111 protein-coding genes and 1 pseudogene (1 of these 112 running past the window's edge) are annotated in these 111,437 nt (G+C 69.9%); 50 read left to right on the forward strand and 62 right to left on the reverse strand.

The window, feature by feature from the left end:
- Positions 1-342: 342 nt before the first annotated feature.
- Positions 343-1,281: a sugar phosphate isomerase/epimerase family protein gene (locus ACTWQA_RS13790; RefSeq protein WP_443159621.1), complete on the forward strand. Its 939-nt coding sequence runs from the start codon at positions 343-345 to the stop codon at positions 1,279-1,281.
- A 48-nt stretch (positions 1,282-1,329) separates the two neighbouring features.
- Here the strand turns inward: ACTWQA_RS13790 and ACTWQA_RS13795 are convergent, their stop codons facing one another.
- On the reverse strand, positions 1,330-1,800 hold the full coding sequence (locus tag ACTWQA_RS13795) for a MarR family winged helix-turn-helix transcriptional regulator (protein WP_305917310.1): 471 nt from the start codon (positions 1,798-1,800) through the stop codon (positions 1,330-1,332).
- Positions 1,801-1,864: 64 nt separating this feature from the next.
- On the opposite strand from ACTWQA_RS13795, the gene ACTWQA_RS13800 reads away from it, so the two are divergent.
- Complete coding sequence (locus ACTWQA_RS13800) at positions 1,865-2,242, forward strand: cupin domain-containing protein (protein ID WP_443159622.1); 378 nt, start codon at positions 1,865-1,867, stop codon at positions 2,240-2,242.
- A 53-nt stretch (positions 2,243-2,295) separates the two neighbouring features.
- Here the strand turns inward: ACTWQA_RS13800 and ACTWQA_RS13805 are convergent, their stop codons facing one another.
- Positions 2,296-3,054, reverse strand: coding sequence for an A/G-specific adenine glycosylase (locus tag ACTWQA_RS13805; RefSeq protein WP_443159864.1), 759 nt, complete (start codon positions 3,052-3,054; stop codon positions 2,296-2,298).
- A 195-nt stretch (positions 3,055-3,249) separates the two neighbouring features.
- On the opposite strand from ACTWQA_RS13805, the gene ACTWQA_RS13810 reads away from it, so the two are divergent.
- Positions 3,250-3,924, forward strand: a complete 675-nt coding sequence (locus ACTWQA_RS13810; RefSeq protein WP_443159623.1) for a hypothetical protein — start codon at positions 3,250-3,252, stop codon at positions 3,922-3,924.
- Positions 3,925-3,939: 15 nt separating this feature from the next.
- On the opposite strand, the gene disA is transcribed toward ACTWQA_RS13810, so the two are convergent.
- Genes disA through ACTWQA_RS13835 form a run of 5 tightly spaced genes read right to left on the reverse strand, consistent with a single transcriptional unit; the run spans position 3,940 to position 7,929 of the window.
- Positions 3,940-5,016, reverse strand: coding sequence for a DNA integrity scanning diadenylate cyclase DisA (disA, locus tag ACTWQA_RS13815; RefSeq protein ID WP_443159624.1), 1,077 nt, complete (start codon positions 5,014-5,016; stop codon positions 3,940-3,942).
- 41 nt (positions 5,017-5,057) lie between these two features.
- Positions 5,058-6,464, reverse strand: coding sequence for a DNA repair protein RadA (gene radA / locus ACTWQA_RS13820; RefSeq protein WP_443159625.1), 1,407 nt, complete (start codon positions 6,462-6,464; stop codon positions 5,058-5,060).
- A 36-nt stretch (positions 6,465-6,500) separates the two neighbouring features.
- Positions 6,501-6,806: a thioredoxin gene (trxA, locus tag ACTWQA_RS13825; RefSeq protein WP_305917305.1), complete on the reverse strand. Its 306-nt coding sequence runs from the start codon at positions 6,804-6,806 to the stop codon at positions 6,501-6,503.
- Between the two features lie 3 nt (positions 6,807-6,809).
- On the reverse strand, positions 6,810-7,178 hold the full coding sequence (locus ACTWQA_RS13830; RefSeq protein WP_443159626.1) for a MerR family transcriptional regulator: 369 nt from the start codon (positions 7,176-7,178) through the stop codon (positions 6,810-6,812).
- 52 nt (positions 7,179-7,230) lie between these two features.
- Positions 7,231-7,929 (reverse strand): class I SAM-dependent methyltransferase, encoded by a 699-nt coding sequence (locus ACTWQA_RS13835; protein WP_443159627.1) that lies wholly within the window; start codon positions 7,927-7,929, stop codon positions 7,231-7,233.
- 91 nt (positions 7,930-8,020) lie between these two features.
- Between ACTWQA_RS13835 and ACTWQA_RS13840 the strand changes: the two genes are divergently transcribed.
- From ACTWQA_RS13840 to ACTWQA_RS13870, 7 genes are all read left to right on the forward strand, one after another.
- Positions 8,021-8,830, forward strand: coding sequence for a sugar phosphate isomerase/epimerase family protein (locus ACTWQA_RS13840; protein WP_305917302.1), 810 nt, complete (start codon positions 8,021-8,023; stop codon positions 8,828-8,830).
- Between the two features lie 11 nt (positions 8,831-8,841).
- Positions 8,842-9,597, forward strand: a complete 756-nt coding sequence (locus ACTWQA_RS13845) for a class I SAM-dependent methyltransferase (protein WP_443159628.1) — start codon at positions 8,842-8,844, stop codon at positions 9,595-9,597.
- Between the two features lie 46 nt (positions 9,598-9,643).
- Complete coding sequence (locus tag ACTWQA_RS13850) at positions 9,644-10,228, forward strand: TetR/AcrR family transcriptional regulator (RefSeq protein WP_443159629.1); 585 nt, start codon at positions 9,644-9,646, stop codon at positions 10,226-10,228.
- A 138-nt stretch (positions 10,229-10,366) separates the two neighbouring features.
- On the forward strand, positions 10,367-12,466 hold the full coding sequence (locus tag ACTWQA_RS13855) for a (Fe-S)-binding protein (protein ID WP_305917299.1): 2,100 nt from the start codon (positions 10,367-10,369) through the stop codon (positions 12,464-12,466).
- A 148-nt stretch (positions 12,467-12,614) separates the two neighbouring features.
- Complete coding sequence (locus ACTWQA_RS13860; protein ID WP_443159865.1) at positions 12,615-13,430, forward strand: hypothetical protein; 816 nt, start codon at positions 12,615-12,617, stop codon at positions 13,428-13,430.
- The gene (locus ACTWQA_RS13865; protein WP_443159630.1) at positions 13,427-14,548 is read left to right on the forward strand and encodes a glycosyltransferase; all 1,122 of its coding nucleotides are present in this window, start codon (positions 13,427-13,429) and stop codon (positions 14,546-14,548) included. The genes ACTWQA_RS13860 and ACTWQA_RS13865 overlap by 4 nt, the downstream gene beginning before the upstream one ends.
- A 29-nt stretch (positions 14,549-14,577) precedes the next feature.
- Entirely contained in the window at positions 14,578-14,859 is a 282-nt protein-coding gene (locus ACTWQA_RS13870) for a metal-sensitive transcriptional regulator (protein WP_393166373.1), read from the forward strand.
- A gap of 139 nt (positions 14,860-14,998) precedes the next feature.
- Here ACTWQA_RS13870 and ACTWQA_RS13875 read toward each other — a convergent pair whose 3' ends face one another.
- Both ACTWQA_RS13875 and ACTWQA_RS13880 read right to left on the reverse strand, forming a co-directional pair.
- The gene (locus ACTWQA_RS13875; RefSeq protein ID WP_211370473.1) at positions 14,999-15,190 is read right to left on the reverse strand and encodes a hypothetical protein; all 192 of its coding nucleotides are present in this window, start codon (positions 15,188-15,190) and stop codon (positions 14,999-15,001) included.
- Between the two features lie 184 nt (positions 15,191-15,374).
- Positions 15,375-16,718, reverse strand: coding sequence for a hypothetical protein (locus tag ACTWQA_RS13880; protein ID WP_443159866.1), 1,344 nt, complete (start codon positions 16,716-16,718; stop codon positions 15,375-15,377).
- A 53-nt stretch (positions 16,719-16,771) separates the two neighbouring features.
- Between ACTWQA_RS13880 and ACTWQA_RS13885 the strand changes: the two genes are divergently transcribed.
- Complete coding sequence (locus tag ACTWQA_RS13885; RefSeq protein WP_443159631.1) at positions 16,772-17,674, forward strand: hypothetical protein; 903 nt, start codon at positions 16,772-16,774, stop codon at positions 17,672-17,674.
- On the opposite strand, the gene ACTWQA_RS13890 is transcribed toward ACTWQA_RS13885, so the two are convergent.
- Positions 17,646-18,167: a gamma carbonic anhydrase family protein gene (locus ACTWQA_RS13890; protein ID WP_327587371.1), complete on the reverse strand. Its 522-nt coding sequence runs from the start codon at positions 18,165-18,167 to the stop codon at positions 17,646-17,648. The two genes, ACTWQA_RS13885 and ACTWQA_RS13890, sit on opposite strands and share 29 nt — an antisense overlap.
- A gap of 159 nt (positions 18,168-18,326) precedes the next feature.
- Here ACTWQA_RS13890 and ACTWQA_RS13895 point away from each other — a divergent pair, with 159 nt between their 5' ends.
- Positions 18,327-19,313 (forward strand): hypothetical protein, encoded by a 987-nt coding sequence (locus tag ACTWQA_RS13895; RefSeq protein WP_443159632.1) that lies wholly within the window; start codon positions 18,327-18,329, stop codon positions 19,311-19,313.
- A gap of 174 nt (positions 19,314-19,487) precedes the next feature.
- Here ACTWQA_RS13895 and ACTWQA_RS13900 read toward each other — a convergent pair whose 3' ends face one another.
- The 3 genes from ACTWQA_RS13900 to ACTWQA_RS13910 all read right to left on the reverse strand — a co-directional run bounded on the left by ACTWQA_RS13900 (position 19,488) and on the right by ACTWQA_RS13910 (position 21,300).
- A complete protein-coding gene (locus ACTWQA_RS13900; RefSeq protein ID WP_443159633.1) occupies positions 19,488-19,730 on the reverse strand; it encodes a hypothetical protein in 243 nt (80 codons plus the stop codon).
- Positions 19,731-19,852: 122 nt separating this feature from the next.
- On the reverse strand, positions 19,853-20,605 hold the full coding sequence (locus ACTWQA_RS13905; protein ID WP_305917293.1) for a GntR family transcriptional regulator: 753 nt from the start codon (positions 20,603-20,605) through the stop codon (positions 19,853-19,855).
- A 152-nt stretch (positions 20,606-20,757) separates the two neighbouring features.
- The gene (locus tag ACTWQA_RS13910; RefSeq protein WP_443159634.1) at positions 20,758-21,300 is read right to left on the reverse strand and encodes a VanZ family protein; all 543 of its coding nucleotides are present in this window, start codon (positions 21,298-21,300) and stop codon (positions 20,758-20,760) included.
- A 207-nt stretch (positions 21,301-21,507) separates the two neighbouring features.
- Between ACTWQA_RS13910 and ACTWQA_RS13915 the strand changes: the two genes are divergently transcribed.
- The 3 genes from ACTWQA_RS13915 (at position 21,508) to kynU (ending at position 23,986) form a co-directional block, all read left to right on the forward strand.
- Entirely contained in the window at positions 21,508-22,305 is a 798-nt protein-coding gene (locus ACTWQA_RS13915; RefSeq protein WP_443159635.1) for a 2-keto-4-pentenoate hydratase, read from the forward strand.
- A complete protein-coding gene (locus ACTWQA_RS13920) occupies positions 22,302-22,721 on the forward strand; it encodes a RidA family protein (protein WP_443159636.1) in 420 nt (139 codons plus the stop codon). Before ACTWQA_RS13915 ends, ACTWQA_RS13920 begins: the two co-directional genes overlap by 4 nt.
- A 68-nt stretch (positions 22,722-22,789) precedes the next feature.
- On the forward strand, positions 22,790-23,986 hold the full coding sequence (kynU, locus tag ACTWQA_RS13925) for a kynureninase (RefSeq protein WP_443159637.1): 1,197 nt from the start codon (positions 22,790-22,792) through the stop codon (positions 23,984-23,986).
- On the opposite strand, the gene ACTWQA_RS13930 is transcribed toward kynU, so the two are convergent.
- Positions 23,983-25,026, reverse strand: coding sequence for a DUF2293 domain-containing protein (locus tag ACTWQA_RS13930; protein WP_443159638.1), 1,044 nt, complete (start codon positions 25,024-25,026; stop codon positions 23,983-23,985). The genes kynU and ACTWQA_RS13930 overlap by 4 nt on opposite strands.
- A gap of 166 nt (positions 25,027-25,192) precedes the next feature.
- On the opposite strand from ACTWQA_RS13930, the gene ACTWQA_RS13935 reads away from it, so the two are divergent.
- Complete coding sequence (locus tag ACTWQA_RS13935) at positions 25,193-25,996, forward strand: FKBP-type peptidyl-prolyl cis-trans isomerase (RefSeq protein WP_443159639.1); 804 nt, start codon at positions 25,193-25,195, stop codon at positions 25,994-25,996.
- Here the strand turns inward: ACTWQA_RS13935 and ACTWQA_RS13940 are convergent.
- Both ACTWQA_RS13940 and mads6 read right to left on the reverse strand, forming a co-directional pair.
- Complete coding sequence (locus tag ACTWQA_RS13940) at positions 25,983-26,510, reverse strand: GNAT family N-acetyltransferase (protein WP_305917286.1); 528 nt, start codon at positions 26,508-26,510, stop codon at positions 25,983-25,985. The genes ACTWQA_RS13935 and ACTWQA_RS13940 overlap by 14 nt on opposite strands.
- A complete protein-coding gene (mads6, locus tag ACTWQA_RS13945; protein ID WP_443159640.1) occupies positions 26,507-27,853 on the reverse strand; it encodes a methylation-associated defense system protein kinase MAD6 in 1,347 nt (448 codons plus the stop codon). Before mads6 ends, ACTWQA_RS13940 begins: the two co-directional genes overlap by 4 nt.
- 60 nt (positions 27,854-27,913) lie before the next feature.
- On the opposite strand from mads6, the gene ACTWQA_RS13950 reads away from it, so the two are divergent.
- Entirely contained in the window at positions 27,914-28,531 is a 618-nt protein-coding gene (locus ACTWQA_RS13950; RefSeq protein WP_443159641.1) for a type 1 glutamine amidotransferase family protein, read from the forward strand.
- Positions 28,528-28,974, forward strand: coding sequence for a MarR family winged helix-turn-helix transcriptional regulator (locus tag ACTWQA_RS13955; protein ID WP_443159642.1), 447 nt, complete (start codon positions 28,528-28,530; stop codon positions 28,972-28,974). The genes ACTWQA_RS13950 and ACTWQA_RS13955 overlap by 4 nt, the downstream gene beginning before the upstream one ends.
- Before the next feature lie 123 nt (positions 28,975-29,097).
- On the opposite strand, the gene ACTWQA_RS13960 is transcribed toward ACTWQA_RS13955, so the two are convergent.
- Positions 29,098-29,976: a helix-turn-helix domain-containing protein gene (locus ACTWQA_RS13960; RefSeq protein WP_443159643.1), complete on the reverse strand. Its 879-nt coding sequence runs from the start codon at positions 29,974-29,976 to the stop codon at positions 29,098-29,100.
- A 161-nt stretch (positions 29,977-30,137) separates the two neighbouring features.
- Positions 30,138-30,713 carry an O-methyltransferase gene (locus ACTWQA_RS13965; RefSeq protein WP_443159644.1) on the reverse strand — a complete coding sequence of 192 codons (576 nt, stop codon included), beginning with the start codon at positions 30,711-30,713 and terminating at the stop codon, positions 30,138-30,140.
- Positions 30,714-31,109: 396 nt separating this feature from the next.
- On the opposite strand from ACTWQA_RS13965, the gene ACTWQA_RS13970 reads away from it, so the two are divergent.
- Together ACTWQA_RS13970 and ACTWQA_RS13975 are read left to right on the forward strand one after the other, a co-directional pair.
- Positions 31,110-31,376, forward strand: a complete 267-nt coding sequence (locus ACTWQA_RS13970) for a hypothetical protein (RefSeq protein WP_443159645.1) — start codon at positions 31,110-31,112, stop codon at positions 31,374-31,376.
- Positions 31,377-31,571: 195 nt separating this feature from the next.
- The gene (locus ACTWQA_RS13975; RefSeq protein ID WP_443159646.1) at positions 31,572-31,850 is read left to right on the forward strand and encodes a hypothetical protein; all 279 of its coding nucleotides are present in this window, start codon (positions 31,572-31,574) and stop codon (positions 31,848-31,850) included.
- Between the two features lie 112 nt (positions 31,851-31,962).
- Here ACTWQA_RS13975 and ACTWQA_RS13980 read toward each other — a convergent pair whose 3' ends face one another.
- The gene (locus ACTWQA_RS13980; protein WP_443159647.1) at positions 31,963-32,460 is read right to left on the reverse strand and encodes a C40 family peptidase; all 498 of its coding nucleotides are present in this window, start codon (positions 32,458-32,460) and stop codon (positions 31,963-31,965) included.
- Between the two features lie 379 nt (positions 32,461-32,839).
- Between ACTWQA_RS13980 and ACTWQA_RS13985 the strand changes: the two genes are divergently transcribed.
- The gene (locus ACTWQA_RS13985; RefSeq protein ID WP_443159648.1) at positions 32,840-33,193 is read left to right on the forward strand and encodes an STAS domain-containing protein; all 354 of its coding nucleotides are present in this window, start codon (positions 32,840-32,842) and stop codon (positions 33,191-33,193) included.
- A 28-nt stretch (positions 33,194-33,221) separates the two neighbouring features.
- On the opposite strand, the gene ACTWQA_RS13990 is transcribed toward ACTWQA_RS13985, so the two are convergent.
- The 3 genes from ACTWQA_RS13990 to ACTWQA_RS14000 are packed head-to-tail and all read right to left on the reverse strand — an operon-like array spanning position 33,222 to position 36,584.
- On the reverse strand, positions 33,222-34,631 hold the full coding sequence (locus ACTWQA_RS13990; RefSeq protein WP_443159649.1) for a family 2B encapsulin nanocompartment shell protein: 1,410 nt from the start codon (positions 34,629-34,631) through the stop codon (positions 33,222-33,224).
- Between the two features lie 27 nt (positions 34,632-34,658).
- Positions 34,659-35,600, reverse strand: coding sequence for a 4-hydroxy-3-methylbut-2-enyl diphosphate reductase (locus ACTWQA_RS13995; RefSeq protein WP_443159650.1), 942 nt, complete (start codon positions 35,598-35,600; stop codon positions 34,659-34,661).
- 12 nt (positions 35,601-35,612) lie between these two features.
- Positions 35,613-36,584: a polyprenyl synthetase family protein gene (locus ACTWQA_RS14000; protein WP_443159651.1), complete on the reverse strand. Its 972-nt coding sequence runs from the start codon at positions 36,582-36,584 to the stop codon at positions 35,613-35,615.
- A 251-nt stretch (positions 36,585-36,835) separates the two neighbouring features.
- Between ACTWQA_RS14000 and ACTWQA_RS14005 the strand changes: the two genes are divergently transcribed.
- From ACTWQA_RS14005 to ACTWQA_RS14025, 5 genes are all read left to right on the forward strand, one after another.
- Positions 36,836-38,017, forward strand: a complete 1,182-nt coding sequence (locus tag ACTWQA_RS14005; RefSeq protein ID WP_443159652.1) for a zinc-dependent alcohol dehydrogenase — start codon at positions 36,836-36,838, stop codon at positions 38,015-38,017.
- A 50-nt stretch (positions 38,018-38,067) separates the two neighbouring features.
- Positions 38,068-39,117 (forward strand): NAD-dependent epimerase/dehydratase family protein, encoded by a 1,050-nt coding sequence (locus ACTWQA_RS14010; RefSeq protein WP_443159653.1) that lies wholly within the window; start codon positions 38,068-38,070, stop codon positions 39,115-39,117.
- 239 nt (positions 39,118-39,356) lie between these two features.
- Entirely contained in the window at positions 39,357-39,827 is a 471-nt protein-coding gene (locus ACTWQA_RS14015; RefSeq protein WP_443159654.1) for an ATP-binding protein, read from the forward strand.
- Between the two features lie 33 nt (positions 39,828-39,860).
- Positions 39,861-40,760: a dihydropteroate synthase gene (gene folP / locus ACTWQA_RS14020; RefSeq protein WP_443159655.1), complete on the forward strand. Its 900-nt coding sequence runs from the start codon at positions 39,861-39,863 to the stop codon at positions 40,758-40,760.
- Between the two features lie 13 nt (positions 40,761-40,773).
- Positions 40,774-41,172, forward strand: a complete 399-nt coding sequence (locus ACTWQA_RS14025; protein ID WP_327587398.1) for a DnaJ family domain-containing protein — start codon at positions 40,774-40,776, stop codon at positions 41,170-41,172.
- Positions 41,173-41,323: 151 nt separating this feature from the next.
- Here ACTWQA_RS14025 and ACTWQA_RS14030 read toward each other — a convergent pair whose 3' ends face one another.
- A complete protein-coding gene (locus tag ACTWQA_RS14030; RefSeq protein ID WP_443159656.1) occupies positions 41,324-43,633 on the reverse strand; it encodes a glycoside hydrolase family 6 protein in 2,310 nt (769 codons plus the stop codon).
- Positions 43,634-43,944: 311 nt separating this feature from the next.
- On the opposite strand from ACTWQA_RS14030, the gene ACTWQA_RS14035 reads away from it, so the two are divergent.
- The 3 genes from ACTWQA_RS14035 (at position 43,945) to ACTWQA_RS14045 (ending at position 51,043) form a co-directional block, all read left to right on the forward strand.
- Positions 43,945-46,896, forward strand: coding sequence for a glycoside hydrolase family 48 protein (locus ACTWQA_RS14035; RefSeq protein WP_443159657.1), 2,952 nt, complete (start codon positions 43,945-43,947; stop codon positions 46,894-46,896).
- Positions 46,839-49,394 carry a glycoside hydrolase family 9 protein gene (locus ACTWQA_RS14040; protein WP_443159867.1) on the forward strand — a complete coding sequence of 852 codons (2,556 nt, stop codon included), beginning with the start codon at positions 46,839-46,841 and terminating at the stop codon, positions 49,392-49,394. The genes ACTWQA_RS14035 and ACTWQA_RS14040 overlap by 58 nt, the downstream gene beginning before the upstream one ends.
- A gap of 80 nt (positions 49,395-49,474) precedes the next feature.
- Positions 49,475-51,043: a cellulase family glycosylhydrolase gene (locus ACTWQA_RS14045; RefSeq protein ID WP_443159658.1), complete on the forward strand. Its 1,569-nt coding sequence runs from the start codon at positions 49,475-49,477 to the stop codon at positions 51,041-51,043.
- A 237-nt stretch (positions 51,044-51,280) separates the two neighbouring features.
- On the opposite strand, the gene ACTWQA_RS14050 is transcribed toward ACTWQA_RS14045, so the two are convergent.
- The 5 genes from ACTWQA_RS14050 to ACTWQA_RS14070 form a co-directional block, all read right to left on the reverse strand.
- On the reverse strand, positions 51,281-51,796 hold the full coding sequence (locus ACTWQA_RS14050) for a hypothetical protein (protein WP_443159659.1): 516 nt from the start codon (positions 51,794-51,796) through the stop codon (positions 51,281-51,283).
- Positions 51,793-52,848: a lytic polysaccharide monooxygenase gene (locus ACTWQA_RS14055; RefSeq protein ID WP_443159660.1), complete on the reverse strand. Its 1,056-nt coding sequence runs from the start codon at positions 52,846-52,848 to the stop codon at positions 51,793-51,795. Before ACTWQA_RS14055 ends, ACTWQA_RS14050 begins: the two co-directional genes overlap by 4 nt.
- Positions 52,849-53,144: 296 nt before the next feature.
- Positions 53,145-54,422 carry a serine/threonine-protein kinase gene (locus ACTWQA_RS14060; RefSeq protein WP_443159661.1) on the reverse strand — a complete coding sequence of 426 codons (1,278 nt, stop codon included), beginning with the start codon at positions 54,420-54,422 and terminating at the stop codon, positions 53,145-53,147.
- Positions 54,409-55,380 (reverse strand): LacI family DNA-binding transcriptional regulator, encoded by a 972-nt coding sequence (locus ACTWQA_RS14065; protein ID WP_305924380.1) that lies wholly within the window; start codon positions 55,378-55,380, stop codon positions 54,409-54,411. The genes ACTWQA_RS14060 and ACTWQA_RS14065 overlap by 14 nt, the downstream gene beginning before the upstream one ends.
- Before the next feature lie 221 nt (positions 55,381-55,601).
- The gene (locus ACTWQA_RS14070) at positions 55,602-57,740 is read right to left on the reverse strand and encodes a transglycosylase domain-containing protein (RefSeq protein ID WP_443159662.1); all 2,139 of its coding nucleotides are present in this window, start codon (positions 57,738-57,740) and stop codon (positions 55,602-55,604) included.
- 298 nt (positions 57,741-58,038) lie between these two features.
- Here ACTWQA_RS14070 and ACTWQA_RS14075 point away from each other — a divergent pair, with 298 nt between their 5' ends.
- The 3 genes from ACTWQA_RS14075 (at position 58,039) to ACTWQA_RS14085 (ending at position 60,781) form a co-directional block, all read left to right on the forward strand.
- A complete protein-coding gene (locus ACTWQA_RS14075; protein ID WP_443159663.1) occupies positions 58,039-59,247 on the forward strand; it encodes a hypothetical protein in 1,209 nt (402 codons plus the stop codon).
- Positions 59,244-60,242, forward strand: coding sequence for a hypothetical protein (locus ACTWQA_RS14080; protein WP_443159664.1), 999 nt, complete (start codon positions 59,244-59,246; stop codon positions 60,240-60,242). Before ACTWQA_RS14075 ends, ACTWQA_RS14080 begins: the two co-directional genes overlap by 4 nt.
- 86 nt (positions 60,243-60,328) lie before the next feature.
- Positions 60,329-60,781: an STAS domain-containing protein gene (locus ACTWQA_RS14085; protein WP_443159665.1), complete on the forward strand. Its 453-nt coding sequence runs from the start codon at positions 60,329-60,331 to the stop codon at positions 60,779-60,781.
- A 6-nt stretch (positions 60,782-60,787) separates the two neighbouring features.
- Here ACTWQA_RS14085 and ACTWQA_RS14090 read toward each other — a convergent pair whose 3' ends face one another.
- Positions 60,788-62,194: a dihydrolipoyl dehydrogenase family protein gene (locus ACTWQA_RS14090; RefSeq protein WP_327587411.1), complete on the reverse strand. Its 1,407-nt coding sequence runs from the start codon at positions 62,192-62,194 to the stop codon at positions 60,788-60,790.
- A 186-nt stretch (positions 62,195-62,380) separates the two neighbouring features.
- Here ACTWQA_RS14090 and ACTWQA_RS14095 point away from each other — a divergent pair, with 186 nt between their 5' ends.
- The 3 genes from ACTWQA_RS14095 to ACTWQA_RS14105 all read left to right on the forward strand — a co-directional run bounded on the left by ACTWQA_RS14095 (position 62,381) and on the right by ACTWQA_RS14105 (position 64,668).
- Complete coding sequence (locus ACTWQA_RS14095) at positions 62,381-62,800, forward strand: hypothetical protein (RefSeq protein WP_443159666.1); 420 nt, start codon at positions 62,381-62,383, stop codon at positions 62,798-62,800.
- Positions 62,801-62,802: 2 nt separating this feature from the next.
- Entirely contained in the window at positions 62,803-63,441 is a 639-nt protein-coding gene (locus tag ACTWQA_RS14100) for a class F sortase (protein ID WP_443159667.1), read from the forward strand.
- Positions 63,442-63,567: 126 nt separating this feature from the next.
- Positions 63,568-64,668, forward strand: coding sequence for a sialidase family protein (locus tag ACTWQA_RS14105; protein WP_443159668.1), 1,101 nt, complete (start codon positions 63,568-63,570; stop codon positions 64,666-64,668).
- Here ACTWQA_RS14105 and ACTWQA_RS14110 read toward each other — a convergent pair.
- The gene (locus ACTWQA_RS14110; RefSeq protein WP_443159669.1) at positions 64,665-66,251 is read right to left on the reverse strand and encodes an IucA/IucC family protein; all 1,587 of its coding nucleotides are present in this window, start codon (positions 66,249-66,251) and stop codon (positions 64,665-64,667) included. The genes ACTWQA_RS14105 and ACTWQA_RS14110 overlap by 4 nt on opposite strands.
- Before the next feature lie 79 nt (positions 66,252-66,330).
- Between ACTWQA_RS14110 and ACTWQA_RS14115 the strand changes: the two genes are divergently transcribed.
- Positions 66,331-67,899, forward strand: coding sequence for an IucA/IucC family protein (locus ACTWQA_RS14115; protein ID WP_443159670.1), 1,569 nt, complete (start codon positions 66,331-66,333; stop codon positions 67,897-67,899).
- Positions 67,900-67,914: 15 nt separating this feature from the next.
- Here ACTWQA_RS14115 and rfaE2 read toward each other — a convergent pair whose 3' ends face one another.
- Positions 67,915-69,360: a D-glycero-beta-D-manno-heptose 1-phosphate adenylyltransferase gene (gene rfaE2 / locus ACTWQA_RS14120; RefSeq protein WP_443159671.1), complete on the reverse strand. Its 1,446-nt coding sequence runs from the start codon at positions 69,358-69,360 to the stop codon at positions 67,915-67,917.
- 69 nt (positions 69,361-69,429) lie between these two features.
- Between rfaE2 and ACTWQA_RS14125 the strand changes: the two genes are divergently transcribed.
- The 3 genes from ACTWQA_RS14125 to ACTWQA_RS14135 are packed head-to-tail and all read left to right on the forward strand — an operon-like array spanning position 69,430 to position 70,952.
- Positions 69,430-70,530, forward strand: coding sequence for a glycosyltransferase family 9 protein (locus ACTWQA_RS14125; protein WP_443159672.1), 1,101 nt, complete (start codon positions 69,430-69,432; stop codon positions 70,528-70,530).
- Positions 70,523-70,786 (forward strand): hypothetical protein, encoded by a 264-nt coding sequence (locus ACTWQA_RS14130; RefSeq protein ID WP_327587419.1) that lies wholly within the window; start codon positions 70,523-70,525, stop codon positions 70,784-70,786. The genes ACTWQA_RS14125 and ACTWQA_RS14130 overlap by 8 nt, the downstream gene beginning before the upstream one ends.
- 28 nt (positions 70,787-70,814) lie before the next feature.
- Positions 70,815-70,952, forward strand: a complete 138-nt coding sequence (locus ACTWQA_RS14135; protein WP_327587420.1) for a hypothetical protein — start codon at positions 70,815-70,817, stop codon at positions 70,950-70,952.
- Positions 70,953-71,006: 54 nt separating this feature from the next.
- On the opposite strand, the gene ACTWQA_RS14140 is transcribed toward ACTWQA_RS14135, so the two are convergent.
- The 3 genes from ACTWQA_RS14140 to ACTWQA_RS14150 all read right to left on the reverse strand — a co-directional run bounded on the left by ACTWQA_RS14140 (position 71,007) and on the right by ACTWQA_RS14150 (position 75,340).
- Positions 71,007-72,152 carry a monooxygenase gene (locus tag ACTWQA_RS14140; protein WP_443159673.1) on the reverse strand — a complete coding sequence of 382 codons (1,146 nt, stop codon included), beginning with the start codon at positions 72,150-72,152 and terminating at the stop codon, positions 71,007-71,009.
- 97 nt (positions 72,153-72,249) lie between these two features.
- The gene (locus tag ACTWQA_RS14145) at positions 72,250-73,341 is read right to left on the reverse strand and encodes a sensor histidine kinase (protein WP_443159674.1); all 1,092 of its coding nucleotides are present in this window, start codon (positions 73,339-73,341) and stop codon (positions 72,250-72,252) included.
- A gap of 55 nt (positions 73,342-73,396) precedes the next feature.
- Positions 73,397-75,340 (reverse strand): family 10 glycosylhydrolase, encoded by a 1,944-nt coding sequence (locus ACTWQA_RS14150; protein ID WP_443159675.1) that lies wholly within the window; start codon positions 75,338-75,340, stop codon positions 73,397-73,399.
- 157 nt (positions 75,341-75,497) lie between these two features.
- Here ACTWQA_RS14150 and ACTWQA_RS14155 point away from each other — a divergent pair, with 157 nt between their 5' ends.
- Positions 75,498-77,012, forward strand: a complete 1,515-nt coding sequence (locus ACTWQA_RS14155) for a golvesin C-terminal-like domain-containing protein (RefSeq protein WP_443159676.1) — start codon at positions 75,498-75,500, stop codon at positions 77,010-77,012.
- A 94-nt stretch (positions 77,013-77,106) separates the two neighbouring features.
- Here ACTWQA_RS14155 and ACTWQA_RS14160 read toward each other — a convergent pair whose 3' ends face one another.
- Entirely contained in the window at positions 77,107-78,099 is a 993-nt protein-coding gene (locus ACTWQA_RS14160) for a hypothetical protein (protein WP_443159677.1), read from the reverse strand.
- Between the two features lie 128 nt (positions 78,100-78,227).
- Here ACTWQA_RS14160 and ACTWQA_RS14165 point away from each other — a divergent pair.
- Both ACTWQA_RS14165 and ACTWQA_RS14170 read left to right on the forward strand, forming a co-directional pair.
- Positions 78,228-78,524: pseudogene (locus ACTWQA_RS14165) on the forward strand (PhzF family phenazine biosynthesis protein); the annotation flags it as partial.
- 118 nt (positions 78,525-78,642) lie between these two features.
- Positions 78,643-78,996, forward strand: coding sequence for a PhzF family phenazine biosynthesis protein (locus ACTWQA_RS14170; protein WP_443159678.1), 354 nt, complete (start codon positions 78,643-78,645; stop codon positions 78,994-78,996).
- Here the strand turns inward: ACTWQA_RS14170 and ACTWQA_RS14175 are convergent.
- Both ACTWQA_RS14175 and ACTWQA_RS14180 read right to left on the reverse strand, forming a co-directional pair.
- Positions 78,993-79,217, reverse strand: a complete 225-nt coding sequence (locus tag ACTWQA_RS14175; protein ID WP_443159679.1) for a DUF397 domain-containing protein — start codon at positions 79,215-79,217, stop codon at positions 78,993-78,995. The two genes, ACTWQA_RS14170 and ACTWQA_RS14175, sit on opposite strands and share 4 nt — an antisense overlap.
- Entirely contained in the window at positions 79,204-79,998 is a 795-nt protein-coding gene (locus ACTWQA_RS14180) for a helix-turn-helix domain-containing protein (protein ID WP_327587428.1), read from the reverse strand. Before ACTWQA_RS14180 ends, ACTWQA_RS14175 begins: the two co-directional genes overlap by 14 nt.
- Before the next feature lie 141 nt (positions 79,999-80,139).
- Between ACTWQA_RS14180 and ACTWQA_RS14185 the strand changes: the two genes are divergently transcribed.
- The 3 genes from ACTWQA_RS14185 to ACTWQA_RS14195 are packed head-to-tail and all read left to right on the forward strand — an operon-like array spanning position 80,140 to position 81,598.
- Positions 80,140-80,613, forward strand: coding sequence for an ATP-binding protein (locus tag ACTWQA_RS14185; protein ID WP_443159680.1), 474 nt, complete (start codon positions 80,140-80,142; stop codon positions 80,611-80,613).
- Positions 80,610-80,831, forward strand: a complete 222-nt coding sequence (locus ACTWQA_RS14190) for a hypothetical protein (protein ID WP_443159681.1) — start codon at positions 80,610-80,612, stop codon at positions 80,829-80,831. Before ACTWQA_RS14185 ends, ACTWQA_RS14190 begins: the two co-directional genes overlap by 4 nt.
- Before the next feature lie 32 nt (positions 80,832-80,863).
- Positions 80,864-81,598 (forward strand): hypothetical protein, encoded by a 735-nt coding sequence (locus ACTWQA_RS14195; protein ID WP_443159682.1) that lies wholly within the window; start codon positions 80,864-80,866, stop codon positions 81,596-81,598.
- Positions 81,599-81,601: 3 nt separating this feature from the next.
- Here ACTWQA_RS14195 and ACTWQA_RS14200 read toward each other — a convergent pair whose 3' ends face one another.
- Together ACTWQA_RS14200 and ACTWQA_RS14205 are read right to left on the reverse strand one after the other, a co-directional pair.
- On the reverse strand, positions 81,602-82,360 hold the full coding sequence (locus tag ACTWQA_RS14200) for an SDR family NAD(P)-dependent oxidoreductase (RefSeq protein ID WP_443159683.1): 759 nt from the start codon (positions 82,358-82,360) through the stop codon (positions 81,602-81,604).
- 19 nt (positions 82,361-82,379) lie between these two features.
- Entirely contained in the window at positions 82,380-82,958 is a 579-nt protein-coding gene (locus tag ACTWQA_RS14205; RefSeq protein ID WP_443159684.1) for a TetR/AcrR family transcriptional regulator, read from the reverse strand.
- 283 nt (positions 82,959-83,241) lie between these two features.
- On the opposite strand from ACTWQA_RS14205, the gene ACTWQA_RS14210 reads away from it, so the two are divergent.
- Positions 83,242-84,162 (forward strand): hypothetical protein, encoded by a 921-nt coding sequence (locus ACTWQA_RS14210; RefSeq protein ID WP_443159685.1) that lies wholly within the window; start codon positions 83,242-83,244, stop codon positions 84,160-84,162.
- A 260-nt stretch (positions 84,163-84,422) separates the two neighbouring features.
- Here the strand turns inward: ACTWQA_RS14210 and ACTWQA_RS14215 are convergent, their stop codons facing one another.
- The 7 genes from ACTWQA_RS14215 to ACTWQA_RS14245 form a co-directional block, all read right to left on the reverse strand.
- Positions 84,423-85,559: a methyltransferase domain-containing protein gene (locus ACTWQA_RS14215; RefSeq protein WP_443159686.1), complete on the reverse strand. Its 1,137-nt coding sequence runs from the start codon at positions 85,557-85,559 to the stop codon at positions 84,423-84,425.
- Between the two features lie 323 nt (positions 85,560-85,882).
- Positions 85,883-87,304: a pyridoxal phosphate-dependent decarboxylase family protein gene (locus ACTWQA_RS14220; protein WP_443159687.1), complete on the reverse strand. Its 1,422-nt coding sequence runs from the start codon at positions 87,302-87,304 to the stop codon at positions 85,883-85,885.
- An 81-nt stretch (positions 87,305-87,385) separates the two neighbouring features.
- Positions 87,386-87,808: a hypothetical protein gene (locus ACTWQA_RS14225; protein WP_443159688.1), complete on the reverse strand. Its 423-nt coding sequence runs from the start codon at positions 87,806-87,808 to the stop codon at positions 87,386-87,388.
- A 38-nt stretch (positions 87,809-87,846) separates the two neighbouring features.
- Positions 87,847-88,170, reverse strand: a complete 324-nt coding sequence (locus ACTWQA_RS14230) for a PadR family transcriptional regulator (RefSeq protein WP_305924354.1) — start codon at positions 88,168-88,170, stop codon at positions 87,847-87,849.
- A gap of 74 nt (positions 88,171-88,244) precedes the next feature.
- Positions 88,245-90,758, reverse strand: coding sequence for a glycoside hydrolase family 9 protein (locus tag ACTWQA_RS14235; RefSeq protein WP_443159689.1), 2,514 nt, complete (start codon positions 90,756-90,758; stop codon positions 88,245-88,247).
- 138 nt (positions 90,759-90,896) lie between these two features.
- Complete coding sequence (locus ACTWQA_RS14240; RefSeq protein WP_443159690.1) at positions 90,897-91,493, reverse strand: GNAT family N-acetyltransferase; 597 nt, start codon at positions 91,491-91,493, stop codon at positions 90,897-90,899.
- A gap of 21 nt (positions 91,494-91,514) precedes the next feature.
- Positions 91,515-92,009, reverse strand: a complete 495-nt coding sequence (locus ACTWQA_RS14245) for a hypothetical protein (RefSeq protein ID WP_443159691.1) — start codon at positions 92,007-92,009, stop codon at positions 91,515-91,517.
- 157 nt (positions 92,010-92,166) lie between these two features.
- Between ACTWQA_RS14245 and ACTWQA_RS14250 the strand changes: the two genes are divergently transcribed.
- The gene (locus ACTWQA_RS14250) at positions 92,167-92,970 is read left to right on the forward strand and encodes an N-acetylmuramoyl-L-alanine amidase (RefSeq protein ID WP_443159692.1); all 804 of its coding nucleotides are present in this window, start codon (positions 92,167-92,169) and stop codon (positions 92,968-92,970) included.
- A gap of 54 nt (positions 92,971-93,024) precedes the next feature.
- Here ACTWQA_RS14250 and ACTWQA_RS14255 read toward each other — a convergent pair whose 3' ends face one another.
- The gene (locus ACTWQA_RS14255; protein ID WP_305924348.1) at positions 93,025-93,210 is read right to left on the reverse strand and encodes a hypothetical protein; all 186 of its coding nucleotides are present in this window, start codon (positions 93,208-93,210) and stop codon (positions 93,025-93,027) included.
- Positions 93,211-93,487: 277 nt separating this feature from the next.
- Here ACTWQA_RS14255 and ACTWQA_RS14260 point away from each other — a divergent pair, with 277 nt between their 5' ends.
- Complete coding sequence (locus ACTWQA_RS14260) at positions 93,488-94,306, forward strand: SAM-dependent methyltransferase (RefSeq protein ID WP_443159693.1); 819 nt, start codon at positions 93,488-93,490, stop codon at positions 94,304-94,306.
- A 12-nt stretch (positions 94,307-94,318) separates the two neighbouring features.
- Here ACTWQA_RS14260 and ACTWQA_RS14265 read toward each other — a convergent pair whose 3' ends face one another.
- Together ACTWQA_RS14265 and ACTWQA_RS14270 are read right to left on the reverse strand one after the other, a co-directional pair.
- Entirely contained in the window at positions 94,319-95,461 is a 1,143-nt protein-coding gene (locus ACTWQA_RS14265; RefSeq protein ID WP_443159694.1) for an FAD-dependent monooxygenase, read from the reverse strand.
- A gap of 37 nt (positions 95,462-95,498) precedes the next feature.
- Positions 95,499-98,708: a BTAD domain-containing putative transcriptional regulator gene (locus tag ACTWQA_RS14270; protein WP_443159695.1), complete on the reverse strand. Its 3,210-nt coding sequence runs from the start codon at positions 98,706-98,708 to the stop codon at positions 95,499-95,501.
- Positions 98,709-98,849: 141 nt separating this feature from the next.
- On the opposite strand from ACTWQA_RS14270, the gene ACTWQA_RS14275 reads away from it, so the two are divergent.
- On the forward strand, positions 98,850-99,671 hold the full coding sequence (locus tag ACTWQA_RS14275; RefSeq protein ID WP_443159696.1) for an AfsR/SARP family transcriptional regulator: 822 nt from the start codon (positions 98,850-98,852) through the stop codon (positions 99,669-99,671).
- Positions 99,672-99,728: 57 nt separating this feature from the next.
- Here the strand turns inward: ACTWQA_RS14275 and ACTWQA_RS14280 are convergent, their stop codons facing one another.
- The 5 genes from ACTWQA_RS14280 to ACTWQA_RS14300 are packed head-to-tail and all read right to left on the reverse strand — an operon-like array spanning position 99,729 to position 103,326.
- Positions 99,729-101,597 carry an ABC transporter ATP-binding protein gene (locus ACTWQA_RS14280; protein ID WP_443159697.1) on the reverse strand — a complete coding sequence of 623 codons (1,869 nt, stop codon included), beginning with the start codon at positions 101,595-101,597 and terminating at the stop codon, positions 99,729-99,731.
- A 5-nt stretch (positions 101,598-101,602) separates the two neighbouring features.
- A complete protein-coding gene (locus ACTWQA_RS14285) occupies positions 101,603-102,148 on the reverse strand; it encodes a TlpA family protein disulfide reductase (protein WP_443159698.1) in 546 nt (181 codons plus the stop codon).
- A 14-nt stretch (positions 102,149-102,162) separates the two neighbouring features.
- Positions 102,163-102,678, reverse strand: coding sequence for a MauE/DoxX family redox-associated membrane protein (locus tag ACTWQA_RS14290; RefSeq protein WP_443159699.1), 516 nt, complete (start codon positions 102,676-102,678; stop codon positions 102,163-102,165).
- A 13-nt stretch (positions 102,679-102,691) separates the two neighbouring features.
- Positions 102,692-103,135, reverse strand: a complete 444-nt coding sequence (gene lepB / locus ACTWQA_RS14295) for a signal peptidase I (RefSeq protein WP_443159700.1) — start codon at positions 103,133-103,135, stop codon at positions 102,692-102,694.
- A gap of 11 nt (positions 103,136-103,146) precedes the next feature.
- On the reverse strand, positions 103,147-103,326 hold the full coding sequence (locus ACTWQA_RS14300; protein WP_443159701.1) for a hypothetical protein: 180 nt from the start codon (positions 103,324-103,326) through the stop codon (positions 103,147-103,149).
- Between the two features lie 158 nt (positions 103,327-103,484).
- On the opposite strand from ACTWQA_RS14300, the gene rarD reads away from it, so the two are divergent.
- Complete coding sequence (gene rarD, locus ACTWQA_RS14305) at positions 103,485-104,447, forward strand: EamA family transporter RarD (protein ID WP_443159702.1); 963 nt, start codon at positions 103,485-103,487, stop codon at positions 104,445-104,447.
- On the opposite strand, the gene ACTWQA_RS14310 is transcribed toward rarD, so the two are convergent.
- From ACTWQA_RS14310 to ACTWQA_RS14345, 8 genes are all read right to left on the reverse strand, one after another.
- Positions 104,341-105,174 carry a hypothetical protein gene (locus tag ACTWQA_RS14310; protein WP_443159703.1) on the reverse strand — a complete coding sequence of 278 codons (834 nt, stop codon included), beginning with the start codon at positions 105,172-105,174 and terminating at the stop codon, positions 104,341-104,343. The genes rarD and ACTWQA_RS14310 overlap by 107 nt on opposite strands.
- Positions 105,175-105,331: 157 nt before the next feature.
- Positions 105,332-105,454: a hypothetical protein gene (locus tag ACTWQA_RS14315; RefSeq protein ID WP_443159704.1), complete on the reverse strand. Its 123-nt coding sequence runs from the start codon at positions 105,452-105,454 to the stop codon at positions 105,332-105,334.
- Between the two features lie 131 nt (positions 105,455-105,585).
- Positions 105,586-106,776, reverse strand: a complete 1,191-nt coding sequence (locus ACTWQA_RS14320) for a tetratricopeptide repeat protein (protein ID WP_443159705.1) — start codon at positions 106,774-106,776, stop codon at positions 105,586-105,588.
- Positions 106,773-108,110 (reverse strand): AAA family ATPase, encoded by a 1,338-nt coding sequence (locus ACTWQA_RS14325; RefSeq protein WP_443159706.1) that lies wholly within the window; start codon positions 108,108-108,110, stop codon positions 106,773-106,775. Before ACTWQA_RS14325 ends, ACTWQA_RS14320 begins: the two co-directional genes overlap by 4 nt.
- 95 nt (positions 108,111-108,205) lie before the next feature.
- On the reverse strand, positions 108,206-108,751 hold the full coding sequence (locus ACTWQA_RS14330) for a GNAT family N-acetyltransferase (RefSeq protein WP_443159707.1): 546 nt from the start codon (positions 108,749-108,751) through the stop codon (positions 108,206-108,208).
- Positions 108,748-110,238: an ABC transporter ATP-binding protein gene (locus tag ACTWQA_RS14335; protein ID WP_443159708.1), complete on the reverse strand. Its 1,491-nt coding sequence runs from the start codon at positions 110,236-110,238 to the stop codon at positions 108,748-108,750. Before ACTWQA_RS14335 ends, ACTWQA_RS14330 begins: the two co-directional genes overlap by 4 nt.
- Positions 110,238-110,999, reverse strand: coding sequence for an ABC transporter permease subunit (locus ACTWQA_RS14340; RefSeq protein WP_443159709.1), 762 nt, complete (start codon positions 110,997-110,999; stop codon positions 110,238-110,240). The genes ACTWQA_RS14335 and ACTWQA_RS14340 overlap by 1 nt, the downstream gene beginning before the upstream one ends.
- Positions 110,996-111,437, reverse strand: the final stretch of a protein-coding gene (locus ACTWQA_RS14345; protein ID WP_443159710.1) for an ABC transporter permease. 503 nt of this gene lie beyond the right edge of the window; 442 of the gene's 945 nt are visible here — the last part of the coding sequence; its start codon lies off the right edge, out of view; the stop codon is at positions 110,996-110,998. The genes ACTWQA_RS14340 and ACTWQA_RS14345 overlap by 4 nt, the downstream gene beginning before the upstream one ends.

The following is a 111,437-nucleotide window of genomic DNA, read 5'->3' on the forward strand; positions in this document are numbered from 1 at the left end:
GCGAACGCTGTGGCGCGGCTGGGGGTTGGTCGCGGCTGGCAGGTATAAATACGTTAAGTGGGGCAAAGCGGCGCAAAGCGGGTGAATTTGGTCGTTGCCTAATTGTTGGATGGGCGGCTATACCGCCACCGCGAGTAGTACTACACTGCGTAGAGCTTCGCCAAGTCTCATCCAAGTGAGCCACAAGATCGTGTTCCTAGGTTGGGGACTGCTCCCAAGGGAGTAGCCGGGAATCAACTCAGGGCGGACGCGTGAGCCACCCAAGAGCAGGCATGCTCGACCAGGTTCGCGCTCGTCTGGGGCGGGCGACGGGAACACACAAGCAAGCCGTGGAGGAAACCGATGCGCCTGCGTCACGATGACGGAACGCTGGTACACCTCGCCTACAACGCAGGCGTCCATCCTGCCGAGGATCTGGAAAACCTGATCGCGCACCTGACCCGCTACGCGGTCCCGGTGCGCAAGCGGCTGGGCGTGGAGCGGATGGGCATCGGGCTGTGGCTCTCGCCGAGCGTCGCCGACCACCTCACGGCCGACCGCATCGAGCTCGTACGGCTGCGCCGCTCCTTGGAGGAGCGCGGCCTCGAGGTCGTGAGCCTCAACGGCACCGGCGGCCGCAACCAGGAGGTCCCCGGCCCCGACTGGGCCAAGCCGGAGCGATACCGCTACACCATGGCGCTGGCCAAGATCCTGGCCTTCCTGCTGCCCGACGACGTGCGGTTCGGCAGCATCTCGACGATTCCGATCGGCTGGCGTCGCGACTGGCCCGCCGACCTGCACGCGATCGCCACCCGGCGCCTGGAGCGGCTCGCCCGCGAGCTGCGCGGCATCTACAGCGTCACCGGCAAGACGATCAGGGTCGGGTTCGAGCCGTGGCCCGGGTGCGTGCTGGAGACCACGGAGCAGGCGCTCGAGCGGGTGTGCGGGATCGACTCCGAGCACCTGGGCGTGTGCCTGGACGCCTGTCATCTCGCCTGCGGGGCCGAGGAGGCGGGGGCGACACTGAAGGGCCTGGCGGAGGCCGGGGCCCCTGTCGTCAAGCTGGGGCACGTACACAACCACACGGGCGAGACCACGAACACCGGCGCGGTGCTGCACGACACGCTGACGGCGATGTTGTCGGGCGCGGTGAGCGGGAGCGCGCACATCGAGGTCGAGACGCACAACCTGATCGTTCCCGGGCGGGCCAAGGGACCGGGCGCGCTGGTGTCGATGCTGGCCGAGGAGCTGGCCTGGGCCCGTACCAACCTCACCAGTCTGGGTCTGCAGCTGGCCGCCTGAGTGGGGCCTGGGCTCGTGCGAAGCTCGCGAGCCCGGGCCTTCAGCCCTTCAGAGGGTGCCGAACCAGCCTGGCATGTCCAGGCGCCACGGGTTGGCAGGGGTGAGCTTGCGCAGGTCGGACTCCAGGGCCCGCAGGCGGTCCTCGCCCAGCTCGCCGGCCCAGCGGGCGCGCAGGGCGTCGAAGATGCGGGCTGAGCGGCCGAGCGCGTCCATCCCGTACGGGGTGAGGCGGACGATCTTGCGGCGCGTGTCACGCGGGTCGGCGGTGCGTTCGACGTAGCCGATCCGCTCCAGCGTGTCGATGGTCTTGCCGGCTGCCTGCTTGGACACGCCGAGCGTACGGCCCAGCTCGACGGCCGTGGTGCCCTCCGGCCCGATGGCCTGCATGACGAATCCGTGCATAGGGCGGATGTCCGGATGGCCCTGCCGGGACAGCTCGGCGTGGAGCTCGTCGATGAGCGCTCGGAACGCCAGCAGCAGGCGTAGTGGTAGTTCGAAACCCGGGGTGTCACTTGACATGATAGACAACCTGGTTAACTATATCGATGGACAACGTCGTTGCCTATCTTAGGGGTTTCAAGAGATGACTGTTATTCGCGCCGCCGACGCGCGGCGATCGGAGACGGCCAGCGGGGTCATGACGACGTTCGCCTCGCCGACGCAGGGCGGGGCCGAGCGCTCCCTCTGGCGCGTCGACGCCCGGCCCGGCGCCGTCGGGCCGGTGCATGACTTCGACGTCGAGCAGGTGTGGACCTGGATCGAGGGTGCGGCGACCGTCGAGCTGGGCGGCGAGAAGTACGCCGTGGCCGCTGGTGACACCGTCGTCATGCCCGCCCGGACGGCGCGGCAGGTGCTGGCCGACCCGGCCGCCGGATATACCGCCGTCGTCACGGCTTCGGCCGGCGCTAGGGCTATGTCCGTCGACGGGGCCGACCTGGGCGTTCCGCCGTGGATCGGCTGATTCGCCGCCGAACGGCTCGTGCCACCCTGCGGGCGTGCTGAAGGGGTGACCGGTCAGGCGTGGGGCAAGCGGTAGGTGCCGTCCTCGAGTGCTTCGGCCAGGCCGTCCGCGATCAGGCCGTCCAGGGCGCGCTCGCGTTGCACCGCGTCGTCCCACACCACGTCCAGTGCCTCCTTGGGAACCGGACCGTGGGCGGCGCGCAACACCGCCAGCAGCCGGCCGCGGCACTGGCGGTCGGTGCCCGCGTACGTCTGGCCCTTGCGCGCCGGACCGGCGTGCGGGGGCTTGCCGGCCAGGCGCCACCCGCAGACGTCCGCGATCGGGCAGTCCGCGCAACGCGGCGCCCTGGCCGTGCAGACCAGCGCGCCCAGCTCCATCACCGCCACGCCCCAGCGGGCCGCGCCCAGCTCGGGCAGGAGGCTCTCCGCCAGCCGCCGCTCGGCCGCCGACGTGGCCGTGGGCGGGTATTCCTCCGCGCGTACGGCCCTGGCGAACACCCGGCGGACGTTCGTGTCCAGAACGGCGTGCCGGCCGCCGTAGGCGAAGCTGGCGACCGCGGCGGCGGTGTACTCGCCGATGCCGGGCAGCGACAGCAGGGTCGCGTGGTCGGCCGGCACCTCGCCGCCGTGCTCGTCGGTGATGGCCCTGGCGCAGGCGTGCAGGCGCAGCGCCCGGCGCGGGTAGCCGAGCCTGCCCCAGTGGCGTACGGCCTCACCCGGCTGCTCGGCGGCCAGGTCCTTGGGGGTGGGCCAGCGGGCCATCCAGTCATGCCACACGGGCAGCACCCGGACGACCGGGGTCTGCTGGAGCATGATCTCGCTGACCAGCACTCCCCACGGCGTCGCACCGGCCGCCCGCCAGGGAAGGTCCCTGGCGTTGTCCTCGTACCAATTGAGCACAGGACCGTGCAACGTTTTCGGATCAGCCACGCGGTCAAGGGTATGGCTCCGTGAATGATTTCGGCGTGTCGTCACTCTAAGTGCCCGCCGAATTACCATGCTGTGCGTATGGATCCGGACACGATGCGTGAGGACGGCGGTGACGTCTACTGGCGGCGGCGCATGAGCGTGCTGGTGGCGGTGCTCGTCGTGGTGGCCGTGGTGGCGTGGGCGTGTTCCAGCGGGGGCAGCGGACCGGAACGCAAGTCCAGCGCCCAGTCCTCACCGAGCGCGACGCCCACCACCGATCCGTTGCTGGCGGGCCTGCGTACGCTCGCCATGGGCACGGCCAGCCCGACACCCACCCCCAGCCCGAGCACGCCGACCCCCGTCGCGCGCCACAAACGGCCCGGCGAGCCCTGCGCCGAGGAAGATCTGGTGCTCAGCCTCCAGGCCGGCAAGGACAAGATCTACGCAGCCGGCGCCCAGCCCGCCTTCGTGGTCACGCTGGTGAACACGGGACCCGTGATGTGCACGGCCGACGTGGGACCGCGGGCCATGGAGATCCGCATCACCTCGGGCGCGGATCGCATCTGGTCCACGGCCGACTGCGTCAGCGGCCCGGGAACCGACATCAAGCAGTTGCAGCGGGGCGTGCCGTACGTGCGGACACTGAGCTGGGACCGCCGCCGCTCCAGCAGCGACTGCCGCTCCACCCCGGCGGTCGCCCTGCCCGGCACCTACGTGGCCACTGTCCGCCTGGGCAAGCTCCGCAGCACCAAGGGCGTCTTCCACCTGCGCTAGATCGTCAGAGTCGGGTTATACGTAGCGTTCGAGGATGGAGGATTCGGCGAGGCGGGACAGGCCCTCGCGGACACTGCGGGCGCGGGACTCGCCGACGCCGCCCACCGCCTGCAGATCGTCGATGCTGGCCGCCAGCAGCTTCTGCAGGCTGCCGAAGTGGTTGACCAGGCGGTCCACCACCGTCGCGGGCAGGCGGGGGACCTTGGCGAGCAGGCGGAATCCGCGCGGGCTGACCGGGCTGTCCAGCTTGTCGGAGCCGTGGTGGCCGAGGACGTGGGCGACGGCCGAGAGGTCCAAGAGCTCGTTGCCCGACAGCGTGTCGAGGTCGTGCATGGCGTCCACCAGGCGCTTCTGGCGGCGCGTGGAGGGGGCGGGGAGGTAGTCGCGGATCACCAGCTCGCGCTCGGAATCCACGCCCGCCACGAGCTCGTCGAGCTGCAGGGACAGCAGGCGGCCGTCGGTGCCCAGCTCCACCACGTAGCCCTTGATCTCGTCGGAGATGCGCCGGACCATTTCGAGGCGCTGGACGACGGCGGCCACGTCTCTGACGGTGACCAGGTCCTCGATCTCCAGGGCCGACAGGGTGCCGGAGACCTCGTCCAGGCGGTGCTTGTAGCGCTCTAGGGTGGCCAGAGCCTGGTTGGCCTTGGAGAGGATGGCCGCGGACTCCTCCAGGACGTAGCGAATGCCGTCGAGGTAGAGCGCGATGATCCGCATCGATTTGCTGATCGCGATGATGGGCAGCCCGGTCTGCCTGGCGACCCGCTGGGCGGTGCGGTGGCGGGTGCCGGCCTCGTCGGTGGGGATCGCGGGGTCGGGCACGAGGTGCACGGCGGCGCGTACGATCTTGTGGTCGTCGCTCAGCACGATCGCGCCGTCCATCTTGGCCAGCTCGCGCAGCCGGGTGGCGGAGAAATCGACGTCGAGCTCGAAACCGCCGCTGCAGAGCTCCTCGACATCCCGGTTGTAGCCGAGCACGATCAACCCGCCGGTCTGCCCACGCAGAATCCGCTCGAGGCCGTCGCGCAACGGTGTGCCCGGGGCCACAGCGGCCAGGGCTTCGCGACGACGTTCGTCCAGACTCCTATCCACCTGACCCCCGTGTCGATCGGTCAACCGTCAGCTTAGCCGCGCTATGTGACGTGTGTGAGTGCGTCCCAGACGTTCTCCGCCTGAACCACCTCGAACCCGGGCGCGAACGCCACAGGCCCCACAGGCACCAGAGCACGCTGCCCGTTACGCCGCCGGGCGCCGTCTTCCAAGGATCCGGCCGGTACGAGTGCGCGTTTGAAGCCCAGCCTGGCCGCCTCGGTCAACCTCCTGCGTACGTCCTTGACCGGGCGAAGCTCACCGGCCAGGCCCACTTCGCCCAGGGCCACCAGTCCCGGAGGCAGCGGCTTGTCGCCGGCGGCGCTGGCCACCGCGAGCATGACCGACAGATCCACGGCGGGGTCGGCCAGCTTGATGCCTCCCACGGTCGCGGTGAACACGTCGCAGCCGCCGAGGCGGGCGTTGAGCCGGCGCTCCAGGACCGCCAGGATCATCTGCACGCGGTAGGTGTCGAGGCCGGAGGAGGTGCGCCGGGGCTGCTGCGCCTCGGTGCGCGCGACCAGTGCCTGGACCTCGGCGGGCAGCGGGCGGGTGCCCTCGACCGTGACCGTGACGCAGGTGCCGGGCACCGGCTCGCTGCGCCGGGAGACGAACAGGCCACTCGGGTCGGTGATGCCTTCGATGCCGCGCTCGTGCAGGTCGAAGCAGCCGACCTCGTCGGTGGGGCCGAACCGGTTTTTGATCGCGCGCACCATGCGGAGCCTGGAGTGGCGGTCGCCCTCGAAGTTGAGCACGACGTCGACCAGGTGCTCGAGCGTGCGGGGGCCGGCGATCGAGCCTTCCTTGGTGACGTGGCCGACGAGCACCGTGGCCATGTTGCGGTCCTTGGCCAGACGCACGAGATTGGCGGCCACCTCGCGCACCTGCGTCACCCCGCCGGGCACGCCGGTGGCCTGCGCGGAGCCGACCGTCTGCACCGAGTCGACGACGAGGAGCGTGGGCTGGACCTTCTCCACGTGCGTCACCAGGGCCGACAACTCGGTCTCCGCGGCGAGGTAGAGGTTGGGCTCGATCGCGGCGATGCGGTCGGCTCGCAGCCGCACTTGGGCGGCCGACTCCTCGCCCGTCACGTAGAGCACGGTCTCGCGCTGGGCGATGCGGGCGGCGGCCTGCAGCAGGAGCGTGGACTTGCCGATGCCGGGTTCGCCCGCCAGCAACACGACCGCGCCGGCCACCAGCCCGCCGCCGAGCACCCGGTCGAGCTCTCCCACGCCGGTCGTGCGGGCGGCCGCGACCTCGGCCTTGACCTGGCCGATCGGGACGGCGGGCGCGCTGGTGGCGCCGCCTTGGACGATGGTGACGCCGGCCCGGGCGCCTTCCTCGTCGACCGTGCCCCACGCCTGGCACTCGCCGCACCGCCCCACCCATTTGGTGGTGCGCCAACCGCATTCGGCGCAGCGGTATCCGGGCTTCTGGGCTGACTTGGCCATGCCGAGCAGGGTAGCGGCACAGGCCGACAATCTTGGCTAGACGAGGCCCAGGTCGGACTCCAGGAGGCGCTTGGGCTTGGCGCCGACCACGCGCTTCACCGGTTCGCCGTTCTCGAACAGGATCAGCGTGGGGATGCCCATCACGCCGTACTTGGCCATGATCTCCGGGTTTTCGTCGGTGTTGAGCTTGCCGATCGTCAGGCCGCGCTCGGCCTCGATCTGCTCCAGCACGGGCGCCACCATCCGGCAGGGACCGCACCACTCGGCCCAGAAGTCCACCAGCACCGGCCGGTCGCTCTTGAGCACCTGCTCGTCGAAGTTTTCAGTCGTCAATGTGATCATGTTTCATCCCCTGACAAAGCAACCTGGGCACGATTGGGCGAGCTGGGCGGCCACCTCGGCGCGGCGGGTGAGCAGGAGACGGATCTCCTCGTCGATCTCGGCCAGCTTGCGCTGGTAGACCTCCACGGACTCGGCGCACGAGCCGCCCGTGCTGTGCCCGCTGCGCAGGCAGTCCACGAACGGCCGGGTGTCCTCCAAGGTGAAGCCGACGGCGAGCAGGGCCCGGATCTCGGTGACCAGCTTGACGTCGTCCTCGGAGTATTGCCGGTAGCCGTTGGAACCGCGCCGTGCGCTGAGCAGCCCGTGCTGCTCGTAGTAGCGGAGCGAGCGGGTGCTCACTCCGGTGCGTTCCGCCAGCTCTCCGATGCGCATACCCCCAAGGGTAAACATTGACACTGACGTCAAGGTCAAGCCCCTGGGGTGCTCAGTAATAGCGCCAGCGCAACACGTTCGGATAGGGCAGCTCCAGCCCGGGCGTCTCGGCGATGGCCTGCTCGGCCACCTCGGGTGCGAACTCGATGCGCAGCACCGCCTCCAGGTCCGCCCGTCGCTCGAAGGTCATGCGCAGGTCCAGCGGCTGACGCTGCCACCCGTGGCGGTCCCAGAACGCCTCGACCTCGCGTGCCGAGTACGTCGGCACGGTGCGCGAGAACCACCGCCCGAACGAGCCCCGCGTCGCGTCCAGGTCGATGACGAAGGCCGCACCGCCGCGGCGGACCACCCTGGACAGCTCCCGGAGCCCCGGCTCGCAGCCGGGACCGAAGAAGTACGCCCAGCGTGCCATCGCCACATCCACGCTCGCGTCCGGCAGCGGCAGGTCCTGTGCAGCGGCGGCGTGCACGCTCACGTTGGCCAGCGCGGCGCACCGGCGGCGGGCCAGCATGGTCAGGTCGCCGTGCGGCTCGACGCCGATCACGCTCGCGGCTGACCTGGCCAGCACGGGCAGGTGGTAACCGGTGCCGCAGCCGATGTCGAGCACGGTGGCGGCGTCCCAAGGGCGCAGGGCGCGCATCGCCGCGTCGGCGGCGCCCTCGGGATCGACGGCGCGGTTCTCCACCTCGTAGACCTGGGGTGTGTTCCAGATGTTGGGGCTCGGGATCGCGCCTTTGGCTATCCGTGGCATGCCCCAACGGTAGATGCACAACCTCCGTGGTGAGGCGGCTCACCACAGGGGCTAGCGCGCCATATCCGGTTCTCCGGCTTAGGCTGGCAGCGTGGCTGATGTCATCCGCGTGCCCAATGCGAAGATCGCATTGTCCACTGCTTCGGTATATCCGGAACGCACTCCTGACGCGTTCGAGTTGGCCGCCCGCCTGGGCTATGACGGCGTAGAGATCATGGTCGGCGCCGACCCGGTGAGCCAGGACATCGACGTGATCGAGCGGCTCTCCGAGCACTATCAAGTTCCTGTCCTGGCCATTCACGCCCCCTGTCTGCTGGTGACCCAGCGGGTGTGGGGCCGCGACCCCTGGGCCAAGCTGGTCAAGGCACAGAAGGCGGCCGAGCGCCTGGGCGCCTCGACAGTCGTGGTGCACCCGCCGTTTCGCTGGCAGCGCGACTACGCGCGCGACTTCGAGGTGGGGCTGGCCAGGATGCGCGACGAGACGGACGTCACGTTCGCGGTGGAGAACATGTTCCCGCTGCGGGCCAGGGGCAACGACGTGGTGCCCTACTCGCCCGGCTGGAACCCGATCGACTACGAGTTCCCCCAGGTCACCCTGGACCTGTCGCACACGGCCGTGTCCGGCTCGGACGCCATGGAGATGGCCGCCAAGCTCGGCGACCGGCTGGCACACCTCCACCTGGCCGACGGCATCGGGGTGACGAACAAGGACGAGCATCTGGTGCCGGGCAGGGGCAACCAGCCCTGCGCCCAGATGCTGGAGCGCCTGGCCAAGACCGGCTACTCCGGCCTGGTCGTGCTCGAGATCAACACGCGCAAGGCGGCGAGCCGTACCGAGCGGATCGACGATCTGGCCGAAGGGCTGGCCTTCGCGCGGTTGCACCTGGCGGCGTCTACATGAACATCGGGCCGATGAGGGATCTTGGCAGGGTGTTCGACCGCGTGGCCGACGCCTACGACGCGGGCCGGCCCAGCTACCCCGACGAGATGTATCGCGCGGTGAGCGAGCTGACCGGCGTCGACCTGGACGGCGCCACGACCGTGGACGTAGGGGCGGGCACGGGCATTCTGACGCGGGCGCTCAGGGCACGTGGCTCGCACGTCATCGCGGTCGATCCGGGTGCGGAGATGCTGGCCAAGCTCATGTCCCGGTCCGCGAACGGCACGCCGGCCGTCGCGGCGGTGCAGGGCGACGGCAACGCGCTGCCGCTCGCGGACGGGGTGGCCGACCTGGTGGCGTACGGCCAGTCGTGGCACTGGCTGGACCCGGTGGTCTCGATCGCCGAGGCCAGGAGGGTGCTGCGGCGGCGTGGCGCGATCGTGGGCTGCTGGAACTTCCACCACGCCGCCCAGGCGGACTGGCTGGCCGCCTACGAGGCCCGCCTGGCCGAGGAGGTCCCCGCTTACTGGGGGCCGGCCGTCGAGGAGTGGTCGGTGCCGCCCATCGCCTCGGCTTTCGAGGTGATCGAGGAGCGCTGGATCCCGTGGACGCGGCTGGTCGGCATCGAGGACTTCCTGCTGGACCTACGCTCGCACTCGTACATGGCGGCGCTGTCGGCGCAGGCGGCCGGCACGCTCGTCGAGCGGCAGCGGGCGGAGTTGCGCGAGGAGTTCCCGGAGGGCGTGTTGTCGGTGCCGATGCGGGTCTATCTGGCGGTGGGCCGGTGAGCACGCGCGGCGTGTGGCGACCGAGCCGGCCTCGCGGAGTGAGGCCATGAGCACAGTAAAGCGGCGTCCGGGGCGTCGGCCCGGGTCTGCCGACACACGTGGAGAGATCCTGGCGGCGGCCAGGAAGGTGTTCTCCGAGAAGGGGTTCGACAAGGCCACGGTGCGCGGCATCGCCAGGGAGGCCAAGGTCGATCCCGCCCTCGTGCACCACTACTTCGCGACGAAGGAGGGCATGTTCGCGGCGGCCATGCAGCTGCCGGTCAGCCCCGAGACCGTCATCCCGCTGCTGCTGGAGGGCCCGCGCGAAGAGATCGGCGAGCGGCTGGTCCGCCTGATCCTGCGCGTCACCGCCTCGCCGGAGACGCGTGAGCCGATGGTTGCGCTGATCCGATCGGCCATGACCAACGAGCAGGCGGCCGCGATGATGCGGGAGTTCATCACCAACGCCCTGCTCTACCAGGTGGCCGGTCGGCTGGAGGTGCCGCACCTGCGGATCGAGGCCGCGTTCGCCCAGATGTTCGGCGTGATCCTGGGGCGCTATGTGCTCAAGCTGGAGCCGCTGGCGAGCGCCGATCCCGAGGAGCTGGTCGAGTTGCTGGGGCCGACCATCCAGAGGTACTTCGCTGGCTAGAGCATTGTTCTACACAGCGCGGTGACCATAGGGTATGTCGCGTACCCTGGCAAAGTTACTCACGGGTAGGATCAGGGTAGCGGTCGGTGGTTCGGGTGACCGTACGCTGGCAGCCAACGTCGTCTGTGGGAGGAACCCGTGCTCTGGGTAGCCATCATCGGACTCGTCATGACCGTCCTGGCGGTGGCCGTCGCCGGCCGCAGGGCGCTGTTCCTGTACAAGCTGGCGACCGTGGGCCCGCCCGCGCCTGAGCGGATCGACTACGCCAAGACGCACGCCGCCGACGAGGCCAAGGCGCAGCTGGTCGAGGTGTTCGGGCAGAAGAAGCTGCTCAAGTGGACGCCGTCGGGCACCGCGCACTTTTTCGTCATGTGGGCGTTCTTCATCCTGCTGACCGTCTACATCGAGGCGTACGGCGCGATCGTCCAGGGGGCGATCACCGGCCGGCCCGACTTCCACATCCCGCTCATCGGGACCTGGGGCGTGCTGGGCTTCTTGCAGGACTTCATCGCGGTGGCGTGCCTGGCGGGTCTCGCGGTCTTCGCGGGCATCCGGATCAAGAACGCGCCCGAGAAGCTCGGCCGCAGCTCGCGCTTCTCCGGCTCCCACCTGGGCGGCGCGTGGCTCGTGCTGTTCATGATCTTCAACATCATCTGGACGCTCTTCCTGGCCAGGGGCGCGGCGGCGGCCAACGGGAACTTCCCGTACTCCTCGGGCGCCTTCGTCTCGCTGGCGCTCGGCGACGTGCTGCCGCAGAGCGGGCTGCTGGAGGAGATCGCGCTGCTCCTGCACATCGGCTTCATGCTGGTGTTCCTGGTGATCGTGGTGCACTCCAAGCACCTGCACATCTTCACCGCGCCGCTGAACGTGCTGTTCTCGCGCCGCCCCGACGGCCTCGGCGCGGCAGTGGAGATGCGGGTGGACGGCAAGCCGGTGGACTTCGAGGACGAGGACCTGGATCCGGAGCGGCTGGGGCGCGGCAAGATCGGCGACACCACGTGGAAGGGGTTCCTGGACTTCTACTCCTGTACGGAGTGCGGCCGCTGCCAGTCGCAGTGCCCGGCGTGGAACACGGACAAGCCGCTGTCGCCGAAGATGCTCATCCTCGACCAGCGTGACCACGCCTTCAAGGTGGCGCCCTACCTGATGGCGGCGAGCACGGAGCACGCCGACAAGGACGTGCTGGCGCTGCTGGAGAAGCCGCTCGTCGGCGAGGAGGGCGTGATCCACCCGGACGTGCTGTGGTCGTGCACCAACTGCGGCGCGTGCGTCGAGCAGTGCCCGGTGGACATCGAGCACATCGACCACATCCTCGACATGCGCCGCTACCAGGTGATGGTCGAGTCGTCGTTCCCGTCCGAGGCGGGGGTGATGGTCAAGAACCTGGAGAACAAGGGCAACCCGTGGGGGATGTCCGAGATGAAGCGGGCCGACTGGATCGAGGAGCTCGATTTCGAGGTCGAGGTCGTCGACGAGAAGATGCCCGAGGACGCCGAATACCTGTTCTGGGTGGGCTGCGCGGGCGCGCTTGAGGACCGGGCCAAGAAGACCACCAAGGCCGTGGCCGAGCTGCTGCACATCGCGGGCGTGAAGTTCGCGGTGCTGGGGCCGATGGAGGCGTGCACCGGCGACCCGGCCCGCCGCCTGGGCATGGAATATCTGTTCAACATGCTCGCCCAGCAGAACATCGAGACCCTCAACGAGGCGGGCGTCAAGAAGATCGTCGCCACCTGCCCGCACTGCTTCAACACGCTCGCGAACGAATACCCACAGCTCGGCGGGACGTACGAGGTCGTGCACCACACGCAGCTGCTGTCGAAGCTGGTGGACGAGGGACTGCTCACCCCGATCACGCCGATCGAGGAGAAGATCACCTACCACGACCCGTGCTTCCTCGGCCGCCACAACAAGGTTTACTCCCAGCCCCGCGACATCATGTCCAAGGTGCCCGGCGTCACGACGCAGGAGATGCACCGGCACAAGGACCGCGGCTTCTGCTGCGGCGCGGGCGGTGCGCGCATGTGGATGGAGGAGCGCATCGGCAAGCGCATCAACACCGAGCGCGTGGACGAGGCGCTGACCACCAACCCGGACACCGTGTCCACGGCCTGCCCGTTCTGCATGGTGATGCTGGGCGATGCGATCAACGAGAAGAAGAACAACGGTGAGGCCAAGGAGTCGCTGGAAGTCGTGGACGTGGCTCAGCTCTTGATCAAATCGGTCAAAGGCGCTTCCTGACCGGGAAATGTCGGACTCCTCCACACGTGTGGTGGAGGAGTTTCGCATGTCAGCAGGGGTGGTTACAAGAAATCAACCATCCACATAACGGGAAAATCACGGTAACCTCAACGTCGCATGGCTCTATTCGACGGGGAGGGGGCTCGTGATGGGCGTCGTCGTCACCGACGCCGAGGTCACCCTGGCTGACGTGCTCTCCTTGCGACTGGCCATCGACGAACCACTACAAGAGGGCACAGAGCTCGTCCTCAGGAACCGCACCACGGGGGTGGAGCGCGACGTGCGGCTCGGCACTCGGGGCGCGCGATCGCGCGAGGCCACGCTGGCGGTCTCGCTGGCGCCGCTGGACCTCAGTGCCGGGCGCTGGGATGCCTACCTGCGGGGGGCGAACGGCAAGCGCAGCAGGTTGCGCAGCGTCGATCCCGGCTTCTCGCTCGACCACCTCGACGCCTACGCCCTGTGCAAGCGCACCCTGGCCTACCGTTCCTACCGCACCCGCAACGGGTTCCTCGCGCTGAAGATCTCCGACGCGGAGCCCGCCGCCGAGGTGCGCGCGATCTGGTTCAGGGAAGGCCGCTTCGAGGTCATGGGCCTGCTGGCCTACTCCGGGCTCGAGGACGACGACTCCCGCCACGAGGCCACGCTGACCCTGGACCGCCGGCAGACCAGCGCGCGGGTGACGGCCACGGCCTTCGTCCAAGGCGTGCGCTTCCACGCCGCCTTCTCTCTCGTGGACGTGGTGGCCGCCGACCCCCCGAGCTCCGACACCTCGGTAGGCTCCGGCACCTGGGAGCCGGCGCTGCAGGTCGAGGGCGTGCCCACGCCGCTGAAGCTGGGCGCCTGGCTCGACGACGTGGACGGCAAGCGCCGCCGGCTGCACTACCCCTCGGCCAAGGTGGACGGGGTGCCGATCAAACCCTGCTACACCGCCGACGACGAGCTGCGCATCGAGGTGGGCGGATGAAGGTCAGCCTGGTCCTGCCCTCCGCGTACGGCATGCGGGGCGATGTGCGGGCCACGCTCAACCTCGCCTCGGCGCTGGCGAAGCGGCACGAGGTCGAGGTGATCAGCGTACGGCGGCAGAAGGAGAAGCCGTTCTTCCCCGTCGACCCCGACGTGGCCATGCGCAGCGTGGTCGACGCCCGGCCGGGCGTCAGGCACCTGCTCCCGCGCGGCCAGGTGCGCACCGAGGTGGCGCTGTGGCGGGTGCTGCGCGGGCTCAAGTGCGACGTGCTGATCACCACCCGGCCGGCGCTCGGCGTCCAGGCCGCCAGGCACGCTCCCCGCGAGATGCTGAAGATCGCCAGGGAATGGTCGCGGCCGGCCGTGCCCGCGCCCGTGAAACGCTTCTATCCGCGCCTGAACGCCGTTGTGACGGCCACGGAGTCGGCTCAGGAGGAGTGGACCAGGCTCCTGGACGGCGGGCCCGTCGTGCACTCCGTACAGGACGCACTGGCGGCCGGTCCGTGGCCGCGCTCGCGGATGGACAACAGGATCGTGGCCGCCGGCGGGCGGTGGGTGCCGGTCAAGGCGTACGACCGGCTGATCAAGGCGTTCGCCATCGTGGCCGACAAGCGGCCCGACTGGCGGCTGCGGCTCTACGGCGGCGGCCCGGAGGAGCGGCGGCTGCGCGCGCTGGTGCGCGAGCTCGACCTGCACAACCACGTCTACTTCATGGGCACCACGCCGGACCTGGCGGGCGAGTTCGCCAAGGCGTCGATCGTGGCCAACACCTCGCGGGCCGAGGACCAGTCCATGACGGTGCTCGAGGCCATGGGGTGCGGGGTGCCGGTGGTGGCGTTCGAGGGGGCCAAGGGGCCGACGGAGTTCGTGGCCACGGGTTACAACGGGATTCTGGTGCCCCAGCCCGACGTGCCCGAGTCCGGCACCGCATCCGACGTGCCCAGGTCCGGCACCGTATCCAACGCCGACCCGCACCTGTTCGCCGCGGCGCTGCTCGCGCTGATCGACGACGAACGCAGGCGGCGCTCGCTCGCGGCAGGTGCGCTGGACACGGCGCTGCGCCACTCGGCCGGCGAGGTGGCCGATCAGTGGGAGAAGCTGATCACGGATCTCCACTGAGGGATACCGGTTCCGGGTACCGTAGAGGCATGCATGGGTACAGCGGAGACAAGCAGGCCTATCTGACGCGGCTCAGGCGCATCGAGGGTCAGATCAGGGGCCTGCAGCGAATGGTCGATGACGACTCATACTGCATCGACGTGCTCACCCAGGTCTCCGCGGCCACGCGGGCGCTGCAGGCGGTGGCGCTGGGGCTGCTCGAGGAGCACATCTCGCACTGCGTGGCCGACGCGATCAACACCGGCGGGCCCGAGGCCGAGGCGAAAGTGAAAGAGGCCTCCGCGGCGATCGCGCGCCTCGTCCGTTCGTAAGTCTCCGTCTCGTAAGTCTCCGTCGAATGTGAGGATGCCTCATTTGTACGGAGGAGACCGATGGGGGCAAGTGACTAGTTATGCGAAACCCCGGGAACTAGGTCCCCGGGGTCGGTAATCGTGATGGTCGTATGGTCCTTCAGCGGCTCGCCGAAGTCCGCAATCCGAGCGCGTCGTCGAGTTCGTCCAAGGTCAGCCGCCGCTCGCTGACAGCCACGGCCGTGAGCACCTCGGCGTAGAGCGCAATCTCGTCCAACGCGACACGGTCGTGGACCCGAGAGTCCAGGTCGTCGTGCCCCACCGCGTCGTCCTTTCCTTCCGCAGCCCACACCCTCTACGAGGTTACGGTGCGGCCCCTTCCGGCGACATGGCCCATCGGAGTCATTCCTTTCCGTGCCGCGGGACCCCAGTGGGATCATTTCCCGAATCCGAGATCACAATTCAGCGTATTTCCTGTTACCTGGAGTGTTAGAACGATATAGGGGTGGTTAGGGTGAAATAGCGGGATAAGTGGTTTAGTAGTGACCTGTGTCATGTTCATGGTGATCGTCGCGTTCGTGGACGAGCTTCTGCACAAGCGCCGACTGCCCCGCCAGCCCGCGCTCGGGCACCTTGGCCCCCGTCAGCCTGCCCCACGCCAGCCCCGTCGCGTACGCGGCCCCGAGCACCGCCGCCGCGCTGGCCCGGTCCGGCGGCGCCACCTCCAGCACCGGCGAGGGGGCGATCGACACCCCGCCGGGCCGCCCCTGTGCGGGGAACCCGTCCGGCGCGGTCGTCTCCCCCGCAGAGGTTCCAGTGAGCCCGGCCCGCTCCAGCTCCTCGTATGCCATCCTGAGCCGGTGATCCAGCCGCGCGGGCAGCAGACCCCTGGAGTCCGACAGATCGGCCAGGAACGCCGCCGTGGACCGCGGCGGGTGCGGCATGAAAGCCAGCGCCTCGGCCAGGTCGTAGACGGAGTGGGAGAAGTGCGCCTCGGGATCGGTCTCCACCAGCAACGCCCGGCTCAGCCGCGCGGGACAGCGGCCCAGCCAGACCTGACGCACCACCTCGTCACCGGGCGAGGTGTCGTCGAGCCCCGACCGGCGCAGCATCGGCTCCACCATGGTGAGCAGCGCCAGTGCCCGCGGCCTGAAACGGGTGTCGGACAGGAGGATCTGCGCCGTGTCGGCCATGACGGCGGCGAGCCTGAGCGCCTCGCGCGTGCGGCCGGCCCGCGCCCGCTCCGCCACCAGCGTGACGAGGTCGAGCAGGGGCGGCGCGGGCAACCAGCGCACCCACTCGTCGCCGGGCAGCGGGCGCCGCAGGTATTCGCCGAACACGGTGATCAGCCGCTCGTTGCCGTCGAAGGCGGGCGCGTACGCGCACCACATGATCGTGCCCCAGACCGCCGCCACCGTGCCCGGCACGTCGGAGGCGAAGATCTCGTCGAACGCCGTCAGGGGATAGTCCAGCTCCGACTTGCGCCCGCTCGCCCGCACCAGCACCCTGACCTGCTCGGTCAGGTCCGCCGACACGTCGGGGCCGATGAACGCCTGGGTGGAGCCCGGCTCGGCGTGGAAGTCGGGACCGTACGGGAGCACCGCGTCCGGCAGCACGGCCGCGGCGTGCTGCACCTGCCGGGCCCGCGTGCTCCGCGGCGGCGCCGCCAGGCGCCAGCGGCCGTCGGCGGGGTCGTACAGATGCCAGCGCGCGTGCGCGCCGAAGAGCCAGCGGTCGCCATCTGGGGTCACAAGAATCCTGGCGGCCAGGACGTGGGCGCGGTCGGGCACGGAAAGCCCTTGCCAGCGCGGGTCCGCGACCATCGCGCGGACCTCCGCCTCGGCAGAAGTGAACGCGTCCCAGGGTGGCACGGGCGTCATGGTACTGGGAGCCATCGGATCAACCATCGGCATTTCACGGCAGAATGTCCGCTATGAGGGCGAAGGTAGCAGGGACGTTGGCGGTCGCGAGCGTGCTCGCCGGTTGCGGCACGACTACCTCGGCACAACCCACGCCCAGCGGTCCCGGGCTGGTCACCCTGGACAAGGTCACCCCGCCGGCGCCCGGCGGGGAGGTGGGCCAGGCCTCGACGGAGTTCGCGAACGCGACCGACCTGTCCTTGTGGACGAAGCTGAGCGAGACCGAGAAGGACGTCGACAGGATCGCCAAGTGGGACGTGAACAAGACCGTGAAGGGCTCGATGTATCTGGAGCCCAAGACCTCGGCCTGGTTCGACGGCTTCCGCGGCCCCTTCGTCTACCAGGACCTCGCCGGCGACATCGTCATGCACGCCCGGGTCAAGGTCGAGGGCAAGAGCGGCGGCCAGCCCAAGCGCAAGTTCTCCCTCGGCGGACTGATGGCCCGCCAGCCCGACTCGTACACCACGCCCAACTGGGTGTCGGTCACCACCGGCACTGGAGAAAAAAGCGGTCAGGTCGAGGTGAAGTACACCAAGGACGGCAGCTCCAAGCCGAAGGAGCTGGCGGTCAAGAACGGCTGGGTGGAGCTCGTGCTGGCCAGAGTGGGCCGCGTCTTCGTCGCGCTGTACAAGGAGGACGGCGGCAAGTGGAAGGTCGGCAACCGCTGGCCCTCGACCCTGCCTGACGTGCTGCAATGGGGCGTCACCGCCTATACGGACTGGGACAGCTACAACACCCTCAAGAAGGACGCGGCCAAGGCCAACGCCAAGCAGGTCAGCGGCCGGCCCGACCTTGAACTGACCGTCGACTTCGTCCGGTTCCTGCGGCCCGAGCTGCCAGAGTACGCCGACCCGCTCAACAACGCGTCGGTGTCCGACGAGGTCCTGATCAAAGCGATGACGCCTGCCGGTGCCTGAGCGCCTTGGCGATGTAGTTGTCCGGCGTGCGGGCGAAGGACGCCCGGTCGTCGTCGGTGAGCTCGCGCACGATCTTCCCGGGCACGCCGGCGACCAGCACGCCGGCCGGGATCTTCTTGCCCGGGCCCACCAGCGCTCCGGCGGCGACCAGTGTGCCCGCCCCGATGCGGGCGCCGCCGAGCACGATCGCGCCGATGCCGATCAACGCGCCGGACTCCACGTGGGCGCCGTGGACCATGGCCTTGTGGCCCAGGCTGACCCGGTCCTCCAGGACCGCGGGCTCACCCGGGTCGGAGTGCAGGCAACACAGATCCTGTACGTTGCATTCCTGGCCGATTTCGATCCGCTCGTCGTCGCCGCGGAGAACGGAGCCGTACCAGATGCTGGACGCCCGGCCGATCCGGACCCTGCCGACCACGGTCACGCCGTGCGCGATGTACGCCTCGGGATGTATGTCCGGGACTGCTCCGTTGTCCAACGCTGCTATGTACACCCGTCACATCGTAATTCCCGAGCTCCGTGGCTCCACTATGGCGTTCCGGTTGCGGACGTGGGCAGATGGCAGGAGAGTCGTTTCCTGACGTCTCGTCGTCAGACCCTCACAACCCGCAGTTTCCCCCCGCCTCACGCAAACCACCTTTAGGTAACCCCCATGATGAACCAGCACGAGAGCATTCCCGATCTGATGCAAGAGGACACCTTCGAGGTCGTGATGCGCGGCTACAACCGCCGCCAGGTCCACGACTACATGCTTCGAACCCGTAACCAGATACGGGATCTGGAAGAGCGGCTGGCACGGGCGATCGACCAGGCCGAGCAGGGCCGCATCGAGCTGGCCGAGGCCAGGCGGCGCATGGTCGAGGCGCCGCAGAGCTATGAGGACCTCAGCCCCAGGCTCGCCCAGATCCTCAAGCTCGGCGAAGAGGAGGCCGCGGCCAAGCGATCGGACGCCGAGGCCGAGGCCGCCAGCGTGCGTGACGCGGCCAAGTCGGAGGCCGACCGGCTGTTGATGACGTCCCGCGAGACCGCTGACAAGATCCTCACCTCCGCGCAGGGCGAGGCCGAGCGCCGCGTGCACGAGGCGACGCAGGCGGCGGAGGGCATGTTGGCCCAGGCGGGCGCGGACGCGGAGGAGCATCTCACCGCCGCCCGCACCGAGGCTGATGAGGCGCTGCGCGAGGCACGGGCCGAGGCGGAGCGGGTGGTGACCGCCGCCCAGGCCGAGTCCGAGCAGCTGATGAAGTCCGCCAACGCGCAGGCCGAGCAGCTGCTCACGGGTGCGCGGAGTGAGGCCGATGCGATGCTCGCGGCGGCGCAGCAGCGCACCGCGACGCTGGACGAGCACGCGGGGCGGCGGGTGGAATACCTGACCAACACGCACAGCGAGGTCGTGCGGCGGCTGACGGAGATCAGCTCGGTGCTGGGCGATCTCATGCGCAGCGAGTCGGGCGCGGGGCCGCTGGTGCCCGAGCACGCCCTTCCCCCCTCGCCTCAGGAGCACGCCCTTCCCTCGGGGCAGGAGGACGTGCGGATCATCGTGGAGGCGCAGGAGGAGGAGCGTCCGCCGGCGGACGCGCCCCCGGCCATCTCCGACGACACGGACGTGACCATCGTCCGCTTGTCCGAGGTCCCCAAGTAATCCCACCAGGCGCCTATGACTGTACGGAGCGGAAGCCCCCGCCCCCGATAGGGTCGGAGGCTTCCGCGTTCGTGGCCCCTCCTGCGTGGTGGCCCGGTGCCGGGGCCGCCGAGACGCTGGACCCGGCACCGGGCTGCTCATGTGCGTCCGCCGCGGAACGCTCCACGGCGGACGTCAAGGCGGCGCCGGGCCGGTCCGCCACCGGTGCGGGTCCCCGGCCCGTCGTTCCTGGTCCCGGAGCCGGTCACGCAGGCCGTCCGGGTCGTCCGCGTCGATGGTCATCGCGCATCCGGCGTCGCGCTGCGCCGCGCTCAGCGGATGGTGTCTCGTGGCCCACCAGCGGCCCGCATCGCTCCGCCAGATGGTCCACTGGGGGAACTCCCGGGCGATCTCGGCGAGGTGCCGATCAAAGGACATCGCCGTCCACCTTCCCGGGCCCCAGGCGAGGTTCCATCTCTCTAAGAAGATGAACGACTTCTCTAGAGATATCAATGATCGTGGTGGACAGGTCAACCTATCGCTTGACAGATCACCTTGATTCAGGCGTCGAAGTCGTACTGGAGTACATAAGCCGCCGAGTCCAGCACCATCTCGTTGACCTCGACGGGCAGTCCACCGGACGTGTACGCGGTCCGCGCGATGACGATCACGGGTGTGCCGCCCGGCAGGTCCAGCAGCGCGCTCTCGCGCGGTTGCGGCATACGGGCCCGCACCTCCTCGGTGAAGTGGGCCGGGGGCACGCCCAGATCGCCCAGCCTGGCGTAGACGCCGCCAGGACCTGTGTCGGGAAGGGTGATCGCGCTGCCCTCCACCAGGGCGGCGGGAAAGTAGGACGTGGCCAGTTGCACGGGCCTGGTGTCGACCGAGTAGCGGCGTCGCCGTACCCAGACCTCGCGGCTGTCCAGAACGCTCGCGACCTCCTCTGTGGCTCGCTCCAGCGCCACCTCGACGTGATCCACGGTGAACGGCCGGCCTCGGGTGTCGGCCTCCCAGATGGCCTGGCCCTGACCCCACTGCTCTCGTGACAGGCGACGTGAGCCGTGCCTGCGGATCGGTTTGAACAGCCGCACGTAAACCCCCGAACCTCGTCTGGGCACCGCCAGCCCTTCATTGATCAGTACGGCAAGCGCCTGCCTGGCGGTGGCTCGTGCGATTGCGTATTCGGCCATCAGAGCGTTCTCGCCCGGTAGTCGGTCCCCGTCGCGCAACTCGCCGGACAGGATCCGGGCGCGGAGACCGTCGGCGATGCGGCGATAGATAGGGGGCTCGTGGGGTACCGGGGATTCAGACAACTTTGATCACCCTCTGTCACCAACCAGGTAGTGGCGTCTCCAGAGAACTTGCCCCGTCTTGTCCACGATCGCACAGATATAGAGGTTGGTCCCGGGCTTCTTTTGAGCGGATCGTGCCCATGTGGTGAATTCCGCTGCGTTTTAGCAGACCGTTACCGTGGAACGCTCCCAGCCGGTATTCGGGTGGCCCACCAGCGGCGAGTAATCAGTGCGAAGATCACGGCGCCTGCCGTGTTGAGGATGACGTCGTCGATGGAGGAGAAACGGCCCAGTCTCAGCACGTACTGGAGGAGCTCGACCAGGACCGAAAATGCCGCGGAGACCGCCGCAACCCGGCCGATCGAGGCCATGGCGGGGGTGCGTACCGGCAGCAGCGCCCCCAGGGCGGCGAATACCAGCAGATTGCCTCCGACCTGCACCAACACGGTCTGCCACGATGCGGTGGCGACGTCGGCGAGGTCCATGAACGGGACGAGGCCGACTCCGCGAGCGCCGTCGGACGGGGTGAGGATCATCCAAATCCACGGCGCGGTGCCGACCACGATGCCGATGTCGGCGATCGACGTGCGCAGAGGCGCCGGGTGGCCGGCGCGAGCGCGGTGGCGGGAGACAAGCAAGATTGCTAGCAAGGCCAAGGGGAGTGCAAACGTACCAGCAATAATGACGTTTCCCCACAATTCCCACGTCCGCGCCATCCGACCATGATGGTCAGTGATCTAGGGGTACCGGAAGATGTCCATCTGGACAGGTCTTCTCGGATCCTTCTGCGCTGTGGTCGAGGGAGACGATGCCAGGGAAGCCTTCTCGCCGAGAGCGACGTGGAGGTGGCAGGGAGGGTGGCATGCGATCGCTCGACTTCTACTCTGAACCCACCACGATCACCATCAAACTGGAGCAACCCGATGTATGACGAATGGTCCCAGGCCGTCGACGCGCGTTCCCAGGCCGCCGAACGGCTGGCCGAAGCCGCGCGCTCCGGCAAGCCATGCGCGCCGATCAGGGACCTGATCGGTACGGCGACCGACGCGTACGCCGTCCAGGAGATCAACACCCGGCGGGCGCTCGGCGAGGGACGGCGGCTGGCCGGCAGGAAGATCGGCGTCACGAACCTCGAGGTGCAGCGGCAGCTCGGCATCGACCAGCCGACCTGCGCCCCGCTCTTCGCGGACATGGCCTACCTCGACGGGCTGCCCATTCCGTACGGACGGCTCCTGCAACCGCGGGCCGAGGCCGAGGTGGCGCTCGTGCTGGGCGCGGACCTGGTGGGCGGTCCTTTCACGGTGGCCGAGGTGATCAGGGCGGTGGAGTTCGCGCTGCCCGCCATCGAGATCGCCGACTCGCGCATTGACGGCTGGGACATCACCCTGGCGGACACGGTGTCCGACAACGCCTCCAGCGGGGTGTTCGTGCTGGGGAACACGCCCGTCTCGCTGATGGGACTCGATCTGCGTGCGTCCGGGATGACGATGACCCGCGCCGGGACGGAGGTCTCGGCCGGGTCGGGCGCCGCATGCCTGGGCAGTCCGCTCAACGCGGCCGTGTGGCTGGCCACGCGGCTGGGCCGTACGCAGCGGCCGCTGCGGGCCGGTGAGGTGGTGCTGACCGGCGCGCTCGGCCCGGTCGTGCCGGTCGAGCCCGGGGACGTGTTCGAGGCGCACATCGACGGGCTCGGCTCGGTGCGGGCGGTGATCGGCACGTGAGGGCCAAAGGCATGCGGGTGCCTGGAAAGGCCACACCGCGCGGCAGGTTTCCGCACGTCAAGCGGGCAGGTGACTTCCTGTACGTCTCGGGCGTCAACTGCCGCAGGACCGACGACACGTTCGTGGGTGTGGAGGTCTACAAGGACGGGGCGACGAACCTGGACATCCACGCTCAGACCAGGGCGGTCATCGAGAACATCGGCGACATTCTCAAGGCGGCCGGCGGCTCGCTCGCCGACCTCGTCCAGATCACGGCGTACCTGGTCAACATGAACGACTTCAAGGGCTACAACGAGGTCTACGCCGAGTTCTTCGACGAGGAGGGGCCCACCAGGACCACGGTCGCGGTGCACCAGTTGCCGCACCCGCACCTGCTCATCGAGATGCAGGCCGTCGCCTACCATCCGCAGGAGTGACCCGGGACGCCCCACAACCGGCCAGAATGGTGTAAATCGGGATAGTTGCCCATAAAGGGAGTGAACGGGTGATAGATCGCGACCACTGCCTCGCCCTCGACGCCGGCGACCCGCTCCGCGCGTTCCGAGACGAGTTCGTGCTCCCCGAAGGCGTCGTCTACCTCGTGGGCAACTCGCTCGGCGCGTTGCCCCGCCGTACCGCGGAGCGCGTGCGGCGAGCCGTCGAGGACGAGTGGGGCGGGCACCTGGTCGGCGGCTGGAACCACGACGGCTGGTACGCCCAGCCGCTGACCGCCGGTGACCGGCTGGCCCCGCTGATCGGCGCGGGACCCGGGCAGGTCGTGGTGGGCAACACGACCTCGATCGCGGTCTACCAGACGGTGGCGGCCGCGCTGCGGCTGCGCCCGGAGCGCCGGGTGATCGTCTCCGACGTGCGCAACTTCCCCACCGACCACTACATGGTGCAAGGGCTGGCCGGGCTGCTCGGCGGCTACGAGATCCGCGACTTCGCGGCAGGGCGGTTCGACGACGCGGCCGTGGTGCTGCTGTCGGAGGTGGACTACCGGACCGGCGCACGCCACGACGTGCCGTCGATCACCGCCCGCGTGCAGGAGGCCGGGGCGCTCATGGTCTGGGACGTGTGCCACAGCGTGGGCGCCATGGAGGTGGACGTGTCGGCGGCGGATTTCGCGGTCGGATGCACGTACAAGTACCTGAATGCCGGCCCGGGTGCGCCCGCGTTCCTCTACGTCAACCCGCGGCACCACGCCACCGCCGAGAACGTGCTGTCCGGCTGGCACGGGCACGCCGAGCCGTTCGCGTTCGAGCCCGGCTACCGCCCGGCTGAGGGGATCAGACGGTTCGCGGTGGGCACGCCGCATGTGTTGTCGTTCGCGGCGCTGGAGGCGGCGCTCGACGTATGGGAACGGGTCCCCATGGGCCAGGTGCGGGCCAAGAGCATGGCGCTGACCTCGCTCTTCGTCGACCTGGTCGGGGACGCGCTGGAGCTGGTCTCGCCGGCCGACGCCGCCGCGCGCGGCAGTCAGGTGAGCCTGCGCCACCCCGACGGCTATCCGGTCATGCGGGCGCTGATCGACCGGGGCGTGCACGGGGACTTCCGCGCGCCGGACGTGCTCAGGTTCGGCTTCGCGCCGCTCTACATCCGCTACACCGACGTTTACGATGCGGCCGCCACGCTGCTGGAGGTGCTGCATCGGGAGCTCTGGCGGGAGGAGAAGTACGCCCAGCGGCTGGCCGTCACCTAAGCGCGGCGGCGGAACTCCTCCAGCTTGCCTTCGATGACGTCCCTGATCAGGTCGCGGGCCTGCATCCGGGGCACGCCCGACATCAGCAGGCTGTCGTAGTCGGTGTCGAGGTGCCTGATGGAGGCGATCACGGCCAGTGTGATCGCGTTCTCGTCGAGCGCCCTGGCCGCCGCCGACCGGCCGACCCTGCCGCTGCCGCGCTGCCCGGCGTGCTCGGCGATCTCCCGCGCCCGCTCCGGCGGGCAGTTGGGGAACAATCGGGCGATCTCGGCCGCCATGCGGGCCTGGAAGTCGACGTCCTGTTCGGCCCTGCGCTCCCGGTCGCGCTCGCGGCGGCGCAGGCGCACTTCCTCGTCGGCCAGGCAGCGCTCCTCGGCCGCGTCCAGCGCGGCCTGCTCGACCAGCAGGCCGAGGCGCTGGTAGATCTTGCGCCGCCGGTTGAACTGCATCACCACGGCCGACAGGCCGCTCTCCTGCTTGGCGCGGCGGCTGAGCGCCGCGTTCCCGGCAGGCAGGAACACCAGGTGGTCCATGTCCGCGCAGGTCAGGCAGTGCGGCTGGTCGTCCTCCATGATCAGGTAGGGCCCGGTGTCGCCGCAGGCCGTGCACGTCCAGTCGGTCAGCGGGGCCACCGCCACCAGGTCGGGCGCCTTGCTCTGCCGCTCGGTGAGGCGGCGCACCCTGGCCTCGCCGAGGTCGGGCGAGATCCAGTGGACACGGAACGGCTCCTGCGGGTGGCGGGCGGTGAAGCGCAGCTCGCGACGGTCGCGGGTGCCGGCCACGTACGGGGTGTCCACCGGATTGAGCCCTTTGGCCAGCGCCCACTCCTTCAGCAGCGCGGCCGCGGCGACCAGGCGGTCCTCGTCCACGTCCGCCAGCTCGGCCAGCGTGGCCACCCGGCCCTGCCGCCAGGTGTCCACGTGCCTGGAATGCAGCCAGCGCAGGCCCGTGACCACGTCGATGAACGTCACGTACTTGCGGGTGGTCAGCGCGATCTCGGCCGCGTCGGCGACCCTACGTGCCAGGTTCGGCTTACTCACAGGGCCTCCTTCGTCGGCCCTGTGAGCATGCTGCTGTGTCTATTGGTTCGCTCGCTCCGCTCGCTCACGTGGACAGTCTCTCGCGCCCTTTGCCGGGAGATGGCCAGACCCGAAGCTTTCCTTTTGCACATCGGGGCTAGTAATTCCTCCGGATTGGAGGAACATCGTGCGCCTGTTCTGGCCTGCCGTCCTCATGGTCGCCACCTCGTGTGGCCTGGCCGAGGAGGGCACACAACCCGTCGTCACCGGAGCGGTCGGCAGCAAGCCGATCGTCGCCATCCCCAAGGGGGATCCAGCCCGCACGTCGCGGATCACGGTGCTGTCGGAGGGGAGCGGGCGGCGCACGCTGCCGGGGGACGTGGTGCTCGCGGATGTGGACATCCGGCGGTGGTCCGGCAATCAGCCGTATTTGAGCACGTACGACGCCAACCAGCCCACCACGGTCGTCTTCGACGGCAGGCAGGTGGCGGAGACCTGGCGCCGCTCGCTCATCGGTCACCCGGCGGGCAGCCGCGTCATGCTCGTCGGCCCCGCCGCCGAGGCCCTGGGGCCGGACGTTCCGGTGACCGGCGTCGCGCCCGCGGACACGCTCGTGGTGGTCTTCGACATCCTGGGCGGCTACCCGCCCGACGCCCGCCTGATCGGCCGCGCGCTTCCGGTCGTCCCCGCCGACCTCACGCCTGCCGCGCCGCCTCGCACCCTCATCGACGGCTCCGGGCGGGAGATCGCGGCCGGCTCGAAGGTGGTCGTCCAGTACGTGGCCGCCGCCTGGCCGTCCCGCATGGTCGTGGACTCCTCCTATCGGCGGGGCGGACCGGCGGCGTACCCGCTGAAGCCGGGTGCGGTGCCGCCGGCCTGGCTGGGCGCGCTGGTCGGGCAGCGGGTGGGCTGCCGCATGGCGGTGCCGTCCCCGGGCGAGGAGCCGAGGCTGTACGTCATCGACGTCCTGGACACCATCACCCAGGCGTGACCTCGCCGTCGAGGTCGGAGCGGATCATGCTGTAAAGCACGCCGTCGTGCCACTTGCCGGCGCGGAACCCGCCGCCGCGCAGGACGCCCTCCCGGGTGAACCCGGCCTTCTCCAGCGCCCGCTGCTCGGCCAGGTTGTCGATCTCGGTGGACGCCTCGATCCTGTTGGCCGTCGTGTGGTCGAAGAGGTAACGGGCGATCAGCTTCTGCGCCTCGGTGCCGATCCCCTTGCCGCGGAACTCCGGCGCCACGATGATCCCCATGGACCAGTAGTAGCTGGCGCGGTTGGCGATCTGCTTGCTGAACGACACGAAGCCGGCCGCCTCGTCGCCGTCCGCAATGATCAGCATGCCGCGGTCGTCGCCGAGCATTCCGTTGTCCGCCCATTGTTCGCGGACTCGGTGCGGGTTCTGGAAGCCGTACCACTGGAAGGCACCCGTGCTGTCCGGGTCGCTGATGAGCCGGTGGAGGAAGGGCAGGTCGTCCTCGTCGACGGGGCGCAGCTTGATGGTCATGATCCGGACACTATGCGACGGACCAGGCGCTTGAGCCGTGATTCCTGAACCGGCGCGGACTGCAGGGCGTGCAGCGCCTCGGCGGCGGTCGGCCGCTTGGCCGGAGAGTGGTCGAGCATCCGTCGCACCACCTCGGGCACGTCAGGGCCGTGGGCGTCGGCGCTCGTCGGCAGCTCCCCGGTGAGCAGCTGGTAGGCGATCGCCCCGGCCGCGTAAACGTCGGACGCGACCGTCATCCTGTCGGGCCGCTCCTGGCACTCCGGCGCCACGTAGTGCGCGTCCAGCACGTTGCCCAGCTCGTGGGCGACGGTGTAGTTGCGTGGTCCCGGCTTGGCGTAGTCGAACCCGGTCAGCACCGCGTGGCCGTCGTCGGTGACCAGCACGCAGGCGGGCGTGAGCGCCCGGTGCATGACGCCGTTGGCGTGCGCGTGCGCCAGCCCGCGCAGCAGGTCCTGGATCACGCCCATCCGCTCGCCCCGGCCCAGCGACAGGTGCAGCGCCTGGCCGTGCACGTCGTCGAGCACCAGAACGAACCGGCTCTCGTCGTCGATGGCGAAGAAGTCGCGCGAGCGCACCACGCACGGGTGCGGGGGGATCCTCGCCAGCGTCTGGTAGGCGTTGGCGATGCGCTGCCGCTCGGCCGCCCGCGCTTCGTGGTCGGCCAGCGGATCGGCCTGGTAAACCCGGAGCAGCACGGTCTCGCTGCCCGGCATCGTCGCGTTGAACGCGCGGTATTCGGTGACCTTGGCATCACCCCCGAGCTGCTCCTCGACCTCCCAGTTGCCGAACCTGGGCGGCGCGGTGCTGCGGCGCACGGTCTGGTTGAGCGCGTCGAGAATCGCCGTCATGTAGGGTCGCGCGTCCGGGCTGCACCCGCGTCTGACCCGCGAGGCGTCGCTCAGTGTGGCCAGGAGGGCGGGCAGGGTCGTGACGTTGACCGCGTCGCGCCCGGCCGGATCGACCAGCTCGGCGTCCGGCGAGGAGAGCACGACGAGGCTGTCGACGTAGACGCGTTCGAGCTGGGTGGCCTTGGACACCAGCAGGCCCTTCAGCGCCTTGGCCGTGCCCCGCAGCTTGGCCACCGGAGAGCCGAAGGCCTCCCTGCGCGGCGGGAACCACCGCGTGCCCGACACCTCGATCCGCCCCCTGGTGCCCTTGACGTCGACGACCACCAGCGAGTGGCCGGTCAGCACGAGCAGGTCGACCTCGAAGACGTCATGGCCGCGCGGGACCTCGATGTTGTGCAGCAGAAGCCAGTCGGCGGGCGCTTGGTCGCGCAGGTATGCGATGACGCGCCGCTCGGCGTCGTTGACTGGACGTCCTCCGCCGACGATCTCTGCCATGCGCCCATCCTCCCACGCAATCCGATTGACAACATGCTGTCGAAATGACAAGATACTGTCATGAAGAGAATCGTTCACCACGCCGTTTACGACACGCTCGCCGACTGGGAGACCGGTCACGCGACCGCGCACCTGCGCAACGGGAGCTACCAGCGCGAGCCCGGCGCCTACGAGATCGTCACCGTGGGCCTGGCCACCGACCCCGTCGTCACGATGGGCGGGCTGCGCATCACCCCGGACCTCGCCCTCGACCAGCTGTCCCCGGCCGACAGCGCGTTGCTGATCCTGCCGGGGGCGACCCTGTGGGACGCGGGCGGGGCGTTGGCGCCGTTCGCGCGCAAGGCCCGTGAGTTTCTGGAGGCCGGGGTGCCGGTCGCGGCCATCTGCGGCGCCACGGCCGGGCTCGCCAGGGAGGGGCTGCTGAATGAGCGCGACCACACCAGTGCCGTCGTGCAATATCTGGAGGCGCAGGAGGGCTACACGGGCGCCAAGCGTTACCTGGACCAGGACGCGGTGCTCGACGGCGACCTCATCACGGCCGGGCCCACGGAGCCGGTCGCGTTCGCCAGAGAGATCTTCCGGCGGCTGGACATCTACCGGCCCGAGGTGCTGGACGCCTGGTTCCGGCTCTTCACCCGGAGCGACCCCTCGGCCTTCGAGGTGCTGATGACGGCATGAGTGAGAAGGCGGACCTGCTGTCGGGCCTGGCATTGGGGGCGTTCCGGCTCAACGGCCAGTTCCTCCAGATCGCGGAGGGGCTGGCCAGGCCCGCGGGGATGACCGCGGCCTGGTGGCAGGTGCTCGGCGCGGTCCTGCGTGAGCCCCTGCCCGTGGCCGGGATCGCCCGGGTCATGGGGATGACCAGGCAGGGAGTGCAGCGGATCGCGGACCTGCTGGTGGAGCGGGGGCTGGCCGAATACCGGCCCAACCCGGCGCATCGGCGGGCCAAGCTGCTCCAGCCGACGGCGGCCGGCCGTGAGGCGATCTCCAAGATCGTCCCCGGACACCAAGAGCTCGCCGACCGTCTGGTGGGCGAGCTGGGGCTGGAGCAGGCACGGCAGTGCCTGGAGGCCCTCCAACGCCTGTCGGCCGCTCTGGACCGCCTCGGCGACCAGCCCTGACCCGCCCGCCCCGGCGACGTCTGCGCTCCCTCACCACCCTCCGCACTTCGGCGGAGGTCCTTTGAGTGGAGGCCGAAGCCCCAGGGCGGCGGACGTGCGACGACGCAGCAGGTACGGGAAGGTCTACAGCCTCTCGATGATCTGATCCAGGAGGGCCGGGGTGCCGGCCGGGGGCGAGGCGTGCACGCCGAGCTCGTCCAGCAGCCGGCGGTAGTGGCGCACGTCGCTCTCCTTGGTCAGGTATTGGGCGCCGGTGAGGTGCTCGAGGTAGACGACGTCGTTCAGCCCCTGCTGCGTGAAGCGGAGCATGGTGACGGGCCCGACGCCGCCGATGGTGCTGCCTGAGGCGAACGGGACGATCTGCAGGGTGATGTGTGGTTGTCCGGCCATCCGGGCGAGGTGCTCCAGCTGCGCTCGCATGATGGCCTCGCCGCCGACCCGGCGGCGCAGGGCGCCTTCGTCCAGCACCACCCACAGCTTGCGCGGCGTGGGCGGGTTCAGGATCTCCTGGCGGCGCATCCGCAGCGCGACCCGGCGTTCGATCTTTTCGGGGGAGTCGTGCTCGTGGCCCTGTGCGATCACGGCACGGGCATAGTCCTCCGTCTGCAGCAGGCCGGGGACGAACTGCACCTCGTAGGTCCGGATCAGCGCGGCGTCGTGCTCGAGCCCGAGGTACGGCTCGAACCAGTCGGGGATCACGTCGCGGTAGTCGCTCCACCAGCTCGGTGCGTTGGCCTGGGCGACCAGGGCGAGCAGGCTCGCGCGCTCGGCGTCGTCGCTCACGCCGTACAGGGTGAGCAGGTCGGCCACGTCGCGCCGCTTGAAGCTCGTGCGCCCGGACTCCATGCGGCTGATCTTGGAATGTGAGCTGCGGATGGCGTATCCGGCGTCCTCGCGGGTGATGCCGCTGGACTCGCGGAGCCGGCGCAGCTGTGCGCCGATGAGGAGTCTCAGCGCGGTCGGTCCAGATTGGAGCGAATCGCTATCGAATATTTCGGTCATGTCGCCCATACCGCGAGCACTCCGTATCTATGCTCCTAAATCGGCAGATCTCCATAGTTCCGGCCTGAGGACAATCCTGCCACGCCAGCCGATGCGCGTGCCGTATCTCCTAAATTGGGGAATGTAGTGCTCTTTCGTGTATTTATGGGGATTTGGCGCGGCTACCGGGCCGTCGCCAGGATGACGCCGGAGCCGTGGCCGGCCAGTTCGACGGCGACCAGCCGCTCGTGCCCGAGCAACGTCCGCCGCACCGCCTCCTGTCTGCGGGCGAACTCCGCGTCCCACACCACGGCGGGCGCGGGCACCATGTCGTCCACGACCAGCACGCCCCGCGGGCTGAGCGCGGCGATCGTGAGCTCCAGCCCCACCTGCTTGCCCGCCTCCGCATCCGCGAAGACCAGGTCGAAAGCCCCGAGCCCCGGCAGCAGGTCCAGCGCGTCCCCCGAACGGAGATCTACGAACCCGGGCCAGTCACCATTTGTCACCAGCTCGGCCCGCCCGAGATCGCACTCGATCGTGGTCACCGTCACGTCGGCCCGGGGGAGGAGGCCGCTCACCAGCCAGGCGAGCCCCACCCCCGCACCGGTGCCGATCTCCAGCACGCGGCCGCCTTCCGGTACGCCCGCGGCGAGGGTGGCGAGCAGGCGGCCGACGGCGGGCTCGCAGGAGTAGGCGAACCCCGCCGCCCGTGCCCGCTCCATGGCCACGCGGACCGGCTCTGGCGTCTCATCGTTCATGATTGATTTCTATCCCGGCCCGGCCCCGGACGTCACCTGACTCCCGGGGCGCCCGCCCGCAGATGGCGCTCCAGGTACGCCCATCGGCGTCCACGGCTGCTCAAAGTTTCCGGCGATCGTTGCTTATGCGGCGGTGAAAGATTGGCCCATCGATCTTGCCGCCGGCCAAATGAACGTCGATTGCCGTATGGCGAGTGCGCGCTGAGTGCCGTGCGTCGGTGATTTGCGTGAAAACCGAGTGCCAAGAAATCGAGGCGCCTCCTTGACCTCGTGTGGGGCGTTCTGGGTTGCGATACCGGCTGCCTCCCGCGATTGTTATCTGCGGCACCTCACAGCCCTGCACAAACGACTATGGCGCCGGAAATTCCGCGCCCATACATGGAGGAAAAGACAAGTATGTTCGGTCGTATTCTGGCGGGCGCGGCAATCGCGGCAGTCGCCCTGGGCTTCACGGCCACCACCGCGTCCGCCGACCAGCCCAGCTCGAACAACTCGGGTCAGGCCATCCTGAGCCCGTTCCAGGTCACCGATGACGTGCTGAACGGCTGGTTCAACAACTCGCTCAACGAGGCGCTCAGCGGCGCCGAGCTGTCCCTCGTCGAGAACCTGATGATCAACGAGGTCGACCTCGACCTGCTGACCAACAACCACGGCGTTCAGTAACCACAGCAAGGACAGTGCCGCCGGAGTCGGCGACACCACCTACTGACACTCGTCGCGTGGCGCAGCAGGAGAGGCGATTCGCGGCCGCCCCCTTGGCGGTGGCCGTCTGGCCAGAGGCGCCCTCCTCGCGCCCAGGCGAAGCGCGAAACGACCATGGCGCTGAATTCGCGCCCATCCATGGAAGGAAAGACAAGAATGATCAGTCGTATTCTGGCGGGCGCGGCAATCGCGGCCGTGGCCCTGGGCTTCTCGGCCTCCAGCGCGTCCGCCGACCAGCCCAACGCCAACAACTCGGGTCAGGCGGTGCTGAGCCCGTTCCAGGTCTCCGACGACGTGCTGAACAACTGGTTCAACAACTCGCTCAACGGGGCGCTCAAGGACGCCGAGGTGTCCCTGGTCAAGTTCCTGTACCTCGAGGAGGTCGACCTCGACCTGCTCACCAACAACCAGGCCGCGGTCACCCCCCGCTTCTGACGCTCGCAGGAGTCCGTCGTGGGTGCTCGCGAGGCCACGGACGGCTCTTGAAGAACACCGAATGTCCGAGCGCCGTGCGGCCCAGGTCGCTCCTGGGCCGCACGACTCGCCCTCAGGCCGCCAAGTCGGCGCGGCCGGCACCCGGCCTCACCACCCCCAGGAAGTGCGGCCGGTCCAGCGGGTCCACGCGCACGAACGCCCCTGTGTACGGGGCGTGCACCATTCTCTCCCCGTCGACCGCGATGCCGACGTGCTCCGGCCCCTCACGCTGCGGCTTGCTGTCGTAGAAGACCAGATCCCCTGGCTGCACCTGCTCCCTCGTCACCCTGATCCCGGAACGCCACTGCTGCTGCGTCGTGGATCCGATGGGCACCCCCGCCCGCGCGTAGGCGTACTCGGCGAGCCCCGAGCAGTCGAACCCCTTCGTCGTGGCGCCCCTCCCTATCCCGTATCCGGGCCCCTGCACCCCGCCCCCGCCCCATGAATACGGGACGCCGATCATTTCCAGCGCCGCGCGCAGCGCGATCAGCCCGGTCTCCGACCTGCCGCTGAACGTGCAGGCGATAGCGCATGCCGCCGCTATCAGTGCTCGTGTCCATCTTCCTTTCATCACGTATTCAGCGCCCCCGAATCGCTGCCCGCGTGTGTTTCTGATGCGTGACTTTTCACCCGCTGTATAGGGATAAAACGCATCGGGCAAACCGCCGCAAGTCCGGAAATGTTGCGATGGTCGGAACGGGCCTCGGCTTCGCTCCGGGTCTCGGGAGATCCCCGGCAAACTCGCCCTCCCGCGCGGGCAGCCCCGGCCGGTACGGGGATGCGGGGTCAACGGCCGGGCGAGCGGATGGGCGCTCTGTCCGACTCTTCAGGATTTCTCACTAATTCGGTCATATTCTCGCGAAAATTACATTGTGAAACGTACGTGCTGTAACGTTGGTTCTGGCTAATTCACAACCCCCGAGGCATGCGTGTTGGGGGGTGCGAGGAGCATGGGTGGTCTCGAAGAGCGACTGCTCTACCAGGATGACCAACTCAAGATCATGATGCGCCGGAACCCAGGATCGCCCGAGCCCCTGGCCGTCGCGCTGATCGGCGAGATCGACGCCACCAACAGCCACGCGCTGGCAGGGGCCCTGGCGAGCTGTCGCCAGGGCTCGTACATCGTCGTCGACACCGGGGAACTGACCTTCATCGACGTCTCGGGGCTACGTGTGCTCGCCATGCCCACGCTGCCCCCGTCCCAGCGCTGGATCCGGCTGCACAACGTCACGCCGTACCAGCGGCGGCTGCTGCGCATGATGGGCTGGTACTACGAGCCCCGCGCCCATCACCTGCCCATTTAGCCGGGCATGTCACCTGCCGAGGGCCGGGCTAGCCGTTCCTGCCGACCTCCACGTCCTCCAGGACGCCGAGCGCGTCGGGCACCAGGACGGCGCATGAGTAGTAGGCGCTGACCAGGTAGGAGACGACGGCCTGCTCGTTGATGCTCATGAAGCGCACCGACAGGCTGGGCTGGTATTCGTCGGGGATGCCGGTCTGGTGCAGGCCGACGACGCCCTGCTTCTCCTGGCCGGTCCGCATGAGCAGGATCGAGGTCGTGCTCGTGCCGGAGATCGGGATCTTGTTGCACGGGTAGATCGGGACGCCCCGCCAGGACGGCACCCGATGCCCGTTGACCTCGCCCGCCTGCGGGTAGACCCCGCGTTTGCTGCACTCCCTGCCGAAGGCGGCGATGGCCTGCGGGTGAGCCAGGAAGAACGCCGGGTCCTTCCATACGGTGGCCAGCAGGTCGTCGAGGTCGTCGGGGGTGGGCGGCCCCGAGCGGGTGCGGATGCGCTGGCTGAAGTCGGCGTTGTGGAGCAGGCCGAACTCCCTGTTGTTGACCAGCTCGTGCTCCTGGCGCTCGCGCAGGGCCTCGACCGTGAGCCGGAGCTGCTGGTCGAGCTGGCTCATCGGGTGGTTGTACAGGTCGGAGACCCGGCTGTGCACCCGCAGGACCGTCTGGGCGACGCTCAGCTCGTATTCACGCGGGCTCAGCTCATAGTCCACGAACGTGCCGGGCAACGTGGGCTCGCCGGTGTGGCCCGAGGACATGTCGATGGCGGCCTCGCCATAGTCGTTGTGCGCGTGCTCCACGCTGGAGCGCCAGTTGTCGAGGTGCTCGCGCAGCGCGGGCGACCCCTCGGCGATCTGCTCGAAGTCCTGCTTGGCGAGCGTGAGCACGGTGGTGGGCGTCTTGGCTCGCCAGGTGTACTCGAAGGCGCCGCCGTCGACCAGGCACTGCTCGCCGAGGTAGTCGCCGTCGGCCAACGTGCCGAGGCTCTGATCGTCGCCGTACGCGCCGCGGCCGATCTTGCGCACCCGCCCATGAGCGATCAGCACGAGCTGGTCCGCCGGCCCGCCCTCGGTGACGATCTTCTCGTCGGCCTCGTACTCACGCTGGACGAAACGATCGGCCAGCGCCTCGAGCACCTCTATGTCCTCGAACCCGCGCAGCATGGGCAGCTCGGTGAGCTCGGCGGGGATGACGCGCACCTCGGAGCCGGTGTTGCTGAACGTGATCCGGCCATCCCCGAGGGTGTACGTCAACCGACGGTTGACCCGGAACACGCCGCCGGAGCACTGCACCCACGGCAGCAGTCGCAGCAGCCACCGAGAGGTGATCTCCTGCATCTGCGGCGGCGTCTTGGTCGTGGTCGCGAGTTGCCTGGCGGCGTCGGTGCTGAGGCTGAGTTGTCCGTTGCCGTTAGCCGAGGTGGTCGATGGGGTCGTTTCGGTCATCGTGCACCTGCCTGTCTCGTGCTGGGCCTAGCCGGGGTTGCGAGTGGATCGGAGTTCAGGAGGGAGGGAGAACGTCAAGGTCTCTTCGGTCAGGGCGACCTGCTCCACGTCGGCGTAGCCGCGCGCCGCCAGCCAGCCGAGTAACTCCTCGACCAGCCATTCGGGGGCGGAGGCACCGCAGCTCACGCCCACGGTGTGCACGCCGCGCAGCCACCCCTGGTCCGCGTCGGCGGCCCGGTCGACCAGGTAGGCGGCGTCCGCGCCGGCCCCCAGTGCGACCTCCACCAGCCGCTGGGAGTTGGAGGAGTTGGCCGAGCCGACCACGATGACCAGCTCGCACTCCGGCGCGATCCTGGTGACTGCCTCCTGCCGGTTCTGGCTGGCGTAGCAGATGTCGTCGCTGGGCGGGTCGGCCAGGTGCGGGAAGCGCCCGCGCAAATCGGCGACGGCCCGCATGGTCTCGTCCACGGCGAGCGTGGTCTGCGACAGCCAGCTCACCGGCCCGGAGCCGCTCACCGTCACCTCGCCGGGGCGGGCCGGGTCCACCACGTGGATGTGGCCGGGGGCCTCACCGAGCGTGCCCTCGACCTCCTCGTGCTCGGCGTGACCGATGAGCACGATCTCGTAGCCCGCCTTCGCCAGGCGCGCGGCCTCCATGTGGACCTTGGTGACCAGCGGGCAGGCCGCGTCGATCGTGCGCAGCCCGCGTCGCCGCGCCTCCTCCTTGACCGCCGGCGAGACGCCGTGAGCGGAGAAGATCACCAGCGCGCCGTCGGGGACCTCGACGAGCTCCTCGACGAAGACCGCGCCGCGGGTGCTGAGCTCGCCGACCACGTAGGTGTTGTGAACGATTTGCTTACGCACGTAAACGGGCGGTCCGAAACGCCGCAGCGCCTCCTCGACCGTGACGATCGCGCGTTCGACGCCCGCGCAGAAGCCGCGCGGCGCCGCGAGAAGTACCCGGCCCATCTGGGAATCCCCTTACTTGATGCGGTGCGCGAGCCGGTCGGCCAGCACGGCCAGCGCACTCGCGGCCTCCGGCTTGATCGGCGCCACGACCAGGGCCGTCATGGCCTCGCGCACCCGTTGTTCGATCATTTCCTCGACCACCGCGACCGCTCCGGTGTCGAGCAGGATCCGGCGCAGCTCCGCGGCCCGCTCCTCGGTCAGCTCAGGATCGCCGTGCCAGCGCTTGAGGTGGTCGCGCTGCACCCGCGAGGCCCGCCGCAGGGCATGGGCGATCAGCACCGTGTGCTTGCCCTCGCGCAGGTCGTCGAGCGCCGACTTGCCGGTCTGCGACGACAAGCCGAACGTGCCCAGCACGTCGTCGCGCAGTTGGAAGGCCTCGCCCAGCGGCACGCCGAACCGGGAGTAGGAGTCCAGCAACTCGGGGGAGGCGCCGGCCAGTGCGCCGCCGATCTGCAGCGGCCGCTCCACGGTGTATTTGGCGGTCTTGAAGCGGATCACCGTCAGCGCCTCGTCCACGCTCGCGCCCGCGCGGAGCTGGGCGAGCATGTCGAGATATTGGCCGCTGATCACTTCGGTGCGCATGGCGTCGAAGAGGTGGTGGGCGGCCCGCAACCGCGGTGGATCTATCCCGCACGACGACAACATGGCGTCGGACCAGGCCAGGCTCAGCGTGCCGAGCAGGATGCCGCCCGCCTGGCCGAACGACTCCGCGCCCGGCCCCTTGTGCAGCCCGGCCAGGCTCTTGTGCACGGTCGCCCGGCCGCGCCGCAGCTCGCTGCCGTCCATGATGTCGTCGTGGATGAGCAGGCCCGCGTGACACAGCTCCAGTGCCGCGGCGGCCCTGATGATCTCCTCGCAGTCGTCGCCGCCGGCGCCGCGCCAGCCCCAGTAGCACAGCTGAGGGCGGACGCGCTTGCCGCCGCCGAGCACGAAGCCGTTCAGCACCCCATAGGCCGCCTCGACGTCGGGATCGGACACGATCACGCGCCAGGTTTCGAGAAAACCGCTCAGATGCTGATCAATGCGTGAACCAAGGGAGTGCTGAGTGAAGCTCACCGGCATGAGCACGGCTCCTTCGGTCAATCGGTCACTACCAGTAGTTACTCACTGAATACGAAGCGTGTAAAGCGTCTTTGGTTACTTGGGTTTCGATGGCAACAGCTGTTCCAACGGCTGAGGAGGCCATGGGGTGAGCGCGCCCGTTTGAGGTCTGACGTGGGGGTATGCGATCAGTCATGAAGGCAGTCACCTGGCACGGCAAGCGCGACGTCCGGGTCGAGGACGTGCCCGATCCGGCGATCAAGGAGTCCAACGACGCGGTCATCAGGGTGACCAGCACCGGGATCTGTGGCTCCGACCTGCACCTGTACGAGGTGCTGGGACCCTTCATGGCCGAGGGTGACATCCTGGGCCACGAACCCATGGGGATCGTCGAGGAGGTCGGCCCGTCGATCTCCACCATCAAGCCCGGCGACCGCGTGGTCATCCCGTTCAACATCTCCTGCGGCCACTGCCACATGTGCGGGATGGAGCTGTACGCGCAGTGCGAGACCACCCAGGTACGCGAGCAGGGCACCGGCGCCGCCCTGTTCGGCTACACCAGGCTGTACGGGCGTGTGCCCGGCGGCCAGGCCGAATACCTGCGGGTGCCGGAGGCCCAGTTCGGCCCGATCAAGGTGCCGGAGGGACCGCCGGACGAGCGCTTCGTCTACCTGTCGGACGTCCTGCCGACCGCCTGGCAGGCCGTCGAGTACGCCGACATCCCCGAAGGCGGCAGCGTCACCGTCTTCGGCTTGGGTCCCATCGGCCAGATGAGCGCCCGCATCGCCCACCACCTCGGCCACCGCGTGATCGGCGTGGACGGCGTCATGGCCCGCCTGGCGATGGCGCGCCGCCACGGCATCGAGATCGTCGACGCCAGCGAGGTGCACAACGTGCCCGAGGAGATCCGCTACCGGACGTCGGGACGCGGCACGGACTCCGTCATCGACGCGGTCGGCATGGAGGCCCATGGCTCGCCTGCCGCCAAGCTCGCCCAGACGCTCACCGGCCTGCTGCCCGACGCGGTGGCCGCCCCGCTGATGTCCAACGCGGGCGTCGACCGCCTGGCGGCGCTCAACCAGGCCATCGACTCCGTCCGCCGGGGCGGCGTGATCTCCGTCGTCGGCGTCTACGGCGGCATGACGGATCCGCTGCCGATGTTGCGCATGTTCGACAAGGGCATCACGTTGCGCATGGGCCAGGCCCACGTCAGGCGGTGGATCAGCCGGCTGATGCCGCTGGTCACCGACGAGGCCGACCCGCTCGGCGTGATGGACCTGACCACGCACCGGATGCCGCTCGAGCAGGCGCCGCGCGCGTATGAGATGTTCCAGAAGAAGGCAGACGGGGCCATAAAGATTCTGCTCCAGCCGTAAGGCCCAGGTCATAGGTGTTTCGGGGGCTGGAGAGCGGGCAGCGTGGCGGCATGAGAGTCGTTGTGGTTGGTGCTACCGGGAACGTCGGCACCAGTGTGGTACGTGCGCTGGCCGGGGACGTTAACGTGACCTCGATCGTGGGCGTCGCGCGCCGGATGCCCGGGTGGCGGGTCGACCGCACCGACTGGCGGCAGGCCGACGTGGTCTCCGCCGACCTGACGCGGATCTTCGACGGTGCGGACGTCGTGGTGCACCTGGCGTGGTTGTTCCAGCCGACCAGGGATCCGGCGACGACCTGGCGGGCGAACGTGCTCGGCAGCATGCGGGTCTTCCGCGCCGCGGCGGAGGCGGGGGTGTCCGCGCTGGTCCACGCCTCGTCCGTGGGGGCGTACTCGCCGGGGCCCAAGGACCGTCCGGTGGACGAGAGCTGGCCCACGCACGGCTGGCCGGGCGCCGCGTACGGACGGGAGAAGGCGTACGTGGAGCGGGTGCTCGACGTCTTCGAACATGATCACCCCGGGATCCGGGTGGTGCGGATGCGGCCGGGGTTCGTCTTCCAGCGGGTGGCCGCGACCGAGCAACGCAGACTGTTCGCCGGGCCGTTCGTGCCGCGGCGGCTGGTCCGGCCGGGGCGCATCCCGTTCGTGCCGGACATTCCCGGGCTGCGGCTGCAGGTGGTGCATGCCGGGGACGTCGCCGAGGCCTACCGGCTGGCCGTCACGCGGCCGGTGAAGGGCGCGTTCAACATCGCCGCCGAGCCCGTGCTGTACCCGCACGACCTGGCGAAGCTGCTCGACACCCGTACGGTGCCGGTGCCGCGGGGCCTGGCCAGGGCGGCCGTGGCCGCAGGGTGGCACATGAGGCTGCTGCCCGCCGCGCCGGGCCTGCTCGACATGGCCCTGCGGCTCCCGGTCATGAACGTGGAACGTGCCAGGGACGTGCTGGGCTGGACGCCGGCGCGCTCGTCGTTCGAGGCCGTGCGGGAGCTGATCGACGGCCTGCACGACGGGGCGGGCATGGACACCGCCCCGCTCGCGCCGGACGCGGGCCCGGTCGACCGGCTCAAGGAGCTCGCCACGGGCATCGGCGGACGCCCGTAGGAACAGCAGCAAAAAATTTACCGGTAAAAAGGTAGCCGAGTGTAATGCCACTTTCCTTGGGAAGGGGTGGACCATTCGAGGTCCAGAGGCGTGGCCTGGTGTCGGAATGACGCGGAAGGGACGCCATGGACTCCTCTTCACGGGCCGCCTTTAATCAGGTCCTGCACTTCGATTCTCGTTCCGGGGGCGCCGCGTCCTCGGGTTCTGCGCGGACTCAGGCCAGGTTGGAGGAGCCTGCCATGCGCACCCTATTGACCCTGCCCTTCACGCTCCAGGACGTCACGAAGCTGCGCCGTGCGGTGGCCGAGCTCGCCGAGAAGTGCGGGCTGAACGGGCCGAGGCTGGATGACTTCGTCCTGGCCGTGCACGAGAGCGTCGTCAACGCCGTCGAGCATGCGGGCGGGCACGGGTACTTCAAGTTGTGGACGGTGAACGGCGTCATCCGCTCGGAGACGATCGATCGAGGGTCGGGCATCCCCGACGGCTACGTGGACGGTCAGTTCCGGCCGTCCGAGCGCAGCTATACGGGGAGAGGGATCTATCTCATCCGCCGGTTGTGCGACACGGCGGACTTCCACACCGGTCCGCGCGGCACCACGGTCCGGCTCACCATGCAGCTGCCGCGGGGGCGCGACTTCAGCATGCGCCAGCGCATGAGGCGGATCAGGGTCTCCGTCGGCGGCCACCCGCCGGGCCGCTTCACTGCCTGACTGACCTGCTCTTGCGCCAGGTAGGCTCGCAGCGTGAGCGGCGAGCAGCTTTCCCCCTGGATCATCTCTCCGGTCCGGCGCATCGGGCGGCGGGAGTTCGATTTCGAGCGCCAGGTCGCCATCATGGCCATCGTCAACCGGACCCCCAACTCCTTTCACGACCAGGGCCGTACCTACGCGCTGGACGGCGCCGTGGCGGCCGCGAAGAAGGCCGTGGACGATGGGGCCGACTGGGTGGACATCGGCGGGTTCGCCTTCAGCGCCGCTCAGGCGCAGATCGGCACGGCGGAGGAGATCGAGCGCGTCGCCCCGGTGATCGCCGAGGTCAGAGCCGTGACGGACGCCGTGATCTCGGTGGACACCCACCGCCCCGAGGTGGCGCAGGCGGCCATCGAGGCCGGCGCCGACGTCATCAACGACACCAACGGCCTGCGCGAGCCCGGCATCGCCGAGGTCGCCGCGGCGGCCGGCGTGAGCGTGGTGGTCACCCACAGCCTCGGCGGCCCGGGGCGGCGGGTGTTCCGGCCGAGCTACGCCGACGTGGTCGCGGAGGTGGCGGACTTCCTGCGCGAGCGGGTCGCGTTCGCGCTCAAAGCGGGCATCGCCCCCGAAAAGATCATCATCGATCCCGGGCACGACCTCAACAAGAACACCTTTCATTCCCTGGAGCTGACGCGCCGGCTGGAGGAGATCACCTCGATCGGTTACCCGACGCTGGTGGCGCTGTCCAACAAGGACTTCATCGGGGAGACGCTCGACCGTCCCCAGGGGGAGCGGAAGGACGGCACGATCGCCGTCAACGTCGTCTCCATCGTCAAGGGTGCCCGCATCCTGCGCGTCCACGACGTGCCCGCAGCCGTGGACTCCGTACGCATGACCGAGGCCGTGCTCGGCTGGCGCCGCCCGCTCGCACCGAGTCACAACCTGGCCTGACGTGGGAGTTGATGTGACAGAGCGCAAGCCGCCCGGCGTACCGTTCGAGACCTGGGTCGACCGGCAGATCCGCGAGGCGATGGAGCGCGGTGAGTTCGACGATCTGCCGGGGGCGGGCAAGCCCCTGCCGGGGCTGGACCGGCCGCACGACGACATGTGGTGGATCAAGCAGAAGGTGGAGAGCGAAGGGCTCACGATGCCGCTGCCGCCGACGCTGGCGCTGCGCAAGGAGGCCGAGCAAGCACTGGCCGAGGCGCGCGGGGCGCGGTCGGAGACCGAGGCGCGGCAGATCATCGAGGACGTCAATCACAAGATTCGCGAGGCGATCAGGACGGGGTTGTCGGGGCCGCCGCTCAACCTGGTGCCCTTCAACGTTGAGCAGATCGTGTCGGAGTGGCGCCGGGCACACTGACGAGAAGGGGCCGGGTCGATGCGACCCGGCCCCTTCAGGAAGCCGAGGGACCCGGGTCAGGCGGGCCCCTCCGGTTGGTGAGGGACCTGGGTCAGGCAGGCCCCTCCGGCCGGGCTGAGGAGGCTCGGGGCTCCTCAGCCCGGCCAGGTCCTCAGTTGACCGGCGGGTAGGCGTTCGCCAGCAGCTGGCGGAACTGCGCGGAGAACCACTGTCCGGACAACGGCGCGTCGGGCAGCGCGCCTGACATGTTGTTCTTGTTGAGGTTGTTGCCGGTGTAGGTCGGGTCGCACATCCGGTCGAACTTCTTGCCCTCGTCGTTCGGGATGTCCCTGCTGGCGCCGTCGGACTCGCCCGGAGGCTTGATCCAGACGTAGGCGTCGAAGCCGGCGGCGGGGCTGGCGGTGGGCCGCGCCCCCAGGCCCGCGCCGTTCTGGTTGCACCAGTTGCCGGCGTGGATACGGCGGTCGGCGCGAGACTGGTCGACGAACGGGTTGACCTCTGTCGCGGTGCTCGGCGCGGTCGGGCGGGCGCTGCCGCCCCAGCCGTTGCGCGAGGTGTCGATCAGCATGCCGAGCCCGGAACGGAAGCCCTTGGCGATCAGCCTGTTACGCAGTTCCGTCGCGAAGGTCCGCTCGTCGATGTAGTAGTTCCAGTCGACCCAGTTGGACTGCCGGACCGATTGTCCGTTCACCGTGGTGTTGATGGTGAAGTGTGGCTCGGTGGTGATGGAGTAGTTGGCGGTGTTGACGATGAAGCCGTCCACGCTGTCCACGCCTGCGGTGGTGCCGGCGACGGTGTTGTAGAAGAGGTCGACGGCCGGCTGGAAGTTCGAGTCCCAGCCGAGCCACGCGTGGTGAGCGGCGTCGATGTAGGAGTAGACGTTGGTGATGGGCTCGAGCTGGTTCAGCGCGTACCGGACGCCGTCGACGTAGCCGCCGGGGCCGTTGGCCTCGCGGCACTTCTCGAAGTTGTTGAGGTTGGTGACCAGGTTCGGCAGCGAGTCGGGCTCGATGATCGCGACGATGCGCAGGTTGGCGTACTTGGAGTCGCGGAAGATGGCCGCGATCGGGTCGATGTATTCGGTCTTGTAGCGGTTGAACCCGTCCTGAGCGATGAGCAGCTCGCCGTTGGAGGCCAGCGCCGAGCAGTCGCGGTTGGGCAGGTCGTAGACGACGACCTGGATCGTCAGCGGCGCGGAGCCGTTGGCGGCGTCCTGCCTGACCGCCTCGTCCAGGTGGGCGCGCAGGCCCATGGCCGAGGAGTTGCCGGCGATGGCGGCGATGCGGTCCATCCACACGGCCGTGGAGGTGTTGGCCACGGCGGAGCCGCCCGGCTCGGCGGCCGCCTTGGCGGACCAGTTCGGGTTCACGTAGCCGGTGGCGCCGGCGTACGGGTTCTCGACGTGGGTCGGGTTGGTGACGCCGTCGTCATCGGCCTCGGTGGCGGTGACAGTCTGCGAGGTCAGCCCGGTGGAGGAGACCGTGATGGGCCGGCTGCCGTTGGTGGTGTCGGTGTCCTGCGCGGCGGCCAGGGTCACCGTCTGCGCGGTGTTCCACGTCGTGGGGCTGAACGTGAGGCTGGCGCCGGAGGAGATGGTGATGTTGGTGTCGCCGGTGCCGGCCGCCGAGGTGACGGTCACGTTCGAGGAGGGCTGGGTGGCCAGCTTCACCGTGTACGTGGCGGTCGAGCCCTCGGGCACGGTCACCGCGGTCGGCGTCACGATGATCGACTGCTCCTGGACGGAGTCGTCGTCCACCTCGGTGGCGTTGACCGTGGCGCCGGTGACGCCGTTGCCGCCGACGCTGAAGGCCGCCGTGCCCGCGGTCGTGTCGGAGTCCTGCGCGGCGGCCAGGGTGACCGTCTGCGGGGTGTTCCAGTTGGACGGCGAGAAGGTCAGCGACCCGCCGGAGCTGACGGTCAGGTCCGTGTCACCGCTGGTACGCGCGGTGGAGACGGTCACGTTCGCGGCCGGGGCGGAGGAGAGCCTGGCGGTGAACGTCGCGGTGCCGCCCTCGTTGACCGCGACGGAGCTGGCCGACAACACCACCGACGGGGTCGTCTGGGTGCCGCCGCAGGTGACGCCGTTGACGCTGAACGTCTCCGGGTTCGGGTTGGTGCCCGTCCACGTGCCGTTGAAGCCGACGGACACGGAGGCGCCGGTGCCGAGGCTGCCGTTGTAGGGCATGTTCGTGCCGGTCACGCGGGTTCCGGACTGGGTCCAGTTCGCACCCCAGCCGCTCGGCGTGTACTTCTGGCCGGTAGTCGGGTAGTCAAAGGCCAGCGACCATGACGTAATGGGGTCGCCGGTGTTCTTCAACGTGATGTTCGCGGTGAAACCGCCCTGACCAGGGCTGCTCGTCCACGAGTTGGCAGAGTAGGTCACGTCGCAGGCGACCGCGGCGTTCGCGGCCGTGCTCTGGCCGACGACGAGTCCTAAGGCCGCGACACTCGCGGCGGTCATGGTCACGGCCCATTTGCGAAGGCCGCGTTGGAGTCTCACGAGCGATCATCTCCAGTGCGCTGTTAGATGGCTGGGAGCGCTCCCATGGTGAGCCGGACGCGAGGCGCTGTACAGAGGCCGGCTTTCGCGGAGGTGTCCAACGCCCCGCATGCTCGTTGAATACCCCGGAACGCCGATGAAACTTTCATCCCCGGCAGCCTGGTGAGAGGAAATACGGCGGTTACCGCAATGCCATTTCGTTGACATACGCCGGACGGCCCCCACAATCCCGTTTGGGAGCGCTCCCACTCCCCTACTCCCATGGAGATCCCGTGAAGTACAGACCTCCCGCGTTCTTATCGCGCGTGACGAGACGGCTCGCCGTGGCCACGACCCTCGTCCTCGTCGCGGGCGCGACCTCGGCCGTGGCGGCCGCACCCGCCCAGGCCGCCGTGTCGTGCGACGTGACCTACTCTGCCAACTCGTGGACGAGCAGCCCTGGTCAGGGCGGTTTCACCGCGAACATCACGTTGAAGAACACCGGCGACCCGATCACCTCGTGGTCGCTGGCCTTCGACTTCCCGACCACCGGCCAGAAGTACACGCCGAGCGGCTGGGGTGCGAACTGGACCCAGTCCGGAACCCGCGTGACCGGCACGAACATGCCCTACAACGGCAGCCTCGGCACCGGCGCCTCCGTGTCCGTCGGCTTCAACGGCACGTGGACGGGCACCAACCCGAACCCGGAGACGTTCAGCGTCAACGGCGTCACCTGCGGCGGGAGCGGCAACAACGTCGCGCCCACCGTGTCGCTGACCTCACCGACCGCCGGACAGACGTTCACCGCGCCGGCCACCGTGCCGATCGCCGCCAACGCGGCCGACTCCGACGGCACGGTCTCGAAGGTCGACTTCTACCAGGGCTCCACGCTGCTGGGCACTGACACCTCGGCGCCGTACAGCTACAACTGGACGAACGTCGCGGCCGGCAGCTACTCGATCACCGCCAAGGCCACCGACAACGGAGGCGCGACCAAGACCTCGGATCCGGTCGGCATCACGGTCTCCGCGGACACGGGCCCCGCCCTCGTGGTGAGCCCGACGACGATCTCCGTGCCGGAGGCGGGAAGCGCGAGCGTCACGGTGAAGCTGTCACAGGCGCCCTCGGCGAACGTGACCGTCTCCGTCGCGCGGGCCAGCGGCGACGCCGACATCACCGTCCCCGCCCCCGCCACCAGGACCTTCACGCCGTCCAACTGGAACACCGCGCAGAGCGTCCCGCTGAACGCGGCCAACGACAGCGACACGACCAGTGGCTCGGCCGTGATCAGGTTCAGTGCCCCGGGCTACGACCCGATCGACGTCACCGCCAGCGAAGCGGACGACGACCTGGGCGGCGACAACGAGTACGTCAAGCGCTTCGTCGAGCTCTACAACGAGCTCCACGACCCGGCAAACGGCTACTTCTCGCCCGAGGGCGTGCCGTACCACTCGGTCGAGACCTTCATGGTCGAGGCGCCGGACCACGGGCACGAGACCACGTCCGAGGCCTACAGCTACTACCTGTGGCTGGAGGCGACGTACGGGCAGGTCACCGGCGACTGGTCGAAGTTCAACACCGCGTGGGCCTCGATGGAGAAGTACATCATCCCGGCCACCGCCGACCAGCCGACGAACTCCTTCTACAACGCCTCGAAGCCGGCCACCTACGCGGCCGAGCACAACGCGATCAGCAACTACCCGTCGCCGATCGACTCCAGCGTCCCCGTGGGCGCAGACCCGATCGCGAGCGAGCTGCAGAGCGCGTACGGCACCCGCGACATCTACGGCATGCACTGGCTGCTGGACGTCGACAACACCTACGGCTTCGGCCGCTGCGGCGACGGCACGACCAAGCCCGCCTACATCAACACCTACCAGCGCGGCCCGGAGGAGTCGGTCTTCGAGACGATTCCGCAGCCGTCCTGCGACACCTTCGCCCACGGCGGGACCAACGGCTACCTGGACCTGTTCATCAAGGACGGCTCCTACGCCAAGCAGTGGAAGTACACCAACGCTCCCGACGCCGACGCGCGCGCGGTGCAGGTGGCGTACTGGGCGAACACCTGGGCCAAGGCGCAGAACAAGGGCTCGGAGATCTCCGCGACCGTGGCCAAGGCCGCCAAGATGGGCGACTACCTGCGCTACGCGATGTACGACAAGTACTTCAAGAAGCCCGGCTGCACCAGCCCCTCGTGCGCGGTCGGCACCGGCAAGGACTCCGCCGCCTACCTGCTCAACTGGTACTACGCCTGGGGTGGGGCGACCGACTCCAGCGCCGGATGGGCCTGGCGCATCGGCTCCAGCCACAACCACTCCGGTTACCAGAACCCGTTCGCGGCCTGGGCCCTGTCGAACGTGACCGAGCTCAAGCCCAAGAGCACGACCGGCGCGACCGACTGGAGCACCAGCCTGACCCGCCAGCTGCAGTTCTACAAGTGGCTGCAGTCCAATGAGGGCGCCATCGCCGGTGGCGCGACCAACAGCTGGAACGGCAACTACAGCGCCCCGCCGAGCGGCCTGCCGAAGTTCCACGGCATGGCCTACGACTGGCAGCCCGTCTACCACGACCCGCCGTCGAACCAGTGGTTCGGCTTCCAGGCGTGGACGATGGAGCGGGTGGCCGAGCTCTACAACGTCACCGGCAACGCCGACGCCAAGGCCATCCTCGACAAGTGGGTGACCTGGGCGTTGGACAACACCACGATCAACGCGGACGGCACCTACCAGATGCCCTCCACGCTGCGGTGGACCGGCCAGCCCGCCGGTGACTTCAACGCCACCTCCGGCATGCCGCCGGCCAACCCCGGCCTGCACGTGACCGTCGTGGACCACACCCAGGACGTGGGCGTCGCCGGCTCCTACGCCAAGGCCCTGATGTACTACGCGGCCAGGGCGAACCACGCCGAGGCGCGGGACACCGCCAAGGCGCTGCTCGACGGCGTCTGGAAGAACCGCGACGCCAAGGGCGTGTCGGTGCCGGAGACCAAGACCGACTACGGCCGCATCGACGACCCGGTGTACGTGCCGTCGGGCTGGAGCGGCGAGATGCCGAACGGTGACGCCATCAACTCCAACTCCACGTTCATCTCGATCCGGTCCTTCTACAAGAACGACCCCGACTGGCCGAAGGTCGACGCCTTCCTGAAGGGCACCGGCCCGGCTCCCACCTTCAACTACCACCGGTTCTGGGCGCAGGTCGACGTGGCCGTCGCCCTCGCCGAGTACGGGCGGCTCTTCCCGTGAGAAAGGCAGCTCTGATCGCTGCGGCGTCGCTGGTCCTACCCCTGGTGACAGGGGTGGGGCCGGCGGCCCACGCCGCACCTGCCTTCGCCTACGGCGAGGCGCTGCAGAAGTCGCTGTGGTTCTACGAGGCCCAGCAGTCGGGCGCGCTGCCCGACTGGAACCGCGTCTCCTGGCGCGGCGACTCGGGCATGAACGACGGCAAGGACGTCGGCGTGGACCTCACGGGCGGCTGGTACGACGCCGGTGACCACGTCAAGTTCGGCTTCCCGATGGCGTTCTCCGCCACCATGCTGGCCTGGGGCGCGGTGGAGTACCGCGACGCCTACGCGAGCTCCGGCCAGCTCACCCACCTGCTCAACAACCTCAAGTTCGTCAACGACTACTTCATCAAGGCCCACCCGTCGGCCAACGTGCTCTACGGGCAGGTCGGCAACGGCGGTACGGACCACGCTTGGTGGGGCCCGGCCGAGGCGATGCAGATGAACCGGCCGGCGTACAAGATCGACGCGTCCTGTGGCGGGTCGGACCTGGCGGGGGAGACGGCGGCGGCGATGGCGGCCTCGTCGATCGTCTTCCGTCCGACGAACCCGACCTATGCCGACACGCTGGTGACGCACGCCAAGCAGCTGTACTCCTTCGCCGACACCGTCAGGAAGAAGTACAGCGACTGCATCACCGACGCGCAGGGCTACTACAACTCCTGGAGCGGCTTCAACGACGAGCTGGTGTGGGGCGCGATCTGGCTCTACCGGGCCACGAACGACGCCTCCTACCTGGCCAAGGCCGAGAGCGGCTACGCCAACCTCGGCACCGAGCCACAGTCCACGACGAAGTCGTACAAGTGGACGATCGCCTGGGACGACAAGTCGTACGGCGCGTACGTGCTGCTGCACAAGCTGACCGGCAAGCAGCAGTATCTGGACGACGCCAACCGCTGGCTCGACTGGTGGACGGTCGGCGTCAACGGCTCGCAGGTCAAGTATTCGCCGGGCGGCCAGGCCGTGCTCGACCGGTGGGGCTCGCTGCGCTACGCGGCCAACACCTCGTTCGCGGCGCTCGTGCACAGCGACGCGATCACCGACGCCACGCGCAAGGCCCGCTACCACGACTTCGCGGTACGGCAGATCAACTACGCGCTCGGCGACAACCCGCGCAACTCCTCCTACCTGATCGGCTTCGGCGCCAACCCGCCGAAGAACCCGCATCACCGCACGGCCCACGGTTCGTGGACCGACCAGATCACCAACCCCGAGCAGACCCGTCACACGCTGTACGGCGCGCTCGTCGGCGGCCCGCCCGACCCGAACGACGCCTACACCGACAAGCGTGACGACTACGTCATGAACGAGGTCGCCACCGACTACAACGCCGGCTTCACCAGCGCGGTGGCCAGGCTCTACAAGGAGTACGGCGGCGCCCCGGCGGCGAACTTCCCGGTCGAGGAGACCCCGGACGGTCCGGAGACCTTCGTCGAGGCGGGCGTGAACGCCTCGGGGAGCAACTTCACCGAGATCAAGGCCATCGTCCGCAACCAGTCGGCCTGGCCGGCCAGGGTGCTGAACGACGGCTCGTTCCGCTACTACTTCACGCTCGACGGCACGACGACGGCTTCGCAGATCAGCGTGTCCTCGGCGTACACGCAGTGCAAGGCGCCAACCCTGCACTCGGCGGGCGGCAGCACGTACTACGTCAACATCGACTGCTCTGGGCAAACCATCGCCCCGGCCGGGCAGTCGCAACACCGCAGGGAGGTGCAGTTCAGGATCAGCAGCGCGGGCACGTGGGACCCGGCCAACGACTGGTCGTACCGCAACATCCCCACGACGCCCGGCGCGACGCCGGCGCGGACCCAGAACATCACCCTCTACAGCGGCGCCACCAAGATCTGGGGTGAGCCCCCGGGTCCGGAGGAAGAGGACGACACCCCGCCCAGCAAGCCGGGCAAGCCCGCGGTCTCCGGGATCACGGGCTCCACCGCGAAGCTCAGCTGGACGGCCTCCACGGACAACGTGGGCGTGACGGGTTATGACGTCTACCTGGGGTCCACCAAGGTAGGCACGGCCACGAGCGCCTCCTTCGACCTGAGCGGGCTCACCCCTGCCACGTCCTACACCGCCTCCGTGGTGGCGCGGGACGCGGCAGGCAACACCTCGGCGCCGTCGGACGGCACGCCGTTCACCACCACGGACGAGCCACCGCCTCCGGGCGGCTGCACGGCGGCGTTCAAGGTGACGAGCTCCTGGGGCGGCGGCTACCAGGCCGAGGTGACCGTGAAGAACACGAGCACCTCGGCGATCAACGGCTGGACGGTCGCCTGGACGTCCCAGAACCAGATCATCCAGCTGTGGGGCGGCAAGCACACCCAGACCGGCTCCAGCGTCTCGGTCAAGAACGAGGCCTGGAACGGCACGCTCGCCCCCAACGCCACCGCCACGTTCGGCTTCATCGCCGGCGGCACCGCCACCACCCCCGACCCGATCACCTGCACCCCCGCCTGAACGCGGACCCCGCCCCCGTCGCGCCTTGCGCCGGGGGCGGTTCCACGGCTCAGGGAAAGGCCTCCCTCATGAAGTCCGGCATGAAGTCACTGTTCACCGCGCTGGCCGTCGCGGCGGCCCTCGTGGTCGCGCCGGCGACGGCCGCGAACGCGGCCACCGGCATCCACGTCAGCGGCACGAAGATCCTGGAAGGCAACGGCCAGGAGTTCGTCATGCGCGGCACCAGCCACGCGCACACCTGGTACGCCGGTCAGACCAAGGCGTTCGCCGACATCAAGTCACTGAAGGCCAACACCGTTCGCGTCGTGCTCAGCGGCGGCCGCTGGACCGCCAACAACGCCGCCGACGTGGCCAACGTCGTCCAGCTGTGCAAGCAGAACAAGCTCATCTGCGTCCTGGAGAACCACGACACCACCGGGTACGGCGAGCAGAGCGGCGCCTACACCCTGGACCAGGCCGTCGACTACTGGCTCAGCGTCAAGTCCGCCCTGGTCGGCCAGGAGGACTACATCATCGTCAACATCGGCAACGAGCCGATCGGCAACAACGCGGTCACCCCCGGCTGGGCCGACCGCACCAAGGCCGCCATCCAGGAGCTGCGTGACAACGGCTTCGACCACGCACTCATGGTGGACGCGCCCAACTGGGGCCAGGACTGGCAGGGCACGATGCGCGACAACGCGCGGTCGGTCTTCGACAGCGACCCCGACAAGAACACGATCTTCTCCGTCCACATGTACGGCGTCTACGACACGGCCGCGGAGATCACCGCGTACCTGGACGCGTTCAAGACCGCCGGGCTGCCGCTGGTGATCGGGGAGTTCGGGTTCAACCACTCCGACGGCGACCCGGACGAGGACACGATCATGGCGCAGGCCGTGAGCCGCGGCATCGGCTACCTGGGCTGGTCGTGGAGCGGCAACAGCGGCGGCGTCGAGTATCTCGACCAGGTGACGAACTTCGACGTCACCCGGCTCACCTCCTGGGGCCAGCGGCTGTTCAACGGCGCCAACGGCATCGCCGCCACCTCCAAGGAGGCCTCGATCTACGGCGGCGGCACCACCGACCCGACCCCGCCGAGCACGCCGGGCGCCCCGTCGGCGTCGAACGTCACCGCCTCCGGCGCCTCGCTGACCTGGACCGCCTCCACCGACAACGTGGGCGTGACCGGCTACGACGTCTACACCTCGACCGGCACACACCTCGGCGCCACGGCCACGAACTCGATCACGCTGACCGGGCTGTCCCCGGCCACCGCGTACCAGGTGTACGTGCGGGCCAGGGACGCGGCGGGCAACCAGTCGAACCCGTCGCCGAGCGTGTCCTTCACCACGCTCGCGGGTGGCGGCTGCACGGCCACCGGCAGCGCGCAGAGCCAGTGGAGCACTGGCTACGTGTCCGGGGTGACCGTGACCAACACCAGCTCCTCGACCAAGAACAGCTGGACGGTGACGTTCACGCTGCCCGCCGGGCACACGATCATCGGCTACTGGAACGCGGCGCTGACGGTGAGCGGCCAGACCGTGACGGCCAAGAACCTGACCTACAACGGCACGCTCGCCCCCAACGCGAGCACCGGCTTCGGGTTCCAGACCGGCCGCCCGAACGGCAACACGGCCCTGCCGTCCGGCTACGCCTGCGCCAACTGAACACCCCAGCCGTCGGCTGCGTATGAGGAGGTGAGGCCACAACTCCATATCCCTGCCCAATGAACACCATCCCCGCCCGGATGGGACGGACGCGGCCGATTCCTCCAGTCGGCCGCGTCCGTTTGTGTCCGCCCCTGCGGGCCTCGATTCCGCATGTCCCCGCTCGCCCGCCGTCGTCCTCTTGCCCAAGGGGCGGCATCGAAGTGCGGCGGCGGGCGTGGCGGAACGGGAACGGGGCTATTTGGCCTGCGAGAACCGCTGGCGGGCGGCCTCGATGGCCGCGTCGTCGTCGAACTCCTCCTGGAACGCCTGTGTGTGATAGCGCTCGGGGATGAGGTTCTTGACGCGGTCCGGATAACCCGCGCCAGGTTCGGGCACGCGTATCTGGGGCGGGATGCTGATCTTCACGGCGATCGGGCCCCCGGCCCGCACGGAGGCGGCCCAGTCGGGGCTCTCGCCGGTGATCGCGCAGATGTGACGGGCGTACACCCACGTCACCTCCACGAGGGATCGGGCGTCCGCGGGCTCGGTGCCGAACGGTTCCACGGCGCACACGACGCGTGATTCGAAGGCGTGCCCGTGGGCGTGGTGCTCGTCGGGCGAGGACTCCTCGAGAATCTTGGTCACCTGCGCGGCGAGCTCTTCCTTCAACTGTGACGACGGCTGCCTGGCGGCAAAAAACATCACCCCGGCCAGGGTCAGGCTGGCCAGGGTGACGATTGCCGCGACTAGCCCGCGACGCGTTTTGATCACGGGCTGGTGCAGGTCAAGGTGGGTGCGGGGTTGGGGACGGAGCCAGTGGCGTTGAACCCGAACGTGGTCGTGCCGTTCGGCGCCAGCTGGCCGTTGTAGTTGGCGTTCGTGACCGTCACGTTGGGCGGTTGCCCGGTCAGCACGCCGTTCCACGGGCTGCCTTCGAAGCCCTGCCCGCCGCCGTAGGTCCACTTGACCGTCCAGCCGTTCAGCGAGCTCGTGCCGTTGTTGCGCACGGTCACCTCACCCTGGAAGTGGCCGGCCCAGCCGGTGTCGGTGGCCTTCCACGTCGCCGTGCAGGCGCCCGTGGGGGTCGTCGGAGTCACCGTCGGGCTGGGGCCGGGCGACTGGCCGTTGGGGCCGACCCCGGTGACCTCGCCGTTGCCGCCGTCGAAGGTGACGTCGGAGCAGCTGTAGAAGTTCTCGTTGCTGTCCGAGCGGATCCAGTGGGTGAAGATGATGTGCCGGCCGGACTTGCCGGACGGGAGCTGGGCGTTCCAGTAGTAGTAGTTGAGACCGCCGGCACCGCCGCTCTCGGGCGGGTTGGTGACGCTGCCGAACGGCTCCAGGTCAGACCACTTCAGCGGTGCGTCCGGGTTCCACCCGTTCTTGGTGATGTAGTAGTTGAACGCGCCGGGGTGCCTGGCCCAGTTGCTGTGCCGCATCTGGATGGTGGCGCCCGAGGTCAAGTGGGTCAGCGGCCAGTCGGAGCGGACCGCGTTGTAGGCCGTGAAGTCGTAGGGCCCGCCGGTGCCGCCGCTGCAGAGCTGCCCGTCGGGGATGAATCCGTTGGTCCGGCCCGCGCCGTCGGAGCGCAGCACCGCGAACCAGTTGTACAGGGGGGTCGTGCCGCTCTGCTGGACAGCAGACGCGCAGGCCGGGTTGTAGGGGATGATCTGGCCGTTGTCGCGCAGGCCGTCCTGCCAGCACAGGAACGTGCGAGCGCCGGGGAACATCGAGACGCCGTGCGCCTGTGCCTGCGTGGGCACCATCAGGAAAGAAGTGATCAGAACCAGTGCGGCGGTGATCCCCGCCGACTTGAATAATTTCATGGGGATTCCCTTGTGCTGACGACAGAGGAAACCTGCCCCACGACCCAGCCCGCCCGGCCAGCGCGATTGAATCACGCCGCGCGTGCCTTCGACAACGCGCGGTGAAACTTTCAGTCGATCTTGGTGATAGCCGCCCTTTGGTGGCATATTGGGAGCGCTCCCAGAGACCAGGCCGGAGGGGAACACGCAGGCGCCCAGCGGCTGCACCTGCGTATGAAGCCCGCGCGGGCGTGCTTTAGCGAGGGGCACGGGCCGCGCGATCGGAGGGGTACGGCTGGTGCTGCCGTACCCCTCCTTCAATTGCGCTGGAGCGCGGATTCGAGGTCGTCCAGCCTGGCCTCGAGCTCGCTCAGGCAGGCGGGTGTGAGCCTGCCCTCCCGCCAGCGGTCGGACAACTTCCTGCGGATGTTGGCCGTCGTGGTCTCGTACGGGCCCCGCGGCGTCACCGTGCCGTTCAGCACCTGCTTGAGGTCGAGCACGACGTCGGCGTCGGTCGCGCCGCACGGCGTCCTGGCCTCCAGCACGGTCGTGAAGTCGTCCACCGCCTTGTCGACCGTGACCGCCGCGGCCGGCTTGCTCTCGATGTACCTGGCCGTGGGGGATGCCGACGGCTCCACCAGGGCCTGGTCCACCTGCTGCCGCATCCCCGGTAGCGGGAGTCCCTGCTGCTGGAGTCCCGCCTGCTGGAACCACAGCAGCGCGGAGAGCGCCAGCACGGCGGAGCTCGCGACCGTCAAGCCGCGCTTGAGCTGCCGGCCGAGGGTCGCCGTGCCCAGCGCGGAGGTCAGCTCGGCGACGATGTCCGCCGCCGTGGGCCGCTCCTCCGGCCGGTGCGCCAGACACCGCTGGCCGAGCGAGGCGACCGCGTGCGGCACCCCGGGGACCCGCGGCGGGGGAGACGTGCGGCGGGCGACCTCGATCTCCTCCCACGTGGTCTCCGGGTACGGCGTCCGCCCCGTGAGCATGGTGTGCAGCAGCACACCCAGGGCGTACACGTCGACCGCGGGATGGGTCGGCGCACCGAGCAGGCGCTCCGGCGCGACGTAGGGCGGGGTGCCCCGGTCGTCCTCCGGGTCGCCCGCCCAGGCCGCGATGCCGAAGTCGAGCAGCTTGGGCCCGTCCGCGGTGAGCAGCACGTTCTCGGCTGTGACGTCCCGGTGCACCAGGCCGCGGGCGTGCCCGGCCATGAGGACCCGGGCCAGCCGCAGCGCGATGCCGGCCGCCTCGGGCCACGGCAGCGGCCCCGCCTCGATGCGCTCGGCCAGCGGTGTGCCGTCGAGCAGCGGCATCACGACGTAGGCGGCGACGGCGCCATTGGCGGTGACGCACTCGCCGTAGTCGTAGATCTCGATGGTGTCGGGGTGGATGAATCGGGCGGCGGCGCGGGCCTCGCTGCGGACGCTGACCCGCTCGCCGCAATCGGTGTGCAAGGACGCGGTCAGCACCTTGAGCGCGATCATCCGATGCAGTGACTGATCGAAGGCGCGCCAGATGACCGACATGCCCCCCTGGGCCAGCGGATCCAGCAGCAGATACCGCCGAGCCAGCACCTCCCCCGGCTCAAGCCGACTCACGGACGACCAGTTCCGTGGGGAGGACAGGGTCGATGCCCGCGGCTCCTGTGAGGAGCAGCCGGGTGGCGACCGTGGCGAGCTCCTCGACGGGCTGGCGGATCGTGGTGAGCGCAGGGACGGTGTGCTTGGCGACCGGGGCGTCGTCGAACCCGATTACCGCGACGTCCGCGGGCACCTTGCGCCCGGCCCTGCGCAGCGCTTGGATCGCGCCCGCCGCCATCAGGTCCGAGGCGACGAACACGGCGTCCAGCCCTGGGGCGTGGCGCAGCAGCCACTGCATGGCATGGGTGCCCGAGGCGGCGGTGAAGTCGCCGTAGGCCACCGGCACGTCCGGCGCGCCGGCCGCCTGTAGGGTGCGGACCAGCCCGTCCAGCCGGTCGCGGGCGGCAGGTAGGGATGGTGGGCCGCCGATGGCGGCCACGTTCCTGCGGCCGCTGAGCAGGAAATGCTCGGCCGCCTGCCGGCCGCCGTCGTAGTTGTCGACGTCGGCGTACGGGAGCTTGAGGTCGTGGGGCGGGCGGCCGATGTTGCGCACCGGGACGCCCGACGTGGATAGTTTGATCGCCAGGGGATGGCGTTCCCTGGCGCCGATGATGAGCACTGCGCCGGATAACGCGGGCAGGGTCGACGACGTGGGGGTGACGGTGGTGACCTGGAGATGGGTGCCGTGCTCGGCGATCACCGCGCCCGCGGCGGACAGGAGCCTGGCATAGTAGGGCTCGGAGAACAGACGGGGCAGATGGTCGCAGATCACGGCCGTGACGCCATCGGCCATGGTCTTGGCTGCCGTTCCCCTGGGCGCCCGGTGCCGGACGTAACCCATGCGGGAGACGGCGTCGTAGACTTGGCGGCGGGTCGAGGTACTGACCCGCACCGAGCCCGTGAGGACTCGGGATGCGGTCGCGGGGGAAACCCCTGCAGCGGCCGCCACCTGTGCCAGTGTGGGCTGCTCGGTCATGGAGCACCTCGCGGGAAGTTGCTGGGAGCGCTCCCAAGGTACCAATGTTTCGGCGTTGTTAATAGGGCCTTTGCAAGGAGTGCGTCCCATTGTGCGGACAGGCTCCGAATTTGCGGAGCTAGAGGCGCTGATAGCCGTCAGAGGTTTTTGTGCCGACGGTGATCAGCGCTCTATTTCATGTCCGATTTGTCGTATCCGGATGGTGGAAATCCCCCGAATGATCAGTCGTCCTCCCCGCCGATGCGAATCTCGAAGGGATTGTCGTCGCCTGTCTCCCGCTCCTCGCGCTCGGGCTGCACCGGTGCGCAACTCTGGCCGCAGCCGCCGAAGCGGGCGCTGTTCACCGGCGTGAAGTCCGTCGCCGGGATGTCCTTCAGCGCGGCGATCATGGTGTCCTTCCAGATCGGACCAGGGATCGAGGCGCCGAAGACGTTGGAGTAGTAGCGGCCGCCAATGGTGACGTAGTTGAGTTTGTGGGCGGTGGCGCCGCGCGGGTCGCCGATGCTGACCGCGCCCGCCAGGTCCGGGGTGAACCCGGCGAACCAGGCGCTGGCCTGGTCGTCCGTGGTGCCGGTCTTGCCGGCGGCCGGGCGGCCGATGCCGCCGACGCCGCGCATCGTGCCCTTGGTGAACACCCCGGAAAGGATGTCCGACGCGGCGTCCGCGACCTCGGGGTCCAGCGCCTGCTTGCACTTCGGCTCGTAGTTGGTCACCTTGCCGTTGCGGTCGGTGATCTTGGTAATGGCCATGGGCGCGCAGTATTTGCCGCGCGCGCCGATGGCGGCATACGCGTTGGCCACGGTCACCGGGTCCATCTCGTTGGTGCCGAGCGTGAACGTCTCGAACTCCGTCAGGGGCAGCCCGTCGGAGCGCTTGATGCCCAGCGACTTGGCCGTCTTGACCACGCTGCACAGGCCCACCTTCTGCTCCAGCGCGACGAAGAAGGTGTTCACCGAGCCCCAGGTGCCGGTGGCCAGCGACTTGAAGCCGCCGCTGCCTCCCTCGGCGTTGGTGACCGTGTGGGTCGGGTCGCCGATGCTCTTGCCCGCGCAGTTCTTGAATGAGGAGTAGTAGGGGGCGCGGTAGCCGCTGCCGACGGACAGTCCGTCGTTGATCTTCATGCCCTGCTTGAGCGCGGTGAGCAGGGTGAAGGTCTTGAACGTCGAGCCTGCCTGGAAGCCGGTGCCGCCGCCGTGCACCGCGTCGGCCACGACGTTGTATGACATCTCGTGCTTCCGCTTGGAGTCGCCGTACTCGCGGCTGGCGGCCATGGCCTTGATCTGGCCCGTGCCCGGTTGGACCAGCGCCTCGGAAGCCACTGGGTTGTCGGAGGCGTGCACGTACTTCTTGATGGCCTTCTCGGCGGCTTTCTGCATCGTGGGGTCGAGCGTGGTCTGGATCTTCAGACCGCCCCTGTTAAGGTAGCGGCTCCTGGCCTTGGCCGTCTTGGCGAAGATGGGGTTGCTGAGGATCTCGTTGCGCACGTACATGCAGAAATACGGGTACTGGCTGGCCCCACAGTTCCCCGGGAGCGGGGTGCCCTTGTAGCCGAGCTTCTTGGTCTTGGCCTCGGCGGCCTCCTCGGGCGTGATCTTGCCCAGTTTGGCCATCGTGTCTAGCACGAGGTTGCGCCGCTTGAGCAGCCGGTCGCGCTGCTCCTTGCCCAGATTGGGGTCCGTCGCGTTGGGGTCCTGCACGGCGCCGGCCAGGGTCGCCGCCTGCGCCAAGGTCAGGTCAGACGCGCTCACGCCGAAGAAGCGCTTGGCCGCCGCCTCTATCCCGTAGGCGCTAGCGCCGAAGTAGGCGATGTTGAGGTACTTCTCCAGGATCTGGTCCTTGGTGTACTTCTCCTCGACCGCCATCGAGTAGCGCAGCTCCTTGAGCTTGCGCGCGTAACTGCTCTCGACCGCCGCTTTCTTCTCCTCCTCGGTGGTCGCCGAGTTGTACAGCACCTGCTTGACGTACTGCTGGGTGATGGACGAGCCGCCCTGGGCGATGCCGCCTGAGGTGAGGTTCTTGGCCAAGGCGCGGATGGTGCCCTCGATGTCGATCGCGCCGTGCTCGTAGAAGCGGTAGTCCTCGATGGAGATGATCGCCGTCTTCATGACGTCGGCGACCTTGTCGAGTGTGACGCTCTCGCGGTACTCCTCGTAGAACTGCGCGATCTGGTTGCCCCTGGCGTCGAGGATCTCGGTCTTCTCCGCGGGCGGGGGCTCCTTGAGCTCCTCGGGTTTGATGCCCAGGTCCTCGGATGCCGAGACGAACATCGCTCCGGTGCCTCCGACCGCGGGCAGCGCGATGGCGGCGGCCACCACCCCGGCCGCTGCCGCGGCCGCGGTCAGGCGCGCGATACTCGACACACGGGAACCCATGCGAAAATTCCCCACCTTCTGGAGTGATCTCGAGAGCAATCTCGGGCAATAGGGTGCATCCTAAACCCGCCCATGGCGTGCTCCATGTAAAAGCTTGGACCTCCGGGGGAGCCGGTTTGTTCGCCCTCGATGTGGTGATTTCCAGCACATCTTGTTGATCGCCTGTCAGGGGCGGCCACGACTTCGGTCAGGCGTCGGCAAAGAAGCGTGTGAGGGCACGGGCGGAGGCGCGCCGCTCTGGCAACGTCTACCAGGGAATATCTTCCTGGCCTCGGTGGAGGGTCTCATGCGTCGTGTCGGAGATGGCGGACACTTCGATCGTCTGCTCGGCGCTGCTCGTACGCACTGGGCGGAGAGCCCCAGCGGTGACAGATGCATCGTGGCGGAGGTGTACGACCAGGACATCAGAGCCGTGGCACGCACGCTCCTGGTCGCGAAGGCCCTCTGCGGGGCGGCCACGGCGCGGCTGGTCGTGCTGGGCGACACGGAGGCGCGGCAGCTGGGCGAGGTGTTCGGGGCGGCCCGAGACCTGCAGCCTGAGACGCCGCCCCTCGCACTGGTCACCGACCGGGTGGACCGCGGCATGCCCAGGGAGATCCCGGTCGTGCACGTGAACGGCACAGGCACGCTGCAGGCGTACGCGTTGTTCCCCGCGGACGGGGCGAGCTCCTTCCAGGAGGAGCTGCCCGGCCAGGTCGCCGCGTTCTTCGAGCAGTACGTCTGGCCGCACCGCGACCTGATCAGGCCCAGCGTGGAACGTTCGGCCTGGCAGGCGAAATGCGGCTACCAGGTCCGCACCGACACCGAACGCCGCCAGCTGCGTAGCTACGGCTGCGCCCGGCTGGGGCTCGATCCCGGCCTGCCCACGGTCGCCGTGTTCGGCCACAAGCCCGGCGAGGACACGGAGCTGTTCGAGACGACAGCGCACTACGCCACGTCCGATGAGTGGGCCAACTGGTTGTTCCTCGACCCGGTCGGCGGCGCCCACGCCCGCATGAAGCACGTGGCCGACACGCTGTCCACGAACATGTTGTGGAGCCTGACCGACGTCGCCGTCGCGTTCGGCGACATCGAGCTGCCGGCCTTCGGCATCCCCGTCATCCAGGCAGGCTGGTCCGAAGGGGCCGAGTGCGGCGCCACGCACGTCTCGCGCACGCCGTCCGAGCTTCGGCAGCTGCTGGAAGAGGCCGTCGCCAGGCACGCCAAGGGCGACACCATCCTCACTCCCGAGCAGCGCGAGCGCGCTCGCCTGTGGCTCTGGATGCGCCGCTGCGGCGGCGACGTGCCCACCCAGCTCCTGCCGCACTGGGCGCACGGCGACGACTACGCGCGCGTGCTGGGGGTCAACCTGCGGTACGTGGAGCGCGACGGCGACCCGCTCTTCGGCGCGGTCCACCGCATGTGGGAACGGCGTGACCCCCTGCTCACCCGTTTCGACTTCCATCATCCGGCAGGGCTGTCCACCATTCTGACCCCCGTGAGGAGCACGAGATGAGCAGCGTAGGATCCGCCACCGATCTCGACCAGATGGTCCTTCCGGCGATACCGCCCGCGCACGTGCTCAGCGGCCAGGTCGCCGCGTTGCAGGTGACCGACCGGCTGCATCGGGGCACGCAGATCGTGGGCCGGTTCGAGACGTCGGGGCTGGCCGGCTTCAAGATCGCCGCGCAGGGCCGCCCGCTGCGGGTGCGGATGGCGTTGTCGGTGGACGAGCGGTCGGTGACCGACTGGCACAACGGCAGCACCGAGCCGGTGAGCTCGCTGCCGCGGCTGATCCAGATCCGCTCCCAGGGGCAGCTGCGCCAGTGCGTGTTGCTGCGTGGCCGGAGGGCGCAGGCCCAGGTGGCCTTCGACCTGCCGGCGGAGGAGATCCCCGACGACGGGCTGATCTGCGTCGAGGCGCTCGACATCATGGAGGGCGACGGCGTCAGCGAGGAGCTGCGCCAGATCGTGGGCGGGCGCCTCATGCGTGACGGCGTGGCGGGGCTGCGGCTCGACAAGATCGTGTTCGAGGAGGTGCCGCCGGCCGACTTCGATCCCGACACGCTCGACGGATGCCGCTGTGAGCTGTACTCGCTGATCAGTGCCGGCGGCCTGGCGAACGTCAACAGGCAGGGCCCACGCCAGCTGCGCTCGGGCATGTTCGTGATCAACCCGGTGCTGCCGGGCGCGTTCGGGTCGAGCGGCCTCATCACGCTCCGGCTGGGCACGAGAGCGGAGCCGGCCAGCGTCATCCCCGCGACGTGGCGGCGCATCAACAGCGAGCTGCGCTGGTTGCGCCACGCCACCAGGAAGCTCATGCGGTCGGCGGCGCCGACGGTGGTGCGGATCATCAGCGTCAGGGACGGCGACATGGGCCGGGCCAAGCGGCGGGTGCAGGGCAACATCACCGAGCTGGAGCTGCCCAGCCCCGCCCGGTCGCCGCTGCTGGTGATGGTCGGGGCCGTCCCGGGCGTCATCCCCACGCTGGAGTCGGGCACCTCGCACTAGTAAGCCGGGGCACCGCGAGGCTTAATGGGCCGGGAAAAAGGGTGATCACCCTGTGATAACGCCGCTCTGAGGGCAGGGGAGAAGGCGTGAGCAGGAACGGCTTGCGCATCGAGACGACCCGATATGTCCAGTGCACTGTCGTGCGTGCCAGCGGTGAGCTTGACCATGCGGGACGGGTCCGGTTCAGCGCCTGCATCAACGCCGTGTGGGACTGGTCGGACGGGCCCGTCCTCGTGTTCGACCTGGCCGACCTGGATTTCTACGACTCCTCCGTCATCGGCGTGCTGGCGATGGCGATGCAGCGCATGGAGGAGGAGGGGGACCGCGGGCGGATCATCCTGGTCCGGCCCTCCGATCACCTGCTGTCCGTGCTGCGGCTGACGGACCTGCTGTCGCACGTGGAACTACGCGACAACGTCGAGGAGACCGTGGCGGAGTTGATGATGCAGGCGGGGGAATCCGCTGGCCCCGCGCCGAGCCGCCTGCCCGTCGTCATCCAGATAGGCGGGCGCTCCGGGCACGAACGCGGGGATTGCTGAATCGGCCTACAGCCCGTACGTCTCCAGCAGGCGCAGCCACACCTCACTGACCGTCGGGAACGACGGCACAGCATGCCAGAGCCGGTCGAGCGGCACCTCCGCGGTGACCGCGATCGTGGCGGCGTGCAGCAGCTCCGCCGCGCCCGGACCGGCGAACGTGACGCCGAGCAGCACCTTCCTGTCCTCGTCCACGACGGCCCTGGCCCGTCCGCGGTAACCGTCGCCCAGCAGGTAAGCCCCGGTGACCCGCCCCATGTCGTAGTCCACCACGCGGACGCGGAAGCCCTCCTGCCTGGCCGCCGCCTCGGTGCGGCCCACCGCGCACACCTGGGGGTCGGTGAAGACCACCTGCGGCGCGCCGTAGCCGTCGGCCAGGTCGCGCATCGCGGGAAGCTCGTCGCCGCGCGCCCGCGCCGCGATCACGTCGCCGCAGAGCCTGGCCTGGTACTTGCCCATGTGGGTGAGCAGGTTCCGGCCGTTGACGTCGCCCACGGCGTACAGCCAGCCCTCGGGGACGCCGGTCGCCCGCATGCTGTCGTCCACCTCGACGTACTTGCCGTCGGCCAGGCCCACCGAGCCGAGCCCCAGGTCGCGGGTGGCGGGCCGGCGGCCGGTGGCCACCAGCAGCTCATCGGCCTCGAGCGGCGGCTCCTCGGGCAGGTGCACCGTCACCTTCCCGCCGGGCTCGGGCCGCTCGACCCTGACCACGTCGGTATGGGTCCGCACGTCGATCCCGGCCTCCGCGAACGACTCGGCGAGCATCTCACCCGCGAACGGCTCCATCCTGCCCAGCAGCCCGCCGCCGCGGACCAGCACGGTGGTCTGCCGGGCGCCGAGCCCATGCATGGCCTGCGCCATCTCGCAGGCCACCACCCCGCCGCCGAGCACGGCCAGCCGCTCCGGGATCGCGGTGGCCGCGGTCACCTCGTGACTGGTCCACGGGTCGGCCTCGGCCAACCCCGGCACCGGCGGCACGGCCGCCCTGCTGCCGGTGGCCAGCACCACGGCCTGCCTGGCGGTCAGCACCCGCTCGGCGCCGTCTTCCGTGGTCACGCGGACCCGCTTGGGGCCGTCGAGCCGGCCGCGGCCTCGTACGAACTCGGCCGGCACGCTCTCGATCCACCCCACCTGGCCGGTGTCGTCGTACCGCGAGACGGCCTCGTCCCGGTGGGCCAGCACGGCCGCGACGTCGATCTCGCCGAGCGAGAGCCCGGGCACGCGGCTCACCTCGCCCGCCAGGTCGATGGGCCGCAGCAGCGCCTTGCTCGGCACGCATGCCCAATAGGAGCATTCGCCACCGGCCAGCCGTTCCTCGACGACGGCCGCGGTCAGGCCGCCCCGTACGGCCCGGTCCACGACGTTCTCGCCGGCGGGACCAGCGCCGACCACGATGACGTCGAACTCGTCAGCCACCCCTGCCTCCAGAAGCACTCGTCCGTGATTCGCACTCTTTCACGCCAAGGTTCTCTCGCACCGCGCGGCCCCGCCGTAGGGCCGGGTGAGAGACCTGTCATCTCGACCTCATAGTGGCCCAACGGCCGCTTTGGAGGCTGAGGTCAGCCGCGGAGAGGCCGCGGCGAACGTCAGGAGGAGACTCACATGGGCCAGGCAATACGGCGGATCCTGCTCACGATCGCGGTCGCGCTCGGGCTGGGCGCGACCAGCGCGGTCTTCGTGACCACGAGCGCCCAGGCGGCGGCCACGCCCGCCGCCGTCCACGTCACCACCACCACGGACGACGACGATGACGATGGCGGTGATGATGACGACGATGGCGGCGACGACGGCGGGGCTCCGCGAGGCGGGGTCGACACGGGCGTGGGTGGCGCGTCGCGTGACGACGACGATGACGACGATGGGGCTCCGCGAGGCGGGGTGGACACCGGTCTCGGCGGGACCGCTGAGACCGGGAGCACCGACGGCGGGTCGGTTCCCGTGCTGCCGCTGAGTCTGGCGGGCGCCGGGCTGCTGGCCGTGGGGGCGTACTGGGTGCGGCGCGCCTTCTTCGCGGGCAGCTGACCGTGCGTGCGTTCTTGGCGACCTGCGCGCTGGTCGCGGCGGCCGGAGGATGCGCCGCCGCACCGGCGCCCCGCGAGGCGGCGAGCCCCGCCCACGACAGGGCGGCGACCTCAACGCACGACGGGACGGCGGCACGAGGCGGGGACACCCGCCCGGTGTCGGTGCCGGACTCGGGCACGTCGGACGCCGCGCCCCGCCGGGCCGACGTCGCCAACCCTGTGCGGTTACGCATCCCCGCCATCGGCGTCTCCACCAGGGTGATCCCGCTGCGGCTCGACGCCGGGAACCGCCTGATCGCCCCCAAGCAGTTCGACCGCGTGGGGTGGAACAAGGCGGGACCGGAGCCAGGCGAGCAGGGCGTCGCCGTGATCGCGGGCCACGTCGACTCGACCACCGGCCCGGCGGTGTTCTACCGCCTGCGCCAGCTGCGCAAGGGCGACCGTGTCCACGTCGACCGCGCCGACGGCACAACGGTCACGTTCGTGGTGACCCGCCTGTCCCGCTATCCGAAGAACCGCATCCCGGACAAGGAGGTCTACGGCTCAGGCGGGGGCACCCAGCTCCGGCTGATCACCTGCGGCGGCGCGTTCGACCGCCAGCGCCGCAGCTACCAAGACAATGTGATCGTCTTCGCCGGCTGACGGAACCCCGTGCCGCTGAGGAGACTCCTCGGCGGCACAGGTGTCCCTTCCTCACCAATGGCCTCATTCGTCTTCACGTAGGCCGGGCGTCGGGCGTCGTTAACCCGCGGGCCGTAGCGTTCCGGCATGGCGGATCGTTATCCCACGTCGGTGCCGTACAGTCGGGCCACGGACGGCTACCACACCTACCGGATCCCCGCAGCGGTCGTCACGCGGGCGGGCACCGTGCTGGCTTTCGCGGAGGGACGGCACGCCTCGGGCGGCGACTCCGGACACATCGACCTGGTGCTCAAGCGCTCGACGGACGGCGGCCGGACTTGGGGCGCCCTGCAGGTGATCGCCACGGAGCCACGGCGCGGCACCGCGGGCAACCCGGCTCCGGTGGCGCTGGCCGACGGCCGGATCGTCCTGGTGTTCGTCCGGCAAGGGCCGTCGGCCACCGAGGAGAAGATCCGCCGTGGCCAGGTGTCCGCGTCCGATGGACGGCGGGTGTTCGTGCAGGTCAGCGAGGACGACGGGGTCACCTGGTCGGCTCCTCGCGAGATCACCGGCACCGCGAAGCGGCCGGAGTGGCGCTGGTACGCGACCACGCCCGGGCACGCGATCGAGCTGCGGCGCGGGCAGCACACGGGGCGGATCGTGGTCCCCGCCAATCACTCCCTGCCCCCGAGCGGTCAGGACAACGGGACCGAGGGCAAGTACAACGGCGGCCACTCGGTGCTCAGCGACGACGGCGGCCAGACCTGGCGCGTCGGCTACGTCGACGACAATCCCGACGGCTACGTCAACGTCAACGAGACCACGGCCACCGAGCTGCCCGACGGGCGCGTTTACGTCAACACCCGCACCGACTCGACCGCCCCCGGCACCAGGGCCGACGCGTACTCCGCCGACGGCGGTCAGACGCTGGAGCAGCCGTTCCGCCCCCAGGCGGCGCTGGTCGGCCCGGTGGTCGAAGGCAGCGTGTTGTGGTGCGACTCGCCGGACGTGCTGCTGTTCTCGGGCCCCGCGGCGCCCGACGCGCGGGCGATGATGACGGTACGCGCCAGCGACGACCTCGGCGTCACCTGGCGGGTCGCGCACACGGTGTCCGGGCTGCCTGCGGCCTACTCCGACCTGGTCAGGGTGGACGCAGACACGGTGGGCCTGCTGTTCGAGACCGGGAGCTTCGGCCCGTACGAGAGCATCACCTTCCGCCGCATCCCCATCGCGGAGCTGGCGCCCTAGATCGCGTAGAGCGGGTTGGGCACCTTCGTCCAGCTGTCGCCCGGTGGCGCGCCGTCCAGTTGCGCGCGCAGGTGTGCCTTCACCGTGAGGTGCGGGCCGAACAGGGCGTCGCGGTCGGCCCGCACCTCCGGACCGTCCGGGAGCGCGTCGAACGCCTCCCTGGCGGCGTCCGCCACGACGGCCCACAGCCGTGACTCGGCGGCCCGGTCGCCCGCGCAGAAGAGGGAGATCAGGCTGCCGAACGTGGTGCCGACGAGTGAGCCGTACAGCTTGGCGTGCAGGACGGCGGGGTCGTCGCTGAGCAGCCTGTCGCTGACCGGCGGGACCTCGATGCCGTTGCGCGCCAGCCTGGCGGGGCTGAGCCGGACGTCGGCCAGGTCCCGGTAGACCAGGCGGGCGGGCAGGCCGCGACCTCCGTCCATGACGATCAGCAGGTTCTGACCGTGCGCCTCCAGCGCCGCGCCGAGCGCCAGCAGGCCGAGAGCGCCGGCCAGGGCCAGGCGGGCGAACACCGCCAGCCACTCGGCCGGGTCGCGGACCATCTCACGGGTGACCGCCGCGACCGGCAGCACGACGCCGCCTCGGATGACGGCGGGCGTCGGCTCGCGCAGCATGGCCGACACGTCGGCGCTCAGCTCGCCCTTGGCCGTGGCGGCGGCCCCGGCCAGGTAGCGGGCCATGTGCAGGCGGCCACCCAGCCGTGCCGACAGGTCCGTGAGCACCTCGGACAGCGCCACGCAGTCGCGGATCGAGCCGGGGGAGATGTCCCTGACGTCCGAGGTCATGCGGGTGGTGAACGCCGTCTTGAGATGCGGGCCGCCGTCGAGCGGGGCGAGGGTGCGTACGGACATCAGCGGGTGGGCCGGGATCGCACCCAGCGCGTACGGCCGCAGGCCCAGGTCGGGCAGCACGTGCCGGGTCTGCCAGGGGTGCACGGGCAGGAGCAGCCGGTCGCCGTCGGTGAGCGAGGCCGGCCACGGACCCGAGACCAGGCAGTCCGCCGCAGGCACCGCGACCAGGTCCAGGGCGACGACGGGGCGGTGCTCCGGCATGTACGCCAGCTGCTCGGCCACCGAGACACCTGGGCGGTTGCGGCAGCACGGGTGGTAGGGGTGACCGTCGACCACACTCTGCTCGTAGTGCTCCGGCGTGACGGTCGTCGCGGGGGGCTGCGTGGCGGCGCTCGCGCGGGACAGGGCCAGGGAGGCGACGCTGTTGTCCAGATCCTCGACCAGCCGCCCGGCCCCGGGCAGCCGGAGCACGGCCAGCAGGCCGGCAGGGTGCGTCCAGGGGCGCCCGTCCAGCCACAGGGCGGGTACGCCGCCCAGGTCGTACGGCAGCCGCGCCGGCCCGGCCACCCGCCGCCCGTCGGACAACACCACAACGGCCTGCCCGGCAGGAGAGCCGGGAGACCCCTGGCCCGGGGATGCGGCCACGCCGGGCAGGGGTTCGTGGAGGAGGCTGCGCCACAGGCGACCGAGCACGGCGGCTCGCGCGCCAGGAAGCGCCGCGGCGTAGGACGCCGACAGATCAGGACGTACAACGGCCAGCTCGGCCGCGAACTGCTCCTCAAGCAGCCCCATATTTCACACTATTTCCAGAAATATCCTGGGTATCTAGCCCATGGGCATTAATAGGCACAAATGGTAAGAAAAGGTCGCCATGGCATCCACGGAGCTCTCGTCCTCTGGGCCTGAGCGAGAGGCACGGACGGTCGCCGCGGCCCTCGCGGTTACGGCGCTGCTCAACTGCCTGCTCCGCGAGACGGCCCGCCCGGGCCCGGATCCTGGGACCTTCGCCCTCGCCGCGACCGGCCACGTGCTGCGCGTCCACGGCAAACGCTTCCCGGCCGAGCCGGAGCTCCGCACGCCCGACGGCTGGCGGCCGGTGTCGCTGGACGACCTGATCGCGCTGGCGGCGGCGGAACTCCGCGCGAGCACCGGAGTGGACAACGACGTGCTGCCCGCCGAGATCGCCCACAGCCGGGACGTCGCGGCCGCGCTGCTGGCCGCCAGACAGGCCGCCGCGCCGCCCGCGGACCCGTACGTGCGCTCCGAACAGGCCCTCGTCGCCGGGCACCGCTACCACCCCGCGCCCAAGGCCCGCGGTGGCGCGGGTCCGGAGGAGTGGCTGCGTTACGCGCCGGAGGCACATGCGAGCTTCGCCCTGCCGCTGCTCGGCGTGCCCGCCGAGGTCCTGGTGGAGGAGGGGGAGGTGAGCGCGCTCGATCGGCTGGGCCCGCTCCCGGGCGATGGCGTGGCGCTGCTGCCCGCGCACCCCTGGCAGGTGGAGCTGCTCGGCGGCCTGCGCGGCGGGCGGCTGCGTCACCTGGGCGCCACGGCGGCCGTGGCCGTGCCGACCGCGTCGATCCGCACGGTCTACCTGCCGGAGCTCGACCTGTTCTGCAAGTTCAGCCTGGACGTGCGGATCACGAACGATGTTCGCCGCCTGTGGCTGCGTGACCTGCGCCGGCTGCGCGCGGTCGCCGACCTGGTCGACGGGGCCTTCGACGGACTGCCCGAGCATGTGCCCCGGCCCGCCGTGCTGCGCGACCGCGGTTACCGCAGCGCGGAGCTGGGCGGGGACGGGGGCGAGGCGCTGGCCGTGATCGTACGGGACGGGCTGCGCGAGCACGTGCGCCCGGGACTGACCGCGCTGATGGCGGCGGGGATCAGCGAGGGCTTCCCCGGCAACCCGCTAGACGGGCTGGATGAGGACCGGGCGCTGCTGTGGTGGGAACGGTACCTGGAGCACCTGGTGCCGCCGGTTCTGCACGCGTACCTCCGCCACGGGATCGTGCTCGAATGCCACCTGCAGAACGTGCTCGTCGCGGTGGACGAGCACGGCCTGCCCGCCCAGGCGCTCTACCGTGATCATGAAGGCGTCAGGGTCGTCGCGGAGCGGCATTCCGAGATCCCGCGCACGGGCCTGGTGAGTCCGTCCTACGGCTGGGAGCGGCTGGTCTACTGCCTGGTGACCAACAACCTCTACGAGCTCGCCGGGGCGGTCGCAGAGCGCCATCCGCGGCTGTGGGAGGAGCTGTGGGCGCGGGCGAGGGCCGTCTTCAAAGGCGCCGGGCGGGATCATGGCGATCCGGAGGACGTGCGGACCCTGCTCTCCAGCACGCACATTCCGGCCAAGGCCAATCTCCTGCTGCGCTGGACGGACGCGGCGGGAGAGGCGATGCGGTGCGTGCCCGTGCCCAACCCCTTGCGACTCTTTACGGCATGAGCCACTCTCGCCCGCTCACGCATCGGGCGGCAGGAGTTGCTCGGGCAACGATTTCACGCGGCCGATGATGGCGGTGGTCGAGCGGTCGGGAACGTAGCCGAGCACCCGCACCTCGCCGCCCAGGGCGCGTACCAGCGGCGCCTCCTCCAGCATTTCCGGTGTGTAGTCGCCGCCTTTGACATAGAGCTCGGGGCGGATCATTCTGAGCAGCCGCTCCGGGGTGTCCTCGTCGAACTCGACCACGTAGTCCACGTCGTTCAGCGCCGCGAGCACCGACATGCGGTCCTCGCACGGGTTGACCGGCCGCCCCGGGCCTTTCAGCCGGGCCACGCTCGCGTCGCTGTTGACCGCCACCACCAGCACGTCGCCGAGCTGCCCCGCCTGCTCCAGATAGGTCACGTGCCCCCGGTGCAGCACGTCGAAGCAGCCGTTGGTGAACACGACCCGCTCGCCCCTGCGCCGGTGCTCATCCAGCAGCCGGGCCAGCCGCTCGGGAGTCTGCACCGCGCCCTCGCGGCGGCGCAGGGCGTGCAGCAGGTCGTGCCGGGTGCAGATGGCGGTGCCCGAGCGGCGTACGACGACGCCGGCCGCGGCCTGGCCCGCCTGCGCCGCCTCCTCCGGCGACGCGCCGTCCGCCAGCCAGAGCGCGAAGGCCGCGGTGTAGGTGTCGCCCGCGCCCGTGGTCATGTGCTGCGGCGCGGGCTGCGCGTAGGTCCGGTACGGCGGGCAGCCGCTCCTGTGCAGCAGCGTGCCCTCGCCGTCGAGCGTGGTCACCACGATCTCGGCGCCGGTCAGCTCCAGCAGCCGGTCGCTGCGCGCCATCAGGTACGCCGGCCGGTCCACCTCGCCGTCCTCGTCGCCCAGCAGGCGTACGACCTCGGCGTAGTTGGGCAGGACCGCGGCCGGCGCGCACTCCCGCCACGACGCCACCGCGTGCGCGTCCACCACCAGCAGAGCGACCTCGGCGAGCACCCGGCGCACCGCGGGCGTGCACACGCCGCCGCCGTAGTCGCAGGCCACCACCACGTCGGCCCGGCCCACGGCCGCCGTCACCCGCCGCAGCAGCTCGCTCTCGGCCTCCGCGGGGAGGACGTCGTGGTCCTCCTCGTCGTAGCGGGCCGTGAGCTGGCCGCTGGCGACCAGCCGCCGCTTGTGCGCGGTACGCCGCCCGGGCACGGTCACCAGGTCCGTCTCCACGCCGAGCAGGCGCAGCGACTGCACCAGCTCGTCACCGGGCGGGTCGTCGCCCACGACGCCGACGAGCCGGACGCGGGCCCCGAGCGCCACGAGGTTGGCCGCCGTGTTGGCGGCGCCGCCCGGCGCGTTCTCGGTCGCCTCCAGGCTCATCACGGGCACCGGAGCCTCCTGGGCCAGCCGTTTCGCCGAGCCGAGCAGCCACGAGTCCAGCATGACGTCGCCCACGACCACGGCGTTGACGGTCTTCTCGTTCGCGGTGCCCATGAGGAGCGAGTACCTGTGAAAGCTCTGCTCAAACCCATGAGGCTGAACCCCGCGCCAGGTATGGAGGGGATGTCCTGGGGTAGCCGGGCGGCTATGCACGGCTGCTCGGAACTGGTCGACGGCGTGGAGCGGATCGCGGTGCTGAGAGCCAACGCGATCGGCGACTACCTGCTGGCCGTGCCGGCGTTGGAGGCGCTCAAGCGGGCCTACCCCGGTGCCCGGCTGACCCTGCTCGGCACCGCCTGGCACGCCGAGTTCCTCACCGGGCGGCCAGGGCCCGTGGACGACGTGGTGGCGCTGCCGCCGATCTCGGGCGTCTCGACGTCGGAACGCGGGCACCCGGCGCCCGACGAGCTCTGCGAGCGGCTGCGGGAGCGCGGTTTCGACCTGGCGGTGCAGATCCACGGCGGTGGCCGGTTCTCCAACCCGTTCATCCGGCGGCTGGGGGCGCGGGTGACGGCCGGACTGCGGGCGCCGGACGCCGAGGGGCTCGACCGCTGGGTGCCGTACACGGACTACCACCACGAGACGCTGCGTTTCCTGCAGGTCGCCGCCCTGGTCGGTGGGGTCGCGGACGGGCTGGAGCCCCGCCTGGCGGTCACCGGCGAGGACCGGGGCGAGCTGGCTCGCGTCTTCGGCGAACCGCCGCCGGGGCTGGTCGCCGTGCACCCGGGGGCGAACGATCCGCGCCGCCGGTGGCCGGTGGAGCGCTTCGCCGCCGTCGCCGACCGGCTCGACCGGCCCGTCGTCGTCACGGGCACGGACAAGGAGCGGGACCTGGTGGAGGGCGTGGTGGCCGCCATGCGCCGCCCGGCCATCCCCGCCGTGGGCACGTTCGGCCTCGGCGGGCTGGCCGCGCTCTACGAGCGCTGCGACCTGGTGATCGCCAACGACACCGGCCCCCGGCACCTGGCCGCCGCCGTCGGCACGCCCACGGTCGCCATTTACTGGTGCGGCAACCTCATCAACCACGGGCCGATGTCCAGGACCCGGCACCGGCCGCTGATCTCGTGGACCACGGCGTGTCCGGTGTGCGGCGCTGGCGGCGTGGACCCGCGGGCGGAGCGTTGCCCGCATGACCCGTCGTGGGTGATCGACGTATCCGTGGGCATGGTGATGGAACAGATCAGAGACTTGCTCACGGTGGAGGGGAGATGTGGACATGAGTGATCACGCAGTGCTTGACGAGCTGCGGCAGGCCATCGACGAGGCGTTCGGCGAGCGTGACCGGGTCGCGATCCGGGAGGTGTACGCGGCGGCGTCCGAACACGTGAACCTGCCCGCCGACCTGCTCGCGCACCTCAACGAGCTGCCCGAGGGCGCCTACAGCCGGCAGGAAGTGACCGAGGCGATCAACGACGTCATCCGGCGCCGGGGTGAGCAGGACAGCCTGGGGCTGCTGGATTCTCCGGATTCAGGCGCATAGCGAGGCGGCAGCGCGGCGTCCCGCACTCATGCGGCTCCGGTTCCTGCTCGCCGGTGGCGATCAGCACGCGGCCGAGGACCTGGTGCAGAGCGCGCGACCGCCACCACACCCTGACCGGGTGTTCTACAGCCTCGACGGTGAGCCACGGGACGCGCCCGACGGCTAGCGGTACGTGGGCTAAGGCCGTGCTGGTGCGGTTCCTCTCGGTGGTCTACGGGTCCTAGGCGAGGGACACAATGGCGATGCCGAGGCACATCTCGTCGCTGGTGCCGTCGCCCCACACCACGTACCGGGGCGGCTGCTTCTGGAGTTGCGGCAGCAGGGCGCGCAGGCCGGCGTCGTGGGTGCAGGTCACCCGGACCACGTCGCCCTCCTTGAGCTGGACGGGCGCGGGGAGCACGCGCAGCGCCTGGTCGTCGAAGTTGTAGTCGGGGACGTCCAGCAGTGTGCGGGCCCCAGGCACGCCGGGGTTGAGCTCGACCTTGATGGCGCGGCCGAGCAGGTGCATGTGGCCGGCCAGGGCGTGGACGGTGGCGGGGCCCCCGATGGGCAGGTCGCAGTGCTGCGTGGGGCTCGGCCTGGCCGGGCGGCAGAACTCGGCGAGTTCGGTCAGCTGGTCCTCGATCTCCTTGCCGAACCTGCCGATGACGTCCTTCACCGCGGCGGCCCGGTCGCACAGCGGGCCCGACTCCTTCGGCGTGCAGGGCAGCTCGACCGGGGCGGGGAACAGCGCGGTCTCGAGCGGCGTCAGCGACTGCTCGGTGAGGCGCAGCCGGATCCCGGAGCGGTCGGTGCCCGGCTTGCCCTCGACGCCCAGCAGGTTGTAGTGGACCTGCATGACGAGCTGGCTGCCCGGCGGCAGCTCGTAGCCGTATTTGGAGTCGAGGAGCGTCTCGTTCGTGCCGGGCGCCCAGTGGGCCACCCACGACGCATCGTCGACGCCCGAGTCGCCGAAGCAGGTGTAGCCCTGGCCCGGGGTGGCGGCGTCGAGCTCGCGGGCCTTCGCGGCCTGCTCGGGGTTGAGCCTGAAGAAGATGGCGTGGTGGACGAGGTCGGTGTTCTGGGGCTGGAACTGGGCGCCGGTCAGGAACATCCGGTTCGCCAGCTTCGGGTCGATGAGGAAACACCGGTAGTCGTCCGTGCCGCCGTTGGGCGGGCCCGGCGTGTACGGCTCCTCCATCGTCAGTGAGACGAACCGCTCGCCGGCCCGGAGCGGGGAGGCCGTGGGCGTGGATGTGGTGCTGTGGCCGGAATGACTCGAGTGCCCGCCGGCCGCCGGGGTCGTGGCGGTGGTGGTGGACGCGCCGCACGAGGCGAGCAGGACGGCCACGACGAGGACGGCGGCCGTCCGAGCTAGTCGGTTCATGGAAATCACACTGGCCTGGCCGGGTCCGCCAGGGCATCCTTCCCCGGAACCCTTTTGCTCCTTCGTTGGGATGACGTCGCCATCAGACCGTGGTCGGTCAGGGTGGGGAGATGGGGAGGGTGGCCCCGACGTGGAAGCCGCCGTCCACCACCGGACCGGCCTCCAGCGTGCCGCCGGCCAGCTCGACCCACTGCCGTACGTCATGCAGACCGCCCACGTCCGTCCAGCCGAACGTGGTCGCCTCCTTGTCCGGCGGCGTGTTCTGCACGCTGATCCGCACGACGCCCGCGAGGTAGCGGACCTCCACCCGGGCGTCCGCGCCGGGCGCGTGGTCGCGGACGTTCGCCAGGGCCTCCTGGACCACCCGGTACGCCGTCCGCCCCACCGCGCCGGAGACGGGCACCGGCGTCCCGCTCACCACCAGCTCCACGGGCACGCCCGCGCAGGCGGACTCCGAGGTCAGCGACCGCAGGTCGGGCAGCGGCAGCCCCACATCGAAGCCCTCCCCGGTGCCGCGCCGCAACAATGCCACCATGTGACGCAGCTCCTCCAGCGCCTCGCCGGCCGTGGCACGCAGTTCCTCCGCTGCCGCCCGGCCGCGCTCGTCGGCCGAGGCCGCCGCCAGGGCCCCGGCCTGCAGCACCATCCGGCTGACGCGATGGGTGACGACGTCGTGGATCTCGCCGGCCAGCCGCTCGCGTTCCACCCACTCGGCGCGCTCGGCCAGCACCCGCTCCAGCCGTGCCCTGACCTCCGCGTACAGGCCGTACAGCACCGCCAGCGCGATCACCACTTCGGTACGCAGGACGAGGGGCGCGGCGGCCGGCCACTCGGCGAGCAGCAACACGGCCAGGGCAAGCGTGATCACCGGCAGCCACCGCAGGGTGCGGCGATGCCTGGCGAACCGCATCGCCGCATACCCGGCGAACGCGCACGACGGCGGCCACACCAGCACGTCGTACAGCGGCGGCACGACGGACGGGGCCAGCACGCACAGCACGGGCAGCGCGAGCGCCGTGCCCGCGCAGATCCACGCCACGGTGAGCGGCGCGCGGCGCATCCACAACACCGGCAGCGCGGTGGCCAGAAGGATCGGCAGAAGCGGGCCCGCGGAGTCGATCGCCAGCGTCAAGCCTGCCGCGACCAGGACCGCGACCACGTCGGCAGGCCGCGGACGGGCACCGTCCACCGGCTCATCGTACGATCGCCGACCCGGCCTGCCCAGCCTCCTCAATGCCCCGGCATCAGACCTTGGTGATGCGGACGGCGTCGGCGATGACGTACCCGGTCGTGGAGGTCCAGCGGCTCACGCCGACCACGTTGTACGTGCCCGCGTTGAGGGAGAACGTGCCGATGCTGCGCCACGCACCGCCCCCCGACCGCTGGTCCACGGTGACCGTCTGGTTGCCTCCCGACGCGGCCACGATGTGCGGCGTCGCACTGTTGTAGCCGGCGTTGGCCGGATGCCACACCTCCACCCGGTAGTCGCCCGCGCTCGGAATCGAAGCCTGGAACCAGGCGGGATCGCTGGCCGCGACCGGGTCGGCGAACCGGTAGTCGCTGCCGTACGCCTGCGTGGAGTACGTGGAGGTTCCCCAGTTGGCACTGGCCGTGAAGCCGGACCCGGCGTTGTCGATCACCACGCTGTACCCCGAGCCGCCGGAGGCGACCCGGCCGGCGCTGGGCGCACTCTCCTGGTGCGTCCTGTTGAGCGCGGTCACGTAGTAGGTCTGCGTCCCGCCGGCGGTCGGGTCGGTGAAGGTGGTCTTTCTGGTAGTGGTGATCAGGTTGCGGGCGTCGGCGAAGAAGCACGGGTCGGCGGCCGACGGGGAGCCGGCGACGCGGTAGACGGCGTACGAGGTGCCCGAGCCGCTCCAGGTCAGCTGGACGCCGTTCGTTCCTTGGGTGGCGGAGGTGATGACCGGCGCGGCGGGGGCGGCGGCCGAGCCGCGGGCGGGATGCAGCGCGGGCTTGGTGTAGTGGGCGTTGACGAGCCTGGTGATCGCGCCGATCCGGTCGGCTTTGACATCCTTGGCGCTGAAGTAGACGTCGCCGACGACCTCGGGATGTTTCCTGTTGTCGGTGAGGTGGTCACTGAGCTCGGCCGGGTCCTGCCAGGCGGCGTCCTGGCCGGAGGCGCCGGCGCGGTAGGCGGCCTGGCCGACGACGAGCTGCACGCCGGTGTCGCGTACGACGTCGGACCACCAGGCGGTGAGCACCTCGTAGGCGGCGGTGGAGAAGCCGATGTGCCAGTAGATCTGCGGCGCGATGTAGTCGACCCAGCCCTGCTTCACCCACTGCCGGCTGTCGGCGTAGATGGAGTCGTACGACTGCAGCCCCGAGGTGCGCGAGCCGAGCGGGTCGGTGCCTGAGTTGCGCCAGATGCCGAACGGGCTGATCCCGAAGGACACGTGCGGTTTGGCGGCGTGGATGCGCTGGTCGAGCTCGCGGACGAGGAGGTTGACGTTGTTGCGCCGCCAGTCGGCGATGTTGCCGAACGAGCCGCCGTACTGCTGGTAGGTGGCCGTGTCCGGAATGCTCTGGCCACTGACCGGATAAGGGTAGAAGTAGTCGTCGAGGTGCACACCGTCGAGGTCGTAACGCGAGACGGCGTCCATGATCGCGTCTTCGATGAAGTCGCGTACCGTCGGGATGCCCGGGTTGTAGTAGAGCTTGCCACCGTAGGCGAAACGCCAGGACGGGTTCTGCCGCGCCGGGTGCGTGGAGACGAGCCTGGTCGGATCGTCGTGGTTGGCGATCCGGTACGGGTTGAACCAGGCGTGGAACTCCAGGTTGCGGGCGTGGGCCTCGTTGACCATGAAGGCCAGCGGGTCGTACCCGGGGTTGCCGCCCTGAGTGCCGGTCAGCCACTGCGACCACGGCTCGTACGGCGATGGCCAGAACGCGTCGGCCGTCGGCCTGACCTGCACGACCACGGCGTTCATGCGCTTGGCGACGGCCAGGTCCAACCAGGCGCGGAACTCGGCCTGCTGCGCCGCCGCGCTCAGTCCGGTGCGGCTGGGCCAGTCGATGTTCGCGACAGACGAGATCCACATGGCCCTGAGCTGGCGTTTGGGGGTGGCGGGATCGATCGTGCAGGCGGCGGCGGCTGCGGAGGCGGTGGGAGTGACGATGCTGACGAGTGCGGCGGTGAGCGCCGCTAAGACGGTACGCAAAAGCGCGGTCACGAAGGGAAGTTTCAGGGCTATGAGACTAAAGCGCAATAGTCTTCACAGAACCTGTGGGCGGAAAGTTTCACCTAACTCCTAAGTAATGTCAATTATCGACATCAGTCAGGACATGCCATACGTTGCTCCCGTCACCCTTGTGTAACGAGGAGCACCCATGACTCTCGCCCGCACGCGATTAGCAGCCCTGGCCACCTCGATTCTCGCCGTCCTCCTCATAGCCGCAGGCCAGCCCACCATGGCCGCGGCCAAGGAGGCCCCGCTGCCCGCCGCCTTCGCCAAGGCGGCGGCCGAGTACGGCGTGCCGCGCGACCTGCTCGTCGCGCTGGCCTACGCCGAGACCCACCTCGACGGCCACAACGGCGAACCCAGCGCCAGCGCCGGCTACGGCATGATGCACCTGGTCAGCAACCCGACCAACCACTCGCTCGAGAAGGCCGCCGAGCTCACCAAGCTCCCGGCCGAGAAGCTGCGCAAGGACGACGAGGCCAACATCCTCGGCGGCGCGGCAGTCCTGCGCTCCCACGCCGACGCGCTGGGCCTCGACGAGACCGCCAGGAAGGACCTCGGCCGCTGGTACAAGGCCGTCGCCAAGTACGGCAACGCCTCCTCGCCCGAGCTGGCCCGCCTGTACGCCGACGCCGTGTACGAGCAGCTCGGCCTCGGCATCGACGCCCGCGGCGTGCAGGTCAAGCCGCAGGAGGTCACCGCCGACCGCGGCGACCTGGCCACGGCCCGCGACCTGAACGCGCAGGCCGCGGTCGCCAGCCCCGACTACCCGCCGGCCGCCTGGGTGCCGGCCAACTCCGGCAACTACCGCGTCGCCAACCGCGAGTCCGACTACAACATCGACCGCGTGATCATCCACGTGACTCAGGGCTCCTACGCCGGGACCATCTCCTGGTTCCAGAACCCCAGCTCCAACGTCTCGTCGCATTACGTGGTCAAGTCCTCCAACGGCGCCATCACCCAGATGGTGCGTGACAAGGACGTCGCCTGGCACGCGGGGAACTCGACCTACAACAACCGGTCCATCGGGATCGAGCACGAGGGCTTCGTCAACGACGCCTCGTGGTTCACCGACGCGATGTACCGGGCCTCCGCGGCCCTGACCAAGGCCATGTGCGACAAGTACGGCATCCCCAAGACCAGGACCGGCATCATCGGCCACAACGAGGTGCCCGGCGCGACCCACACCGACCCGGGCTCGCACTGGAACTGGACCACGTACATGAACTACGTGACCGGCGGCGGCACCCCGACGTGGACGACGACCGTCGACAACGCCACGGCCGGGCAGTTCACCGCCAGCGCCAACTGGGGCACCTCCACCTACTCCAGCCAGCGCTACGGCGCCGACTACCGCTTCGCCGACCCGGTCGCCGCCAGCGACCCGGCGTGGTACTCAGCGACGATCCCCAGCGCCGGCACGTACCGGGTCGAGGTCTGGCATCCGGCTGATCCCGGGTACAACAGCTCGGCGCCGTACATCGTGGCGGCATCGGGCGGCAACCAGACCGTGTACGTCGACCAGCGCTCGGGCGGCGGGACGTGGCGCAGCATCGGCACGTTCTCCCTCAACGCGGGCACGTACAACGTGGTCGGCGTGAGCCGCTGGACCTCCGGCACGGGCCTCGTCATCGCCGACGCGGTCCGCATCAGCCGGCTCTGACACCCTTCGCACGGCCCGCGCCCGCCCCGGCGGGTGCGGGCCCTACCCTTCGTACGGCCCGCGCCGCCCAGCGGGTGCGGGCCCTGCCCTTCGCTCAGCCCACGGCAACAGGCCCATCGGCCTCCCACCGGGTGAGCACCGCCCGATGGCCGACCTGGAGGCCGGTGCGCGGGTCGATCGCGAAGGCGCCGAACAACGTGCTGGTCTCCAGCGCGCCGGCGACCGCCCACACCTCCTCACGCTCAGCGCTTCCCGCCTCGGCGGCGCAGTGGGTCGCGATGATCGCGGTGGCCGCGGCCTGGACGGCGGGATAGTCGGGCGACCTCCCGGACCGATCCCGATAGGCCAGGACGAAATCCCGCTCGCCCATCCCGATGGCGGCCTCGCCACCACTCCCCGGGAACCATTGCCCGACCCCGTAGATCCCTCGAGGGTCGTCCACGGCGTCGCCGAACTCCCGCACGCCCGCTGCCACGGCACAAACGACCCGCGGACTCCACGCCCGCTTGATCACCTCGACGTCCTCGTCAAACGACCCGGCACAGAGCAGATTCCACGAGCCGTCCCCCGGAAGAGCATCCCCGGGCCCGACACGGATCACCGGAATGCCGAGCTCATCCGCGCACGCCTGCGCCCCCGCCGCCACCTGCCGGCCGAAGCTCCCCTTGCCCTCGGCGATCCACAGCGGGTCCCGATTGCCCAGGTGCCGCACGAAGGGCTCGGCGTACCGGCTCGTCGGCGTAAGGACCGAGACGACATGCCCGGGGTGAGCCGCTTCCACGTCATCGCCCGAACCCCCGTGGTTCCAGATCAGCCGGTCCAGTTCCGCGGCGATCCGGCCCGCCCGGCGCATGAGCCGTGTGGAGTACGGCCCCAGAAGGAGGTCACACCGCGGCGACAGCCGGCGGAGCACGCCCTCCAGCACCTCCGGGTCGCTCCGGTCATCCTCGGCGATCAACTCCATGGACGGGTTGAAACCTCGCCAGATGTCGAGCCCCAGCCCGACCTGCTCACCAAATCGGGCGTACCTTCCAGACAGGGACAGGGGCACTCCGATCCGGAGTCGTCGGTCGGCGGCGTTCGGCACACCACCAGCCTGGCATCATCGACCTCGGCGTCTGTTCGGGGGGCAGCAGGCGCGATGATGGTCGGGTGACCGAAGTCCTGAGATATACCGCCTTCACCACCACTCCCTCCGGAGGCAACCCCGCCGGAGTGGTCTTGGACGCCCAGGGGTTGTCGGACGCGGAGATGCTCACCATCGCCGCCGAGGTCGGCTACTCCGAGACGGCCTTCCTCTTCCTCACGGGAGAGCGCCAGTACCGGATTCGATACTTCAGCCCGCTGGCCGAGGTCGCCTTCTGCGGTCACGCGACGATCGCGACCTCGGTCGCGCTGGGCGAGCGGATCGGTCCAGGAACCGTGCACCTCGCCACCCAGGTAGGACCAGTCCCGGTGGAGATCGTCGCAGACCCGGCCGGTGGCCTCACCGCCACCTTGACGAGTCCGCCCACCTCCACCCGCCCGGCCTCTGACGAGGAGGTACGGCCGGCGCTCGCCGCGCTGGTCGGCCGACGACCTGGACCCCGCCTACCCAGCGCACATCGCCAACGCCGGCAACGACCACCTCGTGCTGGCCGCGGCCTCCCGGGACCGCCTGGCCGACCTCGACTACGACTTCGACGCCCTTGGCAAGATCATGGCAGAACTGGGCTGGACCACCGTCCACCTCTTCTGGGCCGAATCCCCTGCTGTCTTCCACGCCCGCAACCCGTTCCCGCCCGGCGGCGTGGTCGAGGACCCGGCCACCGGCGCGGCGGCTGCCGCCTTCACCGGCTACCTGCGCGCTCTGGGACACCTCGAAGAGGGCGCCGTCGTCACCATTCATCAGGGCGTCGACATGGGGCGGCCCAGCCTCCTGATGTGCACCGCGATTCCCGGCGACAGCCGCGTCAAGGTCTCCGGCACCGCGGTGCCCATTTAGAAGTCGAATTCTCCGAGTTTGGCGCCGCCCACAAAGGCACGGAAGACACTGCCCCGAAGGATCATCGGTGGGACGTCGGGCTGCTCGGAATCACGGATCGCGTAACGGTCGCCGCTCAGCTTGGCCGCGTAGAGGCAGTCCCCTCCGTCCGGGCCAGAGAGCGTGGACTTGGTCCACAGCGCGGTCTCCAGCTCAGCACGCAGCTCGTTACTGATCTTCATACCTTGCCGCCACCTCACGCACTAGTCGCTGGCTCACGTGTATAGGATGCGCCCATTTGTGAATTGCGTCGTATATGACGTTAACCCGCCTTACCGTCTCCTCGCGAGCGGAAATGGCGCCCTGCGCGGAGGCATCAATGCTGACGTGATCCGGCATGCCGTCACCCTGAGCAAGCGCGAAGCCTCCGAGCACACCTGCCGTCGCGCCTACTTCCAGCGGCACGATCTGGAACGAGATGTTGGGTCGCTCGGCCATCCGCAGCAGGTGCTCTAGCTGCTCGCGCATCACGTCGTTCCCCCCGACGGGCCGGAGAAGAACGCATTCGTCGAGCAGCGCCCAGTACATGGGCGGGTCTATGCGTTCGAATACGGATTGCCGCCGGAGTCGTGTCTCGACGGCCTCTTCGATCCACTGCTCAGTGGCCCATGGTGCGACCGACAGGATGGCCCGCGCATAGCGAGCCGTCTGGAGAAGTCCCGGGATCACGAGCGGTTGCCAGGTCCGGATCGTGTGCGCCTTCTCCTCGGCCTTCGGCCACTCGCTGAACCACTTCGGAGTGGACATGACCGTCGTGTTGGGCAGGAGCCCGTAGAGCTCTCCGTTCAGCCCCAGAACCGCCTCTGCCGCCAGGGTGAACTTCTTGCCCGGCCTGCGCTTGCCCCGCTCGATCAGGCCGACCAGGCTCTCGCTGCATGAGAGCAGCTCGCCCAGCGCCGTTTGCGACAGTCCGGCCGCGTTGCGCGCCTTCTTCAGTACCTCGCCGTACACCTCTGTCGTCATGCCATGCCCTTTCCCAGGACCCCGACAAGCGCCAGCACGTCTGTCCGGAAACGGACCGTGACGAGCCGATTACAAGGTAGCCCCGAAGCGTCACCCTGGGGAGTGTTTCCGGACACATGCTCAGCCAATTGTCAGAGCCAAATGGCCGCACAACAGAACAAAGTCGGTGATTTTGTGCGAGCAGGAACCACACCAACGGAGCTGCCAGATGTCGTCCTATGGCGCAGTACGACACTGCGCCGAAACGACAGGACGGCATGGCAGGCACGGCAGGCGACCGGACTATGGCTGGCCGACAGCCATCCATCGCTCCGATCCGACGCACTCCAGATCGTCGCCGAACTGGTGGCCAACGTCGTCCAGCACGTGCCTGCGGGCTGGCGGCGCGACTGGCTTAAGGTACGGCTGGGCTTCGGTGACGGCTTCATCCGCCTTGAGGTGACCGACCCGGGCACTCCGGCACCGGAGCCGCGGTTCGTTCCGCACCAGGTGGACCCCATGGGGGAAACAGGACGCGGCCTCGGCATCGTGGCCCGGCTGAGCATTCGATGCGGAACGCATGTCATCGAGCACGGCCATCGCGTCGTCTGGGCAGACATCACCGTAGGTGCGTGATGGCCGTAACGGCAGCGCGGCGATTCCCCGGCTGGGACATCGTCGATGGCGCCGGGGGCGGCTACATCGCAGTCCGTAAGGTCCCGGTGCCCGAGACCAGCGGGCTCTCCAACGTACGGTGCGGCGCGACTCTGCCCGAGCTGTACGAGCACCTGGAGGAGGAAATGCACCGCCAAGAACGGGAGTCTCCGGCCAGGAAATTGCCGGGCGCGGCATAACGGATAGGGTGTGGCGAAAAACGGAGATCGGCTTGCCGCGATTAGCGTTAATGGCCTGGCTGGGGGCCCTGTCCGCCGCCGCCTTCCCGACATGGGATCTATGGAGGGTCCGCTTCGAGGAGGCGCCGTATTTCTTTTGCGGCGGTTTCGACCCCTACTACGAGAGCGTGTGGGACTGGCTGTTCCTGCCGTTCCTCCTGCCCCTTCGCGGTGACCTCAACGCGCTCCATGGCTTCACCCTGACTTGGGCGGTCCCGGCCATCGTGGTGCTGGTCTGCTTCGCCCGCTGGCACTCGGCCGTCGCGGGACGGCAAGCGGCGGGGATCCTCACATTCTTCGCGGTGCTCGGGCCGCTCGCCTGGCCGTACTTCGACCTTGAAGCCTGCGCCACCGTCCCCCTGCTCAGCGCCCAGTGGTGGGCGGAGATGATCGATATATGGGGGACGACGGAGTTGTCGCTCCTGATGGCCGCCGCGCTCGTGCTGCTCGCGACGCAGGGGCTGGGTCCGGCCGAGGAGTCGCCCACCGCGCCGGTCAGCCTGGTGGCGCGCCGGTCGGCGGCATTCGTGATCGACTACTGGGTCGTCGTGGTGTGCGTCACCCTTATCGCGCAGCCGTTCCCGGACTTCCTCGAATACGGCCTGTCGGACTGGCTCCGCTTCGACAAGATCGTCGAGGAGCCCCTGCGACTGCTGGTCCCCGCGGCGCTGATCCTCTACGTCCTGCCGAGGCGGACGCTCGGAATCTGGCTCACGAGACTGCGATGAAGGTCAGGCGGTGGCGCCGCCATCGATCACGTGGTCCTGACCGACGACGAAGCTCGACTCCGGGGACGACAGCCACAGCACGGCGGCCGCGATCTCCTCGGGGGCGGCGACCCGGCCGATCGGCAGCGCGCCGCGCAGGCGCTCGTCCCGTTGCTCACGCGTCTCCCCCGGTCGGGTGGACATCGGCGAGTCGATCGGCCCGGGGCTGACGGCGTTGACGCGGACGCCGTCGGCGATGTGGTCACGGGCGGCGGTGCGGGTCAGGTGGCTCACGGCGGCCTTCGACGCCGCGTATGCCGCCGCGCCCGGGAGGCGCCAGTGCGCGCCCACGTTGGAGGCGACGTTGACGATCGCGCCGCCGCCGTGCGCGCGCATATGGGCGATCTCATGCTTCATCGACAGGAACACGCCCTTCAGGTTCACGGCCAGCACGTCGTCCCAGACGTCCTCGTCGTAGTCGGCCACGGGCGCCAGCATGCCGAAGACACCGGCGGCGTTGCAGGCCACGTCGAGGCCGCCGTAACGGGAGACGGCGGCGGCCACCATGGCGGCGGTCTCGGATGACCTGGTGACGTCGCCGGCGAACGAGCTCGCCCGTCCTCCGTCGTCCTCGATCCCCTTCACGAGCCCGGCCAGCCGGGCCGTGTCACGCCCCACGGCCAGCACGGCGGCGCCCTCCTCCGCGTACGCACGCGCGACCGCCCCGCCCACCACCCCGGTAGCGCCGGTGACGAGAGTGACCTTGCCCGTAAAACGTCCCATAATTCCATACCAATCGTTCTTAAATTTGGACAGCCGTCATGGCCTGATCGACCGCGTCACGAAGCCGGCGCGGGTCCGGATCGGCCCGGCCGAGCACCCTGATGCCCTGCAGCAGCACGAGCAGGAACCTGGCCAGCGCGTGCGGGTCCTTGCACGCCGGGATCTCCCTCTGCGCGCGGGCCCTGACGAGCGCGGCGGCCATGGCCGTCTCCAGCTCCGTCCAGCTCGCCGCCACCTTCCGCGAGACCACCGCGTCGCGGGAGCCGAACTCGACGGCCGTGTTGACCACCATGCAGCCCCGCCGCAGCTCATCGGCCAGGCATTCCGCGACGTACGCGTCGAGGAAGGCGCGCAGCGCGGGCAGCGCGCGCCCCGGCTGGGACAGCGGCGAGACCACGTCGCGCCGCGCCAGGTAGAGTTCCAGCGCCTTCAGGTAGAGCTCGCGCTTGCCACCGAAGGTCCCGTAGATGCTGGCTCGCGCGATGCCCAGGTGCTCCACGAGGTCCGCCATCGACGTCCCTTCGTAGCCGCGCTCCCAGAACATCTCCAGCGCCTTCTCTAGCGCGGCCTCTGGGTCGAACTCCTTGCTCCGTGCCACGTCGGCAACGCTAACACTATCGAGAACGATCGGTCAAAAATGCCTTCTTCACGGTCCCGCCCGAGATCGCCCAGCGCCGAGCGGACGGGTAGACGAGCCGCGCCAGCGCGCACTGTCGCGTGGTAGATGTCGGTGCTTCGTGCACGACATCTTCCGTGGGGTGTCCTGCACGTCGCCGGTGTAGCGGGAATCTGCGGGGACGGAGACGCGAAGGGATGAGGCCCCCAACGCTGCGGCTCAGGCGACATCCGGCGCCTTCGGGTTCCTATGGCACAGTTTCACTGTGTCGTTTGACGATCTGCCGGACTGGCTACCGGCGTGGTGTCTGGACCATCTCGGGGACCAACCCGCCGACGTGCTGTTCCGACAACAATCGGTGTCGACGGTGTTCGGTCTCCGGTTGACCGGCTGTACGGACGTCGTGGTCAAGGCCCGCGGCGACGACGGCCGGGCGGGGGCATGTGTTACAGCGCAGGCCCGGCTGGCCGAGAACGGGTTCCCCTGCGCCCGCCCACTCACGCCGGTCGTCGGTGTCGGTCCCCTGGCCGTGCACGCGGAGGAATTCCGCCCTGGAGGAGAGGTGTTGCGCGGAGACGCGCCGGACATCGCTGTGCGCTACGCAGAGGTCTTCGCCCGGCTGATGACCGCACTGGCGGACCTCGCCGTCACGCCGCCGCTGCCGAATCCGCGCTGGGTGCGGTGGGATCACGCGGACCCCGGGCTGTGGCCGTCGATCGAGTCACTCGACGAAAAGGACCAGAGTCTCGTACCCACCTACGTCATGGACACAGCCGACAGGGCCCGTCGACGAATGCTAGCCGCTGACTTGCCCTGCGTGCTGGGCCACGCCGACTTCGAGGCACACAACCTCCGGTGGCACGACCAACAGGTGTGGACGTTGCACGACTGGGACAGCCTGGCATGGCAACCGGAAGCTGCCCTGGTGGGAGCCGCGAGTGCAGTATTCCCCAAGATGGGACCGGCCACCCTGCCGCCGATCGAAAGTACCGAGGCGTTCCTGGCCGCCTATCAGGACACTCGGGCCCGCTTGTTCACCGCCGAAGAGCAGCAGATCGCGTGGGCGGCCAGCCTGTGGACAGCAGCCCACGACATCCGATGGGAAGCACTCCACGGCTACACCGCAGTGTCCGGTAAGGCACTCTGGGCACAAGCGGCCGAACGCCTCCACCGAGCGAACGCCTGAGGCATCGCGGTTCACGCCACGCCCATGCCTCCAGAAGCGCAGCGGGACGAGCCCTTTGCGCAACACCTGGCGCAGGGTTGCCGTTAGCGTCACCGGCGCTTGACCTGCATGTCCCGTCGGCCTTCCCGGCGTCCAGCGGCGTGGTCAGTGCATCCCCGATCGGCCCGTTGTCGTTCGGCGAGTTCTCTTCGAAGTTCGCCACGGTCACCGAGAAGCCTCCGCTCCGGGTGCCGTGGCGCAAGCCGGGGGCTCGGCGCTGATCAGGACAGCACGTGCTCCGGACTGTCCAACCAGATCTGCTGACCTTCCTGCGTGATGGTCATGCCGAATCTGTCGCGGCCTGGCTCTCCCCAGCTCACCCAGCGGAAATAGGCATCAACAACCTCATCCCACACAGGGCGGTCGCCGACTTGGTAGACGCTGTACTGCTCCTGGTCCGGCCGCCACTCCACAACGGCCCACGAATAGGCGGTTGTCGGATCGGACACCCACATCCGGAAAAGCTCGCCGTCCTCGTCCGCATCCTTCATGCTGCTTGAGGACAGGCCCGTGATCGCGGAAATGGCCAGATCCGCTCCGGCCGAAGCGTAGGCGATCGTGCGCGGGTCGATGCGCGTCGTGACCCAGTGCTTGTCCCGCGGCCCGCATGCCGGTTGGTCCGGGATGTAGCGCTGCGAGCGTATCGGCATGTAGGAGGCGAAGCCCCGGAATCGTCCGACCGCCGTACCGTCTTGCAGCACCATCAACCGGACCGAGTGGTTTTCCCCGAAATTGGGGCAATACGGCAAGACGATCTTCGCTCCTGGACGGCACTGCTCAACCCAGGCGTACGGCACGGCACGAATGCCGCAGGTGACATGGACGCGATCGAAGGGCGCGTGTTCGGCGTGGCCCTTCGTGCCGTCGCCCACGATGAGATTCGGGTGGCACCCGGCGTCGTCCAGACTCTTGGCGGCCTGTTCGGCAATCTCCGCGTCAACTTCGATCGAGGTCACACTGCCATGGACCCCGACGAGCTGCAACAGCAGAGCGGCGGTCCAGCCAGTGCCCGTGCCGATCTCCAGCACCCGATTGCCAGGGTCGGGGTCCAGGAGATCCAGCAGGTCCGCCACTGTGCTCGGCGCGGAGGCGGAGGACGTGTAGTCGCCTTCCAACTCGCTGAGGGCAGTGGTGCCGTCGTTGAGCTGGGTGACGACGCTCGTATCCGAGTAGACCGTGTCCAACCAGGTATTGGGGTCTGTGCTGTGGTCGATAAGGAACGCTTTGCCGGTCTTATCGCGCGGCGAGATGAGCCCGACCGTGGGTATGAACAAATGGCGCGGCACCGCGCGGATCGCCTGCTTGACGAAGTCTCGAACCTCTCCGTCGGGGTCGAGCTCGGCGATCAGGCGATCCATCCGCGCAGCGTCCACTACTTCCCCTTCCCCTTGCCCTTGCCGCCGGAGTGCTGGCCGGATCCTGTCTTGTTCTCGTCGTTGTTACTGCCGCCCTGGCCTCCTCCCCGCTTGGGATCGAGTGGTCCTTCCTTTGGACTGCTGGGATCTTTGTGCTTGCCCACGTGGAACCTCCATGACTCGTGATTACTCAACGAGACCATAGGATTACGTATCGGCTTTGAACAAGTAGCACTTGCGACTCCACTCTCTAACTCCGCGTTGGACGTATTTGCTGAATGCCGACAAAGTCCTCAATGCAGGTGAGGACGTTAGGGTTGTGTCTTCTACGAGCCGTAGATGACCGACAGGAAGCGCACCAGCACCGCCTCCCGGCTGGCCGCGGGGAGCGCGTCGAGCACCGTGTTGACCATGGCCATCTCCGGTTGCCCCGCTCCCGGCCGCAGGTCCACGCCCACGGATGTGGCGAGTTCGGCGAACGTGGCGTCGTCCAGCGCCTCCAGGTCCATCCCCGCCACCAGGTCCACCAGCCCATCGGGCAGGACGGCGGGACCGCGCGAACGGGCGGCCTCCGCTGACTCGGCGATCACCTTCAGCATGGATTCCGCTCCTGCCAGCGTCACCCCGGTGACCGTGATATGCAGGTTGGCCGGGATGCCCGCGTAGGAGAGTTGTGGTTGGAGGAACCAACCGCGCCGCCGGGCCTCGTCCGCCAGCACGAACACATCGATCCCGTCCCCGGCGAACGCCACCAGAGACGACTCCGGCTCACCCAGCACCCGCAGCCCGGAGATCGCGGTGAGGCCCTCGCGCAGCCGCCGCGTCGCCTCCAGCGTGACCCGGCCGAGCTCCTCGTACCCCTGCCGGCCCAGCGCCTGCAGCGTGGCCCAGGCGCCGCCGAGGGGGCCCGCCGATCTGGAGCTCTGAACGGTCGCGTTGATGATCGTGTAGCCGGGCCAGCCGGCCGAGGCGAAGTACGCCTTGCGGCGCATCGCGGGGTCAGCGAAGAGCACGACCGAGGCGCCTTTGGGGGCGTACCCGTACTTGTGCAGGTCGCAGGAGATCGAGGTCACGCCAGGCACGGACAGGTCGAACGGCGGGATCGCCGCGCCCGCGGCACGCAGCCACGGCAGCAGCCACCCGCCCACGCACGCGTCCACGTGGCAGGGCACGCCGGCCGCCAACGCGACGGCGGCAACCTGCTCGATCGGGTCGATCATGCCCTGCGGGTAGGACGGCGCCGAGGCGACGACGAGGATCGTGTTCTCGTCGATGGCCGCCTCGACATCCTGCGCCCGCACCCGGTACGTCTCCAGGTCCACGGGCACGGCGACGACCTCGACGCCCAGGTAGTGGGCGGCCTTGTGGAAGGCGGGGTGGGCGGTGACCGGCACCACGAGGTTCGGACGCGGCTTGGCTTGAAAGTCCCTGGCCGCCTTCACCGCCAACATGATCGACTCGGTGCCGCCGCTGGTGAAGATCCCGTGACCGCCTCCAAGCAGGTCGGCGACCGCGCCGACGACCTGCCGCTCCATCTCGACCACGCTGGGAAACGCGGTCGGGTCGAGGCAGTTGACCTCCAGCATCTCGAAGTACGCCCGCGCCGCCGCGTCGTTGACCTCGGCCCGCCCGGTGTCGTAGACGTAGGCGGTCACCTGGCCGCCGCGCACCGGTAAGTCGTGCTCCTTCATCCTGGCCACCTCGGCCAGCAGGTCCTCGGCGGTCCGTCCGGTCAGGGGGAGGTTCACGGGAGCTCCTTCATGGTGCGGCCGTGCGCGAGACGGCGAACGACCGAACATAATTCCGCCGCGCTCTCCCGGTCAATGGTCTCAGTCCGGCGCCCAGTACTTCTCCATGATCTTGTCCAGCTCCCGGACCACAGGCCGCCAGCTCACCGGCAGCGTGTAGCGAGTGGTCTGCCGCTCCTTGTAGGCCAGCCGGTAGGCGATGAAGTCCGCCCCCGGCGGCCGCGTCTCCGACCGGCCGATCCGCAGGTCCTTCAGGTACGCCTGGAGCCTGCGCTCCTCCTTGGCGGTGAGGCACTTGTCGATGGTGGGCCCCGTGCGGCGGTCCAGTCGCACGCAGCCGTTGCCGTACACGATCATGTGGTCCTGGAGCCCCGCGAAGCCGCCCTCCTTCCTGAAGTCGACCAGCACCTTCTTCTGCGCCGGCACGCCCATGGCCGGCGGCGCGGCGGCGCTCACGGCCAGGACGAGCACCGGCAGGAGCGCGACTTTCCAGATCCTCCTCATGCATCCTTGGACGCATCGCGGCCGCGAATGGACCGCCGTCATGGAGTGGATGGCCGCAGGACGAGGGACGCGGCCGCCTGCATCCGTCTGGCCTCGGCCTCCACCAGCGCCTGGCCCTCGTCGGTGATCCTGAAGTAGCGGCGGTTGCGGCCGTTGACGACCTCTTCGCGGTCCACGGCGATCACGCCGCGCTCGTTCAGGCGCTCCAGGATGCCGTAGAGGGTGCCGACAGACGGCTGGACCCGGCCCCCCGACAGCTCCTTGATCGACTTGCTGATCGCGTGTCCGTGCAGCGGCCCCGCGCGCAGGGCGGTGAGCACGAAGTACATCGGCTCGCTGACTTCAGACGTTCCCCTCGGCATAGCTGACCTTATTCCGTTGAACGGAGCGTCTGCAATGCCTGTGCCCGGCGGCCCGCAGGCCGCCGGGCGGGCGATCATCGGCAGCGGTCGCCGTTGAGGTGGAACACCTCGGGCGCCGGATTCGGTCCCCACGGGTTGGCGCCGGTGAAACCGAAGGTCACGGACCTGCCCGGCCTGATCTGGCTCTGGCCCTTCGCCGTCACCACCGAGCCGGACTGCGACAGCTGCGCGCCCCAGTCCTGCCGGACCCGCTGGCCGCTCAGGAAGGACCAGCGCAGGCTCCAGCCGTTCACGGTGTGCCTGCCGGTGTTCTCGATCACGACCTGTGCGGCGAACGTGCCCGAACCGTGCGCGGTGTAGCGCACCCGGCAGTCCGAGCGCTGCCCCTTGTCGGCCAGGAAGGCCGACACCCAGGCCAGCGGCGAGTTCCAGTTGATGGTCAGCTCGTTCGTCGACCACGACTCGATGTGGTCGATGTAGCAGAACTGCGGCTTGCAGCCCTGGAGCAGCCGCTGCGCGAGCGGGTCCTGGATGCTGGAGTTCGGGCCGCCGGACAGCGTGCCGCGCGGCGGGTTGGGCAGCGCGGGGTCGAGCTGGTGGGCGTACCAGCGGCTGTGCTGGTTCTTCGAGGCCACTTCGCCGTAGCCGGTCACGTACGACTGGTTGAGCGCGTTGCGGCCCAGGATGTAGTCCATGCCCTCGCGCACGGCCGACCGGTACTTCTCCTGCCCGGTCAGGTCGAACGCGGTGGCCATGACGACCATGTTGTTCAGCACCAGGTTGTTGGAGCCCCAGTCGAAGTCCGGCGGGTTGTACGGCAGGCCGTACGGGTGCGCCTTCTGGATCGCCAGGTACTTCTCGGCCCCCTCGATCACCGACTGCCGCACCCGCGCCCGGTCGGGCAGCCCGTTGGGCACGGTCGCCAGGTCCAGGCGGCCGAGCTGGGCGGTGTTGCCCCAGTCGAAGCCGCGATCACGCCAGATGTCGCCGGTGTGGTGCGGCGAGGCCAGGACGAAGTCCTTGAACTCCTTCTCGCCCGTCGTGATGTAAAGCTCGGCCGCCGCCCAATAGAACTCGTCGGTCACGTTGTCGTCGTTGTAGGCGCCGCCGCCGGTGCCGTCGTTCGGGTCGGCGTACTTGGCCGGGTTGGCCTTGGCGGCCGCCCACGCCTTGCGGGCCGCCTGGAGGTTCTTGGCGGCGAACGCGGCGTCGTACGGGGCGAACAGCCGGGCCGCCTGCGCCGCCGTCGCGGCCAGGTTGAGCGTGGCGGCCGTCGAGGTCGGGTGCAGCTCGCGCAGCTGCGGGTCGAGGTGCGGCAGCAGGGGGAGCCCGGTCCAGTTCTGGTCGTGGATCTTGTGGTGCGCCATCCCGGCGAGCGGCTTGCCGTCCGGTACCTGCATGCTCAGCAGGAACTCCTGCTCCCACCGTGCCTCGTCCAGAATGTCGGGCCTGCCGTTGCCGCTCTCGGGGATGTTGAGCTGGCCGTCCTTGAAGGCCGCCTTGTCCCGCTCGTACGCGGCCATGAGCTGGTAGACCGAGATGCCGCCGTTGACGACGTACTTGCCGTGGTCGCCGGCGTCGTACCAGCCGCCCTTGACGTTCAGCGAGTAGTCGCAGACGCCCGGCTGGCACGGCACGCTCACGTCGCCCTGGTTGGGCGCCACGCCGACGTGCCCGGCCGGCCTGCCGTACCCCGGCCGGAGGTTGTCGAGGATCTCGATGCCGCTGCGCTGGGTGTAGTAGAACTTCAGCGCGTCCGCGGGCAGCTGGTCGTAGATGCCGGCGTCGATGTCGAACGGCCGGCTGGTCTCGCCGTCCGCCGTGATCGTGTAGTCCTTGCCGGGCTTGTGGTATCCGCTGAAGTCCAGTGTGTGGACGTTCTGCCCCGAGCTGGAGTCCACGCCCCTGGGAGTGGTGCTGCCCTTGGCGACGGTCACGTTGGCGGCGTTCTTGAGCTCCCAGTCGAGCGCGGTGGTCGCGGTGGTGACCACGGTCGCCTTCTTGGGGCCCGTGGGGAGGTAGCCGACCATGTTCACGCGGACCCGCGGGCCCGTGTCCGGCTCGTAGACCTCGGGCTCCGCGCCGCCCTTGAGCGACACGTCGTCCATGCAGAACCTCCAGGGCTCGGCGCTGCCGCCCAGCTGGAACACGACCTGGGAGTTCGGCAGCGACGCGGGAGCGGTGAACGTGTAGGAGTAGGAGTTGCCCGAGACGCTCATCTCGGGAGCGGCCGACAGATACTGCGTCCACGGGTCCACGGGAAGCTGGATCAGCGCCCTGCCGACCTTGGCCGGGGTCGCGGAGGCATAGAACTTGTAGGCGTACGTCTCGCCTTCCACCAGCGGGATGTCGTTCTGGCCGATGATCACGTCCCACGGGTTGGCGGTGCCGCCGGGGATGTCGGCGCAGAGGCGTCCCTCGTCGACGGCGAGCGTGACGTTGGCGGTGCCCCACCAGGGGGCGGTTCCGGCGTCGAAGGTGCCGTTCACGATCTGCTCGGGTCCCTCGTCCGCGGCGTGTGCCGCCGTGGCGGGGGACAGGGCGACCATGGTGAGGAGGGCCAGTAAGGCGGCCCGGCTTCGTGTCATGGAGGTCCTTCGGGGGGTTGGGAGCGCTCCCATTAGAGCGATCCGATCCTCCTTTCCCACCGCCGCCGCGTCAACGGGTCCGCACCATCGGTCCTTGAAGACTGTGAAAGTTTCACGATCGGCCGCGGCCTTGCCGGGTCACGAGCCGCCCGGCCGCCACATCGGCCAGAACATCGTCCCGTCCGGCAGCGCGAACGGGTCGCGGACCTGATAGCCGTGACGCGCGTAGAGGTCCCTGCTGCCGGTGCTGCTGGCCGCCAAGTACGCCGCCACGCCGCCCAGCCGGCTGTGGTGGTGCCGCAGCAGCGCCGAGCCGAGCCCTTGGTTCTGCCGGTCCGGGTGCACCGCCAGGAACGCGAGGTAGTGGTGCGGCTCCGCCGGATGGTGCTCCTCGAACAACCCGTCGAGCACGCGGAAGTGCTCGACCCACTCGCCGGCGCACTCGGCCAGCCGGCGGTCGTAGTCGCGCGGGGCGGGCAGCGGCGCGGTGTGGGGGAACCAGACCGCGGCCGCGTGAGCGTCGTCGATGAGGTGGATCTCGCCGTGCTCGAGGGCGTGGTCCACGAAGATCCGGAAGTTGGCGGTCAGGATCTTGTGCCGCTCCCTGCGGTCGGGCACGAGGTAGCTCACCACCTTGAGCTGGGCGAACGCCGTCGCGATGAGCTCGGCCACCTGCGGCGCGTCCTCTTCGGCCGCGTGCCGGATGTCCGGGCGCATGACGAAGGTCTCTCCCATGGCTTATCCCCTCTCGTCAGATCAGGTGATGTCCCGGGCAGTGGCCGCCTTGGCGCCCATCCCCACGTGAGAGTAGACCGCGGGTTGCCTGGACCGCAGCCTGATCGCCCACAGCAGACCCACGACGGCGGCGACGCCGTAGACCGCAGGCAGGATCCAGGCGAGCGGGTCACCCTCGGACACGCCCAGCAGCGTCGCGAAGTTGTCCAGCGCCAGCCACACCATCACGGCCAGCGCGATCGCGGCGGGCACCGGAGCGATCAACCGCCGCCCGATCGTCTCACCGCTCGGCTCGCGGAGGAAGAACGCGATGATCGCGACGGACGTCACGAAGATCAGCAGCAGCACGCCGAACCCGCCGAACGAGCCGCCGTAGAAGAACAACTGCACCAGTGGGTCGAGCCCGAGCAGTGCGTAGACGGCGATGGCGGCCAGCCCGAACACGCTCTGCGCGATCGAGCCCGCCTTGGGCGCCCCGCTGCGGGCCCGCGTGCGGCCGAAGACGGCAGGCAGCACCCGCTCGCGCGCGAGCGCCCGGGTAGGCCCATTTATTGCAAGTCCGGATATTGACGGAATTAACGCTTAATGTGCCTATTTATCCGGTCGGGGAGGCGAATGGCCCAGGTTGGCCGCGTAGTGGGCGGGCCGGCAAGCGCCCGGTACGGTCGGGACCATGCGCGCGTACCTCGTGGCACTCACCACGCTGGCCGCGCTGTCCACCGCGTGCGGCGGCGTCGTGCCCACCGCGCACGAGACGGCGCTGCCCGCCGGACCGTCTCCCGCAGACTCGCCCGACACCCGCTCGCCCGCCGCGCGGGCGCTGGACGGGAAGGTCGTGGTGCTCGACCCCGGACACAACGGCGGCAACGCCGCGCATCCGGAGGAGATCAATCGCCAGGTCGACATCATCACCGGTCGCAAGGCCTGCAACACGACCGGCACGCAGACCGACGACGGATTCCAGGAACACGCCTTCACCTGGGACGTCGCCGGCCGGCTCAAGCCGATCCTGGAGCGCATGGGAGCCAAGGTCGTGCTCACCCGGCCCAACGACAAGGGCGTCGGCCCGTGCGTCACCGAGCGGGCCGCCATCGGCAACGAGGCCAGGGCGGACGCCGTCCTGTCCATTCACGGCGACGGGGCCGAGCCGAGCGGACACGGGTTCCACGTGATCATGCCGGGGCTGCTTCCCGGGCACAACGACAACGTCGTCAAACCGTCCCGGCGGCTGGGGCTCGCCGTGCGCGACGCCTACCGGAAGGGCACCGGCCTGCCCTACTCCAACTACCGGGGCCGCGACGGGCTGGAGACCCGGACCGACCTGGGCGGGCTCAACCTGTCCAAGCGACCGGCGGTGTTCATCGAGTGCGGCAACATGCGCAACCCCGGCGACGCGGCCAAGATGTCCGATCCCGCCTTCCGCCAACGCATCGCCACCTCCCTGGCCAACGGCATCAAGCGCTTCCTGACCGAGTAGCCCCGTACGCCCAACGGCTGCATCGGCGGGCCGACCTCGACGGCGGAAGAGCCCTCAGCCGTCGCGGCAGAGCGGCTTGCCTCCCACCACGCACGCGATGTCGCCGAGCTGGCAGCTCAGCAGGGTGCCGTCCATGCCGAGCACGAGCACGAGGTCGCGTCGAGATGGATGTGCAAGCATGACCCTGCCGACCACGCCATTGTCCAAGACAACGGTCGGGCGGCCTGCCGCGATCTCCATGCCCTCGTGACTCCTCTCCGATGCGGAACCCTCCTCACCAGGATGCACAGGCCGGTGTCCAAAGCGCATCGGCCATCCGGCTGTATTTACGGTCATCCTCGGCGTTACAATCCCGCCCCGGCGACCACTGCCGCGCGCACGCCTCAGGCGGTCTCCGTAGCCCTGCCGGGGTGGCGCCTCAGTAACGAGAACGTGTTCTCTTCCGGCTGACCGTCCTGCCGGAGGAGCCGAGTAGGATTGGTGCCACATAGCACCTGGCGAAGGAGACGGCACACACGTGACCGAGCTAGAACGCGTTCCGCCCGGCATCGACCCGAGTGTCCCGAGTTCTGCCCGGGTGTACGACTACTTGCTCGATGGCAAGGACAACCTCGCCATCGACCGGGCGGTTGCCGAGAGGCTTCTCGCGGTGGCCCCGGACACACGCCTGGTCGCCAGGGCCAACCGGGTCTTCCAGGTCGAGGCCGTTCACCACGTGGCCGCGCTGGGCGTGCGGCAGTTCATCGACCTGGGCACCGGCATCCCGACCTCGCCCAGCATCCACGAGACCGTCCGCAAGGTCAGCCCGGCGTGCCGGGTGATCTACGTGGACTACGACCCGGTGGTGCGCATGCACGCCGAGGTGATGCTGGCCGACGCCCCCGGCATCGCCTCCATCCAGGCCGACCTGCGCCGCCCCTCGGAAATCCTCGACGACCCCAACGTCACCGGCCTGATCGACTTCGACCAGCCGGTCTGCGTGCTGATGGTCGGCGTGCTGCACTTCGTGATGGACGCAGAGGATCCCGCCGGCATCGTGGCCGCCTTCAGGGAGCGGATGGCGCCCGGCAGCTTCCTGATCATCTCCCACGCGATGGCGGAGAGCGACCCGGAGGCGATCGCCCAGCTCCAGATGGCGACGGCCGGGACGTCGGCCCAGGGCAGGTTCCGCGGGCACGAGGAGGTGCTGCGGCTGTTCGACGGGTTCGAGCTGATCGGGCCGGGCCTGGTGCCCGTGCACGAGTGGCACGTCGACCCGGCCGACGATCGCCTCCCGCTGCTGGACGACAAGCCGCGGCTCCTGATCAAGGGCGGGGTCGGGCGGCTCAAAGCCTGATCCCCCGGTAGTTCAGTATGTCTTGAGCTCGATGTCGGTCGCGAGCTTGTCGCCCATCTTCATCATCAAAGCCAGCAGGAAGCGGTATTTGAAGATCCAGTTGCGCAGCCGGATCCCGGCCGGAGTCGCGGGGGCGAGGAAGGGGCCGGCGTTGCCGTTCTTGGCGATCTTGGCGTATCCGCGAAGCTGACGCTCGTACTCGGCGAAGGCCGCATGGTGGTCGCCGCCGGCCGCGGCCAGCTCGCCGGCCAGCACGTACGCGCCCACCACCGCCAGGCCGGTGCCGAAGCCGCCCAGGGTGTTGCCGTACGCCGAGTCGCCGAGCAGCACCACGCGGCCCTTGCTGTAGCGGTCGATCCTGACCTGGCTGATCGAGTCGAGGTAGACGTCGCCGGCGCGGTGCACCGCCTTCATGACTGCGGGAACCTGCCAGCCCACACCCGCATAGACCCGTGCCAGGATGTCCTTCTGCTGCCCGGCGTCGTAGCGGTCGTAGTCCAGCCGGTCGGAGGCGAAGACGAAGAACGCCGGCGCCTTCGGTCCGCCGATCGCCACCATCCTGCCGGGCTCGTTGTACATCATCGCGGCCGGGCCGAAGTCCTCGTCCAGGTCCACCAGGGCGTAGTAGTGACCGAGATGCCGGACATAGTCGGACTCGGGGCCGAAGGCCAGGCGGCGCACGGCCGAGTGGATCCCGTCCGCGCCCACGACCAGGTCGAACGTGCGGGGCGAGGAGCGCTCGAAGGTCACGTGCACGCCGGTCGGGGTCTCGGTGAGCGAGGTGATCGAGTCGCCGAAGACGTACGCGCAGGACGGGGCCGTCTTCTCGTACAGGAGCCTGGACAGGTCGCCACGCGTGATCTCCAGGTCGCCGCCGGTGAACTCGCCCGGCATGATCGCCAGCGTGCGCCCGTTCGCGTCGACGATCTCCTGGTCCGTGCCGCCGGTCTGGAGCCTGCGCACGTCGTCCAGGATGCCCATGCGGGCCAGAACCGTACGGTGGGTCTCGCCCTTGAAGTCGACGGCCTGGCCGCCGAGGCGCAGGGCCGGGGCCTTCTCGACGACCGTGACGGTGAAGCCGTAGCGGATGAGCCAGTGGGCGAGGGCCGGGCCGGCGATGCTGGCGCCGGAGATGAGGATGTTCGCGTTGCGCATGCACGCAGCCTCGGCTGAGTCGCTGACAACTCAGCGACTACCGGCTGACAGCCGCCGCACCCCCTGTCAGCACCGACAGTGCGTCGTCTTGCCCCATGGCCGCGCCCCTGGCGTACGCCGCCGCGAACGCCTCCGGACCGAGGACGCGGGTGGCGGCGGCCGCGACCTCGGCGACGTCCCGGTCCCCGGCCACCGTCGTGCCCCGCAGCGCCACCGCCACCCCGAGCAACACCGCCGCCTTCTCACCTGCCTGAGGCGAGGTGCCGGCGAAGAGGGTGTTTCCCGCCAGACCCTCGGCGACGTCGGCGAGGTCGGTCACCAGCGGTGAGGCCAGCGCCGCGGCCAGCGCCTCGTGGTGCCTGCGGCCCGCCTCCGCCACGTCACCGCGGGCCTGCGCCAGCCGCCCGAGCGCCGTCAGCACGCGTGACCTGCTGCCCGTGGCGGTGAACACGCCGCCCTCAGAGGAGACCTCCAGCGCGGAGGCCAGCCGATCGTCCGCACCGGCCAGGTCGCCCTGCCGCCGGGCGATCTCAGCCCGCCGCAGCTGAACCTCCGCCGTGAGCCCCGGCCTGCCCATCGCCCGCGCCAGCTCCCCGGCACGCTCGCAGTCGGCGCGTGCCGCCGACGCGTCCCCGGCACGCAGGCGAGCGCCGGCCCGCCGCCCCAGCACGTCCACCAGCTCATCCAGCGCGCCGAGCTCTTCGAGGAGTCCGATCGCGTCCTTCCACAGCCCCATGGCGCGGGCCCAGTCGCCGCGCCAGCTCGCGATCAGCGCCAGCGAGTCCAGCGCCTGCGCCTTCCCCCAGCGCTCACCCACCGCGCTGAAGTCCGCCAGCACCGTTTCCAGCTCCCGCTCGGCGCGCCCGACCGCTCCGTTCAGCAGTGCCAGCAACGCGTTGCCGAGCGCTTCCAGCGCCCGGCTCCACGGATCGGCGCCTATCCGCCGATCCCGCCCGGCCGCTCCCGGCTCGGGCGGGCCCACGGTCATGCCCCACAAGGCGGGGCCGAACCGGGAGCGCATCGGCCGGTCCAGCGAGCGGATGATCGCCCGTGCCCGCTCCCAGTGCGGCGACCCGGTGTCGGGCAGGGCGTGGAGCACGGTCAGCACGTACTCCTCGCCGAGCCCGGCGGGCGGCTCCGGCCCGATCGTGTCGAGGAGGCGTACGGCGGGCGCGGTGGCCTGATCACGCCGCCCGCTCAGCCACCAGTACATCGCCAGCGCCGCCACCAGCCGCAACGCCGTCGCTGCGTCGTGCGCCACGCTCCAGCGCAGCGCCGCCCGCAGGTTGGCGTTGTCGGCCGACAGCCGGGCCAGCCAGTCGAGCTGCTCGGCCCGGTAGAGGTGCTCGTCGGCGCGGCGCGCCAGCTCCAGGAACCAGGTCGCGTGGGCCTGCCGCAGCCGTTCCTCCTCACCTGCCTCGGCCAGCCGCTCCGCGCAGAACAGGCGGATGGTGTCGAGCATCTGGTAGCGCTCGCCGTCCGTCTCGACCAGCGACTTGTCCACCAGGCCCGCGAGCGGCCCGGCGGCTTCCTCACCACAGACCCGCTCGATCGCCTCGAGGGTCGCACCCCCTGCGAACACCGAGAACCGCCTGGCCAGCTCCTGCTCCTCGGCGTCGAGCAGGCTCCAGCTCCACTCGACGACCGCGCGCAACGTCTGGTGGCGGGCGGCGGCCGTGCGGTCGCCGCGCGAGAGCAACCTGAACCTGCCGTGCTCGGCCAGCCGGGTGGCGATCTCTTCCACGCCGAACGTCCGCACCCGGGCCGCCGCCAGCTCGATGGCCAGTGGCAGGCCGTCGAGCGCTGCGCAGATGCGGAGCACCGCGTCCACGTTGTGCGGTCCGACCGTGAAGCCCTGCCGCACGGCCGCCCCCCGGTCGGCGAACAACCGGACGGCGGGGTAGCGGTACGGGTCCTCGGTGTCGGGCGGCGGGGTGGGCAGGGGTGCCAGCGGGACCACGTGCTCGCCGGTGATGCCCAGTGGCTCCCTGCTGGTGGCCAGGATGGTGAGGCGGGGGCAGGAGGCCAGCAGGCGGCGGGCGAGCGTGGCCGCCTCGGTGATGACGTGCTCGCAGTTGTCCAGGATGATCGTCAATTCCTGCTCGGCCAGCGCCGTCACCAGCCGTTCGGCCGGATCAGGCGGCTCAGCGGCATGGGGAGACCTGGCGGTGACGGGCGGCCGAAGCGCGGACTCCCGCAGCCCGAGCGCCCCGAGCACCGCCGCCGCCACCTGCCCCGACCCGTATGCCCCCGTCAGGCGGCCTGCCGGTCCCGCGGCGTCGACCGGCGCCAGGTGGCCGGTTGGTCCCGTGGCGTCGACCAGCGACAGGTCCACGAAGCACGCCTCCCGACCGGGTCCGGCTTCGATGGCGAGGCGGGTCTTGCCCGTGCCGCCGGGGCCGACGATCGTCACCAGGCGGGCCTCGCGGAGCGCGTCGAGGCGGGCCAGCTCCTCCTCTCGCCCCACAAAGCTGGTCAGCTGGGTCGGCGGCGGCGTCCGGGCGACCCGTTCGCGGTGCCGTTCGCCCCGCAGGATCTCCAGGTGCAGGGCCGCGAGCTCGGCCGACGGGTCGGCGCCGAGTTCGTCGGCGAGGAGCCGCCGCGTGTCCTCGTACACCGCGAGTGCCTCCGCCTGCCGGCCGGCCGCCAGCAGCGCCCGCATCAGCAGCCCCCGCGCCCGCTCGCGCAGCGGATGGACGGCCACCAGCTCCCGCAGCGCCCCCACCGGGCTGGCTTCCGGGAGTGCGAGCTCGGCCTCCATCAGGTCCTCCAGGGTCGCCAGCCGCAGCTCCTCCAGGCGCCGTGACTGCGCGGCCGCGAACGGCGCGTCGGACACGTCCGCGAGCGCCGGGCCCCGCCACAGGTCGAGTGCGTCCCTGAGCAGGGCTGCCGCGCCCGTGTACAGCCCGTTCGCGAGCAGCCGCCGCCCTTCGCGGACGAGCCGCTCGAACCGGTGCGCGTCCACGTCCTCCCGGTCGACGGCCAACCGGTAACCCGCCCCGTGGAACTCGATCAGGCCGGCGGGAAGGCGGCGGCGAAGCCTGGAGACCTGCGCCTGGACGGCGTTGGCGGCACCTGCCGGCGGGTCGTCGCCGTACTGGCCGTCGATGAGCCGTTCGACGCTCACCGTCCGCCCCGCGTCGAGCAGCAGCATCGCGAGCAGGGCACGCGGGCGGGCGCCGCCCACCGCGACTGCGTCACCATCGGGCGATCGCACCGACAGCGGCCCTAGGATGCCGAACTGCACGACCCCGATTGTCCCTTATGCCGGGGTCGACGGGTGAAAGTTTCATGCCGTCCAGCCCCGGGTTGACAGAGCATTGACACATGATCGACACGTACGTAGCGTGTCGTGGGAGCGCTCCCAAAATCGTCTGTCGGGGGGAACATGGGTCTTCGATTCGGCATCCTCGGACCGGTACGGCTGTGGCGAGACGGCGTTGACGTGCCGCTGGGGACGACGAAACAGCGGCTCATGCTCACCCGGCTCCTGCTGGAGCCGAACCGCGCGGTCTCCCACGACCGGCTCTTCAGCGCGCTCTGGGAGGACAGCCCGCCCAGGTCGGCGCGGGCCAACGTACGCAGCTACGCGAACCTCCTGCGCAAGGACCTGGACGGCCGCCTGCGCGCGCACCCGCCCGGCTACCAGCTCACCGTCGAGCCCGGCGAGCTGGACGTCGCCGACTTCAACGAGCTGGTACGGCAGGGGCGCGGCGCGATGGGCGGCGACCGATACGAGGAGGCGCTGGGATACCTGACCGCGGCGCTCGCGCTGTGGCGGGGCGCCGCCGCCGATGACCTGCCCAGGACGGTCGGGGTGGCCGCCCAGCTCGACGCGCTGGAAGAGCAGCGCTATCTGGCGATCGAGGAGTGCGCGCGAGCCCGGCTGGCACTCGGCAGGCACAGTGAGATCATCGGCGGTCTGCGCGAGACGCTGGCGCTGCAACCCACCAGAGAGCGCCTGTGGGGGCACCTCATGCTGGCGTTGTACCGCACCGGGGACGTGGCGGGCGCGCTGACGGTGTACGCCGAGGCACGGCGGGCCCTCCACCGCGAGCTCGGCATCGAGCCGGGGCCGGAACTGGCCGAGCTGCACCACCTCATGCTGAACCGCGATCCGCGTCTGAGCGGCCCCACGCTGGGCTGGCGCGGCCGCCGCCCTCGCTGCCACCGCCGCCCCGTCCGGCTGCGCTTCACCGGCCGCCGCTGACGCCCGCCGCCTGCGCCCTCACCCGCGACCCGTGCGCCCGCGCACGAGCCGCCGGGGTCAGGCGTCGGCGGGTTGGTAGCCCTGGGCCTGCAGGTCGAAGAGCTTCCGGTAGAGCCCGTCCAGCCTGATCAGCTCTTCGTGCGAACCCTGCTCGGCCACCTGCCCGTCGTCGAGTACCACGAGCACGTCCGCCTCCCGCACCGCCCCGAGCCGATGCGAGATCAGCAGGCTGGTGCGCCCCGCCCGGTGCTCGCGCAGCCGGTTGTGGATCTCGTGCTCGGCCTCGGCGTCCAGCCCCGAGCTCGGCTCGTCCAGGATCAGCAGGTCGCGCCCCTCGCCCAGCACCGCCCGGGCCAGCGCGAGCCGCTGCCACTGCCCGCCCGACAACACCACCCCGGCCTCCGGGTCGGGCCCGAAGAACATCCTCGTCAGCATCGTGTCGTAGCCGCGGGGCAACGCGCTGACCGTTTCGTGGACGCCTGCCTTCCTGGCCGCGGCCTCGATCCGGGCGGCGGAGGCGGCGGGCTTGTCGCGGCCCGCCACGTCGCCGATCGCGATGTTCTCGGCGGCGGTCAGGTCGTACTCCATGTAGTCCTGGAACACCGCGCCGATCCGGCAGCGCAGCTCGGCGGGGTCGAGGTCACGCAGGTCGACGCCATCCCACAGGATCGCGCCCCGGTCCGGGTCGTAGAACCTGCACAGCAGCTTGACGAGCGTGCTCTTGCCCGCGCCGTTCCTGCCCACCAGCCCGACCGAGGAGCCGCACGGGATCGTGAAGCTGACGCCGCGCAGCGACCAGGGATGCTCAGGGGAGTAGCGGAACCACACGTCGCGGAGCTCGATGCCGTGCTGGAGGGTGGGCGGCACCACCGGCCTCGCCGGCACCGGCAGGTCGGGCCCGGCGGCGGTCACGGTCAGGTAGTGGTCGAAGGTGAGCAGCTGCTGGTGCGCCATCGTCACCTCGCCGACCAGCCCGGCGAGCGCCGCCTGCACACCGACGATCGAGGTGGCGAGCAGGGCGATGTCGCCCGCGGTGAGCCGGCCCTCGACGGCGGCGAACAACGCCCAGATCAGCCCGCCGCCGGAGATCACGCCCGACACCAGCCCGAGTCCGCCCTCGAGGCCCAGCTCGCGGCGGTCGAGGCGGCGGCGTTCTGAGTCGGCCGCGAGCCGTTCGGCGTTCATCCTGGACCTGAAGTACCGGCCGGCGCCGAACAGACGCAGCTCCTTGGCGGCCCGCACGCTGGACAGGAGCTGCCGGTAGAAGAACTCGCGCCGTTCCATCGGCCCGATCCGCCACATCATGGACGCGCGCTGGCGCGACAGGCGCAGCTCGGCGGCCAGCGCGGGCAGCGCCGCCACCAGGACCGCGCCTGCCAGCAGCGGGCTGATGACCAGCAGCGAGCCGAGGAAACCCAGCACCGTGACGAACCCGCGGCAGACCGCCAGCGCCCCCGAGACCACGGCGCTCGGGGCGGCGCCGCCTGACGTGTGAGCCAGGCTCATCCGGTCCAGGAACGCGGGGTCCTCGAACTTGGCCAGGCCGGCCAGGCGCTCCACGCCGGCGAAGAGCCGGTCCTGAGCCAGACGGCCGGTGCGGCGCTGCAGCTCTTGGCGCAGGTAGCCGGAGACGTGCGGGAGCGTGATGGCCGCCACGCCCGCCACCGCCAGCCCCGCGCCCACCGCCACCAGCGCGGACGAGCCGGCCGTCCGGTGCGCGATCACGTCCAGCGCCGACTTGGTCAGCCAGGCGGCGGCCACGGGCACGGCCGCTTCGAGCAGGGCCAGCATCGCGTACGCGAGCACGTGCCACCGGCCCGCCTGCCAGGCCAGCCCCAGCGCGCGGGCGAGCGCCGCCGGGCTGGCCTTCATCCGCACGTCCGCCACGGGTGCGGCGCTCTCCGGGAAGATGGTCTGCGAGGTCACGGCCGTTATGCCCGGGCGAACGAGAAGACCTGGTTCAACCGCAGCCCGCTGGCCATGATCCGGCCACCGCCGCCCACGATCGCGAAGACGGGGAACGCCTGCACCTGCAGCGCCGACGTGACCGGCCCGCCCATGTCCTCGACCACCACCCGGGCCACCGGCTCCAGCTCCGTCCGCAGCGGCCCCGACTCTCCCTTCTCATCGACGATCACGGCGAGGACCTGCTGCGGCCCCCCGGGGAAGCGCTCGGCCGAGGCGAGGAAGTCCGGCATCGCCTTGTGGCAGGCGTCGCAGCCGGGAGAGAAGACGCCCACCAGGACCGGCTCCGTGATCAGGTCCCGTGAGACGGCGGCTCCGTCTGTGGCGATGGTGTCGTACGGCGGCGCGACCGCGCCCTCGCGCAGGATCGCCTGCCGCCCGTGCCCGTCGTCGGAGCGGGCCGCGAGGGCCTCGGAGTGCTTGCGCAGCCGGCGGATCACGCCGACGGTCAGCGCCAGATTCAACAGGCAGAGCACGCCCAGCAGGATGACGAGCGTGACGATATAAGGCATGGCTGACCTCCAGGTCAGGCAGTCGGGCTGAACAGGTCGATCAGGTCGTCGCCGAGGGCCACCACGATCGCGGCGACCGCTCCGGCGGCGACGGCGGTCAGCATGGCCGCCACGTCCCCGGTCACGGGCGCGTACGTGAGGAGTCCCAGGGCGGACACGGCCATGAGGATGAGGTTGCGTGCCAGGTGGCCGCGGCCGAGTGGCCGGTCGGAGGCGCCGAAGCACGCACACGGGGTGCGCTCGGCCCGCCGCAGCGCGGCCGCGATCGCGCAGGTGAACGCCGCGAGCAGGCCCAGTGCCAGGGCGAATCCCGCCTGTACGGTGCCGGGCACGGCGACGAGCACCACGATCGCGAGCTCGGCGGCCACCACGGCCGCGGCCGCCACGCGGACCGGCGGCCACGGCGGTGCGAGCCTGCGAGTCGCGGCCAGGAAATCGGCGTATGCGCTCCTGCCGCGCAGCTTGCTCGCCGCCGACACGAGGAACAGCAGGGCCACCAGACTGCGGCAGCCCAGGGCGACGTACTCCACGCAGCTTCCTCCACTAATGCAGACGGCGGAGCGCCACTCCCAGCAGGGTGCCGGCGTCAATGAAGCCGCACTGCCGTGAGTCGAAGCTGGCCGACGGGTTGTCACCCAGGACGACCAGCCGGTCCGGCGCCACCCGGTGCTCCGGCACCACGGCCTGGACCGAGTCCGGGACCGGGTCGCCAGGCAGCGCCACCACGCGTTTGACCATCCAGCGCCGTTCGGGCGGCGGCGGCTCGCCGATGCCCAGCCAGTCGGGCGTCTCGAACACGACGACGTCCCCGACGGAGATCCGGGTCAGCCGCGTCCGCCTGACCAGGAGCCGGTCGCCCGCGTGGAAGGTCGGCTCCATGCTGAGGCCGGACACCACGACGACGGCGAGCCGGCGTCGCAGGAGCAGGAGCGCGAGCAGGAGCCCGGCGACCGTGAGGAGACCGGCCGTCCACGCGAGCATGGTCATCTATGCGGCCGTCAGCAGCAGTTGCAGTGCCAGGGGCCGCACGACTCGCCGGTGCCGCACGAGGCGCCCCAGGTGCAGCACTTGCGGACCAGGCAAGAGTTGCCCTCGTACCAGCACGGACACGCCGCCTGGGCCGAGTGCTCCGGGACCACCTTGGAGAGCAGCCAGTCGCTCAGCTTTCCGATTCTCACGCGAACCGCCTTTCATCTGGCGTTTGGGGATCATCGGAAACGTTAGAAACGGCCCTGACAATTCACATACCAGACGGGTACGTGCCGCATACATTCCGAGTGTTCGGCGGGCACAAGGCCGGGCGCGTCCTCGGCGAGCGAGCGCGTACTGTTGACGGATGTCCGTTGCTCGCCAAGGCGTCCTGTTCGGCGTGGCGGCGTACCTGCTCTGGGGGTTGTCGGCGCTCTACTGGCCGCTGGTCGAGCCCACGGGCGCGGTGGAGATCCTGGCGCTGCGCGTGCTCTGGTCGCCGGTCGCGGTTGGGATCCTGGTGCTCGCGCTGGGCCGCCGTCGCCAGGTGGCGGCGATCGTGCGCCGGCCGCGAGACCTGGCGCTGCTCGCCTTCGCGGGCCTCCTGACGTCCGTCAATTGGGCGTTGTTCATCTGGGCCACGATGAATGGCCACGTCGTCGACGCCGCGCTCGGCTACTTCATCACCCCGTTGGTCAGCGTCACGCTTGGAGTGGCGCTCCTCGGGGAGCGGCTGCGGGCCGGGCAATGGGCGGCGATCGGGCTGGGCGCCGCCGCCGTGGCCGTTCTCACGGTCGCGTACGGCGGGTTCCCCTGGATCGCGCTCACTCTGGCCGCCACCTTCGGCGCGTACGGTCTGATCAAGAAGCGGGTCGGCGTCGGGGCCGTCGAAGGGCTGATGGTGGAGACGGCGGTGCTGTTCCCCTTCGCCGCGATCTACACGGTCGTGCTCCAAGCGTCCGGCCAGGCTACGTTCGGGCACATATCCGTGGCCAACACACTCCTTGGCGTCGGCTCCGGGTTCGTCATGATGGCGCCGATGCTGCTGTTCGGCGCGGCGACCACGAGGATCCCGCTCAGCCTGGTCGGCATGCTGCAATTCCTCGAGCCGGTCGTGCAGTTCCTGATCGGGATCCTCGTGTTCCGTGAGGTCATGCCGGCGGCCAGGTGGGCGGCGTTCGCACTGCTGTGGGTCGCGCTCGCCGTGCTGACCACCGAAGGGCTCAGGACACGGAGTCCGACGTCCGCGGATCGTCCAGCTCCACGGCGCTCCTCTCGATCATCTCGAACTGCGTCATCAGCCGTTCGAGATCAGGAGGCGAGACCGTGAACGTGTCGTAGACGGCCTCGCCCGCGGCGGTGTAGCTGAGCTCGTGGCCGCACGAGCCGTCCCACAGGGCGCTGATCACCCGCATCGCGGTGGGGAGCCGGTCGACATGCACCCGGCGCACCCGAACTCCGGCGGCGATCTGCTCGCGCGCCAGTTCGTCGAGCTCGTCGCTCCACTCACGGTAGATGAACACCCTGCGGATCTTCACGCCCCGCTTCAGCGCATTGAGCTGTGCCTGCCAGTATTGCCTGCCGACCGGCTCGCGCCACCAGGTGAGATCCACCGAGGGCACGCTGGTGGCGCACATGGTGTGTTCCGTCTGGTCGATCAGGCGCTGGAACACCGCGTTGTCGCCGTAGGGCGTACGGAAGTGGCCCCGCTCCAGGTCGGTGAGAGTGCGCAGGCACTCCTCGAACGCAGCCCGGCAAGCGTCGACGGCCGGAGTGTTGGGGTATTCGCGCTCCACGTGCTTGGCCGCACGGAGCATGGGCACCATCAGGTCGGGAAGCCATGGGATCTTCTCGATCGTGGAGACCAGTTGGCCCACGGTGGTCTCGTGATCGACCCTGCGTTTCTCCTTGAGCAGAGTCTGCACCTGTAACGTGATCACGCCGCCGATGAGACCGGCCACGAGCGCCAGTCCCTGGGCGGTGTCCTCACGGACGTAGAAGATCACGCCGAGCAGGACCGACAGAGCGGTGCCGATGATCAGGACGGGATCCAGCACGAGTGGCGATGATTTCCTCGCAGGCCTCTTCACAGAATCTCCTGAAGATGGGGGAATGCAATATTAGTTTGGCATGCTCCTGTGCGTCAGCGCCTGTCACAGAGCGTGAATGTCCGGCCCGCTCCGGACACGTCGGCTCAGCCCATCGTCGCCGTCGTCAGGTCGCGGCCCACGATGATCCGCCCCTGGTAGCGCCTGCCACGGCCGTGTCCACGGCGTAGGCCAGGCCGTCGCGCCCGACCCACCAGGCGCCGTCGGTTCGCAGTACGTTGACGCTCACGCCCTCATCGCCTTCATCAGTCCCAGCAACCGGGCCACGTCGATCTCGTTGTCCTCGCGTAGCGCCGACATGACGGTGCGCAGCAGGCGGGGGGAGGGGTTGGCGCCGAGGAAGTCCCAGGCGGCTGAGCGCTACACGGCGCCGTCCAGGAAGAAACGCCGTACGCCGGCCGCCACCCAGATCGTGCCCAGCCCGGCGTACGTGCTCAGCAGCGCGACGGCCGGCGCACCGGCGATCACCGCCGTGCCGGCGGCCACCACCAGCAGGCCGGTCCAGCCGTAGAGGACCGCGCGCCCGCGCGGCGAGCTGGTGTGGGTGGTCTCCTGCACAGCGGTGACCAGAGCCATGACCGCTGCGCCTGCCGTGCCGACGGCCTCCTGGCCGAGCGCGATGCCAAGGGCGAGCACCCCGGCCCCGGCGAGCACCAGAGCGCAGCACGCGATGGCCACGCGGGCTTCGACGCCCTCGAACAACAGCCTGGTGGCCCTGGCGCGGGCCAGCCGCACCACGGTCACCGACTCGCCGACCCACGCCGCCCAGTGCAGCAGCGCGATGAGCACGAAGACGGCGATCAGCGGCGGGACCACGGGCAGCAGGAACACCAGCCGCCAGCCTCCGCGGTAGCGGCGCCGCAGGTTCGAGAGCAGGCGCTGGAGCGGGTTGCGCTGCTTGAGCGCCTTCACCAGGAGGTCCCTGGCCGGGCCGAAGCCGGGGTCGAGGCGGAGCACCTCGCGGAAGGAGTCGGCGGCCGCCCGGGGATCGCCGAAGGCCAGCGCCGCCCGGCCGGCCGCCAGGTGCGCGGTCGCGCTCTCCGGGTCCAGCCGTACGGCCTGCGCGGCGGCGGCCCTCGCCGGCCCGGCCTCGCCCAGCTTGGTGTGGGCCATCGACAGCAGGCTCACCAGGTCCGGCACCTCAGGATCGATGGCCAGCCCGCGCTGGGCCGTCTCCGCCATCCGACGCCACTGGCCCTTGATCATGTGGGCGCGGGTCAGCAGCTCCCAAGCCGACGCCTGCTCAGGGGACTGCGCCAGGGACGCCTCGGCGGCGGCGATCGCCGGGTCGGCCAGGCCGATGCGGTAATACACCTGGCCCGCTATGTAGTGCGGATACCAGTGGCCGGGGGCCAGCCGCACCGCCTCCTGCGCCGTGGCCACCGCCTCGGCCGCCTTGCCCTGGCGGACCAGGGCGAGGGCCAGCAGGCAGTGCGCCATGTCCTGCTGCGGCTCGACGGCGAGCACGCCGCGCAGCTCCCGTTCGGCGTCGGCCGGTCGGCGCAGCCGCAGCAGGGTCCTCGCGCGGCCGATCGCGTCGTCGACCTTCACCGTTTGGCCTTGATCCACGGCATCAGCTCGTCCCAGGCGCCGGATTCGTTGGCGTGCAGGACGTAGTTGCGGGCCGTGGCCAGCCACTCGCGTACCGCCGTGGGCTTGGCGCCCTTGGCGGCGGCCAGCAGGTCGGCGGTCGACATCGGGATGGGGCGGCCCGCGCTGATCGACTGCTGGAGCTTGACCTCCACCGCCCGGTCCACCACGCCCTTCAGGTCCGCGCCGACCAGGTGCTCGGTGGCCCGCGCCACCGCGTCGAAGTCCATCTCGGCCAGCGGCTTGTCCCGGCAGAGGATGCGCAGGATGGCCGCGCGGGCGGCGGCGTCCGGCGGCGGCACGAACACCATCTGGTCGAACCGGCCAGGGCGGCGGAAGGCCACGTCGATGTACCAAGGCGCGTTCGTGGCCGCCAGCACCAGGACGCCTTCGTTGGCGTGCTGGTCCACGCCGTCGAGCTCGGCCAGGAACTGGTTGACCAGCTGCCTGGTGTGCGCCTGGCGCATGTCGGAGCGGCGGGCGGCCAGCGCGTCGACCTCGTCGAAGAACAACACGCACGGGCGGTTGCGGCGGGCCAGGTCAAACGTGGCACGCAGGTTGCGCTCGCTGGAGCCGACGTACATATCCAGGATGTCAGCCAGGCCGACGTTGACGAACGCCGCGCCGAGCTCGCCTGCGGCGGCCCTGGCCAGGTGTGTCTTGCCTGAGCCCGGCGGGCCGTACAGCAGGACGCCGCCGCCGGCGCGCTTGCCGTACGCGGCGAAGAGCTCCGGCTGCTGGATCGGGAGCAGCAGCTTGACCCGCAGCGCTTCCTTGACCGCCTCCATTCCTGCCACGTCCGCGAAGGTGAGCTTCGACCGCTCCACCTCCTCCTCCGAGGAGTCCGGCGGTGCGGCGGCCGGGGGCGGGGGCGGGGAGGAAAGTCCCGTGGTCGCGACGGTCAGCCGCTCGGCCAGCTCCGGGTCGGCGACCGACGGATCCCTGGAGATCGCCTCGTAGTAGCGATAGGCCGCCTTACCCGTCTCACCCTCGCCGAGCAGGGCCCGCGCGGCGATGATTCCCAGCCGCGGCGGATAGCCGGGCGAGGCCAGGAACGGCTCCAGCGCCGACAGAGCCGCACCGTACGCGCTCTGCCGTACGAACGCCTCGGCCAGACCCGCCGTGATATCCGCGTCCTTGGGCGCGAGCACGAGCGCGGCGCGGAACTCGGCCTCGGCGTCGGCCAGGTAACCCTTGGCCAGGAGCTGCTCGGCGAGGTGCCGTCGGAGAGGGAGGTTGTCCGGTGACAGGCGCGCCGCCTCCCGGAGCGCCTGAAGGCCGGCATCGTCGAGCACGTGCCCGTCCCTTCTGTCGCGGAAGTCCCGTCGTTACCAAGCTACGCAGGCTACCGGAGGTGGTGCCGGCTGGATCGAAAGGACCGGGCTGCTGCTCAGGCCGCTCCTGCTGCTCGCCGCAGTGGAAGCTCGAAATGGAGCGTCTGGAGGTGCTCGGGATCTCCGTCGCGGTCGTCGAAGACCGGCTCGGCCAGCGAGCGCCAGAACGCCTCCGCCCCCGGCACCCGGGTGTCGGTGTGCAGGTAGATCGACCGGTAGTCGCCGCACTCCGCGACGAAGCGGCAGGCCTGGTGGACCAGGTCGCGGGCCAGGCCGTGCCGGCGATGGGCGGGGGCCACGTACACCCGGAAAAGCTGCGCCGTCGTGCCGTCCGGGTAGAGCCTGGCCAGCCACTCCGGGTGGGGCGGACTCTTCGGCCCCTGCGCGCGCACGGCCGTGGTGCCGACCACTTCGTCGCCGTGCAGGGCCACGAGGAGTGTGTGCCGGCACGGCAGGAGGTACGTGCCCTCCAGGTCGATCACGTCCCCATGCCATTGAGGCTGGTAGCCGTAGCCGAAGTCGCGGTAGAAGGTGTCCAGCATGACCTGCCGCGCGCCGTCGAGGTGGCGAGGCAAGGCGGGCTGGATGACGTAAGGGTTCATGATCTTTCGTCCCATGTGAGCCGGCCGTCGTCGAGCGTGGCGACGCGGTCCGCCAGTCTGGCGACCACGTCCATGTCATGACTGATGAGCAGCAGCGTCAGGCCGAGGTCGCGACGCAGCTCGTCGAGCAGGTCGAGGATGGCGGCCTGGACGAGCGCGTCCAGGCCGGAGGTGATTTCGTCGCAGACGAGCACGCGCGGGCCGGCGAGCAGGGCGCGGGCCAGCGCGGCGCGCTGCAACTCGCCGCCCGACAACGCCGACGGGCGGCGTCCGGCCGTCTGCTCGCCGAGGCCGACGCGCTCCAGCAGACTGCCGGCCTGCGCCGTGGCCTCCTGCGTGGTGGCGCCGCGTAGCCGCACCGCCGTCCTGGTGACCTGGGCGGACACGGCGCGGTACGGGTCGAACGAGGCTCTGGCGTCCTGGAAGACGTACTGGACGTCACGAGCGCGCCTGGCCAGGTGGCCGGGGAGCGGGCGACCGCCCAAGGCGATCGTGCCGGAGGCCGGCCGGTGCAGGCCCGCGACGCAGCGGGCGAGCGTGGTCTTGCCGCTGCCCGACCTGCCCACGACGGCCAGGCAGGCCCCGGCCGGGACGCTCATGCTCACCCCCGCGAGCACGGGCGGGCCGCCCCGGTGCGCCGCCACGAGATCCCGCACCTCGAGCAGTACGTCACCAGCGCCGGTTGCGGCCCGGGGTTCCGGGCGGGCGGCGAGCAGGCGCCGGGTGTAGTCGTGTCGTGGTGTGTCCAGGACGGAGGCGGCCGGTCCCGACTCGACGACGCGGCCCGCGTGCATCACCGCCACCCGGTCGGCCAGCGTGCGCACCATGGACAGGTCGTGGCTGAGCAGGACCAGGGCGATGCCCTGCGCACGCAGCCGGCGGAACTCCTCGATGACCTCGGACCTGAGGAGGCCGTCCTGGCCGGTCGTCGGCTCGTCGGCGACGATCAGGGCCGGGTCCGGCAACAACGCCTGGGCCAGCACGACCCGTTGCTGCTGGCCGCCGGAGAGTTGGTGCGGGTAGCGGCCGAGCAGTTCCACCGGCAGCCGGGCCCGCCGCGCCGCCTCCACCACCCGCTCATCAGCGGCCTGCGCCAGCCGCCGCCGTGTCCAGCCCTGTGCTCCGCCGGCCTGCTGACGCCGCCGTGTCCAGCCCTGTGCTCCATCGGCCTGCTGTCGCCTCCCGTCGGCGGCCCGCGCGACCTGCCACCGTGCGACCTCCCACAGGACGCTGCCCACCCGCCGCACCGGGTTCAGCACGCTGGACGGATGTTGCGGGACGTAGGCCGCAGTGCCGGCGAGGCGGACCTCGCCGGTGATCCGCACCCCGGGCGCGTGCTCGCCCAGCAGCGCCAGCCCTGTGGTGGTCTTGCCGCTGCCCGAGGCGCCGACCAGCGCCAGCACCTCGCCCGCGGCCAGCTCGAAGGACACACCGTCCACCAGGACGTGCCCGTCCACCTCGGCCCGCAGCCCGGAAACCCGCAGCATCACCGCCTCCTCGCCCGGTCGAACGTCAGGTTCAGCCCCACCGACAGGGCGACGATCAGCAGTGCGGGCACCAGCACCGCCCACGGCTGCAGGAACATCCCGGTACGGTTGCGGTCCACCATCACCGCCCAATCGGCGGCGTCCGGCGCGAGACCGACGCCGAGGAAGCTCGCCGAGGCCACCAAATACAGTGCGCCGACCAGCCGGACCCCGACGTCGGCCAGCAGCGTGGTGAGCATGGACCGGCCGGCGTACCCGATGGCCCGGCGCCACCACGTCTCGCCCTGCAGGCGCAGCGCCTCCATCGCCGTGCTGCTCGCCGCTTCCAGGGCCGCCGCCCTGGAGATCCGCACCACCTCGGGCATCCCGATCAGCGCCACGATCCCGACCAGCACGGCGGGCCCCGGCGAGAACAGCCCCGCCAGCATGATGAGCAGCAGCAGCGACGGGACCGCGAGCAGCAGGTCGAGCGGGCGCATCAGCAACTCGTCCACCCACCGCCGCCCGGCCAGGGCCGCCGCCATCCCGAGCGGCACCCCGGCCGCGTACGCGAGCGCCGTCGCCAGCACCGCCACCGTCACCACCGAACGCCCGCCGAGCAGCACCTGCTCCCACACGTCGCGCCCGACGAAGTCCGTGCCGAGCGGGGGGACGGCGGCGAAGGAGACGCCGCGCGGCTCGGGCGCACCCGCCAGCCATGGCCCGGCGAGCGCCAGCACCAGCGGCACGGCCAGCAGCACGACCCCCACGCTGCGCCTCATGCGAAAGCCTTCGGCGCCAGCCGGTACGCCGCCAGATCCGCCATCAGATTGACCACCACGGTCGTCGTCGCGAACACCACGCAGAGCGCCTGGATGACCGGAATGTCCCTGGCCGCCACCGAGTCGTTCAGCAACGTGCCGAGGCCCGGGATCACGAACACCGACTCCACCACGATCACCCCGCCGAGCAGCCAGTCCGTGGTCCTGGCCAGCTGCTGCACGCCCGGGGCCAGGGCGTTCGGCAACGCGTGCGTCAGGATCACCCGCCGGCGCGGCAGCCCCAGCCGGCGGGCGTGCGCCGCGTACCCGGAGCCGAGCGCGTCGATCATGCCCGCGCGTACCAGCCGGCTGATCGAGCAGACCGGCCTGGCCAGCAGCACCGCGACCGGCAACACCAGCAGCGCGGGCTGCTGGAGCAGGTTGGGCGGCGCGCCGACC

The sequence above is a fragment of the Nonomuraea sp. 10N515B genome (assembly GCF_052245915.1).
Classification (GTDB): domain Bacteria; phylum Actinomycetota; class Actinomycetes; order Streptosporangiales; family Streptosporangiaceae; genus Nonomuraea.

What these genes read in the sequence shown, in the direction of transcription:
- ACTWQA_RS13790 (WP_443159621.1), top strand. Translation starts at nt 343, where the DNA reads ATGCGCCTGCGTCACGATGACGGAACGCTGGTACACCTCGCCTACAAC.
- ACTWQA_RS13795 (WP_305917310.1), bottom strand. Translation starts at nt 1,800, where the DNA reads ATGTCAAGTGACACCCCGGGTTTCGAACTACCACTACGCCTGCTGCTG.
- ACTWQA_RS13800 (WP_443159622.1), top strand. Translation starts at nt 1,865, where the DNA reads ATGACTGTTATTCGCGCCGCCGACGCGCGGCGATCGGAGACGGCCAGC.
- ACTWQA_RS13805 (WP_443159864.1), bottom strand. Translation starts at nt 3,054, where the DNA reads ATGCTCCAGCAGACCCCGGTCGTCCGGGTGCTGCCCGTGTGGCATGAC.
- ACTWQA_RS13810 (WP_443159623.1), top strand. Translation starts at nt 3,250, where the DNA reads ATGGATCCGGACACGATGCGTGAGGACGGCGGTGACGTCTACTGGCGG.
- radA (WP_443159625.1), bottom strand. Translation starts at nt 6,464, where the DNA reads ATGGCCAAGTCAGCCCAGAAGCCCGGATACCGCTGCGCCGAATGCGGT.
- trxA (WP_305917305.1), bottom strand. Translation starts at nt 6,806, where the DNA reads ATGATCACATTGACGACTGAAAACTTCGACGAGCAGGTGCTCAAGAGC.
- ACTWQA_RS13830 (WP_443159626.1), bottom strand. Translation starts at nt 7,178, where the DNA reads ATGCGCATCGGAGAGCTGGCGGAACGCACCGGAGTGAGCACCCGCTCG.
- ACTWQA_RS13835 (WP_443159627.1), bottom strand. Translation starts at nt 7,929, where the DNA reads ATGCCACGGATAGCCAAAGGCGCGATCCCGAGCCCCAACATCTGGAAC.
- ACTWQA_RS13845 (WP_443159628.1), top strand. Translation starts at nt 8,842, where the DNA reads ATGAGGGATCTTGGCAGGGTGTTCGACCGCGTGGCCGACGCCTACGAC.
- ACTWQA_RS13850 (WP_443159629.1), top strand. Translation starts at nt 9,644, where the DNA reads ATGAGCACAGTAAAGCGGCGTCCGGGGCGTCGGCCCGGGTCTGCCGAC.
- ACTWQA_RS13860 (WP_443159865.1), top strand. Translation starts at nt 12,615, where the DNA reads ATGGGCGTCGTCGTCACCGACGCCGAGGTCACCCTGGCTGACGTGCTC.
- ACTWQA_RS13865 (WP_443159630.1), top strand. Translation starts at nt 13,427, where the DNA reads ATGAAGGTCAGCCTGGTCCTGCCCTCCGCGTACGGCATGCGGGGCGAT.
- ACTWQA_RS13870 (WP_393166373.1), top strand. Translation starts at nt 14,578, where the DNA reads ATGCATGGGTACAGCGGAGACAAGCAGGCCTATCTGACGCGGCTCAGG.
- ACTWQA_RS13880 (WP_443159866.1), bottom strand. Translation starts at nt 16,718, where the DNA reads ATGACGCCCGTGCCACCCTGGGACGCGTTCACTTCTGCCGAGGCGGAG.
- ACTWQA_RS13885 (WP_443159631.1), top strand. Translation starts at nt 16,772, where the DNA reads ATGAGGGCGAAGGTAGCAGGGACGTTGGCGGTCGCGAGCGTGCTCGCC.
- ACTWQA_RS13895 (WP_443159632.1), top strand. Translation starts at nt 18,327, where the DNA reads ATGATGAACCAGCACGAGAGCATTCCCGATCTGATGCAAGAGGACACC.
- ACTWQA_RS13900 (WP_443159633.1), bottom strand. Translation starts at nt 19,730, where the DNA reads ATGTCCTTTGATCGGCACCTCGCCGAGATCGCCCGGGAGTTCCCCCAG.
- ACTWQA_RS13910 (WP_443159634.1), bottom strand. Translation starts at nt 21,300, where the DNA reads ATGGCGCGGACGTGGGAATTGTGGGGAAACGTCATTATTGCTGGTACG.
- ACTWQA_RS13915 (WP_443159635.1), top strand. Translation starts at nt 21,508, where the DNA reads ATGTATGACGAATGGTCCCAGGCCGTCGACGCGCGTTCCCAGGCCGCC.
- ACTWQA_RS13940 (WP_305917286.1), bottom strand. Translation starts at nt 26,510, where the DNA reads ATGACCATCAAGCTGCGCCCCGTCGACGAGGACGACCTGCCCTTCCTC.
- mads6 (WP_443159640.1), bottom strand. Translation starts at nt 27,853, where the DNA reads ATGGCAGAGATCGTCGGCGGAGGACGTCCAGTCAACGACGCCGAGCGG.
- ACTWQA_RS13950 (WP_443159641.1), top strand. Translation starts at nt 27,914, where the DNA reads ATGAAGAGAATCGTTCACCACGCCGTTTACGACACGCTCGCCGACTGG.
- ACTWQA_RS13955 (WP_443159642.1), top strand. Translation starts at nt 28,528, where the DNA reads ATGAGTGAGAAGGCGGACCTGCTGTCGGGCCTGGCATTGGGGGCGTTC.
- ACTWQA_RS13960 (WP_443159643.1), bottom strand. Translation starts at nt 29,976, where the DNA reads ATGACCGAAATATTCGATAGCGATTCGCTCCAATCTGGACCGACCGCG.
- ACTWQA_RS13965 (WP_443159644.1), bottom strand. Translation starts at nt 30,713, where the DNA reads ATGAACGATGAGACGCCAGAGCCGGTCCGCGTGGCCATGGAGCGGGCA.
- ACTWQA_RS13970 (WP_443159645.1), top strand. Translation starts at nt 31,110, where the DNA reads ATGTTCGGTCGTATTCTGGCGGGCGCGGCAATCGCGGCAGTCGCCCTG.
- ACTWQA_RS13975 (WP_443159646.1), top strand. Translation starts at nt 31,572, where the DNA reads ATGATCAGTCGTATTCTGGCGGGCGCGGCAATCGCGGCCGTGGCCCTG.
- ACTWQA_RS13980 (WP_443159647.1), bottom strand. Translation starts at nt 32,460, where the DNA reads ATGAAAGGAAGATGGACACGAGCACTGATAGCGGCGGCATGCGCTATC.
- ACTWQA_RS13985 (WP_443159648.1), top strand. Translation starts at nt 32,840, where the DNA reads ATGGGTGGTCTCGAAGAGCGACTGCTCTACCAGGATGACCAACTCAAG.
- ACTWQA_RS13990 (WP_443159649.1), bottom strand. Translation starts at nt 34,631, where the DNA reads ATGACCGAAACGACCCCATCGACCACCTCGGCTAACGGCAACGGACAA.
- ACTWQA_RS13995 (WP_443159650.1), bottom strand. Translation starts at nt 35,600, where the DNA reads ATGGGCCGGGTACTTCTCGCGGCGCCGCGCGGCTTCTGCGCGGGCGTC.
- ACTWQA_RS14005 (WP_443159652.1), top strand. Translation starts at nt 36,836, where the DNA reads ATGAAGGCAGTCACCTGGCACGGCAAGCGCGACGTCCGGGTCGAGGAC.
- ACTWQA_RS14010 (WP_443159653.1), top strand. Translation starts at nt 38,068, where the DNA reads ATGAGAGTCGTTGTGGTTGGTGCTACCGGGAACGTCGGCACCAGTGTG.
- ACTWQA_RS14015 (WP_443159654.1), top strand. Translation starts at nt 39,357, where the DNA reads ATGCGCACCCTATTGACCCTGCCCTTCACGCTCCAGGACGTCACGAAG.
- ACTWQA_RS14030 (WP_443159656.1), bottom strand. Translation starts at nt 43,633, where the DNA reads ATGACCGCCGCGAGTGTCGCGGCCTTAGGACTCGTCGTCGGCCAGAGC.
- ACTWQA_RS14045 (WP_443159658.1), top strand. Translation starts at nt 49,475, where the DNA reads ATGAAGTCACTGTTCACCGCGCTGGCCGTCGCGGCGGCCCTCGTGGTC.
- ACTWQA_RS14055 (WP_443159660.1), bottom strand. Translation starts at nt 52,848, where the DNA reads ATGAAATTATTCAAGTCGGCGGGGATCACCGCCGCACTGGTTCTGATC.
- ACTWQA_RS14065 (WP_305924380.1), bottom strand. Translation starts at nt 55,380, where the DNA reads ATGACCGAGCAGCCCACACTGGCACAGGTGGCGGCCGCTGCAGGGGTT.
- ACTWQA_RS14075 (WP_443159663.1), top strand. Translation starts at nt 58,039, where the DNA reads ATGCGTCGTGTCGGAGATGGCGGACACTTCGATCGTCTGCTCGGCGCT.
- ACTWQA_RS14080 (WP_443159664.1), top strand. Translation starts at nt 59,244, where the DNA reads ATGAGCAGCGTAGGATCCGCCACCGATCTCGACCAGATGGTCCTTCCG.
- ACTWQA_RS14095 (WP_443159666.1), top strand. Translation starts at nt 62,381, where the DNA reads ATGGGCCAGGCAATACGGCGGATCCTGCTCACGATCGCGGTCGCGCTC.
- ACTWQA_RS14105 (WP_443159668.1), top strand. Translation starts at nt 63,568, where the DNA reads ATGGCGGATCGTTATCCCACGTCGGTGCCGTACAGTCGGGCCACGGAC.
- ACTWQA_RS14110 (WP_443159669.1), bottom strand. Translation starts at nt 66,251, where the DNA reads ATGGGGCTGCTTGAGGAGCAGTTCGCGGCCGAGCTGGCCGTTGTACGT.
- ACTWQA_RS14115 (WP_443159670.1), top strand. Translation starts at nt 66,331, where the DNA reads ATGGCATCCACGGAGCTCTCGTCCTCTGGGCCTGAGCGAGAGGCACGG.
- rfaE2 (WP_443159671.1), bottom strand. Translation starts at nt 69,360, where the DNA reads ATGGGCACCGCGAACGAGAAGACCGTCAACGCCGTGGTCGTGGGCGAC.
- ACTWQA_RS14125 (WP_443159672.1), top strand. Translation starts at nt 69,430, where the DNA reads ATGTCCTGGGGTAGCCGGGCGGCTATGCACGGCTGCTCGGAACTGGTC.
- ACTWQA_RS14130 (WP_327587419.1), top strand. Translation starts at nt 70,523, where the DNA reads ATGAGTGATCACGCAGTGCTTGACGAGCTGCGGCAGGCCATCGACGAG.
- ACTWQA_RS14135 (WP_327587420.1), top strand. Translation starts at nt 70,815, where the DNA reads ATGCGGCTCCGGTTCCTGCTCGCCGGTGGCGATCAGCACGCGGCCGAG.
- ACTWQA_RS14140 (WP_443159673.1), bottom strand. Translation starts at nt 72,152, where the DNA reads ATGAACCGACTAGCTCGGACGGCCGCCGTCCTCGTCGTGGCCGTCCTG.
- ACTWQA_RS14155 (WP_443159676.1), top strand. Translation starts at nt 75,498, where the DNA reads ATGACTCTCGCCCGCACGCGATTAGCAGCCCTGGCCACCTCGATTCTC.
- ACTWQA_RS14175 (WP_443159679.1), bottom strand. Translation starts at nt 79,217, where the DNA reads ATGAAGATCAGTAACGAGCTGCGTGCTGAGCTGGAGACCGCGCTGTGG.
- ACTWQA_RS14180 (WP_327587428.1), bottom strand. Translation starts at nt 79,998, where the DNA reads ATGACGACAGAGGTGTACGGCGAGGTACTGAAGAAGGCGCGCAACGCG.
- ACTWQA_RS14185 (WP_443159680.1), top strand. Translation starts at nt 80,140, where the DNA reads ATGGCCGCACAACAGAACAAAGTCGGTGATTTTGTGCGAGCAGGAACC.
- ACTWQA_RS14200 (WP_443159683.1), bottom strand. Translation starts at nt 82,360, where the DNA reads ATGGGACGTTTTACGGGCAAGGTCACTCTCGTCACCGGCGCTACCGGG.
- ACTWQA_RS14215 (WP_443159686.1), bottom strand. Translation starts at nt 85,559, where the DNA reads ATGGATCGCCTGATCGCCGAGCTCGACCCCGACGGAGAGGTTCGAGAC.
- ACTWQA_RS14225 (WP_443159688.1), bottom strand. Translation starts at nt 87,808, where the DNA reads ATGAGGAGGATCTGGAAAGTCGCGCTCCTGCCGGTGCTCGTCCTGGCC.
- ACTWQA_RS14230 (WP_305924354.1), bottom strand. Translation starts at nt 88,170, where the DNA reads ATGCCGAGGGGAACGTCTGAAGTCAGCGAGCCGATGTACTTCGTGCTC.
- ACTWQA_RS14235 (WP_443159689.1), bottom strand. Translation starts at nt 90,758, where the DNA reads ATGACACGAAGCCGGGCCGCCTTACTGGCCCTCCTCACCATGGTCGCC.
- ACTWQA_RS14240 (WP_443159690.1), bottom strand. Translation starts at nt 91,493, where the DNA reads ATGGGAGAGACCTTCGTCATGCGCCCGGACATCCGGCACGCGGCCGAA.
- ACTWQA_RS14250 (WP_443159692.1), top strand. Translation starts at nt 92,167, where the DNA reads ATGCGCGCGTACCTCGTGGCACTCACCACGCTGGCCGCGCTGTCCACC.
- ACTWQA_RS14255 (WP_305924348.1), bottom strand. Translation starts at nt 93,210, where the DNA reads ATGGAGATCGCGGCAGGCCGCCCGACCGTTGTCTTGGACAATGGCGTG.
- ACTWQA_RS14265 (WP_443159694.1), bottom strand. Translation starts at nt 95,461, where the DNA reads ATGCGCAACGCGAACATCCTCATCTCCGGCGCCAGCATCGCCGGCCCG.
- ACTWQA_RS14275 (WP_443159696.1), top strand. Translation starts at nt 98,850, where the DNA reads ATGGGTCTTCGATTCGGCATCCTCGGACCGGTACGGCTGTGGCGAGAC.
- ACTWQA_RS14285 (WP_443159698.1), bottom strand. Translation starts at nt 102,148, where the DNA reads ATGCCTTATATCGTCACGCTCGTCATCCTGCTGGGCGTGCTCTGCCTG.
- lepB (WP_443159700.1), bottom strand. Translation starts at nt 103,135, where the DNA reads ATGACCATGCTCGCGTGGACGGCCGGTCTCCTCACGGTCGCCGGGCTC.
- rarD (WP_443159702.1), top strand. Translation starts at nt 103,485, where the DNA reads ATGTCCGTTGCTCGCCAAGGCGTCCTGTTCGGCGTGGCGGCGTACCTG.
- ACTWQA_RS14330 (WP_443159707.1), bottom strand. Translation starts at nt 108,751, where the DNA reads ATGAACCCTTACGTCATCCAGCCCGCCTTGCCTCGCCACCTCGACGGC.
- ACTWQA_RS14335 (WP_443159708.1), bottom strand. Translation starts at nt 110,238, where the DNA reads ATGCTGCGGGTTTCCGGGCTGCGGGCCGAGGTGGACGGGCACGTCCTG.
- ACTWQA_RS14340 (WP_443159709.1), bottom strand. Translation starts at nt 110,999, where the DNA reads ATGAGGCGCAGCGTGGGGGTCGTGCTGCTGGCCGTGCCGCTGGTGCTG.